The organism is Rhodococcus sp. YH3-3, assembly GCF_001653035.1.
Classification (GTDB): domain Bacteria; phylum Actinomycetota; class Actinomycetes; order Mycobacteriales; family Mycobacteriaceae; genus Rhodococcus_F; species Rhodococcus_F qingshengii.
Genome location: NZ_BCWH01000003.1, coordinates 75,996 through 191,338 on the forward strand (window position 1 = coordinate 75,996; position 115,343 = coordinate 191,338).

Sequence of the window (115,343 nt, forward strand, 5' to 3'; positions counted from 1 at the left end):
CGGACGTGTCGCGGGGCGCACCCTTGGCGCCGCCGCGCTGCGCGCCCGATTCGCTGCGCTGAGCGCTCTTGTCGGGGGCAACACTGTCTTGCTTGGTCATGATCACCAGCTGTTTCTCGGTGTTGGGGCGTTGGACGATCCTTATCTTACTCATCAGTAAGGTCTGTTGTCGAGAAACCGCGAAATGATGCGCGTCATAGGCTCGAGGGGGGAACCGGACAGAGGGGCCAGATCGGATACAGCGGTACGTGCGCTACACGCCGTTGGTGGTGGTCCCGTGCCTGTTGATCGCCAGCACGTATCCGGGGGAGTATCGAGTTCCCCTCACCTACTGGATTCTGTCGATGCTGTCGGCGCTCGCCTTCGCCGTCGGCCGTCGATGGCCGGTCTTCGCGTCCCTGGTCATCTCGGCGCTCGCCGTTCCGATGTTCGTCGCCGACGCCTGGGGGCTGTCCGAGCTTGTTCCGTATCTCGGGGCGGTCGCCGTCGTCGACGTCACGATGCGGGCCGAGCGTAGAGAAATGGTTGCCGTATCGGCAGCAGGATGGTGCGGTTCGGTGCTCGCGGGGATCTGGTTCGAATCTCACGAAGCGTTCTGGTCTGTCACGACGGCTGTGAAAGTGCTTGCGTACGTGGGGTTGCCACTGCTGCTCGGGCTGTATCTACGCTCGCAGCGTGAATTGGCCGCGAACAATCTTGCGCAGACCCGCGCTGCGGAGCGCAGTGCGCTCGCCCGCGAACTGCACGACCTGGTTGCGCACCACATGGCATCGATCGTCCTGAGAATCGGCGTGGCTCAACATGTCTTGGCGCCCCAGGACGAGGCCGTGCGTGAGGTCCTCGCGGATGTGCGTGGGACTGCGTCCGATGCGCTGGCCGATATCCGTCGCCTCCTGGTCGCACTTCGTGATCCTTCGCTCGGTGAGGTCGCTTTGGTCGAGCCGGATGCCGTCGAGGCGGAAATCGAGGCGGCGATAGATCGTGTGCGTGCGGCGGGTTTCGAGGTGCAGGCAGTCTTCGATGCCCAGGAGAATGTCGAGTCAGGCGCCGCCGATCTCGACGCGATCGGGAGGCTGACGTTGTTGCGGGTGATTCAGGAATCACTGACCAACGTCATGAAGCATGGCGACAAGAAGGGGCTGGTATCGGTCTCGGTCGGTCGCGAAGACAACCGGGTGCATGTCAGGGTTGTCAACGACGTCGAGGGATCGCCTCGGAGTGCAGGTCATGGCCTGGTGGGAATGCAGGAGCGTGCGGAGTTGGTCGGCGGCGAGATGACCGCGGGCACCAACAGTGACGGGAAATGGGAAGTGCACGTGAGTATTCCACTCGTTGTCTCGGGCGATGTCTCGTGATCAGCGTGCTGATCGTCGACGACCAGCGACTTGTGCGCGCCGGTTTGCGGATGCTGTGCGCGGCAGCCGAGGACATGACCGTGGCCGGTGAGGCGTCGAACGGCGTCGAGGCGGTAGCGCTCGCTGCAGAATTGGATCCCGACGTGATTCTGATGGACTTGAGAATGCCCGGGCTGGACGGGATCGGCGCCACGCAGCAGATCGTCAAGGCCGGTCGTCGAGCGCGCATCCTCGTGCTGACTACCTTCGACGACGACGATCATCTGTATCCCGCACTCGCCGCGGGGGCTTCGGGATTCTTCGTCAAGGACACCGAACCCGCCGAGTTGCTCGGTGCCATTCGGCGGATCGCCGAGGGCGAGATGGTGTTCACTCCGGAACTTCTCCGCCGCGTTGTGGATCGAGCGGTGATCGGTGGTATCGCAGACACTGCTGTGACGGAGAAGGTTCCGTTGACCGATCGCGAATCGCAGGTCCTCGCGCTGGTGGCAGAAGGGAAGAGCAATCAGGAGATCGCGGACACGCTGCATCTCGGTGTCACCACGGTGAAGACGCACGTGGCGAACCTGATGTCGAAGACCGGTTGCGACAATCGGGTTCGCCTCGCCGTGTACCACTTGCAGAACTTTCAGTGACCGGAGTGCGAACCAGACGAAGGCATCGGCATGTCCATCGGCATGTCCATCTGCATCGGAGCCGCCTTCTGTCCCGGTTCGAGCACGAGGAATTGGCCCATCATCCCTTGGTCCTCGTGCATCAGCAGGTGGCAGTGGAACATGTACGGGAAAGTGGGATCGGTGTACTCGGACCACTGCAGCGCGACGCGAACCCTGCTGCCCGGCGGTGTGTAGACGGTGTCCTTGAGTCCGCGCAAGTGCGGCGGGGGAGTGCGACCGTCGACGTCGAGGATCTGGAACTGTACGTCGTGGACATGGAAATTGTGTGGCCAGTTGTCCTTGTTGGTGATCGTCCACACCTCGGTCGCGCCGACTTCGGCCTCGAAGTCTATGCGGTTCATGTCCATTCGTTGCCCGTTGATCATGTACCACTGCAGATCGAAGGTTCGGGAAACGCTTGCCTTCGACGGATCCAGACTCGGCAGTACGGCCAACTGCGCCGGGAGAGTCGACCGTGACGCGCGGCTGGCAACGCCCCGCAGTTCGAGGATGTCGAAGCGGTCGTTCATGCCGAAGTTCTCGGCTTCGGAGGAACTCACGCCACCGCCGTCCTCGATCGGGAACGACACCAGTGTGGTCGTCGCACCGGGGTCGACGCGAACCACGATCTCGGCTCGTTCGCCGGGGCTGAGCTGAATCCGCTTGATCGCAATAGGTGATTCGAGCAGTCCGCCGTCGGTGGCAATCAGATCGAACGTGCGGTCGTCGGGGAACCCCAGGTTGTAGAGACGGCCGGAAGAGCCGTTCAGAATGCGTAACCGGACGACCCCGGTGGTGACGTCGAGGTAGGCGTCGGAGATGCCGTTGGTGACGATCGTGTCGCCGAGCAGGCCTATGTCGGTCGGATCCGATTCGTCGAAGCTGCCGTCGGCGAGGAATCGACGATCCTGGATGATCAGCGGAACATCGTCGACACCATAGGTTTTGGGGATGTCCAACGCCCGCGTGTCGGCGTCGTCGATCAGGAACAGTCCGGCGAGACCGCGCTGCACGTGCCGTTCGGTGGATCCGTGCGGGTGTGGGTGATACCAGAGCGTCGACGCCGGCTGACCGATCGTCCACGCCGGTTCCCAGCGTCCGCCGGCTTCGATGGTTTGGTGCGGGCCACCGTCGTATCTGGCGGGCAGATGCATGCCGTGCCAATGGACGGTCGTGGGCTCTGCCAGTGTGTTGTCGATCGTGAATGCGACAGATTCTCCGCGTTCGGCGCGGACGGTCGGCCCCAGAATGGATCCGTTGAAACCCCAAGTGTCGGTGAGTTTTCCCGCGACGATCTCGGTGGTCCCGGCACCGGCACGAAGTGTGAAGTGGCGAACACCGGCGTCGTCGACGGTGGATTCGGCAAGCGGCGGAATCGGTAGCGGACGCGAAGTTCCGGCCACCGCCAACGTGGCGCTCTTCGCTGCCGGGTCGGCGCCGCAGCCCACCGCGAGCCCGAGGGGCGCTGCGGCCAGACCGAACAGAATCGTGCGCCTGGAAATCCGGTCGTTGGTGGCGACCGCGCTGCCGCCGTGCGGACCTGCGCCGCCGTCCAGATCGGTGAACGCGCCGCCGGCCTCACGGACCAATACGTCGAGCGCTGCCAGATCCCACAGGGAAACCTCGGGTTCGGCAGCAATGTCGACGGCGCCTTCGGCCACGAGGCAGTAGGAGAAGAAGTCCCCGTAACCGCGCACGCGCCAGACGTGGTCGGTGAGTTCGACGAACTGATCGCGAATTCCGCGGTCCTTCCACCCCGAGAGGCTCGAGAAGCTCAGGCTCGCTGACTCGCTGCGATCGACGGCGGATACCTGGATCGCCCGCGCATCACTGTCCCCGAAGGACGTATGTGCACCCAAACCTGTTGCAGCCCACCATCGCCGATTCAGTGCAGGTGCGCTCACGACGCCGATGACCGGGACGCCGTCCTCGAGCAAGCTGATCAGCGTGGCCCACACCGGTACGTTGCGGACGAAGTTCTTGGTCCCGTCGATGGGGTCGACCACCCACTGTCTGCCCTCGAAGACTGCGTCGCCGCCGAATTCTTCGCCGAGTACGGAATCCGCAGGACGATGCTCACCGAGCGTCGCGCGCACTGCTCGCTCGACAGCTAGATCGGCGTCGGAGACGGGGGTGAGGTCCGGCTTGTCGTCCACTCGAAGGTCGAGGGCGCCGAAGCGGGCGCGAGTGATCGCGTCAGCCTCGTCGGCGATACGGAGGGCGAGTGCGAGGTCGGATGCGCGATCGGTCACGGGTACACAACCTACCGGCTCAATCGGGGAGGACCTCGTTCAGCTTTCCGGTTGCGACGTCGAAGACGAATCCGCGTAGGGAGGTCGTCGTGGTGACGAACGGACTGTTCTCGATGCGCTTCAACGACTGACGGACGTCCTCGTCGATGTCGGGAAACGATTCGGCAGCCCAATTTGGTTTGATGCCGATCTCGTCCTGGATGGATCGCTTGAAGTCGTCGTCGGTGAACGTCAGCATTCCGCAGTCGGTGTGGTGGATGAGGATGATCTCGGTAGTTCCCAGCAGACGCTGGCTGATGGCCAGGGATCGGATCTCGTCGTCGGTGACGACTCCACCCGCATTGCGGATGACGTGCGATTCACCTTCCTTGATTCCGAGCACCCGATAGACGTCGATGCGGGCGTCCATGCAGGCGAGTACGGCGACGTGTTTGCTGGGTGGGAGGGGGAGCGGTCCGGTGAACTGCTCGGCGTAGGCGGCGTTGTTCTGCAGGTATTCGTCGGTGACAGTCATCGTTCCAGTAGGTTCCCTCGGAGCGAGGTTGGCAAGGCTTCCAGTCCCGGTGATCCCAATACGTGACGGGCGGCAGGGCCGAGGTCGGCACCCGGTAGCCTTGAGAACCGTGCATCCCGACGTAATTGCAGACCTGAACGCCCTCGACACCACCCTTCGCACCTGCGAATCGGTTGTGGACGTCGAGGAGCTGCGCCGACGCATCGACGAGCTCGAGCACCAGGCAGCCGACCCGGGTCTGTGGAACGACCAGGAACACGCCCAGCAGGTCACCAGCCAGCTCTCCCACGCGCAGGCCGAGCTGCGCCGGATCGTGGCACTACGCGAGCGACTCGACGAGATGCCGATCCTCTACGAACTGGCAGAAGACGAAGGCCCCGACGCGGTGGCCGACGCCGACGCCGAGCGCGCGAGCCTGCGAGACGACATCGCGGCGATGGAAGTCAAGACCATGCTCTCGGGCGAGTACGACGAGCGCGACGCGCTCATCAACATCCGCTCCGGTGCCGGCGGTATCGACGCTGCAGACTGGGCCGAGATGCTCATGCGTATGTACATCCGCTGGGCGGAGAAGCACGACTACGGCGTCGAGGTCTACGACACGTCGTACGCCGAAGAAGCCGGACTCAAGAGCGCGACGTTCGCGATCAAAGGCCCGTACACGTACGGCACGTTGTCCGTCGAGATGGGCACCCACCGGCTCGTTCGCATCAGCCCCTTCGACAACCAGGGGCGCCGTCAGACGTCGTTCGCCGAGGTCGAGGTACTGCCGGTCGTCGAGACGACCGACCACATCGAGATCAACGAGAACGACATCCGCGTCGACGTCTACCGCTCGTCCGGTCCCGGCGGCCAGTCGGTCAACACGACGGACTCCGCCGTTCGACTCACGCACATCCCGACGGGAATCGTCGTCACCTGTCAGAACGAGAAGTCGCAGCTCCAGAACAAGGTGTCGGCGATGCGCGTCCTGCAGGCCAAGCTGCTCGCGGTCAAGCGTCAGGAAGAGCGCGCCGAGATGGATGCGCTCAAGGGCGACAGCGGCAGCTCGTGGGGCAACCAGATGCGCTCCTATGTTCTGCATCCGTACCAGATGGTCAAGGACCTGCGTACCGAGTACGAGGTCAACAACCCGTCGGCAGTGCTCGACGGCGACATCGACGGGTTCCTCGAGGCCGGCATCCGCTGGCGCATGAGCGAGAACCAGTCCGCATAGCGTTCGGATACCGAAAGGCACGATGACTTTACTTCGACCTGGGCAGAACCTGCTCGATTGGCTTCAAACCACCGGTTTGTCCGTCCTCATGACCGTGCTCGGGGCGATGATTCTCGCCCGGTTGGTCAGTTGGGGAGGCAACAAGGTCACCGACCAGATCGACTCCAACTATCAGTTGGGCGATGCGCTGGTTCGTTCCGAGGCGACCAAGCATCGTCACTCGGTCGCGCAGGTCATCACCTGGGTGGTCATCACGTTCATCTACGTGATCGCGACGCTGAAGGTTCTCGACCAACTGAACCTGCCGATCGGAAGTCTCGTCGCGCCGGCGACCGTTCTCGGTGCGGCGCTCGGTTTCGGTGCACAGCGCGTCGTGCAGGACATTCTTGCCGGTTTCTTCATCATCACCGAACGTCAGTACGGCTTCGGTGACACCGTGCGACTTGCGATCACCGGCTCCTCCGACGACGCCGAGGGTGTCATCGAGGACGTGACCCTGCGCGTGACGCGAATGCGGAACTCCGACGGCGAGGTCATCACCGTTCCCAACGGGCAGATCGTGAAAGCGACCAACCTGTCCAAGGATTGGGCACGCGCCGTCATCGACGTTCCGGTTCCGGCGACCGCCGATCTCACCCGGGTCAACGAGGTGCTTCGCCAGGTCGGAGTCGACGCGATGGCCGACCGCGGACTCAAGAAACTGCTGCTCGACGAGCCCACGGTCATGGGCGTCGAAAGCCTGGAGGTCGATCAGGTCAACGTGCGGATGGTCGCGCGCACACTCCCTGGCAAACAGTTCCAGGTCGGACGCGCTCTTCGCGTCCGCGTCGCCGCAGCACTGCGACGTCAGGGGATCACGGTGTCACCGGATCTGCACACCGTACGGACCGAGGAGGCGAGCGAATGACCGATCAGGAACCGCGCCGCGGACTCGACCGACTGTTTCACCTGGACTGGCTCCCGTCCCGGATTTTCGGCGGCCGGATGCGAACCTCTACCTTCATTCTCATCGTGGCGTGGATATTGACGTATCTGTTGCATACGTATCTCAATCCTGAGGACCCGACCGCAGTGACACCACCGCCCAGCGTGGACACGTCGCAGACCGAGCCTTACGTCGCGCCCTCGGTCAAACCGTCGACGACGACCCCCGTGCCGTCCTCGACCGAGCCGACGACTACGTCCGAGACCCAGTCTCCGGAATCGAGCACGGGCAGCTCAGGTTCTCCGACGCCGACTTCGGGTCCCGCGCCTGCGCCGGGCAACGCCGAACAGTCCGCGACCACGGTGCCGACCGCTCCGGCGACGACGACCGTTCCCCAACCTGGCGCGGCGATGCAGGCACCGACGTCTGTGCCGCAGTCACCCGCGACCACCGGTGCCGGATAAGGACGAGGGTGCTCGCGCGTGGCGCCAAGGTCACCGTTAGATAACGGCTAGACTGGCTAGTTGTGATCAGCATGAAGAATGTGTCGAAGTCCTACAAGGCCTCCACCAGGCCGGCGCTCGACAAGGTCAGTGTGGAGGTGGAGAAGGGGGAGTTCGTCTTCCTCATCGGCCCCTCCGGCTCCGGCAAGTCGACGTTCATGCGGTTGCTGCTCAAGATGGAGTCGCCTACGTCCGGCGACATCGAGGTCGCGGATTTCCACGTCAACAAGTTGGCGGCCCGCCGCGTGCCGAAGCTTCGCCAGAGCATGGGCTGTGTGTTCCAGGACTTCCGCTTGCTCCAGCAGAAGACGGTCTCCGAGAACGTGGCCTTTGCGTTGGAAGTCATCGGCAAGCCCCGCAACGTCATCGCGCGCACTGTGCCCGAGGTTCTCGACATGGTCGGTCTGGCCGGCAAAGCCGATCGACTGCCCACCGAACTCTCCGGCGGTGAGCAGCAGCGCGTCGCCATCGCCCGCGCATTCGTGAACCGCCCTCTCGTGCTGCTCGCCGACGAGCCCACCGGCAACCTGGACCCCGAAACGAGCCAGGACATCATGCTGCTGCTCGAGCGGATCAACCGCACCGGCACCACCGTCGTGATGGCGACCCACGATCACCACATCGTCGACTCCATGCGTCGACGCGTCATCGAACTCGATCTCGGCAAGGTGACCAGAGACGAAGCGCGGGGTGTGTACGGCGTCGGCAGGTAGCGCCGACTACGACCACACGTCCCGTACGCCCACCGGTTGTCGTGAAACAACCGGCCTCTCGAAAAGGAATCGGATTCCCCGATGCGCGCCAGCTTTATTTTCAGCGAAGTCCTGACCGGCCTACGCCGCAACATCACGATGACCATCGCCATGATCTTGACGACGGCGATCTCCCTCGGACTCTTCGGCGGCGGTCTGCTGGTCGTGCAGATGGCAGGAAAGACCCAGCAGATCTTCCTCGAACGCGTCGAGGTGCAGATCTTCCTGACCGACGACATCTCTTCGGCCGATCCCGGTTGCGAGCAGGAGATCTGCAGTTCGTTGCGCAAGGAACTCGAGCAGACTCCGTCCGTCGTCGCGGTTCAGTACCTCAACCGCGAAGACGCCGTGAAGGACGCCACCGAGCGCGTCTTCAAGGACCAGCCCGAACTGGCAGCCCTGGTGAGCCCGGACAGCTTCCCGGCGTCGTTCAAGGTCAAGCTCAGTGACCCGGAGCGGTTCGGCGTCATCAACGACACCTTCGGTTCGAGGCCCGGCGTCGAGAGTGTGCTCAATCAGCGCGAGTTGGTGGACCGACTGTTCAGCGTGCTCGGTGGAGTGCGCAACGCAGCGTTCGCGATCGCGATCGTCCAGGCGATCGCGGCCATCCTGCTCATCGCCAACATGGTCCAGATCGCCGCGTTCACGCGTCGTACCGAGGTCAACATCATGCGGTTGGTCGGCGCGACGCGGTGGTACACCCAGCTTCCGTTCCTCCTCGAAGCCGTCGTAGCGGCCTTGATCGGTGCGGTGCTCGCCATTGCCGGACTGTTCACGGCGAAGAACGTCTTCATCGACGGGGTCCTGTCCGACGTCTACGAAGCAAACATCGTGGCGCGGATATCCAACAGTGACGTGCTGTTCGTCTCGCCGATCCTCGTACTTGCCGGTGTCGGAATGGCCGCGGTGACGGCGTACGTGACGCTGCGTCTGTACGTCCGCGAATAATCGGTTTGCACGAGCTTCTATGCTGGAACAGCAAGAACCATTCGACAGCAAGACAGCGGACTGAGAGGCCCGGACAGTGAAGGAAAAGGGCCGCAAGGTCATTGCGACCAATCGCAAAGCACGCCACAACTACACGATCATCGACACCTACGAGGCCGGCATCGCTCTCGTCGGGACCGAGGTCAAGAGTCTGCGGGAAGGCAAGGCGTCGCTCGTCGACGCGTTCGCCACGGTGGACAACGGCGAAGTGTGGTTGCGCTCGTTGCACATTCCGGAGTACACGCAAGGCACGTGGAACAACCATTCGCCACGTCGTACCCGAAAGCTCCTGCTGCACAAGCGTGAAATCGAGCACCTCGTCGGCAAGACCCGCGAGGGAAACCAGACGCTGGTCCCGCTGTCGATGTACTTCAACGACGGCAAGGTCAAGGTCGAACTCGCACTGGCAAAGGGTAAGCAGGACTACGACAAGCGCCAGGACATGGCCAAGCGCACCGCCGAGCGCGAGGTGACCCGCGAGCTCGGTCGTCGTATCAAGGGCATGCGCTGACCTCCATCCTGCTTGCCCTCGTGGCGGCAGTTGCCTACGGAGTCAGCGACTTCGTCGGGGGAGTTGCGTCACGACGAGTTGCCGCACTGCGTGTGGTGATCGTCTCGTATCCACTCTCGCTCGTCATCGTTCTGATCGCAGCACCTTTCGTATCCGGGACGCTGACGCCGAACGGTCTGATCTGGGGTGCGATCGCGGGCGTCACGAGTGGTCTGGCGGTCTGGTGGTTCTATCTCGCGCTGGCAACCGGCCCCATGTCGGTGGTCTCGCCGCTGACAGCTGTTCTGGTGGCGGGCATTCCGGTGCTCGTCGGCTTCGCTTTCGGTGAGCGGCCGGGGTTGATCGCGTACCTGGGTATTGCCGTCGCGCTGGTCGCCGTCGTCCTGGTCAGCCGCGAGTCGCCTGACGACACCGCGGGTGAGGTTGCCGGCGGAATCACCCTCCGCTTCACCAGACAAGTGGCTCTTCTGACCGTCGGAAGCGGTGGCGCATTTGCACTCTCGTTCATCGCACTTCACCAGATCGGCGAGGGCAGCGGGCTGTGGGCGTTGGCCGTATCTCGAGGTGCCGCGACCGTCGTGGTGTGGTTGGTCGCGCTGGCGGCCGGTCACTTCGTTCTCCCACGAGGCGAGCCACTCAAGCTCGCGGTGTACGTCAGCGTCCTCGACGTCGTCGCGAACGGGACGATGATCTACGCCTTCCAAGGCGGAATGCTCTCACTGGTCAGCGTGATCGGTTCGCTGTATCCGGCTGCGACGGTTCTGCTCGCCATGGTGATGCTGGGCGAGCGGGTCAGCCGCGTGCAACAAGCGGGAATGCTGTTGGCGCTGGCGGCAGTCGGCATGATTGCCGTCGCTTGGGCGTAGTTCCTTTTCAGCGGCTGTGACCCGTACACCCATCGTAGGAACGCGCTGTTTCATTCCTCGACGAGTACCCGGGCTACTTGCACGCCGGATACCCCGATCCGCAACCATCTGTCAAAAGAGTCCCGCGTGGTTTGAACTGGTCTCCGATTGGCGGAGTGGCCAAATTGGAAAACGCGGCGGCGGTGCGAGTTTGGTACCGCACCAAACTCAGGGCCTCGGAATAGCTCATGACGGCTCGACAATGCCCGCGGGCGAACCAAATTCAGTACTCCGCAGGAACATCCGAGTGGCCGCGGAAAGGTGGGCCACGGTTTCATCCGGATCTCCGATATCAGCGGTGAACACCTCGACTCCCAACACGACGTCGGGAGCCACGACCCCCAACGTCCGCACAATCTCCGCGATCGGCGCCGTTCCCTCGCCAGGAGCCAGGCGGCCGGTCATCGGTACATAGGGATCGTGGCGGTCAGGCTGGACGCGATCGCTGATCTGCACTTCGAATACCTGACCATGGGTAACCTCTGCAAGCTGGGTCGGCGTACCACCCGAGCGCAGAAAGTGCCAAGTATCGAACAGGATTCCAACGCCGGGGTGGTCGGCTCGCCGGACGATGTCCAACGCCGCACCGAGATCCGGTATTCCTGTGCCGGGGATGAACTCCAGACTGACACGAACTCCGACCTCGGCTGCGCGGTCGGCGACTTGTCGCACCGCCGACGCCAGCGCGTTTCTCTTCACTGTCGGATCACCCAAGAAATGGGCGACGTTGAGAGTCCGAGCGTGAAGCGCCTCAGCGGCTTCGAGACACTCGTCGAGATCTACCATGAGCTTGCGCCAGTGTGGAGGTACCTCATCCAGTCGAGCAGAGCCGGGTAGATAAGTCATGAGCGCATCGATCACGCCAACAGTCACACCTAGATCGTCCAGGCGCTCCCGCACTCGGGAGTCGGCACTCTTCACAATCGAATATTGCGAGGGATGAACAGTGATCTCTGGAAAGCCGCCCCTACGGGCCAACTCGGCGAGCTGTATCAAATCAGCGTGTGGGATGCATCCCCAGCAGAGGGCAGTGCCCTCGATTGGCTGCACAGCCTGGTAGGTCATCGATGGCCACTTCTCTTCGTCACTCACACACACTCGGAGGTGATGTGCTGGTCCTGTCGTTGCGACTGCCGGCGGAACGAATACGGTCGACGCGGCTTACAGGTTGGAAGTCCAACATTGGACTGCGAAAGCGAGCTACCAGTGCGCGGGCCGTTTGTTTTCTATCTGGCTGCTCAGTAGTCAAATCAGCAAAAGGAGTTGAACCGCAGACTTTCAGGGGCGCGAAGGCAGCGCCGCAAGAACGTCGTCGTCGAGCTTCCACTCCGCGGCGGCAACATTTGATCGCACTTGTTCGGGGTTCATCGCACCGATGATCACAGAGGGAACGCTCTCCTGCGCGCACAGCCACGCTATGGCGAGTTCGAGTATCGAGTGTCCGTACGCTTGTGCGAACGCTGACAGTTTCTCCACGTACTCGAAGTTCTCTTCCGTCGCCAGTGTGGCGAAGTACGGCGCACTGGCTAGTCGGCTGCCGGTCGGAAACGGCCGTTGCATCGTGTACTTACCGGTGAGCATTCCGGAAGCAAGCGGAAAGAAAGGGATGATTGACATTCCGACCTCGTGTGCGGCGGGAACAATGTCTGCCTCGATCGCGCGGTTGAGCAAATTCCATTCGACCTGGTTCGCCAATAAATGCGATGCGCCAGTACCGGTGGCGATGCCCTCGGCCTGCCTCATCTGATCCGCGGAGTAGTTCGAGCAAGCTACGTGGCGGGCTTTCCCTTTGGCTACCAGCCCATTCAACGCCTCGATGGCCTCCTCCAGTGGAGCATCGGGGTCAGGGACATGCTGGTAGTACAAGTCGATTCGGTCGGTGCTGAGTCGCCGCAAGCTTGCCTCACAGCTATCCTCGATGCTTCGTGCGAGTACTCCGGGCTTGTAATCGACCTCACGCGGGCGTGGAATCGCTTTGGTGGCGATTACCACCTGGTCTCGTTGACCTGCGAGCGCCTTGCCGAGGATTTCCTCCGAGCGTCCGTTTCCGTACATCGTCGCTGTGTCAAAGTGGGTGACGCCCTCATCGAGGGCGGTACGGACGACCTCCGTACTCCCCTCAGGGTCCAGTCGGGTACCAAAGTTGTTACACCCTAAGCCAATACGCGAGACTTGAAGATCGCGCGCGAGTTGTCGTAATTCCATGTCATTCCCCTTGTTTTCGCCACTTACGTGAATTCGTCGCCCCGCGAACTCGACGAATGATTGGACGCAAGATCAATTACCCTGCAAGAGCTCTGAGCGGTCGGCAGGCCCTGTGGGACGAACGAACATCTACATTCCATACATCGACAAGGTGGGTCCGCCGAACCACTTCATCGGAGCGATTCAAATCGTGCACGAGCCCGGACCGCAGTAGGAAGTGGTTTTTCCACTCATCGGGATTCCTCTTCTCGGTCATGATGATTCATCGGGCTAGCTGTCTCGCGCGGAGACAGGCGGCGCGGTACAACAGGTGGAATTGGTTTGGCCGGATTCTCAGTCATCTCTCAACGATGTGCACCCGCTCCACCGAGTCACCCGCTTGTAGATGTCCTCGCTTCTCGGAGAATTTTCCTCAGCCGCGTCTGTCGGCCGGCGCTGCGCGTAGGTGAACCCGCTCGCCCTGTTTTCCGAAGAGGCTGATCGCCTCGGCCGGCCGTCCGTCGGCAGCACTGATGCGGTGCGGGATGTGCGTGTCGAACTCGGCGGCCTCGCCTGCCCCCATGATGAAATCCCGGTCGCCGAGTTGGAGTCGGATGCGCCCGGACAGAACGTAGACCCACTCGTAGCCCTCGTGGGATCCCGGTTCGCGATCGTCGTCGGTGGGCGAGATGATCATCTTGTAGGCCTGCAGATTGCCGGGTTGACTCGTCAACGGAATGACCGTCATACATCCGACCGTCCGAGGTTCTTCGCGCACGCGCGGATCTTTGATCTTGCTGTTCACGAGGTCGTCCAAGGGGACGCCGTGTGCCTTGGCAATCGGCAGCAGAAGCTCCAAGTTGGCTCGGCGAGTACCGGATTCGAGTCTAGACAGTGTGCTGACGCTGATGTCGGTGGTCTCCGACAGGTCGGCCAGGGTCATCTCGGACTGCTGGCGCAACGCACGTAGGCGAGGGCCGATGCCGGCGAGAACGGCTTCGAACGATGTTTCGGTCATGCACTCATTTTGCCAAAGTGGCAACAGTGTTTGTCAAGACTGCGTTCTCTTGTCATTCTGGATTCATGACGCAGAACTCATTCGACGTAGCAGTAATCGGAGCCGGTGCGGCAGGCCTCAACGCCGCACTCATTCTCGGTCAGGCACGCAGGTCCGTGATCGTCTTCGACAACGGATCGCCACGGAACGCGGCCGCCGACCACATGAACGGATTCCTCTCCCGTGACGGCATGAACCCGGCAGAATTGTTTGACCATCGGCCGAGGTGAGGTCCGCAAATTCGGCGGCGAGTTCCATGACGGCACCGTTGTCTCCGTGACACGGGACGGCGAGAAATTCTCGGTAGAACTGGCTGACGGCATCAAGATTCAGGTGCGCAAGGTGCTTGTTTCGACGGGTCTGACGGACCGCCTACCGGTAGAACTCGAAGTCTTCGGCGAGCGTTGGGGACGCGATGTGTTGCACTGCCCGTACTGCCACGGGTACGGCGTGCGTGATCAGCCGCTCGGCGTGATCGCCAAGAGCGCGGAATTTGCGATGCACCAGGCGCTCATGGTTCGCCAGTGGTCCGATGACGTGGTTCTCTTCCTTCATCGCATCACCGAACTGAGTTCCGAAGATCGGGAAAAGCTTGCGGCTCGCGGTATTTCGATCGTCGAGGGTGAGGTTGCCGGTCCCGTCGTCGAGGATGATCGGTTGGTGGGCGTGCGGTTGGCCGACGGCAGTGTGGTCGCGCGTTCGGCGGTCTTTGTCGGTGGCGCCCTCACGATGGACCCCAACGATGCGATCTTGCGCGCATTCGGTGCGCAGCGCGCCGAGACGATGATGGGCGATTTCGTCACAGTCGACATGATGGGGGCCACAAGCGTGCCCGGCGTGTTCGCCGCGGGCAATGTCGTGGACCCGGGTGCCCAGGTCATCATGGCCGCAGCCGCCGGGGCGAAGGCCGGAGCGGGGATCAACATGATGTTGACCAACGACGACCTCGGGGTTGCACTCGCGCTTCGCAGTTGAATTGTGCGTAGCGTGGGGTGATGGACGCAGTGAGAGTGTTGATCACGGGTGCGACCGGATACATCGGCGGACGTCTTGCCCCTCGCCTGGTCGAAGAGGGTCATCGAGTTCGAGTGGTGGTGCGCAGCCCGGAGAAACTACGCGATGTTCCCTGGCACGATTCCGTGGAGATCAAGCGCGGGGATCTGACCGACAGTGCCACCCTCTCAGGTGTTTTCGACGATATCGACGTGGTCTACTACCTCGTTCACGCCATGGGTGGGGGAGGGTCGTTCTCGGATATCGACAAGCGAAGCGCGGAGAACGTCGCCGCCGCTGCCCGCGATGCGGGGGTGCGACGGATCGTCTACCTGGGCGGGCTTCATCCCTCCGACCGAGAGTTGTCGACTCACTTGCAGTCCCGGCTCGAAGTCGGTCGGATCCTGCTCGACTCCGAGGTTCCGACGGTTGTGTTCCAAGCTGGAGTGGTGATCGGATCGGGTTCGGCGTCCTTCGAAATGGTGCGCCACTTGACCAATCGGCTTCCGGTGATGACCACACCCAAGTGGGTGCACAACAACATTCAGCCGATCGCGGTGCGTGACGTACTCCACTATTTGATTGCAGCCGCGGCGACGACGCCGGAGGTCAACCGCGCCTTCGACATCGGTGGGCCGGATGTCATGCAGTACGGCGAAATGATGAACACCTACGCCGACGTCGCTGGATTGGTACGCCGACGCATCCTCGTCCTGCCCGTCCTCACCCCGCGTCTGGCAGGTCACTGGGTGGGATTGGTCACGCCGATCCCACGAGGTTTGGCGATGCCCCTGATCGAATCCCTGCAGAACGACGCGGTGATGCACAATCACGACATCGACAGCTTCATCCCGCCTCCCGCCGAGGGCCTCACGCCGTATCGAGAAGCGGTGCGACTGGCACTTCGAAAGATCGACACCGGTGAGGTGGAGACGGCGTGGTCCGGTGCAACGATCGCGGGCGCTCCATCCGATCCTCTTCCATCCGACCCGGATTGGGCCGGCGAAGCGGTCTACGTCGATCATCGCGAACGTGACTGCGCGGCGGATCCGAAAACCCTCTGGTCGGTGGTCGAGTCGATCGGCGGCGAGAACGGTTGGTATTCATTCCCTTTGGCGTGGGCCATTCGGGGGTGGATGGACCGCGCGGTCGGTGGTGTCGGACTGCGCCGGGGCAGGCGGGATCCACGCCGGCTCAACACGGGCGAAGCCCTGGACTTTTGGAGGGTCGAAGAAATCGATCGAGGCAAGTTGCTCCGATTGCGCGCCGAGATGAAGGTCCCGGGCGGAGCATGGTTGGAGTTGCGAGTATCAGAAGGCCCAGCCGGTGCCGACGGACGGCCGGTGGGTTCCCACCTCGATCAACGCGCGGTCTTCTTCCCTCGCGGGCTCGCGGGTCGGGCGTACTGGTATTCGATCCTGCCTTTCCACGGAGTCGTCTTCCAGGGGATGATCACCAACATCACCGGTGCCGCCGAGCGTGAGATGGCTGCAGTGCAGGAAACGGGTGCAGTGCAGGAAGCGGGTGCAGTGCAGGAAACGGCTGGGGCGAAGGACACGGAAAGTGCCGCCGATTAATTGGTATGACTTCCGAACTTCGGCGCGTTATAGTGAATAGCCCCACGAAAGACGCGGGGCACACACGGGGCTGAACGGTTTCGACTGCGTGTGTTGAGTTAGGGGAAGCGTGTCGGTGCAGGCAAGAGACCACCGTAAGCGTCGCTGCAAACCTATAAGCGCCGATTCCAATCAGCGCGACTACGCTCTCGCTGCCTAAGTAGCGAAGCGTGTCTGTCAGCCCGGGGTTGCCCTCGACCCGGTTCCTGGCATCAGCTAGAGGGCTTTACTGTTCGGCTCGGTCACGGAGTCGAATGGGACATCAAACAGTGACTGGGATCGTCATCCTGGCTTGTTCGCGAGACTGGGAGATCCAAGTAGAGACTTAGCGAACTGCACACGGAGAAGCCCTAGCGATTCAACGTAGGACCCGGGTTCAATTCCCGGCAGCTCCACAACAGGTCGGGCCGGAGAGCACACGCTCTCCGGCCCGACCTTTTTGCTGCCTTTTTGCTGCTGTCTTGCTGCGGCACTCTGCTGTGTGGCCCGGGCCTTCTTGCGATCAGGAGCCGAAGAATCCCAGGTCGACCGAGCCGACGAAGCCGGGAGCTTCCTTGGCCAGCGGCTTGCCGTCCAGATCGGCAGGCAATGCAACGCCCAGGCTCTTGAGGATTGTCGGGGTGATGTCGGCGATCGTGTACGAGTCTGTGTTCTTACCGGCCGCGTATCCCGCGCCGCGTGCTATGACGAATGTCGTTGCTTCCGCGGGTGTCTGACCGCCGTGCCCACCGGCGGGCTTGTGCCCGTGATCCGCAGTGACCAGTACAGTCCACTTCTCGCCGGTCTTTGCTGCGCGCTGATCGACGGCATCGACAATCTTGCCCACCTGAGCATCGACCGAGGCGATGGACTCTTCGTACGCAGCGCCGTTGGTGCCGCCGCTATGTCCCGCGCCGTCCACCTGATCGAGTTGGGTGAAGATCAGGTCAGGTCCCTTGTCTGTGATGTCGCGGGCGACGGCGTCTGCCGTCGCAGCGTCGGTGGCCGCTCCGGAACCTGCATCGGCCGTGGTGACGACAACGTCGGCTTTCGGTGTCCCACTGGAGGCGATGTTGTCGATGCCGCCCCAGGTGGAGATCGATTCGGTGAGGAGGGAGGGCTTTGCTGTTTCCAGTCGGGTGAAGACGCTCGGGTAGAGGTCGAAGCGGGCGCCCGCGTACGTGTTGTCCTTGACTCCGTGCTTGGTATCCCAGACTCCGGTCAGGATGGTCGACCACGACGGTCCGGAGATGGTGGTGTGGCCGAGGATGGAAGATTCTCCGCTGGTTCCTTCGGCGATCAGCTTCTGGAGGCGGGGAGCGTCGGCGGTCTTGATGTGGCTGAGCATAGTGCCGTCGAGGCCGATGACAACTGTCTTCTCGGCGGCCGACGGATTGAGGTCGGACGATCCGGGAATTGCTGCAGCAGTTGCAGTTCCGGCAGCAACAGCGCCGGCGAGGAGGAGTGTGATAGCGGCTGAGGTGCGTGCGATTTTCTTGGTCACGCTAAGCATCTTGCGATAGGACTAGACCAATTGCACTACCTGGATGTGAGGGTTGTCCTGTTGTTCACGGCAGATTCAGATTGGACTAGACCAATGTTTCCTCAGGCAGCCCAACCGTCGAGGATGACGCTGACCGCGTGATCGAGGTGAAGGGGCTCGCCGTCCCATCTTGGGATGATCGCGTCGTCGGGTATGTCTCCGCGCAGTAGGCCATCAGCGAATCCCTCGGTCGGTGGTGCTGGGTCGATGACGTCACCATTGGCGTAAAGGAACTCGAACTTCTGCTCGCCGAGAGCAGTGATCGTGAACTGGCCGTCATGCAGCGCGCGGTGGCAGGTGCCGCACAGCATGATCAGATTGTCCAAGTCCGTATTTCCGCCGCGTCCCCAGAATTTCACGTGATGTGCGTGTAAGAAGCGAGTCCGCCCGCAACCCGGTGTGCGGCAACATCCGTCGCGGTAATTCAATGCCAGCATTTGTTTGGCGCTGACGACGCGGGTCCTTCGGCCCAGATTCAAAACGCATCCCTCCTTTGTCGTTCCCAGGCGAAGTTTCGCGTTGCAGAGCACTTCCTCGGCGGCACTTTGGGGGAGCGCGGGTCCACTCGGTACACGGACGGTGTTCGCTTCGTGGAAGAACACAACTTCGTTCGCGGCGGCCTTGGACGTGCGGTCTGTGACTGCGGCGGTGGCGAGCTCTGCCATCGCGACGAGTCCTGGTCCGATATTTCCGGCCGGGTTCTTTGTGGCCTTCTCGTCGACAGGGCGGATGGCAGCGGTTCGGGTGCGTTCACGTTCCGCCGCCGCCAATGCTGCGAGGATTCGGGCGCCGTCCTGCGCGGGCAGGCGTCCTTTGATGACAAACTCGCCCGTATCCGAGTCCCAATGCCAGCGGACCTGAAGATGTTCGGGCGCTTTGCTTTTGCCAGATTCATTGTCGGTTGCATTACGCAGACCTGCGGCGAGACGATCGATCTGGGCTGCGGGCGCCTCGCATCCGAACCGAACCATCTGCTGTTCGTTTGACGGCGTGGTGACCCGGGTGAGTGCGCGAACCTTCGAGTAGGACAGCCGGCCTTGCTCGAAGGCCTTCCGCATCTCGGGCAAAGGTCGGAGCGCTTTGGCGACGCGAACATATTCCCTGCCGGTGTGCAGGCTCATTCCACATTTCCACGACAGCCAGTGGGCGCACGAATGAAGTCCAGGGCCGGTCCAGCCGCGGTCTTCGTCGAATTTTGACAGGAGGGTAAGGAATCGAGCCGTGGCCGCGGCGATCTGGCCGGCGAGAGCGCAGATTTCGGAGCCGAGTTGCTCTACGTCGCTTCGGGTGGAACCCTGCGTTTCTTCATTGATCAGTGCTGCGGTATCGGTCAGTGCTGCGTTCATCGTTGCCCCCCGGCGCGTGTCCGACAATGTTTCGAATGTACGTTCGATAGTAGATGCCAGTACCGACACACATCCGTGGATGAGGACGGAAAGCGTCCCCGCGGGGACGTCTAACCGCTGCCGATCGAGTACTCGGCGTAGGTACCGACATCCTCGAAGCCGACGTTTCGATAGAGCTGTGCGCCGTCGCTGGACGCCTGAAGTACAGCGGTTCGGGCACCTCGCTCGCGGGCGATGTCGAGTGCGGCAAGGGTGACCGCCGAGCCGAATCCGCGTCGGCGCGCCGTTTCGAGTGTGACGACCCCATACAGTCCGGCGACGTCGGCGGCAAAATGGACCTCGGCTCCGGCGACAGGCTGGGAGTTCGCGTATCCCACGACAAACGAACTCCGCGAGCGCTCATCGAGGATGTCATCGGCGGTGTCTTCGAAGAAACCTATTACTGCGGTTGAGGGCGGCGACCAATTGGCGGCCATCACGGCGGCATAGTCGGCGAGCTGCGAACGAGTCGTCACTCGCTGAACGCACAGTTCTGCGACAGGCGTTGGGCGTGGGACGACGTCCAAGTCTGCCGTCATCGCTCTTTCTTCCTCGGAGCGCACGCAGCCGAGGGCTGACAAGCGAGCGCCGAGGTCAGAGGGCTTGTCGCGCGGACCCGTCCACCAGGAGAACGGACGACCGGTTGCTCGAAGCCACGCGAGTACGTCGAGTAGTCGTCGGTCTTCTTCCGGGCCTTCAGCAGCAGGTACAGCGAAGCGCGCACCAGCGATGATGTTGAAAGTGTCGTCGGTGAGGCCGCTGTCTGCGACGACAACATCTGCAGAGACCGTGACCGATCCCGTCGGCAAGTGTTCATGCAGGTGGCAGGCATGGGATACCAAATTGGCGTCCATGGCGTCGAGGACATCGCCGACGAGTGCTTCACGATTCACAAAAGAAATTCTACGAACCCCATCCAAATGGTTTTCGGCTCCGAATGCCGTGTATGACGCCCAACCGACGGCAACAGCAGGACGGTGACCAGCACCTGGTGGTGCTAGTGCTGCCTGGAGGAAAGGTATCGAGCCATCGCCCGGCTCGCGCCTGGCATCTGTCCAACCTTCGGATGTGCCCGTTCACCGCTCAGCTTCGCCTCTCCGGTGTCAAAGCGGTGCAGGCTCGCTATCGAGTTCGAGGTTGGAACGGTGCCGAGCGCAGTCCGGTCGCCGACGCCCGCGCCGCACTCGACGCGATAACGAAACGTAATTCACAAGCTCAGGTGATCCTGCTGGGGCACTCGATGGGCGGACGGGTCGCCGCCGAACTATGTGGCGATCCGGCGGTGGTCGGTGTGGTCGCGCTGGCGCCGTGGTGGCCCGATGGAACGTCGGTGAATCTGCGTTCGGACACACAACTGTCAGTCCTTCACGGCACGGCTGACTCCTGGACCGATCCGGAGGTGTCGCGGCGAAAGGTCGACGAACTGCAGAAGTCGGGTAAGAGCGCTGAATGGATCGGCATCGACGGCGCAGGCCACTTCATGCTCCGTCGGGCGGCGACTTGGCATCGCCTCGTCGCGGATGCAATCGCAGGAATGAGTCGCGGGGTAGCCGCAACAAGGATGGGAGAACGACGATGAGTTCCGACAAGCGCAAGGTGGCCGTCGTCGGTAGTGGGGTCGCAGGTCTGACAGCGGCGTGGGTGCTCAGTAAGGACAGTGACGTCACCCTCTACGAAGCGGATTCACGGCTCGGCGGGCACGCGGACACCCATTCGGTCACCGACCCGGAAGGGCGAAGCCTCGCCATCGACACGGGGTTCATCGTCCACAACGATCGCACCTATCCGACATTGTTGCGATTGTTCGCAGAACTCGATGTGCCTACGCAGGAATCCGATATGAGCATGTCGGTCAGGTGTGGGGGTTGCGGACTCGAGTACTCGGGAGGCCAAGGGTTGCGCGGCGTTCTCCCGACGCCGGGGCTCCTTGTCAACGGCAGCTTTCTGTCGATGTTGATGGAGGTCAAGCGCTTCCATCGCCGTGCCCGAGCCCTGCTCGACAACACGGATCCGTCGGCACCCGACCAGACACTGGGGGTGTTTCTGCGCAGCGGCCGGTTCTCCGACTACTTCACCGCTCATTTCATGACTCCGCTCGTGTCGGCAGTCTGGTCGTGTGATCCCGGCTCGGCCCTGAAATATCCCGCGCGGTACCTGTTCTCGTTCCTCGATCACCACGGAATGCTGAGCGTCACTGGGTCGCCCACCTGGCGAACAGTCACCGGTGGATCGGGCGAATACGTTCGTCTCGTCGCCAAAAGCATCGGGGATATCCGCCTCAACACGCCGGTTCGCGCCGTCCACCGGTTCGACGATCGCGTCGACATTCGTGACGGCGACGACCAGATCCAGACCTTCGACGCAGCCGTGGTCGCAACGCATCCGCAGCAAGCACTGAAGATTTTGGCGGATCCGACGCCTGCCGAATCCCAGGTCCTCGGCGCAATGCCGTACTCCGTCAACCACACCCAGCTTCACACCGACGAGAATGTGCTGCCCGGCAACACCAATGCGCGCGCGTCGTGGAACTACTACATCCCTGAATGCAACGCGAAGCCGGATCACGTTCTGGTCAGCTACGACATGACGAGGTTGCAGCGGCTCCCGGAGACCGGCCGGCGCTACCTGGTGACCTTGGGGGGAGGCGAAATGGTGTCCCCGGACTCGGTGATCGATCAGATGACCTACGAGCATCCGCAGTACACACCCACCTCCGTCGCCGCTCAAGCGCGGCTTCCCGAGTTGGACTCGGACGTGCTCGCGTTTGCCGGTGCGTACCACGGATGGGGCTTCCACGAGGACGGTGCACTGTCTGGCCTGCGTGCCGCCGAACGCGTCGGAGGTCGGTGGCCGTGACTACTCCCATCACGCCGTCCATCGTTCATACGAGCATTCGGCACGTACGAACGGAGCCGTTGCACAACGAGTTCGAGTACCGAAGCTACAGCTGGCTCGTCGACGTCGACGATTTGCCCGAGCTTCCGAAGGCTTTGCGGCCCTTGGCGAAGTTCGACGCCGGGGATCACCTCGGCGACTCCACTCGATCGATTCGTGCCAACGTCGAGACTTTTCTGGCAACCAACGGATTGGAGTTCGCCGGCGGTCGCATCCTCATGCTTGCGAACGCGCGTGTGTTCGGCCATGTGTTCAACCCGCTGAGTGTGTTCTGGTGTCTGAACGACGACGGCAGTCAGCGGTGCGTCGTTGCCGAGGTTCACAACACCTACGGCGAGCGGCACTGCTACCTGCTCGAAACCGACGAACGTGGCGCGGTTCGCACGTCCAAAGAGTTCTACGTATCTCCGTTCAACGATCTGGACGGCGAGTACCGGATGCGACTTCCGCTACCCGACACCGCGCTCGCGCTCTCGATAGTTCTGGCCCGTGACGGCAAGGCGCCCTTCGTGGCCACGGTGTCCGGTCGTTGTGTGCCGGCGACGACGCGCGAGATCGTGCGCAGTGCGCTCGCCATCCCGCTGGCTCCGCTCCGAGTCGCCGCGCAGATCAGATTTCAAGGAATCCGGCTGTGGGCCAGGCGCTTACCCATCGTTCCCCGACCGCAACATCACCCGCAGGAGGCAGTGCAATGACCACAACCACTCTCGGCACCGAACCTTCCGCTCACACGATCGAAACCGAGCGGTGGCCGGGCGTCGCCACCGTGCCGAGCGGGCTCAAAGTGCGGGTTGCATCACCGGTTGCCCGCGCCCTGTTCCACAAGGCGGTCGCACGTTTGCCGCTGCGTGTCCAGATGCCCAACGGTGAGTTCTCCGGTGGCGGTAGCCCCGATTCGCCGTTGATGGTCATTCACCGCCCAGACGACTTCGCTGCTCGTGTGGGGGACAGTGGTTTGATCGGATTCGGCGAGTCTTACATGGCGGGCGATTGGGAAGCATCCGACCTCACTGCGGTCCTGGAAGTCTTCGCCTCCCGCGTGGCGACGCTCATTCCCGACTTCCTGCAGCGGCTACGAGGCCTCTACATTCCGAAGCAGCCTCGCAGTGAACGGAATTCGACGCAGAACACGCGCTCGAACATCTCCCGGCACTACGACCTCTCGAACGAGATGTTCGAACTGTTCCTCGACGACACCATGACGTATTCCAGTGCACTCTTCGAGGATCTGTCGGTAGGGGCGACCCCATCGTGGGACGTGCTCGCAGCGGCGCAGCATCGGAAGATCGATCGACTGCTGGATGGCGCAGGTGTCGGACCCGGTTCGCGAGTGCTCGAAATCGGCACAGGCTGGGGAGAATTGGCGATCCGAGCTGCCCAACGGGGAGCGACGGTGCGCTCGGTGACACTTTCGGTCGAACAGCAGGAATTGGCAGCGAAGCGGATAAGCGCTGCGGGACTGGCAGATCGCGTTCAGGTCGACCTTCTCGACTATCGGCAGGTACAGGGGGAGTACGACGCCGTTGTGTCGGTCGAGATGATCGAGGCCGTCGGCCACCAGTACTGGGGAAGCTACTTCCAGACGATCGACGCCCTGCTGGCGCCGGGTGGGCGCGCGGCGATCCAAGCCATCACGATGCCGCACGATCGAATGCTCGCGACCCGCAACACCTACACCTGGGTGCACAAGTACATCTTCCCCGGCGGATTTCTCCCGTCGGTGCGGGCGATCGAGGACGTCACCGAGCGCATGACAACCCTGCGGGTGCGTGAGCGGATGTCGATGGGCGATCACTACGCGCAGACGTTGCGACTGTGGGACGAGCGATTCAGCGCTCGCACCGACGAGGCGTCCGCGCTCGGGTTCGACGCAGTGTTCGCGCGCATGTGGCATTTCTATCTCTGCTACTCCGAGGCGGGGTTTCGGTCGGGGTATCTCGACGTCCAGCAAATTGTTCTCGATCGGAGGAACCAGCGATGACTGCCACAATGGATCGAACGACACAAGGTACCGGCGTTGCGGGTCGTCTCTCGGACATCCTCAGTCCACTTGTCGGCGGCGAACTTCCGGTGCGGTTGACTGCATGGGACGGCAGCACGGCAGGTCCGGAAGATGCTCCGAAAGTGACGCTCTACAGCCCGAACGTTTTGCGACGCTTGCTCTGGAATCCCGGCGAGTTGGGGGCTGCGCAGGCATATGTTCTCGGTGAACTCGACGTCGAGGGCGATCTAGGCGATGCACTCACACACGTGTGGAAGGTGTCTGCCGAGCGGGGGCTCGGGTCGATTACCCCGACACCCTCGCTTGTCCTGGCCGTGGTCAAGGCTGCGCGATCCTTCGGTGCTTTCGGGAGACCTTTGGCTCCGCCGGCGTCGCAGGCTCAGGTGAAGGGGCGCCTGCACAGCCTCGCCCGCGACCGCGAGGCGATCGGGCACCACTACGATTTGTCGAACGATTTCTACCAATTGATCCTCGATGAGAACATGGCGTACTCCTCGGGCTATTGGACTTCCGATGCACCGGACTACACGCTCGAAGACTCACAGACAGACAAGCTGGACCTGGTGTGCCGCAAGGTCGGTCTCGATCGAGCGCGAGGCTTGCGGTTTCTCGATGTCGGCTGTGGTTGGGGCTCGTTGAGCCTGCATGCAGCGCGGGAGTACGGTGCCAGGGTTGTCGGAATCACGATCTCGGCGGAGCAGAAGGCTTTTGTCGACGCGAAGGTCCGCGCGCTCGGTTTGGAAGACTGGGTCGAGATTCGCCTCCAAGATTATCGAGAGATTCCAGACGGTCCCTTCGATGCGGTCGCTTCCATCGAGATGGGTGAGCATGTCGGTGAGGACAACTATCCGACCTACGTGAAAGCGCTCCACGACAATGTTATTGCCGGTGGCCGTGTGCTGATTCAGCAGATGTCCCGCACTGGCCCGCACCCCGGGGGAGGTCCGTTCATCGAGTCGTTCATCGCGCCGGACATGTACATGCGGCCCGTCGGTCGCACTGTTGCGATGATCGAGGAATGTGGACTCGAAGTGCGGGACGTCCACGCCCTGCGTGAGCACTACGTGCGGACCGTCGACGCGTGGATCGAGACCTTCGAATCGAACTGGGATCGCGTCGTGGAACTCGTAGGTGTCGAAGTCGCTCGGGTGTGGCGTCTCTACCTCGTCGGCGGAGGAATGGCATTTCGGGACGGCAGGATGGGCGTCGATCAGATTCTGTCGGTCCGGCCGCACGGTGATGGTCGATCGGGTATGGAACCGGTACGGCCGCAGTGGGTGTCGCGGCGATGAACGGATTCGACTGGGGCGCGTTCGGAGTGGTCACACTCACGAGTCTGCTGGCGATCGCCGTCGGAATGGCGGTGACAGCCACGATCGGTGTACGGATCGGGCGCCACAACGTTGTCGACGTGTCGTGGGGCGCCGGCTTCGTTCTGATCGCGCTCGTGTCCGCGATAGTGGGAACCGGCGACCTCTGGCGCCGGTTGCTGATGCTTGCGCTCGTGGCGATCTGGGGTCTGCGGTTGGCGACGCACATGGCGATTCGATCGCGTGGCAAAGGTGAAGACCCGCGGTACGAAGAAATGCTCGGACGAGCGACGGGTAATCGAACGCTGTATGCGATCCGCAAGATCTATCTCACGCAGGGGATTTCGTTGTGGTTCGTCTCCCTGCCGATCCAGGTCGCAGCAGTGTCGAACGGCAGCTTCGGACTTCTTGTCGTACTCGGAATCGCGCTGTGGATTGTCGGCGTCACGTTCGAGACGGTCGGCGACCGACAGATGGAGGAGTTCAAATCCGATCCGGGCAGCCGTGGCCACATCATGGATCAAGGTTTGTGGGCATGGACGCGGCATCCCAACTATTTCGGCGACGCGTGTGTCTGGTGGGGGATCTTCCTCGTCTCGGCGTCCGTGTGGCCGGGGGTGTTGACCGTCCTCTCACCGATCGCCATGACGTACTTCCTGGTCTTCGCCACCGGAGCGCGGTTACTCGAGCGACACATGGAACAGCGTCCGGGCTATCGCGAGTATCAGCAGCGGACAAGTTACTTCATTCCTCGCCCGCCGAAAGCCCGCTCCGGGACGTAGGCTCTTTCGGGTGAGGCCAGAGCATGGGTGATCTGAAACTGCCGGCTGCGGTATGCGCGGTTGCCGTCGGCGGAGGGTTGGGCGCGCTCAGCCGCTACGGTCTGGGGGAGCTCTTTCCCCACATCTGGACGACTCTGGTCATCAACGTCGTCGGCTCGTTCGTTCTCGGTGTTCTCGCGGCCCTGCTCGTGCACAACAAGGTTGGGTACCTCTTTCTCGGCACAGGCTTCTGCGGCGGCTTCACCACCTTCTCGTCCTTCGCGGTTCACGCCGTGACGGAGAGTCCGTGGCGATCGATTCTCTATGTTCTCGGGACGTTGATTCCCGCGATCCTCGCTGCAGCACTGGGCAAAGGGCTCGGTGAACGCTGGATCCGCGCGCGGGACGGAGCGTCGGCATGACAGTTCTCCTGGTGGCGCTCGGCGGCGGCGCTGGTGCGAGTGGCCGGTACCTGTTGGCGCGGTATGTGCCCGCGTACAAGGGATTTCCGGCTGCGACGTTCGCCGCGAACGTGATCGGCTGCTTCCTCCTTGGATTGTTCACCGGGGCAGCTCTTTCCACCGAGATGGCCGCACTTCTGGCGACCGGCTTCTGCGGCGGCTTGTCCACCTATTCGACCTTCGCGACCGAGAACGTCGGGATGATCGAGAGGCGCCAGACGGCGCTTTCTCTGATCTACATCGTCCTCAGTCTGATCGTGGGACTGTCCGCTGCGTGGTTGGGAATCCAGATCACGGATTGACGGATCCGGCGCCGAGCGTGCACGCCACGCGGCCAGGGTAGACAATTGTCCACAGTCGCGTCGACACAGTGGTCGACCACCGGGCCGAGGGGGATTCGTGGCGCACGAACGAGCAGGACAAGTGGCTCTGCCAGAGGATCTGATCAATGTTCCTCATCTGGTCACCGCGTATTACACGCGCACTCCGGATCCCGAGAACCCGATGCAGCAGGTACTTTTCGGCACTTCAGGACATCGCGGTTCCAGTCTCGACTCGGCGTTCAACGAAGCTCATATCCTGGCGACAACCCAGGCGATCGTCGAGTACCGCGCTTCGCAGGGAATCGACGGCCCGCTGTTCATCGGCCGGGACACACATGCGCTCTCGGAGCCTGCCTGGCTGTCGGCCTTGGAGGTCCTGGTCGCCAACGACGTCGTCGTCCTCGTCGATTCACGCGACGCCTACACTCCTACCCCAGCTGTCAGTCACGCGATCTTGCGATACAACTCGACGGGTCCGGAGGCCAAGGCCGACGGCATCGTCGTGACACCGTCACACAATCCGCCGCGTGACGGTGGCTTCAAATACAACCCGCCGCACGGCGGGCCCGCGGACACGGATGCGACGTCGGTTATCGCCGATCGAGCGAACGAGCTTCTGCGCAAGGGGCTTTCCGGGGTACGGCGTGTGACGGCGGCACAAGCGCTGGACCGCGTCGAACGCTACGACTTCCTCCGCTACTACGTCGAAGACCTCCCCAGTGTCCTCGACCTCGACGCGATCCGCGATGCCGGAATCAGGATCGGTGCAGACCCCCTCGGCGGGGCAAGCGTCGACTACTGGGGCGCGATCGCCGAAACTCATCGACTGGACCTCGAAGTGGTGAATCCACTCGTCGATCCGACCTGGCGGTTCATGACGCTCGACACTGACGGCAAGATCCGCATGGACTGCTCGTCGCCCGACGCGATGGCGTCGCTGATCGGGATTCGGGATCGCTACGACATCGCGACCGGAAACGATGCGGACTCCGACCGCCACGGCATCGTCACTCCCGACGGCGGTTTGATGAACCCGAATCACTATCTGGCCGTTGCCATCGAGTACCTGTTCGCGAACCGGCCAGGTTGGGGCGCAGATACCAAGGTCGGCAAGACCCTCGTGAGTTCCTCGATGATCGACCGTGTCGTGAGCAGCCTGGGCCGCGATTTGCTCGAGGTTCCGGTCGGGTTCAAGTGGTTCGTTCCCGGATTGCTCGACGGGTCTGTGGGATTCGGCGGCGAGGAAAGCGCCGGCGCGTCCTTCCTCCGACACGACGGTTCCGTCTGGACGACGGACAAGGACGGCATCATCCTTGCGTTGCTCGCGTCGGAAATCACCGCGGTGACGGGAAAGTCTCCGTCAGCGCACTACGCCGCGTTGGCCGAGAAGTTCGGGAGCCCGGCGTACGCACGTATCGATGCGCCCGCGACACGCGCACAGAAGGCAGTCTTGGCAAAACTGTCTCCCGACCAGGTGAGTGCAACCGAGCTGGCGGGTGAACCGATCACCGCGACACTGACTGCCGCGCCCGGAAACGGCGCGGCGATCGGTGGTCTCAAGGTGACGACGGAGAACGCGTGGTTTGCAGCGAGGCCGTCCGGCACGGAGGACGTGTACAAGATCTATGCCGAGTCGATGAAGGGCGCCGATCATCTGGCTCAGGTTCAGGCAGCGGCCAAGGACTTGGTGTCCGGCGTCTTGAAGGCGAACTAGCCCGCGGACCGCTCATGTCGCCCGGCTAGAATTCCGGGCGACATGAAAACTCGTGCAGCCAAGCTGCCACAGGAAATTTGGGTACTGGTAGCCGCCAGCTTCGTCATCGCCCTCGGATTCGGGTTGGTCGCCCCGGCACTACCTCAGTTCGCGCGCAGCTTCGACGTATCGGTCACCGCCGCCACGATCGTGATCTCGTCTTTCGCTTTCATGCGATTGGTGTTCGCGCCGATGAGCGGCACTTTGGTACAGAAACTCGGTGAGCGGCCGGTCTACATCGTCGGCCTTCTCATCGTCGCGGTCTCGACCGGTGCGTGCGCTTTCGCGGGGGAGTACTGGCAACTTCTGCTGTTCCGGTCGTTGGGTGGCATCGGGTCGACCATGTTCACCGTGTCGGCTCTCGGGCTGATCATTCGCATGTCACCGTCGGACAGTCGCGGCCGCGTGTCGGGTCTGTACGCGACAAGCTTTCTCATGGGATCGATCGGCGGCCCGCTGGTCGGCGGAGCGCTGTTGCAGTTCGGTCTGCGGATGCCGTTCATCATCTACGCAATTGCGTTGGTGATCGCCGCGCTCGTTGTCTTCGTGAGCCTGCGTGGATCTCATTTGGCGTCACCGGACAAGGCTGTCGATGTGAAGTCGATGACTCTCACAGAAGGCCTCCAGTCTCCGGTGTACCGGGCAGCGCTCGGATCGAATCTCGCCTTCGGCGGCGTGATCTTCGGAGTTCGCGTTGCCATGGTTCCCCTGTTCGTCGTCGAGTTCCTCGGCCGAGACCCCTCGATTGCGGCCTACGCCCTGACGATCTTCGCCGTCGGCAATGCGTTGGTGTTGATCGTCTCCGGACGACTCTCCGACCGCTTCGGACGCAAGCCCTTTGTCGTGAGCGGTCTGCTCATCTGTGGTCTGGGAACCATCGCAATGGGATTCACCGACAACCTCGTGGTGTTCTTCGCCATCGCCGCAGTGACTGGTGTCGGCTCCGGGCTCATGAGTCCGGCCCAGCAGGCCGCGGTTGCCGATGTTGTCGGATCGACGGCCCGAGGCGGACCCGTTCTGGCGGTATTCCAGATGATGTCCGACATCGGTGGGGTAGTGGCGCCGATTTGTGCCGGGCTGATCGCCCAACATGTTTCGTACTCGGCGGCCTTCGCAGTGATGGGAGCCGTCGTTGTCGTGTCGGCGACGGGGTGGCTGTTCGTCCCGTCGCGAACGAAGCCTGTCGAATCCGTTGTAGAAGATCTGACTGATGTGACGGTGCTAACGGATACTCCTGCGCGGACAAACCTGGACTGACCGGGCATTCTGTACTCTCGATCGGGTGGCAATTCGCATCGTGAGTCTTGTGGCCCGATTGGGTTTGGCGGCCGTCTGGCTGATTTCCGGGGGACTCAAGTTCTTTGATCCCGTTCAGACGAAGATCGCGGTGCGCGCCTATCAACTATTGCCCGAGTCACTGGTGGGTCCGGTGGCGACGGCTCTTCCCCTGGTCGAAATAGTCCTGGGCCTGCTGATCCTCGTCGGGTTGGCGGTGCGAGCATCCGCTGCAGTCTCGGTGGTCATCCTCACGGTTCTCATTGCGGTGATCATTTCGGTGTGGGCCAGGGGATTGTCCATCGACTGCGGATGTTTCGGCGGCGGAGGTGCAGCCGACGTCGGCGCTTGGGACTATTCGAAGGAGATTCTCCGCGACCTGGGCTTCTTGGCACTTGCCGTCTGGCTGCTCGTGTTCCCGCGTTCGCCACTCGCATTGGGGCCCGGATCACGCGCGGCGTTCTCAGTGGATACTCAGTCTTCAGTGGCAAGGTAAGCAATCGGTAAATCGTTTCGACGCACGAAGGACTGCATCAGCGTGAGCACCAAGAGCAGCAAGAACAAATACTCGCCGGAACCGGTCTCGAGCCGCTCCACCTACATCATCGGTGGCCTCGCGGTGCTCGTGATCGCGGCCCTCGTCATCGGCGGTGTCTTGTGGACGAACAGCAAGAACAAGCCCCAGAACGACGGCTACGGCTCCGTGCAGAGTTCCGAAGTTGCCGTCACGGTGCAGGACAACGGAGTGGTGCTGCTCGGCAAGCCCTCCGCCGCGACAACCATTGATCTCTTCGAGGATCCGCTGTGCCCGGCCTGTGCTGCTCTCGAACACCTCAGTGGCCAGGCTCTCGCGGCCGCCGTCGACAACGGTGACGTCGCCGTGCGATACCACATGCTGAACTTCCTCAACCGGGCCTCGGGCAGCGGTGACTACTCCACACGGGCCGGCGCCGCTCTGCTCTGCGTCGCTCAGGGCGGCGACGCGATCGCGTACTCCGCATTCCACAACAAGCTTTTCGCGACCGACACGCAGCCGGCCGAGGGCGGCAGCAGCGACCACACCAACGACGACCTCGCCCAGATCGCTCGTGATGCGGGCGCATCCGAGGACGTGGCAACCTGCATCTCTTCCGGTACCAACGTCGAAGCCGCCGCGGCCAATGCCGCAGCCGCCAGCCAGGCGCTCAAGGATGTCGGGTCGAACGGGACGCCCACGGTTGTGGCGAACGGCAAGATCGTTGACACAGGCAGCAGCGACTGGGTTTCCAAGCTCTCCTCTTGAGCTGGAGCGGCCGCTTCGCTCTGACCAGGCGATTTGTTGCCCACGAGTCAAGTGGTGTAACTTTCTTCCAGCAAGCGGAAAGCAGAACAGCCGCTGCGAGTTCGACTGTTAGAGCGAACTGAATACGGGGCTATGGCGCAGCTGGTAGCGCACCACACTGGCAGTGTGGGGGTCAGGGGTTCGAGTCCCCTTAGCTCCACCAAAAGGTGTTCGTTAGCACCACGAACACGAGAAAAACGGCGAGGACTACGGTCCTCGCCGTTTTCGTTGTCCGAAAAGAACGTGCTGAGGGAGATGTCGCGCGGCGGGGGACTGTCGATCGTTGGCGCGTGGATGACACCCGGTCCCGCCTGATGCAGGGTAGCCATAAGCCTCGTCCGATCGGTGGCGGAAACGCTCACGTCACCATCGGTCTCGTCGACGCGCAATTGGTTGAACCAGGATTGGTTCAGGTCCCTTCGCAGCCGGTCGCTTGCGCGCTCGTAGATGTCACCACAGTTACGGATGAGATTCGCAACGCGGGCTAACGTGCCAGAGTAGTCGGCGTTCGTTTTATCAAGCAGAGCCTGCTGTTCCTGTAGAGATCCGAGCTGACGTCCCAATTGCGATTGCTTGTTGCGCGCTATGTCATCTGGCACTAAGCCGTCCATGGCCTTCTCAGCCCACTGCAGGCGTTCTCGCTGGATCTTCTCGATGCGTCGTGTGAAAGCGCCGTGTTGCTGAGCCGCTTCATCTCGATGCGCCCTGAGGTCGTCCGCGAGTGTTGACTCGATGGCGCGGACAGCGAGTTCGTTCCATTTTGATTTTTCTCGATGCCAGGCTGTCACAACTTGTTTCTCCACCGTCTCGACCGACAGATACGGCAAGGCGCAGTCGGACGTTTTGGAGTGATGACCGAGACATACGAAATACTGGTAAGCGCCGCCGTTGCCTTTGGACACGGAGTAGATCATCTTCGAATCGCAGCGAGCGCAGTGAAGCGAGCCAATGAGGTAGTGGTGGTGTTTCTGCGGACGTTCACCAGACTGGCGGTGAGCATCGAGAACCTTTTGAACTTGCTCGAAAACCTCTGGTGACACTAGGGGTTCGTGCTGCCCGACGTGTTCGACGCCTTTCCACGAGACGAACCCGAGGTAGTACCTGTTTCGCAGAATTGTCTGCAGTCGATTGGGTCGAAGGGGGCGTTCAGCTCGTTTCGCGGTCGCCTTCTGGACTAATCCACGTGATTCGAGCGCTGCTGCAAGGTTTCTCAGGCTCCATTCCCCCGAGGAATACGCTGAGAATGCCCAGACGATGTGCTCCGCCCGCTCTCGATCTATCTGAACGGTACGCACCTCTCGACCTCCAACGACCTTGCGCACGTTCTCGTATCCGATGGGAGCCAGGGCCGTGGTTCCGCCGCTTTGGACCTTCTGTTGCATTCCCTTCACAACCTCGTTGGCAAGGTTCCGGCTGTAGAATTCGGCGATCGAGCTCATGATTCCGTGCATGAGCATGCCACTGGGCGTTTCGTCGATGTTTTCGGTAACGGAAACAAGTCGAGCACCAGTCTTTTGGATCGCCACATTGATTTCGACGTCGTCGACTCGGTTGCGCGCGAGACGGTCGACTTTGTGAACGATGACGAAATCGACTGCCTCGGAGCTCAGCATTAGGAGCATCCGCTGTAGCTCGGGCCGGTCGGTGGACCGTGCAGACTCTCCCGCATCGACGAATTCGGAGATGACGGTTGCGCCCATCGATTCGGCCTTCCTGCGACATGCCTCTCGCTGGGCGGGTATCGAGAACCCTTCAAGCTCTCCGCCTCGTTGCGCTTGGTCCTTCGTCGAGACGCGGAGATAGAGGACGGCTCGGCTGTCGGGCGACAGATTTCTCATATGAGATTCCTTTCAGTTGAATTATCTTGGTGGTGATGCCGGTCCATGCACCGCGGGGTTGGATCGCTGAGGCCGGTTTGTTTCAGGCGAGTCGCAATGGCGCGTTCGGTCACGTCGAAATGACGGGCAAGGTCGTGGAGGCTCTGGATTCCGTGTGCGAACGCTCTTTTGAGCTGTGTTCGGGGAACGAGGAGGCAGCCGGCGAAGTAGTCGGCCGCGTACTCGGCGTGATCGAGTCCGTGGCTACAGATTTGGGGTGGGTACAGGAATCCCGCGAGGCCATGATCGATGATGTGTTTGTACTCGTGGGCAAGTATGAAGCGTCGCCTCGTGTGTGTCTGCCGGGGGTTGAGCTCGATGACCCAGTCGTGGCCGTCCCAGAAGCACGCTCCAGACACCGGGGTGTTGGCGTACTCGACTCGCAGCTTCGGCAATTCTGTAATGACCTCAGACGGCACAGGTGCTTCGTCGATATGTTGCAGGGCCAGCAAGTGAGTTGCTTGGAGTTCGGCGATTCGTAGTGCTTCTTCGATTGACAGGTGCCGGTGGGGGACGAGTGCGCGAAGTTTGGTCAGAATGCTGTGGTGAACTGTGGAGTCAGGGCTGTGGGGCATGCGGTGGTCCTCCTTCCCGCGGATAGGTTTCTTTGAATGTGTTTGTGGTGGTGCTTTATTCGTCTTCGCCGCCAGTTGGTCCGGTGGCTGCATGCTCGTGCCGGGATGTAATGCTCTCGACGTAGCGATTGATTTCTGCGACGGTTTCGGGTGACATGTCGCGGTACTTCAATTTGAGATAGACCGGCATTGTTGGCAATTCGTCGTCGCGAAGGAGTGCTGCTGTCGCAAGGAGGTCGGTGATCGGCAAGTCGAGCGCATCCGCGATTAAGCGAAGGCTTTCGACCTTCGGTGCAGGGATCTGCGCGAGCTCAATGCGGGTGACGGTGCCTACAGCGACGTTGGCCCGCCTGGCTAATTGGCTGGCGGATAGGCCGAGTTCTTCTCGACGTGAGCGCAGCATTCGAGCTAGTTTTCGGGATTGCTCTTGATTCATGAATAGGGTTCCTTTTCATTCCTATTCTAATTCTTTCGTTCAATTCGTTCAATGGGTTGGTTATTTCTACAACACTTATTGCTGCCGTCCATTGCGCGATTCCGGTAAGGCTTCGCTACATCCGTCCGTCGAATATCCAAATTCCGCCGTGCGGTGCGTCTGAGATCGAAATATCACCGCCGTCGTGGATATCGCGACCGAATTGCTCCGTGTCGAACCTTGTGTAGGGCTTCAGATACTCAGGGATTGTGTCGCTGAGTAACTTCGTGTAGCCGAGGTCGTCGGCAAGCTGTTCGGCGTAGTCATCGAGTGAGTCGTAGTAGCCGAAGTAGGCTTCTTCGAAGCGGTCCCACTGGGAATCATCGTCGATGTGTAAGTCGGCCCATGCGACAAAGGCGTGACCGTACTCCGCGATGCCTTGTGCCAGGCGGCTCACCCGTTCAAGCGATTCGTACTCAGATAGTTGCAGGCCGCCGAATCCGTCGAAATCGTGGATTGCGAACTCCTCTGCATCTGGTTGCCTGGATTTGGCCAGCATGGCGCAGATCGCTGCCTGAAGATCCTCAGGGCTACTGGTGGCATTGAGCCAGGTGCCGTGGAGATGGCCGTTGTTGTAGTCGCTGAGTGACGCGACGTAGATCCTGGGCAGATCTTCGGGCGCAATTTCGTGGGTGGTGGAGTGCTCAGTCGAACGGGGCAGTTCTGGTTCTTTCGGGTCTAAAGGTGTTGTATCCAAGTGCTTGTCGTTGTTCATCTTTGTGTCCTCCCTTCGTTTCGTGAGTTGATTGGGGTGAGGGTGTTGCTGGTGGGCCAGCAGCGGCAGCGAACCTTGCTCAGCTGAGAAGTGGTTCGAACTGCCGTCTGCTGGCACACCATTGCCTGGTCAGGTGCCAGGGCTTGAGCCCGTGTCCTTTCGGGCGGTGCGGGGGCGCGGTTTGGTGCTCTCCGGGGTGGCGAACAGTGTTGAGAGCGCGTCCCTGCGTGCTGCGGCGTCACGTTCGATGTCGGCAAGCGCTTCATCAGCGCGGGCCATGAGATCGTCGGCGTGCTTGGCTGCCTCCATATGGGCAGCCAGCGCGTTCTTTATCTCATCGGTGATTGTGGAGCCGCGAAGCTGAGCGATGAGGCTCAGCTGTGCGTGGACATCGGGTTCCAATCGGATAGCGAGGGTTTTGACCGCGCCGTTTCCGTTGGTGGTGGGTGGGCGGCTGATGCCGTCCTCAGGTGCCGTCATGGCAACCTCCTCGGTGTGGTGTGACCGGCGAACGTCGATTGACGTTCGGGAACCGGCCACAGATGGCCGACGAGGTTGTCGGGCGCAGGGGGTTATGCGGCGGAGTCCTTTTGGCGTGCCTTGGTGATTCGACTTCGAGCGTCAGCTGCGAAGGTCGGATTGAGTTCACATCCCATCCATCTGCGACCCAGGGTCTCAGCCGCAACCGCGGTGGTGCCGGACCCGAGAAATGGATCGAGCACGGTGCCGGGCTCACCGGGGAGTTGGCAGTCGCAAGTGGGCTGCAGGCTTTGTCGAACTGCATTGTGTCCCAGTGAGCGGATTACTGGGCGCATCCAGGGAAGTTGGCAGCCAGTGCAGCGCTTTTCGGGGCAACCGGCCTGGATCGCACGGCGGGCAAGTTCGAGTGGATAGGCCGCGTGGTGTGCACCGTGTCCTCGGCTCGTCGCGATCGGCCAGACATCGCCTGGGTTCTTACCCAGAGGATGTCCGACTCGGCCATCTCGTTTGACGGCGTGAAGACCGCTGACACTGCCGGAGTTCGAGCCGCGCCATGACTCGCGGTGACCTGGTGGTCTGCGACTGGGAGGCCCGGAGGATTTCGGCGGATGAGTGAGGTGGGGTTCGCGGATCGAATCGAGGTCAAAGTAGTAACGGGGGTGACGGGCGAACACGTAGACCAGTTCATAGGTGCAGGCGAGTCGATCCCGCACGCTTGTTGGCATGGGGTTCTTTTTGGCCCAGACGATCTTGTTTCGCAGAATCCAACCTTCCTCGACGAGGGCTAGCGCCAGTCGTTCGGGAGCGAGGACAAGGCTTTTAGTTGGTGCTCCGTGGGTTGGGTTCGTGGCGTAGGTATCTCCGAGATTGAGCCAGAGGGTGCCGGTCGGGACGAGAACGCGGGCGATCTGACGCATTGCGGGCAGAAGTGCGCGAACCCAGTCGTCGACGTGCGACTCGAGTCCGAGCTGGCCTTCGCTCTCATAGTCACGAAGACGGAAGTAGGGCGGGGAAGTGAGTGTCATATCAATGCTGGCATCTGCGACCGAGACGAGTTTGGTGGCCGCGTCTCCGATGAGTATCGAGCCTGGTTGTGGAGCCTCCTGCCGAGGTGGCGGAGAGCTCGGATGGGGGAGCAGTGCTGTTGTTGTGGGTTGGGTCATGGGGCACCTCCTTTCATGATGAGGGTCGGCAGTTCGGCCGGGGTGGTGATGATGAAGAGTTCCGAGGGGAGCTGTGAGTTGCGCGAGATCGCCTTGGCAAGTGCTTCTTGGCGGCGCGTTGCGATTTCTGGCGTTCGCGCGCTCATCGTCCAGATGACATAGGGGAATGCTCCGTACTGATCCTGCTCGATTCCGCTTCGCCGGTACTGCTCGTAGGCAAGGCATTTGCGAAGCAGGGTGGTCAGACTCTCGCCACCGAGATCGATCTCGAGGAAGAACGCTGCTACGTCGTCGTGCTCCGGGCTCACCGCGGACTCAAGGTAGATATCTGGCTTCAGGACGACGGATCCGCCGTTGAAGTTTCGGTAACGCCGCCAGGAGGCTGGTTCAAGTTCGTAGCGAACCAATGACGGCCCCTGTGAACTGGTCGCGCGGATGAGGGTCGTGACGGTGTCTGCGATAGCGAGGGTGTGTGAGAGGAATCGAGTAGACGGTTCTTGGTAGCGCCGGCGTGGACGGTCGGGGTCCTGTTGCCGCCGGAGGCGGTCACCCACCTCATCGATGTGGTAGACGTTTCCGGTGCTCCCTGAGCGCATTCCACCGATGTCACGGGGCAACGTGCCGATCACTCTCCACTGAGCAAGTCGGGTGAGGGCTCGGCGTGCGGCACGTGCTGCGGCAGGTTTGGTGGAGTGGTCAGGGAAGTGAAGGGCTTGGATATGGGGCGCAGCGAGGAATCGGAATTGTTCGATGCTCGTGATGATCTGCCAGTCACGGTCGCTGAGGCGACCAAGTAGCCGAAGAAGCAGCTTTTGGGAGATCCGCTGGGGTGCAGTGTGTGTCGGGTGTATTGGCGTTTGAATTGGCGTTTGATCGAGACGTGGGTGGTCATTCGCCGTGACTGTGGTGCCCAGATGGGCACCATCATTCGCCGCCCGTAAATCGGAATCTGGGGTGCGGACCAGGGCGTGCGCGGATTCGGTGCCGGGGGCGGTTGGTCGGGCGGTGGGACGGACTACCGGGGCAACATCGACTGGTACAGGATGAAAAGGAATTGAGTTGTCGGGGTGGTTCGATGGCGCCACCTGGTGGGCGACGGATGGAGGGGGCAGGGCGGCTCGTTTGGGTGCTGACTCGTTCATGGCGTTGTCCTCCTTCTGCGAGTACCGCCGATGGTTCCGTCGGTGGCACTTGACGATTGGTCGAGTGCCGAGAGGAAGTCGGCCTCGACTTCGGCGATGGGGCGGCCGAATTGCTCGCGGCTGCGTCGCCGGATTGAATCGGGATTGCTGGTCGATCGCGGCGGTGGCAGCGTGACACCAGATGCCCAAGGCTGGACGGCTCCGTCTTTCACGAGCGAGGCGTAGATGTGGAATACGGGCAGTGCGGTGAAGTCACTGGGAGTCAGATCGGATTGTCCGGCCGTCATCGTTTTGGCGTCCGCTGCGGTGAGTTGGAAGGCTATGCGGCTTCTCGCGTTTGCGGTGAAAGCGGTGCGCATCCCTGGTGGCAGCTGGTCGATGAATTGATGGGCGAGGTGGAATGATCCGCCCAGCGACCGGGACATGGCGAGTGCATCCGAGAGGTCCGTGGGGAGCCTCAGGAATTCCTGTGCCTCATCGAGGACGACGGTCACAGTGGTGCGGTCCTTCGGAGGAATCGCGCCGCGCTCCCGGAGCGCTTGCCAGAGTTCGGCGACAACGAGCGCACCGAGGAGTTCGGCTGATTCTGGGCCGATGGCACCCTTCTGAAGAGGAACGAGCAACACCTTGTTCTCCTGCAGAACCTGCCGGATGTTGAAGCGTGGTTGCTGTTGCCCGAGGACACCGCGAAGGTGCGGCGACAGGAGTGGTCTGATCTTGTTGAGCAGCGGTGCACAGATTTGCGCGGCGCTCTCGGGGGAGAGCTGATCGAACCACTGCCAGAACGGCCCGGCCGCAATGGGATCAGCTTTCGAGATGTCGCGGGTGACGCTGCGGCGGAAGGCCGGGTTTGTCAGCAGTAGCGGAAGCATGACCAGGCTGGCGTCGTCACGGGCGGCGAGAGAGTGCAGGCTGTTCCGCAGGATGTCAGAAGACCTCGGGCCGAGACTGTCGCCGTGGATGGCCAGGAAGACGCTGAAGACATGGTCGGCGACGGCTTCCGGGGAGCGGCCGTATGACTGCAATGGATTGATGCCAATCGGGGCATCGTCGAGCGGGTCGAGTACGACGATATCGTCGCGTCGGTGTTTCGGAATTGTCGAGAGCAATTCGTGGATGAGGTCTTTCGGCTCGATGACGACCACGGGGCGTCCAGCCTGCAGGTCTTGCACGATGAGGGACTGAAGCAGGCTGCTCTTGCCGGTTCCTGTTGGCCCGATGATCCAAAGATGTTGCCGACTGTCCTTTTCACTGATGCCAAGTTGCCCGTCGGTGCCCGGCGCGGTGGTGTTCCCAATGATCCGATCATCTTCGCCGGCAACGGCTGTAGGGCGGAGCTGTTTTGGATGGGCTGGTGGTTGCCCGGGGTATGGAGTGGAAGCGGCGTCGGCGACAGGCCAGCCGGTGAGGATCGGTAGTTCCTCGATGGAAAGGCGTTGTCCACGAGTCCACATCGACCACTGGGGTGATGGCGAATTGAGACGCACGGTCTTTTCGGGTGAGAAGGTCGCACGGACGCCAGGCCCCGTGACTGTCGATATTGCCGATGTCGCGGCGAGCAGTAGGCTTCGCCTGCGTTCGGGACTATCGGCGTGGACACCGAGACGGAGGGTCGCGACGAAGCCGTGTTGCCCTAGCTTCCGCTTAACCTCTGTCGTTGCAGCAGTGCGTTTTTCAGGTAGGACACCTGTCAGCGCTCGAGAGGTGACGGATTGGTCAATTTTCGCGATTTCGCCAGTGGGAAAGCGTGGCGTGAGCCTAGGCCCGAGAACAATCTGAAGCGTGAGCTTCTCGGATCGTCGAACGCTGGTGAGAGCAGACAGAATGGCGCGGGTCGACGCCTCGGGGTGCCCGGTGGCGAGGGCGACCTGATTGTGGAGCTGCAGTCGTCTTGCCGTCGTGATGGGGGCGCGGACATCCGGGTAGCTGGTGACGATGGTGCCGGGGACGAGCTGCTCGATGTCGCGGCGAAGCGCTTGATGATGACGGAGCTGGGAGCCGACAAGGTACTGAATGCCGTGGCGGTCGGCACGAGCTTCGACGATGATCTGAGGGGCATGGACTTGAGATGCCCAGCTGCGGAGCAGACCGAGAACGGGATCTCGACTCAGCGGCGCGGGCCAGAAGATCTCCTGCCACAACAACGAGCCGAGGGGCAATGCTGTTGAGGGGCTAGTCATCTCGCAGCTCCTTCGCTCGGGAATCGTCATTGGCGGCGTCGCGTTCGGCCTCGGCCAGCGCCAAAGCTATGACGGCGCGGCTGAGACGCTGCAGATCCGGGGTGTCGCGGCGAATGCCGCGCACTGAGATGTTGCGATCCTTTCGCGGCCGTCCGCCTTTTCGGTAGTCGGTCTTTCTCTTTTCTTTGTCATTGCGTCGATAGGTTCGTGACATAGCTGTGCCCTCCTTTGAATTAGATTTTTGATATTTCGAATGAATTCTTCGGGTCGTTGAATTGATTGAACGCCCGGTGTCTTCTATTTAACGTTGAACGTATTCAACGAACAATAGAGTTTGTCGAAATCACAACACCGATTGGATGGGGCTGATTCGAGACGTAGGGGTGACCAATTACCAGCGATTTTCGCGGCGTGCACGGATGATCTGAATTGCTGCCACCACAACTGACGTGACTGCGACAGCCGCCACGAGATACGGCCAGATCGCCTCGATGAGCGCGACGGCGCAGTACAGAGCGATAGCTGCGACGAGGATGCTCAGGCACCCGCTGATGGCTCGGTCGAACCAGGACTTCGGGTTGGAGTCAGTCACGACGGGTTTCGCAGTTCGTGCAGAACCCCGCGTTCGAGACCCATGACGGCGCAGTTGATGCCGAACGATCGCTGATCCGCGGGAAATCGATTGGCGAGGGCGTTGATCTGTATTTGCCCGATGAGATCAGCGTGGAACAGCTTCCACGGCAGAGAATTTGGAGCGTAACCGCTGCGCTCCAACTGGTCCAAGTGCCAGATCGCCAGTTCTAGCTCGTCAACGAGGTCGAAGCTCAACCCGAGAAGACAGTGGTGAATATCGTGGACGAAGCGGTGGGCGATGTTCACCTCTGGCGAGGTGAACAGCACCGAGCCGCTGTTCTGGTTGGAAATGGGCAGCGGCTCCTTGGTCTGGATGCTGCGCTCGAATGCCGTGCACAGCGCGGAGTACGTGGTGGGAGCATCCCGCGTCGGGACGAAGCGGAACCCGATTGCCTCAGCCGTCTGCTCTGCGTGGAAATCGATGAACGAACTCAGAATTTCGCGAGCCTCATCAATCTGGATGCGGAGAACCGGAGGAATCGTCTTTGGAATGGGCATACTGAATAGACCTTCCTAAGAGGTGGCGAGGTTGAATAGTGAAGAATTGGGAGTTGCTACGGCGTCAGAGCGGTGGGACGGCGCTCCAACAGTGCGCTGGATGACTGGCGGCTTGGTGGCCCGCTACTGCTCCTGGTCTTGATGAGCGGTGGCCAAAGCACGATTCGCCGTCATGGATTCAAATATGGCGCGCGCAGTCGCGCCAGGCTCGGAATTCTGCGTGATCATCGAGATGCTCACATGGGGAGCAGTTTTCAAAGTCTGCGGGGGTTCTGCATTCAACGCGACAGCATGAACGTGGCCCTCGAAGGAGACGAGTCGACCCAGGATTTCTGATGGATCGCGGTCCGTCAGAAGAAAGTCCGTCATGACGACGATCCCAATGTCGAAGGCTCGAAACTGTGTTGCCAGACGCTCAGCTTTGTCGAGTGCCGGTGAGAGATCACTCGATCCTCGTGCTCCCGTCGAACGGAGCCCGGAGCGAAGTCGCAGCCGGCCGCGCCGTTGGAGCCGTTGGGGCGGCACATCGAGCGGGGAGGGCTGATCGAAGTGGATGATCGCCACGAACTCCTGGCGGCAGTTACATGACCTGCCGATCTGGTCTATTGCTCGCTTGGCCTCTGAATATCGCTGTGCGAGCGGGTCATGCCCGGACTGCGCGGTGATACTTGCCGAGTCGTCGGCGATGATCACGGTCAGAGATGGACGGTCGGGGCATGAACCTGCCTCACCGAGTGCGAATTTAGCGGCGCGCTGGTTTCGATCGGTTGTCGTGCTGATGGGCTGTCCGTGGCCGATGACGCGTGGGTCCAGAAGGCGGACACGCTGGAGTATGTGGTCGCTCACTGGTCTGCCTTCCGAATTCGGCGACCGATTGCAGGCGCTGCGGGACCGTGGCCGACGACATCGGGACTGCCGGTCAGCGATTCGTACGACAGCGCGGTGAGATGGGAGCTGGCTGCATCCCCGCGATGGTGCTGTTCCGCAGTAATTGACCGTGACCGTTCTTTAGCGCGCCCAGCGAACAGGAGCAACGGGCGGGCAGTCAGTCGGCGGTGTGCGCGAAGTTCCTTGCGATACTGACCGTGCGCTTCGTCGATGAGGTCACTGACCGGGTCTGCGTGGCAATACGAGTTGATGAATGATGCGACCGTGACAGCGAGGGCGAGTGATCCAAACGCGACGCCGGCGGCACTCCCATCGAGAGCGGCCCGGAGGCTGAAAATCGCGCTGGCAACGAGCAACCCGACCGTCAAGCCGCTGGCCAGCGCAATTGTGGCGTACCGACGAGCCCTGAGGCCGCTACCGTCGAACAAGTGTTGGTACGGCATCAAATCGCCCGAAACGTCCTCGGGTTTCTCCCGCTTCCGTTCGGCTGACAAGTGGAGGTGTTTGAACTCGGCGCCGGTGAGCCCAGCCGTTATCGTTGCCGTACCCGCCGATACTGCCTGGAGAATCGCGAGCGCTGGAATGTCGCCGAAGATGATCGCGGCGTTGGCCGGTCCCATTACTTCACCGACGCATAGTGCACATGCCCGCAATCTGTAGCCCCAGCTGGACCCTTTCCGTCGACGCCATGGTGACAGCGCCGCAGCAGTCAGTACGAAGCGCTTGCGCGCCTCGGACACGACACTTCGGTTCTCAGCAATGAGATGGCCCGATTCGTTGGCATACGGTGAGAGAGCGCTGTGACGTGCCGAATCGACACGGGATATCCGTTCGGCTTCAGATTTGAACAGATGCTCCTGTGCGACGCTTTGTGCGTCCCACGCCAGTTCGCCGTACGTGTCGCCGATTGTCGGCGGACGAGGGATAGCGGTCGCCTTGTCGACCGGGATGAGCCGATTCGAGCGTGCGTTTGAAAGATGATCGGTTGCCGAAGCTTTTCGCAGATGCAGGTTTGCCATGCTGATCACTGCCCGTTCGCAGGATCAGTGACAACGATGCACTGGTTTGCGCCGGTGTGCTCGCAGACTCGAGTCCATCCGGCCTTGAGAGCATCGACATACGTGGTCTCTGCAATAGCGCCATTGCCGGTCTTGCCGACGCCTATGAAGGTCACGGTCGCACCCGATAGATCGGGAACGGCCACTTCGTCGGCCATAGCTACGGCATGCTCGCGAGATAGGGCCGGGTCGCTGAAGTGCAACGTAGCGTTGTCTTCGCCGTCAGTGACGAGAAGGACGCTTAAGTTGCTCGTGTCGTCGCCGGGATTGAGTTGTCTCTGGAATTCAGCAGATTGACTGAGCTGGCCGAGGATGTCGGTGCCGCCTGTCGAGCCGTCGCTTGGCTCAAGCTGCAACTGGGTCAGGTTCGTTTCGACCGTCTCAATGACAGCGTCGGTGAGTACGGCCTCCCGACGTAGACGCGCGTTGTCGGTGGCACCGTCGAGCTGCAGCTTGCCGGAATAGAGGGGCACCGTTGAGGCAACTGAGCCGAAGAATGCGGAGATCTCGACTACCCCACCGCAGATGACAGTGCGACGGACTGTGGCGCGCAGCGCCTCGCTCTCAGGGGCCGAAAGCGGCTGTTTGATTCGGCTCGCTGACATGTCGAGCGAAGCCCGAGAATCGACAGTTCGTCCCGGAGGGCAATTCGCCAAGATTGCTTTGGCGTCGGTCTCAGGCGAGTCGAGCAAGGGGCCAGTTGTGGGACCGCAAGCGCACATCAAGACAGCAAGTGCGCTGACAGCGGTGGCGACCTCAAACGTGCGCTTGCACAAATTGTTCGAAGGTGTGGAGGTTTGGCTCTGGCTGTTCACTGTTGTATTGATCCGTTCCCGGTCACGCTCGGTAGTCACTCGGTGCGACTATTGGGATCCGTTGTGGCCGTGGAACATACATTTCGCTGTCATTGAAGATCGGTCAAAGAAGTACTGCAATGAACTTGCGATGACAAGTGAGCGGAGGGACGCCACCTGGAGAATGACAAGTCGCCAACCAGGAAACTGTTATCGGCCGAGTGCCGCGCCGATCCGGCTTTCTGCATGACAAACCGATGAAAGCGCGTCGGTGCCGATGACAAAGCTGGCTACGGAACCACGGCTGAACGATCTGGTTCCTCGAAGGTGATTGAATGCGGAACCTCGACGATGCGATATCCGGGTTCACCGACATTCCGCAAGCCAACCAACAACTGTCGGATGGTTCCGTCCGTGGCATTCCTGATAGGTCCGTTGATCAGCGCAATAGCGCGGGCGATGTTGTCGTTGTTGAGCTCCGGGAACTGCTCGTACAGTGCGGCGTTCGAAATCGAGCCACTGTCATCCAGATTCCGAAGGATCCACGCAAGTCGGGTGAATGGCTTCCCCGACAAAATGACTGAGTGTTCATCGCTCGTCGACAACCCAACCGTGACGCGCTGAGGCTGGGGCTCGATGTGTATGGCGTTCAGGATCCGGTCATCCGCCGTACGATATCGTCCGGCAACGAGCTGGCGTGCACGAAGGTTGTCGAGACGCTTCGTATAGGCCATGGCGACGTACAGGTTTCCGTGCATTGATGGCATCTGCGAGGTGAATGTGGGATCGCGCCACAGACGCTCTTCGTGAAGCCGCAACTCCGCGAGGTGGCTCCACGCATCGTCGAGCCTGCCCCCGTGGTTCGGATGGACGGGTAATCCGGTCGCAGGATCTGTGGCTAGCAGGCACGCGTACAGGCACGTCGCGTAGCTCAAGTGATACCAGCGAGCGCGGTATCCGACATCTCGGTTCGGCTCAGAAAGCTTCATCCATTTCTCGGCGCGGTGCAGTAGCAAGAGGGTGCAACTTTGGATGAAGTCGTTGAGTTTGATGGTCGTGGGGTTAAGTAATGGCCCGGCTTGCCACGTATCGGGTAGCTCGAGACCGGAAACAGTCTGAGCGTCGTGGAGGGCGATGACACAACGCGCGGTCATACTGCTGTTTTTGTCGCGAGCGTCAGATCGCTCGGGCCACCAGCCCCATTTACCGTCTAGTCGGGCATGACGAAGGATTCCCGTGATCCCGACGATCAGCAATGAACGTGTGACGACGAGCTGGTCTTCTACTTCGGAGGCTGGCAAACTTGGGTGTGGGAACGACAGGGTCCGAAACCATGCGCTCAGAGCGGTAATTGTCATTGCAGTGAGATAGACGGATACGCGTCCTCGCTTCGTTGATTCCACGATGCCGTCAGTTTGCATAAGGACTGTTAGCTCGTTCAGGCAGAAACGTCCGGTGGCCAAGGTTTCAACTGAAAGCCCTTCGTTCGCCGTCGACAGGCCCCACAATCCGAAGGCCAATGTGTGCGGGTGTTTCCCTCGGCCTCGCGCGGTGATAGGGCCGTAATGGTCGAGTATGCAGCGGTTCAGGTAAGCGATCCCATCAGCCAAGACGCTTGGTGAGGCAACACCAGTCAATCGCAGGATCCGAAGTGCACTTGAAGTTCCGAGGACTGACGTCTTCTCTTGGGGCCAATGTTGCCATCCACCGTTCTCGCGAACTTGACGGGACGCCACCTCTGCACCTGTCGACAGTAGCTGGTCCTCGATGTATTGCTGTTCCAACACTTGCCCCTATAACTGACGGTGCCAATCAAGACTCTGTGGCAATCACCTTTAAAGCCGCGCCGTAATCGGGGCAATTATCTCACGACGCGGATCGTGGCGAGTATGCGCGGGCCGTTGAATACCGGCTAACTGCTTCGATGGGCCGGCGCGATCTTTGTATCTCCGTGTGATATCGGATAGGCCTCCGTATTCCTCCAGTCTTTGATTCGCGGTCGGATATAAGTGGGTGAGCACCCTGGCAGTCGCCTTGTCTGCGGACGATTCGGTGCCGCGATAAGGCATGCCGAAGCCGAAGTAACATCTGCGCGCACAGTCTGCGTCTCAGCACCGGTTCCTTGATCGTCAAAGCGTGAGGAGATTCCATGGTGTGGCTGACGTTCAAGAGTGATATCGGGAAAGGCGTTCGCTCGTCTCGCCTGGCGATGGGGCGAGATCAAGGCAATTGGGTGTGGGTATGGACACCGTTCGGACTGGATTCGAACCTGTCGGTGCGATAGTTCTGTGCCTATCTTCACGCCCGCTGATGGTCATCAGCGCATCCAGCTGGCGCAACCGATCAACTACGATCATCTGCCTCACCAGGCATGTAGCAACCCCACACGTCGACCTCGACCACGCTAGTCAAGCCGGTACATACGGAAATCTGTATGCGACAGGCTTGACTGCTCGTTCGCAGCTCGGTGGGGCGGGGAGGGCAAGCTGCGAACTGCGGCGGAGCGAGCGGAAGTAGACCGCATGGCGGCTGCGTATTTCCGCGGGATGACATGGGCACCGTCCAGCCGCCCCAGTTCGCCATCCGTCATGATGGACCTGCGAAGCCCCGGCCAGAACGAATCCTCAGGCGCTGGATGGACCTGAAGTGCATGTACGCCTGATTGTCGACATGGTGGCCGACTCTTCGAGGTAGCAAGTGGCTCGGCAAACTGCGACCGTGAATGTGTTGGTGTGCTCAGTGGGAAGGCGGTGGTTCGAAAACACATGCCTTACATCCCAAATTTGTCGGTGTGGTATGCCACCATTGGGCGATGCTGACGCGAGGAGACGAGTTCCCGAGCACGCGCGAGCTGAATGCGGGCCTGGTGAATGTCGAAGCAGTGAACCAACGCAAGCGCGGCACTGTGAGCCGACGCGCAAGCTCAAGCCGCCGGATGTTCGTCGAAGACGGAAGGTTGCATCCCAGTGACTACCTCCCCGAGTGACCCTCGTGCCTTCCGCAAGGTCATACGAGACCCGATTCACGATTACATCAGTGTGCCTTCAGAGTTGTTGCCCCTCGTCAATCACCCGCTGACGCAACGGCTTCGTCGCATATCCCAAACATCGATGTCGACAGCGGTCTATCCATCCATGAATGGGCGACGATTTGAGCATTCCCTTGGTGCTATGCACTTGGCACTGCGCGGATGGGAAACTGCGTGGATGAATTCTGATGCGGAAACCAAGGAGAGCTTCCGAAAGGCGGTAGCTTCGCGGTTTGAAACGGTAGAGCAGGATAATTTCGACCAAAGCGAACCGTCAAGCATCGATGTCACGTCACTAAGCGATGACGAATTTCGTCGATTGATCGGGTTGGGAGTGGGCGCAGCAGCGTTACTTCACGATCTCGGTCATCCGCCATTTTCTCATACACTGGAAGAGTTTTACAAGACTTATCTGGCGTGGATTATCGGATCCGTGGATAAGTCTACGCGAGAAGAAGTCATGAGTGTGATGGCGTTTCATGCCGGCCGAGACTTCCATGAGCAAGTAGGAATAATTCTCACGAAGAAAATCGAAAGCGAGTCTGGTTGGGATAGCGTCCCGTGGGATTTGGTTCGAGCAATACTTGAGAGCGAGACAAACGAAGGGACCTGGGAGAGCTGCCTTCACGACTTGATCTCGGGTGAAGTTGATGTCGATCGGATGGACTATCTTCTTCGTGATGCTCGCAATTCTGGCACAGAATTTGGGTCGTTCGATAGCGAGCGCCTCCTGCAATCACTCGAACTGCATCTCGTGCCTGAGCCATCAGTCGGAAATGATCTGCCCGTCCCCAGGTGGATTATCGGATTTGGGGCGAGGGCATGTTCAGCGCTTGAGAGTTTTATTGTAAACCGATATCAGTATTATCGATGGGTTGCATTTCATTACCACGCCGTAGCTTCGAACCGGATGCTTAACCTTTGCTTGTACTACTATCTTCAAGCCGAGCGAATTACTGATGAAGGTGGTGCGTTAGTCAAGACTGTGACCGATCACAAATTGAATTACTTCGGCATGTCCGCGCCGTCGACGAATAGCCGAAACCGTGATCTTGCGAGCTTTGGTGACGACGGAACGGTCATGGAATTAATCAAGTCGGGACTACTGTCGCATCGGGGGCCCTCGATAGACGACGCATCAGCGGATATTTCAAGAATTAGATTCATTTCCTTAGGTGATGCCGTTGTGCATCAAACTTCCAATTGGGTTCCTATATGGAAAACAGATGGTGCATACAGAGAGATATCTCAGCAATTGCACGACAAATTGTCGAATCGCATGGGTAATGTAAAGTTCAAATTGAACGAATGGACGAAATCGCACGAGAACGGTTCGAGGATTGCGCTGATTCGTCACAAACGATTCACGCAAATAATGGAGACCGTGAACCCGGGCTACAACGAGCTGACTCCGCCGGTTGGGTCCGTTCCGTTCATAACCGGCGGTCCGGTTCCGTTCATGAACAAGATTGCGTGGACACTTTTTGGGACTGGTTCGGAGTTTGGTGGAATCCGATTTCTACGCGAGCTGAATGCTGCTGATCGATTCACCTTCATGGCGAAGCCCATCCTAGGGCACGAAGATGGGTTTTGGGTATTTGCATTCAATTCTATCGAACCGTGGAAGATCGGAAATCAAGGTGCGCAAGTTTTTCGCGGGAACGTCCGTCGCCCGCTATCCGAGGAAAGTGGCCACTCGTTGCATCGCCTCGAGAACATGGAAGCGGAACGATCTCAATTTCAGTGCTACTTCGTCTCCCCTCATTCCGATAAAATGAGAGTCGAAGATCAAAATAAGATACGTCAACGCTTTATCGAGGCGTATCCTAGCTATGTCGAAAATGCGCTCATCGATCTTTTGGCCCGTTGACAGAAAGGAGTAGAAAATGTCAAAATTAGCGAGGGAAATAAAATCCAAATTTGATTTAAAGGGAGGTGATATGAGTGAGGTAAATGATTCTTCTGTGACTAGTTTCAGTCCAGATAAGAGATATCGTGATCCGTATATGGAAACACAAGAAGCCATCTACGAGTATATGGGAGAAGATCCAAATCGTTCTTTTCCTATTCAGGAACTGGCCTCGCTGGCGTTAAGATTTGGTGCGGTCGACCCGCTGGATCTCACATTGAGCGCCACTATTGGTCTCCAGCAAATGGGGCTGGTCAACCTTGATAGGTCCCACAGGAATGCGTCCATCTCAGACGTCACTTGAAGGAGTCGATAGATACAAGGTTTCATGGAGGGGCTTGCGTTCAGCTAGATTGCAAGTCCCTCCATTTCTGTGAAATCTCGGTAAACTTATCGTCTATTTACTTCCCGTGTGGTTAACTGAATATTTCTTTCGAAGTCGGTACCGTTAAATTCTCAAACTATTTGAATGCAATTTTCTCATCGATGAAGAGGGCGCGCCACTATTCTGTTGTGGCGATTTTACTTCGGTTGAAATTCGCCGGACACTTCCAATTTTGACGAAGTTTACACATATCTCACCATCCCGACTGGCGCCAGATCCTCGACCAATACATAGGGCGGGCTAGATGTACGAGGCACGGACGTTAGTTACGCGATGCCGGCGGTAAGCGGCAGGCGGTCGTCCTCCGCGTGTTGAATGCGGTCGGTGGTAATTATAGTGAACATTCCAGATTTCGACGGCAGTGCGCCGCTCGGCTTCGCTGGTGTACTCGCGGGAGTACAGCAGTTCTTCGGCGAGGATACGGTTGTAGCGTTCGACCTTCCCGTTATGTTTCGGGGTGTACGGCTTGATGCGGTAGTGCCGCGTTTCTCGCAGTGAAGATGTGAAATCTGCTGCCCTGTAGCATGATCCGTTGTCCGTGATCACGCGCTCGATACGGGTGATGCCGTGGGCGGCGAAGAAGAATCGGGCGTTGTTCATGAAATCGATGGCTGTTGCTGCGGTTTCGTTGTCGCGGGCCTCGGTGTACGCCAGGCGGGTGTTGCCGTCGATCGCGGAATGCAGGTAGGTGTAACCGACACGGGCCTGCTTGTTCTTCGTTTTCCGGCGTTGGGATCGTTTGGCCTTGTCGGAGCCGCGGCCGTGGGCACGCCACCCGCCGCCGTCCGGGATCTTCCCGACTTTCTTGACGTCGACGTGGACCATCTGACCAGGTCGCTTGGCGGCGATGACCTGGGGTTTTCGGTTGGTTTCGCCGTTCGGGTCGATGAACCGGCGACGGTGCAATCCCAGGTTCCGCAGGATTTTCGTGACTGTTCGACGAGCAATGACGATGCCGTCGGTACGCAGTTCGAACGTGATGCGCGAGGCCGACCATTTCCGGGTCCGGCGCATCGCTTCGATCTCGGCCACGACCTCCGTTGCTGTGGCAGTCGGGTGATGTTTCGGTGCGCTGGACCGGTCCTGAATTCCCAGGTCACCGTATTTGCGATACCGGTTGACCCACTTGGAGGCGCATTGGCGGGAGATACCCATTTCGGCGGCTACGTGGGCGATCGGACGACTCTGGCACCGCTCGATCAGGCGGCGTCTTCCTTCAACAGTAAGTGGGGCATTACGGTGTGTCACAGGGCTGGTCCTTTTTGGTCGAGAACGGTTGTGTCGCAACTCCCATTCTTACGCCGAGGACCAGCCCGTCCCCTTCAGTCCCGCGTCAGCAACGTCCATACCCACAACAGCTAGATTCGCGCAAGGGCTCCGTCCTACCCACCTTGTGTGTGGTTTCGCGCAGTCACTGTGAGTGACCCATACTGCTATTACTCCAGACTTGGGCATGACCCAGCGCGTTCCGCCCACCTCTCCGATGGGGAGAAAACTGATGAACCCTCACATGCTCGATGAGTTCACACGGGAGTAGCGTCGATAGCTCGAATCAGATTGACGCGACCGGGACTCGAATTTCGTGGAGTCCTGGAACCGTGTTCGTCATCGAGTGAGTCGAGGCTGACGAGATCGACGCGAGCCCCGGCCTTGCGCTGCGAGAAGTTCAGTTTCGGTCATCCAATCTTGAGCTACGACTCACTGCGGCTACACACCCGCATCAAACATACTGGAGGCTTACTTGGCCTTCGTGGGCTGCGGTGAATTGCATTGGCAGAGCTACAGATTGATGCCGAATTCGCGAATCTTCCGATAGATGGTCGCTCGGGACATTCCAAGGGCGTCCGCCGTCGCCTGTTTATCGCCTCCGGTTTCCTCAAGGCTTCGAATGATGGCGTCGCGTTTGAGTGCTTCGATGGGCGACAGCGTCCGGCGGCTAAGTGCCCGGCACGCGGGTGGCAGTTTGTCGACTTCAACTGTGCCTGATCGTTGCTTGTGAACTACTTCCTGAAGGATCTCCCGCAGTTGTGCGACGTTGCCGGGCCAGCTGTACTTGGTAAGTTGCCGGACTGCGGCCGGGGAGAGGACAAGGTCCTGCCCCCGATTGACTTGCCGGAGAATAAAGGGAATCAGCTTGTGTAGGTCCTCGATACGATGGCGAAGTGCTGGTACATGCACCGTGTGGCCGAAGAAGGGGAGGATCAGTGCGTCGCTGGTGCGATTTCCGGAGTCCGTTCCGACAGTCACTCCGATCCAACCCGCATGCTCACGCCCTTGAATCATCCCTGCGATAACTCGTTGGTGCGAATCAGGTAGCAAATCGATATTGCGAATGATCAGACTGAAGCCGTCCTGTTCGAGTTCTAACTCCAGAGATTGGAGCCTATCCTCGCTGTTGATCAATTCGACAGCTGAGAAGAATTTCGTGTGTGTTGAGATATGTTGAATTGCAGATGCTTTGAGGATCGAAAACCGCCCGCTACCGGCCTCGCCCGCGGCGGCCACCCATTCTCGTTGCCTAACGCAGTGCGCGATCTGTTGGGTGCTACGCCGCCATGAGGCGCTGTCTCCGACGATGCCTGGAAACGCTATTGCGCTCCCGGATGTAATCGCGGGCGCGGCCAGGTCACTCAGGTATGCGTGGTAGACAGCCAATCCGCGCCGAGTCGGTAGGTTTCCGTCCGTGATTGAGGCGAGACGTGCCGTCTGCCCGCTCGGCAGAGTCAGTAGGTGGCGACCCTTGTCCGGTGTGCTGCTCAGTTCCGTAGCGTGCTCGATCAATGCGGCTTGGTCTTGGGGGTCTAGGGCAAGGCGCAGTTTTTTGTTGAGAAGAATGACGTCGTCCCCTATCGCCAATACACCCACGTTCGGCGATCTTCTGCACACTTTCAGGTACGCGTTGAGCAATGCGGTCTGTTCTCTGCTCGAATCCGAGAGCAGCCGTCCTTCGATCTGAGCAGTAGCGGATCGCGCCAAGGTGACCAGCAGCGGTGCTCCATCTTCGACCCAGCCGGTCACATCGAGAACGCCCACGACGAGGCTGGAGACAGGATGGATGATTGGCACTCCGGCACACATGAGACCGCCCAAGCTTTCGACGTAATGCTCTGCGCCGGAAACTAGGGTGGGCTGACGAGTTTCCAGTGCCGTCCCGATACCGTTTGTGCCGGCGAATTCCTCCAGATAGCTGAAGCCCGGTGCCAGGTTGAGGCTGTCGAGTGTTCTGAGGAGTTGGCTACTTCCGGCGACCCTGCTCAAGACGACTCCGTCGGAGGAGGTGAGGATTACAGATACAGGCTCGTCGACGAGGCCTTCGGCGAGTTGGTGAAGAACAGGCGCGGCCGCGACAACGAGTGGGCTCTCCAAATCTGGTTCGCGAACAAACGGTAGATTCAATACATCTGGTTGAATGTTCAATGATTTCGATCGCTCCCAGGAGAAGCAGATTGGATCTCGGACCGAATCGTCCAATTCCTGATCGGTGAAGAACTTCTCGCGCGCTTTGCGTATATCCTTGACGGATAATTGTTTCTTCATTCCTCCGCCTATCAGCCTTGTGCCAGTTCTCGATGTGTCGGTCACCCACGCATACATTGATGCCTGTGCAGGTGGAAGCTCACGGACCAATCTTAGTTGACCTGAGTCGGGGAGCCCGTTCGGCTGGCGTCATCGTGCAGTTCTGCGCCTACGGCAGGAACGGTCGGTGATCCCGTTAGGGCTCGCAGGACTACGCTTAGATCGTGATCGGTTAGCTTTCCTGGATTGGAATCTACAGATGATGTGGGTGAACTTGCCGCACGCTTCCTTGCAGTTCTCGTGTTCACTTGTTGTGGACTCCTACTGGTTCTGAGATTTGAAGTCTCGTTTGTGCAGCTCAGGTATTTCAACAATCTTCTCTGTGATGAGTGGGTTATCCGGCTTACCGTGTTCTGGAGAAGTCTGTCCGATATCGTTCCAGTGCAAGTCGGTCTTTGTAAACAATTCCAAGCGGCGCGAGACGGGTCTGTCTTCACTATCAAGCCTGGACTTGCAATTCTCCCATGTCTGACCACCCCCTCTGATCGATTTCGCTATGCATGATCTTGGGAGTCTCGCTCAAAAGTGGACGCATGGAATCTAGTCCTTCGCGAAAATGCTCAGAATTGACATGGTTTGATCCTGCCTGCCTGTCAGTGAAAGCTTCGATGAGTATGAACTCATCCGGATTTTCGGTATTTATGCTCCAGTCGAACCACAGATTTCCCGGCTCCCTTCTAGTGCTTTCAGTAAACTTCTTTGTGGCGTCTAACCAGTTATGGATTTGTTGTTCATGAACCTTAAATTTGACTACGATGAAAATCATCAGTTCTCCTTATGGTGAGTTCTCGGGGTTGATGTCAGAGATGAATTGACATCAACCCCGAGATAGAAATTGGCGCGCGGCAAACCTGTCTGAATTTAGTAGATATTCGACGGGCGAACCATTCCTTCGGCGAGATCCCCGAATCCTGGCGCTATGATTGCCCCAGGATGCCCGTAGACTTCCTCCACTACGGCGGTTTCGGTTGTGATGAGTAGCGCTGCTATCGACGCTGCGCTTTCAAGGGCTGCTCGTGTCACCTTGAACGGATCGATGACACCGTCGTCAAACATGTCTCCGTATTCGCCTGTGAGGGCGTTGAACCCATGGCCGAGCGGTAGTCCGGTCACGACATCGACGACGTCATCGCCTTCGAAGCCAGCGTTGATGGCAATCCATCGAAGTGGTTCGGTCAGAGCCTTGCGAACGACGTCGCGTCCTATTGCTTGATCACCTGTCAATTCAAGTTCCCCGAGCACGCGGTGGGACTGGGCCAAGGCGGTACCGCCGCCAGAAACGATGCCAGATTCCAAGGCTGCTCTGGCCGCAGCTAGAGCGTCTTCGACACGAAGCATTCGCTCCTTGAGCTCGACACTTGTGGCTCCACCAACTCGGACCACAGCGACGCGTCCAGTTAGACGTGCGATTCGTTGTTCGAGGCTGTCTCGATCTCCGTCGATCTTCGATCGTTCGAATTGGGCTTCGAGTTGAGCCACGCGTGCGTCTAGCAAACTCTGGTCCCCGCGACCCCCGACAATGGTGGTGGAGTTTTCGGTGACGGTGATTCGGTCACACGAACCCAACTGTTCGATCGAAACGTCGGATAGCTCAAGGCCAGTGTCCTTGGCGATTACTTGACCACCCAGTGCAATTGCAAGGTCCTGTAGTTCAGCGACCCTGCGGTGGCCGAATCCTGGCGCCCGGACGACGACGGACTGCATTGTCTTGTGCATGTTGCCACCGACGAGTAACTGCAGTGCAGGTCCGTCGACATCCTCGGCCACCACGACGAGCGGGCGATCTGCGCGCTTGGCTGCCTCGACGCTGGGCATGATGTCTTGGACCTGGTTGATCTTTTTGTTGGTTAACAGAATGACCGGATTGTCATGTACCGCCTCGGCACGTTCGGGGTCGGTGATCATGTACCCGGAAATGAATCCGTGATCGAACTCGATGCCGTCGACTACGGCGACCGACATCCCCAGGGTCTCGCTCTCCTCGGTTGTGACGACACCTGATTTCCCGACGTATTCGACGGCCTTGGCTACGCACTGGCCGATGGCTTCATCGTCACTCGCGGCAAGCGTTGCGATCCGTTGGAGGTCGTTGCTGCCGACCACCTCGACTGCCTGCGTGCGTAGCGACTCGACGACGGACGTGACCGCCGTTTCGATGCCACGTCTCAACCGCATGGGGTTGGCACCGGCGTCCACCGCCCGGAGTCCCTCGCGCACCATGGCCTGTGCAAGAACCGTCGCCGTCGTCGTGCCGTCTCCGACGACGCCATTGGTTTTCATCGCGACTTCTTTGACCAGCTGAGCACCCATGTTGGCGAAGGGATTGCTGAGCTGTATTTCCCGAGCGATGGTGACCCCGTCGTTTGTGATGGTGGGGGGACCAGTGAGCTTTTCGAGCACCGCGTTGCGCCCCTTGGGTCCCAGAGTCACCTTCACTGCATCAGCGAGGGCGTTGACGCCCTGCTCCAGTAGGGCGCGTGCTTCGGTGTTGAACCGCAGTTCCTTGGCCATGACGTGATCCTTTCGATTCGATGTGGTGAACTTCTGGTGCGGTCCTAGGGGACGAGGATTGCTCGGCCTCGCACACGCCCCGCGTCGAGATCGTCGAGCGCTTGTTGAAATTTCTCCAGGGGGTACTTCGTGGTGTGAAGCGACACCTGTCCGTTCGCTGCCAGTGTCATCAACTCCTGGAGATCGTTGTAGGAGCCGACAAGGTTGCCGATGAAGTTGATTTCGGTCGAGATGATGTCGATGGTGGGGATGTCGATGTTCTCCCCGTAGCCGACGACGTAGTAGTAGCCCGCCCGGCGCAGCATGGCGATTCCTTCGCGTGTGGCACCACCTTCACCGACGAAGTCCAGTACCGCTTCCGCCCCATGTCCGCCCGTGAGTTCCAGAACTTTCTGGACGTGGTTGCCGTCCGCCACGATTCCGTGGTCGGCCCCGATCTTCACAGCGAGTTCGACCGCGTCTGGGTTGCGGTCGAGCACAATGACTTTGACCCCGGAGATCGCTTTGAGTACCTGGATTCCGATATGTCCCAACCCGCCGGCTCCTACCACCACACACGCATCGCCCGGTCGGGTATCGCGGGCGACCTTCGCGGCAGCGTGATACGCCGTCAGGCCGGCGTCGGCGAGCGCTGCGATATCGGCAGGTTCGAGAGAATTATCTATCTTCACAACGCTTCTGGCGGTTGTGTGGAGGTACTCCGCATATCCGCCGTTGCGGTCGATACCAGGAAATTCGCTGTTCTCGCAGTGGACGTCGTCGCCGAATCGGCAGGCACGGCATAGTCCGCAGGTGACCAGGGGATGCAGGATGACTTTGTCGCCGATTTCGAGGTTGTTCACTGCGCGGCCGATGGCGTGAACCCAGCCGGCGTTCTCGTGTCCGATTGTGTAGGGCAAAGTGACGCCACTCTTCTCCTCCCACTGGCCTTCGAGGATGTGGATGTCGGTTCGGCACACGCCCGCTCCGCCGATCCGGACGATCACGTCGAATGGACCATCGATTGTGGGCTCGGGGATCTCCGTTAGTTCGAGTTTCGAGTGGTACCCCACCACCTGCACTGCCTTCATTACGGCCTCCTGGTTCTTGTATCGGTGATGTGCGGCACCGGGCCGGCAGGCTCGGTGGTGCTGTAGCGGGTGGCGAGCAAGCCACGGCAGAAGTGTGCGTTCCCCTCGATCGAGATTCGGACAGACTTCGCGAAGCGGAGTTTGAGTGGGATCTCCTCGTGCGGAATCGATTTACCGCCTTCGTCAACGAATACGCGACTGTTAGGGCAGATGCTGAGCCCGATAGCAATTCGCCGCCGAAGCAGCGCCATCGTGTGTTTTTCGTTTCGAAGATCGCGAAGGGTGAGCGTGGGAATGCGGTCGATCCCCTCGCCTGTTCGCGCGAGGTGCGCAGCAATCGAACGCTCGACGGCCGCGATATGTGCCTTGCGTTGGAATGTTTCCCGCAACTCGTCGAGACTCTCGTCTGCTTCGGAACCGAATGTGCCGCGGTAACCTGCATCCGCAGCGAGGCCGGCATTGATCTTCTCGCTGTCGTGATGGTCGTCGAGCAGGACTCGAATTCGTCCTATCCCTTCTATGGTGCGAAGAGCGTCCACGGCGTCCGATGCCATCAGGTAGGCGAAGTTCGGGGAACAGAAGGCTGTTGGTAGACGCAGGTGTACTTCTACTCCATCGTCGTTGAGCTCCACGGATCTGACGAATTCGAGGTCTGTAATCGGCTCGTCGAGTTCTGGGTCGGCGACCGTGGCGAGTGCAGCGATGACGTCGACGGTGGAGCACAGCGTCAAAGTGCTCATGAGTTCACAACTTCCTTGGCTCCCGCAGCCACCTCGACACCTTCCTGGCCGGGTTGACCTGCGGGGCGCAATTCGGCGGGGACGTCAATGCCGTACAACGCTGCTGCGTTCGCGCCCAGGATCTTGCGCTTCTGGTCGACGGTGATCGGCGCATATTCGGACTGCATGTCTTCGGGGATCTGGAAATCAACGAACTGCTCGATTAGCCACTTCGGCGTCCACAAGGCGTAGTCGCTGCCGAAGAGAATCTTGTCCTCGCCCAGCCAGTAGAGCAACTCTCCGATGATCTGAGCGAAGTAGCGCGGTCGGCTGTGGATGAACGGAAGCGCGACGGCGAGGCCCCCGTAGACGTTCGACTCCTGAGTGGCGATCCAGCAGAAGTCTTCGAGTCGGGGCAATCCGACGTGTTCGACGACAAACTTCAGATCGAGGTAGTCGGTGGCGACCTTGTCGACGTCGGAGACGTCGAATGCGTCCCGGTCGAGGGGACGGATCGTCGGGCCCTTGTGAACGTGAATGTTCTTGATACCGAGCGTGATGCACTCTTCTAGATAGCGCCTGGACCAGGGGTCGTCGAGCTTGTATCCGCGGGAGTCACCGTGCCACTCTGCTGTGTAGAGCTTGACCCCCTGCAGGTTCATGCGGTCCGCATCCTTGCGGAGTTGTTCGAGGCCCGCTTCTTCGAAGCGCGGGTCGTAGGCGTGGTTGTATGTGAGCTTGTCTGGATGCTTCTGTGTAAGGGCGAACGCATCCTCGGTCTGCCCGAAACCCGTGTGGTAAAAGTCGCTGAGCAAGGTTGCCTGGAAGATTGCGTGGTCGACGTAGCCGTCGACGAACAGGTCCTTGTAGAGCCGATCCTCACCGTAGTACTGGTAGGTCTCGTAGTCCCACAGCTCCGACTCAGGGCTCAGATTCTTGTGGTAATCGTAGAAGCAGTCGATGAATTGTTTGCCGTGAATGTTCTTCTGGTTCTTCTCACGGGCGTCCCACAAGTGAACGTGACCGTCCACGATGAAGTATTTTTCGCCGTTCTTCTCGTACATGGTGTCGATCTCCAATTCTGATGAATTCGGGGCTGCGAACTACTGGGGGTGCCCGGGGTTGGAGCCTCCGAAGAGACTGGCGTCCTTTGATCCCGGGCACCACCGATCTATCTCGCTGTCAGGGGAGCTCGGCGAGGTCGAATCCGATGTACTCGGCCGCATCCTCGGGGCTGGCGAAGAGCATCGTCTTGTCGTCGAGGTGGACCATGCGTCCGTAGTGTGTGGAGCTGATCTCTTCGAACACTGATCCGTCGAATTCCTGGCCGAGCGCGTCAGTCAGTTCGTCGTAGTCGAAGGAAAGGAGTTTCGTGCCATCGACTCGAATCATCGACGGATACTCGGTCAGTTCGACGCCGTCCTTGGCGCCCATCACCTCTGCGACAACCCGTCCGACGGGCGTGTTCATCAAGGTCACGCCGCACATATTGGAAAACTCTGTGGACGATCCGAATTGCATGGTCATCGTGCCAACTCCTTGGGAATCTCGAGGCCGAGGGATTCGAGCAGTGCGGTGAACTTGGCGGTGGCAGCTTCGAGACTCGATGCGAAGGTGACGGCCTTGTCCGCCGGCTGCGACCAGATCGGTTGCAGGGCGCGAGCGGCATCGAGGCACTTGGGCACCCACACGGCCATCCATTCGCCGAAAAGCCCGCAGTTGGATTCACCGTGTTCGGGATCGCGTGTCAAGATGTGGAAGAGGGCGCGAGTGTAGTTCAGGTCCCGGTCGTAGTCGTGCTCACCGGTACCGACGATGGTCGGAGTGATGTAGTCGCCGTTGCGGGCGGAAATCTGCATCATCAGCTCGGTACGGAAAAGCGAACCGATGAGCTGTTCGAAGACGATGTTGGTCGCAAACAGCAACTCGCACCAATCAGGGGTAGCTGTCAGCTGTTCGACGACCTGACGGGTCGGCTGCCATTCTGGGGCATTCTGCCAGACGTCCATATGCGCGGAGCCGTCGAACGGAACGTCGGCCTCGGACAGGTCGAGATTGAACAGCGCAAGGTCTTGCGCGAACCGCATCTTGTGTGCGGCATTGACAGCAACCGCTGTGTTGATCATGTTCGTAGGTCCCGATCGTTGGATCGATGTGAACACGTGCAACGCCAATCCGTTCTCCGCGTGCATCCACGCACCGAGATTTCGCTCGATGAACTTGAGCCACGGGGTATTCCAGCCGTCGTAGGCCCGAGCCCTTTTGGCGTTGCTCAGACAGAGCTCGACCTGGTGTACGACTGCTGAGTTGTTGCGGTAGATCGTTTGATCCCATTCTTCATTGGGGTCGAGGAACTCGTGCCAGTTGGCGGACTTTGCGACAGTCCACTCCAGCGGATAGCCTCCGGGGCCATTGCCGAATCCGTAGATCCAGCCCTGTGTCAGGTGACGGTCAGGGTCAGGCTGTACGTCGACGGTGACGTCTTCGTACATCGTCGCCCGACGCTTGGCTGGTGTGTAGTAGCTGTATGTGCGACTCTTCGAACTGGGGAACTCGAGCGCTCCGGCTTCGGAATCGGTGAATTCGATCTTGGGGAAGCTGCGTTGCTTCGCTTCAGTGGGTGTGGTCATGTCTACCCTCTCGCTCGCTGTGCGTAATGTGAGTGTGAAATGGGAATCTCAATGCCTGCTAGTTGAATACCGGGCTAGTCGAATGCCGGGCTCGTGAATTTGTCGTAGAAGATCTGGTCGGTGGGGGTCCCGCACAGGTCCAGAAGTGTTAGTGCTGCATCGACCATCGGGGGTGGCCCGCACAGATAGACCTCTGCTTTGGCGATGTTCGGTTCCAGTTGTTTCACGACGTCGGTGACGTTGCCTTCCCGCACCGATATCGACCCCGAAGTTGGTGCGCTGGTTGAATCAGACACGCACGCAACGAAGGTGAAGTCGACCAGTCCGTTGCCGATGGCGTTGATTTCGTCGATGTAGAACAGATCGTTCGGTGTCCGCGCACCGTAGTAGAAGTGGACGGGGCGAGTGTTTCCTGACTCGCTCATGTGGCGGACAAGCGAGAGAATGGGGGCCATTCCGGCGCCTCCACCGATGCACACCACAGGCAGAACATGGCCGTCCTTGAGAGTGGATGATCCGTAGGGGCCGGTCAGTGCGATCTCGTCGCCCATCGAGATTCCGTCGTCGAGTAACGTCGCGAACTTACCCCCGGGATATTTCTTGATGAGGAATTCGACCTGGTTTGGTGTGGATTGCGTCGACGCCATGGAAAAGGACCGGTGCTCGTCGGTTCCTGGGATGCGCAGATCGGCGTACTGGCCGGGTTTGAACTCGAATACCGAGGGGTCGATGGGTTCGAGCCGAAGGGCGACGATGTCGTCGGTGACAGGTTCGAGTGCAATGACCCGAGTGGTCACATTCTGAATCGGTATTCCGCCGAGGAGTTCGTCCTCGTCGAAATTGAGAAGTTCGATGGTGCAGTCGCTGTATGCCTTTGTGCGGCAGAGAAGTACGAATCCTTCGTCTACTTCTGCTTCGTTGCACGCGAAGGTCGAGTGATTTTCCATCTGGATGTCACCGTCGAGCACGAACGATTTGCATGCCGAACAACGTCCTTCTCGGCAGCCGTGCATGAGATGGATTCCTTGCCGAAACGCCGCATCGAGGATGTGTTCGTCCTCGCGGACGTCCATCTCTATGTCGACCGGTTCGAAGGTGATTCGGTGGGTGTCGGCCACGAGGGTCTCCTGAATTGAATGTGTCGATCACGCTGAATACGGTGGGCAGCGCCGGTGTTCAGGCACTGCCCACCGAGCCTGAATCAAGCAGGCGTTTTGGCACCGGCCCGGTAAGCCGCGATGTGCGCATTCCGCTCTGACTCGGTCATCTGGTTCAGCAGCACATTTGGGCTCTGGAAGGTATTCCCGCGAACGTCGTCGAGGGTCCACATCTTCTTCGGATCGAGGTTGAGGTGCGGCTGGCCGACGAGAGTCTTGCCGTCGTCTCGCACGTAGCCAAGATCCGAGACGATGTCAGCGAGATCTTTGCCGTGATGAAGGGTCTCCCACTCGCGGAAACCGGTGAGCCGACCCATGTTCGGGGTGTCCTTGCCTTCGTACTCACTTCGGAAGGCAACCGCGTCGGTCCAGTAGCAGGTCTCCGAGCAGTACGTCCGCCACTGGTTGTCGACCTTTTCTACGACCATGTCCTCACGGATGAGGGCGGGCACCATGCAGGTCCAGCAGCGGTGCGGGTACTGATAGCCCACTTCCTCGAACGCAATCGGCTTGTTGCGCCCGGGGTAAGCAAGGCGGTTGTACTCCTCCCACCACTTTCCGTACTTCGAGTACCAGCCTGGGTACTTGTGCTCGAACCACTCGAAGTCCTTGTCGGTCATGGTGTCGATGCGCCAGTAGTTGACCGGCCATCCCGTTGCGAAGAACCTTGCGACTTCGTGCACGTAGCCCTTGTTCGTGATCCTGTTCCATGCTTCCTCGACCAAGTCGTGGGGGATAGTCAGGCCGTACTTTTCGAGTGGGATCAGGTAGCTACGGTAGTAATCGTCGTAAATCCACCGGCGCCACATTTCTGCGTAACTCTCGCGGTCCTTGCGGCGGTCCTTGGTGCCGTATTCGATGAAGGTTCCGATCGCCGCATCGACCACACAGTGGTTGTTCCACCAGGCGTACCGCAGATCGCGTTCGAGTAGCGGGCGGTTTCGTTCGTCGGCCAGAGCCATGAGCAGGATCGAGTAGCCGTTGGAGATATGGCGTGACTCGTCCGACTGAACGGAGTGAAAGACGGTTGGTAGGAGATAGTCGCCGTTTGCGGCCGCCTCGTCCGGCATCGCGACGAACAGAGTGTTCGTGAAGGCAGTTTCGGCAACGACGGTCAGATAGATGTTGGCGGCGGTGATGGCGTCGCCGGTGATGAATCCTTCGCCGAACTGGCGGCCGATTGTGCCGGCGTAGTTGTTGGCGAATGCCTTCTCCGTCATGTCGAACCCGGCGGGGTCGATGTAGTTGTTCATATAGAGCTTCTTGAGATTCATCTGAATCGTCGAATGACGAACCTCGTCGATCATCTGCACAGCGAGACCGTTGTGGATCTCTGGATTGGGCACGGCGTCGATCGCCATAGGCATGGCGCGTGCCGCCGAGATTTCGGGGAACGGAATGATCGAAAGAAACAGCTTCTGCCACTCGAGCCAGCGCTGCTGAACCTGACGAAACATGTTGCCGCGGATAGCGCCGTCCATGGCGCCGTAGACGCGGTTGTCCTTCTCCTCCTCCATCGGAAAGTAGGACCGCATTATTTGCTTAAGCGGATCCTTCTTCGGCGCCTTCTCAAATGTATAGTCGGTTCCGAAGCGAGTCGCAGGTGTCGCGAACGTGGGTTCCCACGTAAGCTCCGAGATCTTCGCGTGTGCCTTGGTAAGGCTTTGCCTACTCAATGTGCGCCTCCTGGATGCGAGATCGGCGGGGTTGCCGACCTTCTCGGGAAGATGTGCACCTGATTGAACACCGTGATCTAGATCTCATTCGTCTCACTTTGAGATTTGCAACACATTTTGTCCTCAATTGAAGCTGTCCGTATCGGGGTGGCCGGACACGGTCGACTCCGGATTCGTTTCCGACTTGGCTTGGCCGTCCCATTTTGAGAATCATCGTGATCTGGATCAGAACAGTGCTATTACTGACACGGCAGCTAGGTTGGTCATTCGTCTTCAGGATGACTTCAATAGCGAACGGGTAGAACGGTTTTCGTCCCTGTCCGCCCAGCCTGCACTGCGTGGTGAGCGCAGGACTCACCAGAACCACGTCGAAGGAATTGCCAGTGTCAGTAAGTCAAGTAACCCACGAAGACGAGTTGAATCAGGACCCGTCTCTGGAAGCGGGTAAGTGCCCGGTATTTCACGATCGACGACGTCATCCTGTCGAAGGTGGAAGCAATCGGGACTGGTGGCCGAAGGGCCTAAACCTTCGCATCCTCAAGAAGAACCCCATCGTCGGCAATCCCATGGGACCAGGCTTCGACTACACGGCTGCATTCAACGGTCTTGACCTAGTTTCCGTCAAAGCGGATATCGAAGCCGTGATGACAGACTCGCAGCCCTGGTGGCCTGCCGACTTCGGTCACTACGGTCCGTTCTTCGTTCGAATGGCGTGGCACGCAGCCGGCACTTATCGCGTCCTGGATGGTCGAGGGGGTGCGGGGGCAGGCATGCAACGGTTCGCGCCGCTAAACAGCTGGCCCGACAATGCAAATCTCGACAAGGCTCGTCGCCTGCTGTGGCCGGTGAAAAAGAAGTATGGTGCGAATCTGTCCTGGGCAGACCTCATCGTCCTGACCGGCAACGTCGCTCTCGAATCGATGGGATTCAAGACCTGTGGCTTCGCGGGCGGTCGTGTCGACGCGTGGGAGCCGGACGAGGATGTGTATTGGGGTCCAGAACAGACATGGCTCGGCGACGAGCGATACGTTGGCGACCGAGAACTCGAGAACCCGCTTGCCGCCGTTCAGATGGGACTCATCTATGTCAATCCGGAAGGGCCGAACGGCGAGCCAGATCCAGTGCGCTCAGCAATCGACATCCGCGACACTTTTGCCAGGATGGGGATGAACGACACAGAGACCGCTGCTCTCATCGTGGGTGGTCACACGTTCGGTAAGACACACGGTGCCGCTGATCCGAACCAGTTCGTGGGTGCAGAACCAGAGAGTGCGTCGATCGAACAGATGGGCTTCGGATGGAGCAGCATTTATAGGAGCGGCTCCGGGGCGGATGCGATCACCAGCGGTCTCGAAGTAATCTGGACACCGACCCCCACACAGTGGGACAACAGCTTTCTTGAAGTTCTCTACAGATACGAGTGGGAACTTGTTAAGAGCCCCGCAGGAGCGCACCAGTGGCGACCCCAGGATGGAGCAGCAGCCGACCTCGTCCCAGACCCCGCCGATCCGACGGCGCGTCGTAACCCTTCGATGCTGACCAGCGATCTCGCGCTGCGCGTTGATCCGACGTACGAGAAGATCACGCGACGTTGGCTCGCGCACCCGGAAGAACTCGCAGACGAGTTCGCCAAGGCCTGGTTCAAGCTCACCCACCGCGACATGGGCCCGGTATCGCGCTACCTCGGATCTGAAGTGCCAGCCGAGGTAGAACTATGGCAAGACCCGATACCTGATATCGACTTCGACCTCGTAGGCGCCGACGATATTGCTCGACTCAAGGCGGTGATTCTAGAATCGGCCGTAACTGAAGCTCAGTTGATATCTACAGCATGGGCCGCAGCCTCCACCTTCCGTGCGAGTGACAAGCGCGGTGGAGCAAACGGCGGTCGTATCCGTTTCGAACCGCAAGCTAGCTGGGAGGTCAACGAACCGGACGAGCTTGCCGAAGTTATCCATGCCCTCTACGAGATTCAGCACTCATTCAATTCAGCTGGAGGGGCGAAGATTTCGTTTGCCGACCTCATTGTTCTCGGAGGTGTCGCGGCGGTCGAAGCTGCGGTGAAGAGGTCAGGATGCGACGTCGTGGTGCCGTTTACCCCGGGCCGTGCAGACGCAACTGAAGAGCTCACAGATGTTGATTCGTTTAGCGTGCTCGAGCCGCGTGCAGATGGCTTCCGCAATTACGTGGGGGACGGGCAAAGGCTACCGGCTGAATACTCTCTGATCGACAAGGCGAACCTTCTAGATCTGAGCGCTCCCGAGATGACTGTTCTCGTCGGCGGACTGCGTGTCCTAGGAGTGACGTACAAGAAGTCGTCGCACGGCGTTCTCACCGACACTCCGGGCACTTTGACCAATGACTTCTTCGTCAACCTCCTCGATATGGGCATCGAATGGACGCCGACCGCACAGGAAGGTATCTACGAGGGCAAGAACACCAAGACGGGGGAGGTGAGATGGACGGGAACGCGAAATGACCTCGTGTTCGGTTCGAACTCGGAACTGCGTGCGCTTGCTGAGGTGTACGCCAGTGACGGTGCACATGCGAAGTTGGCGCACGACTTCGTCGCGGCCTGGGACAAGGTCATGATGGCTGACCGATTCGACCTGGGCTGACCCCAATTCGGGGGCGGTAGGTTGGCTCTGTCGACTTACCGCCCCGCAATTGACAATCAGCCGGGACGGCCGTTCGCTCTCACGAAGCGGAAACGGTGTAGGTGCGGTGCAATAGTTTGAGGTGGTGGTCGTTCCGGATGTATGCAATGCCGACTATCCCGTTCTCCATTGGACACTGATACTGTCAATTCGGTTGGCATACACAGCGGAAGTTCAGGAAGTTGCGGGAAACGGATCACATATCGCCTGAGGTTCTTGTTGCACGGTCGTCCTTGAAGAAGGCCGATTGTGCTCCTGATGTCGCGAAATACGTCCGGCCCGAAATACTCGCGTCCTGGTACCGATGCAGGGGTCTGAGCGAGAGACGCTTGAATGGAATGGCGTTCGATTTTCAGGAGGATTCGGGTGGCGCCCGACTCGTCGAGGCTGCCAGAGTAATCCTTGCGGATTTTTTCGAATCGGATCCGGGCGGGTTGAGTTCGGTCGTCGTGATCGATGTCGGTCATCGAGTATGTCTTCGGTATGACGGTGACCCGTCGCTGGAGTACATGCTGAACTCTGCGGGGATGCTTGTCGGTTCCGATGCGCACGAATCACGGCTCGGAACCAGTGCCGGGCATCTTTGTCTGCTGACGGGGGTGTCGGAATGTGTTGTTGGGCCCGAGCATTGGAATGACGAATTGGTCGCCATTGCAGAGGCGGCATCACCGATCAGGGATCTCGATGGTTCGGTGTTTGGGGTGGTGGTGGTAATCAACCACCTTTCGGAGCATTCGTCGATGGCTGTATCGGTGTCGAGATTCTTGGCGAAACAAATTCAGGAGTTGGTCGTTGAAGCAGACCAACGTCGAACGGGTTCACTGGCAGCGTGTTTCGCCTCCAAAACTCAGAGCGGGAATCGTCTCGTTCTTGCAACCGACGGTACGCACTTGTTCACGCATACAGCTTCGCTGTGTCCGCAGGTTGCAAGGGGCGACTTTGATGGGTTGGTCAGGCATGCGCGTTCGGCGTTGTTGAACGGGGATTTCGGGTCTTGTCGGATCGCGCTGTCGGGTGGCGGAAATGTGGATGTCGACCTCGAACCGGTGGTTTATCTCGGTGAGGTGACGGGGTGCGTTTTGACCGCAAGCTCGGTGACTGTGAGCGATATGCACGATGGCGGAGGATCGAGAAGCCGTCAAGGTGCACACGTCGGCTCGGTAGGTCCACGTGACTACACGACCAACCTCACCGGTGACAATCGCAGAGTGCAACGGGCAAAGAACCAGTCGCTGCTCAATCCGTATTTGAGGGCGCGGCAGGCAGTTGCCGTCAGTATCTCCGAGCACCGCAATCAGCTTCTCGTCGGCGAAGCAGGAACTGGCAAAAGCACAATGGCGGCAGCGATGTTCACCTCGCAATATCCCGGCGCTGGAATCGAGACAGTCAACTGTGCGCGGCTCGATGTCTCCGCTGCCGTGGAGAGGTTGTCGACATCGTTGTCAGATCGAGCGTCACATCGACTACTGGTCCTGCGATCGCTGACCAGTCTCAATGTCAACGATGCACGCGCACTAAACAACGCCCTGCTCGCTCTTTCCAAGGCAGTTGATCCGCCGATGATCATCGGTTGTGTCGACGCAACCGCTGTTGACCCGAGTCACCCGTATGCGCTTGTGGGCACACATTTTCGCGAGGTGACTCGAATTCCCGCGTTACGGCATCGCGTCGACGACATCGCTGACATCGCTCGCTCCATCCTTCGTGAGATCTCGACGCGGCACTCGTTACGCCTGGGAATGCAGGTCGTTCGCGTCTTCGAAGGATATTCCTGGCCGGGGAACATCAGTGAGCTCAAGGACGTCCTCAGACATGTGGTGGCGAACAAACCTTTTGGCGAAATCCAATCATCGGACTTGCCGCGACTGCACTTTCGTGATGCGACCCGTAAGCTCTCGCCCCTCGACACCGCGCAATGCGACACGATCATCCAGGCACTGTATGAAGTAGGCGGAAATCGGTACGACGCTGCTGCTCTGCTCGGAATCAGCAGGTCCTCGTTGTACAGGAAGATTGATGCCTTCGGGATCAGCTATATCGGCTGAGATTCCGTCATATTCGGGCGGAATCCCAGCCGAATGCGGGTGGCTAGGAGGACGGCGAGATGATTACCTTGAGTGCCTTGTTGTCGGCTGCATGAGCGAATGTGTCATACGCGCGGTCGAATTCGTCGAAGGTGTATGAATGCGTGCCCATCAATTCTGATCGGATGCGACCTGTTCCAACCATTTTCAACAGCGTCGGGATGGAGACGGTGTCAACCAGCCCCATGGTGAAGGTTAGGTTTTGGATCCACAAGTCCTGCATTGGCAACTCGACAGGGGTTCCGTGGACTCCGACATTGGCGATGGTGCCTCCGGGTCGCACCAATGATGCTGCGGTCAGAAGTGTTTCCGGATAGCCGACGGCTTCGATGGCGACATCGACGCCAAGGCCATCTGTGAGTGCTATGACGTCGGCGACGGTTCCCGGTCCGACTTCGACGACGTCTGTTGCTCCGAATTCGAGTGCTTTCTCAAGCCGGAACTTGTTGGAATCGATCGCGATAGTGCGGGCTGCACCCCACAATCCGGTCGTGAGAATCGCCGCCAGCCCCACCGCTCCGGCTCCGACGACCGCAACCGTGCTGCCGGGGCGAACCTTGCCCGCTAACACTCCAACTTCGTACCCGGTGGGCAGTGAATCGGCAAGAAAGATCGCCTGTTCATTGGAGATGTCGTCCGGAACGGCATACAAGGACGTATCGGCGTACGGAACGCGAACAAACTCCGCTTGCGTGCCGTCGATCAGATGTCCGAGGATCCACCCGACCCCACCAACGGTTTGGCAGTGAGATGGCATACCGGATTGGCAATACGCGCATCGGCCGCACTTGGTGACAGCTGGGACGAGGACACGATCTCCGACGGAGAACGAGGTTACCGAATCGCCTATCTGGGTAACGGTCCCCACTGCTTCATGACCGAGGATTCGCCCTTCGGTGACTGCGGCGACATCACCGGAGAGGATGTGCAAGTCCGTCCCACAGATCGTGGTCGTGTCCACTTTGACCACGACATCGGTCGAATCCTCGATGACGGCATCAGGCACTTCCTCCCACGATTTCTTGCCGGGACCGTGGTAGACCAGTGCTTTCATGTCCAACTCCTTCGACGTTGACACCCATGCCTTGTCGCGCGGGTGCTTCGACGGTATTGCTCCGCGCGCTTCGAATGCGCACGTTCGCATATCTGGGACACGCCCTGGCCGTCACCAGCGAACTACCTCAACGCTATTCCCGAGTCCGGGATCCTGAGTAGCGTGGTTCTTTGTTCGGCGCGGCCTCTTTGCCGACGAATCGTTGTGGCGACAGATTCGGCCAAGGTCGCAAGCGATGACGTGATGGCCTGCGATCGGATAAAGCAAAATGATACGAGGCGGTAGCTGGATATTGCTGGGATGCTCCCGGCGTCGGCGACCGCGACGAAACGTGTCTGGAGGAGGTACAACGGGCCGCTGCTGGGCGCGAGTCCGCTGCGGTCACTCTTCATCCTTCAGCGAAGCCAGGGCATCGCACTCGAAAGAGTGTGAGCTGCGACCAGTGCGGATAGAAGGGGAGCTGAGTGTAATTGTGGCGGAGCGGTGGCGCTCCGAGAAATGATCGAGTTAGCGGATCGGGTCGCAAAATCGCGACAGCAAGTTTAATGAATTGCCTTTTCGGTGGCTGATGTGCATGAATTATTCGAATACTTTTAATGGCTCCTGGTTTCTTATCATCTTCAATAACGCGTGCCAAATTTTGTTTGATCAGATCTTAGTTCTTTGAAGCTGAAGCCCCGGTATCGAATTCTCAGTCGAGAGTACCCAGACGGCGATCACTCCTGATTTTGGCATGACCCAGCCGTCGAATCCGATCCCAACGGTCTTCTCTGGAACCGTGGACGGCATCTCGAAATTCCTTACCTTCTTACTGCTGGCGATGAATGGAATGAGGCGCATTTCCCCTATGCCGCAGTCGCCGTACTCCAGTTCGACATCGAGGCCCTTCGACGGTTGCTCAACATCGACGTGGAGCATGTGTCCGTGTTGCCGAAGTATGGTGCGGTAGGTGTATGCGATAGTGACGAGTTCCCGGCTGTCGACGATGTCTTTGCCGATGCTGGCGGTGTAGGTCTGTCCGCTCGCACGAGAGTTGCGTCGGATGGGGCGATCTTCGCCGTCGACGCTGAACTGGACCAGTTCGAATCCTTCGCGTGTGCTTCCGTCGAATCCGCTGGCGGGGTTGATGTACCAGGCTGAGGTGTCGCCGGGCTCTTCCATGATTGCGCGGTACTCGCGCGTGTTCGACACGGCTGTGAAGCGTCGATTGATGGTTGCTGGTCGGACCTGGTACTCGTAGCGGGATGTCAGCACGAAGGCCGGGGGAGTCTCGTTTGGGACTGCCCCCACTTCGGTTGACTTGTGGGGTTGATAGTTTCAGGCCGCGGATATGGCCTGGTTGATTGTCTCAAACTCGATCGGCGTGAGCTTTCCTAGGCGCCGTTGCCGGCGCTTGCGATGGTAAGTCCTCTCGATCCACGTCACGATCGCAATCCGCAACTGTTCCTGTGTCGACCAGCGTTGCCGATCGAGGACGTTCTTTTGCAGCAGTGAGAAGAAAGATTCCATGGCAGCATTGTCGCCGCATGCTCCGACCCTGCCCATGGAACCTTGTAAACCGTTGTTGGACAATGTTTGTACGAATTTTCTTGATCGAAATTGACTGCCCCTGTCGCTATGTACGATGGTTCCGGTCGGATTCCGGAGAGCGACGGCATTGGTCAGTGCGCGGACGGCCAGCGACGCTTTCATCCGCGAATCGATCGAGTAGCCGACGATCTTGTTCGAATGCACGTCTTTGATCGCGCACAGGTACAACTTGCCGGTGTCGGTCTGGTGTTCTGTGATGTCGGTGAGCCACAATTGGTTCGGCTTCTCTGCCGTGAACCTGCGTGCCACGAGATCGTCGTGAACCGGTGGGCCCGACTTCCTGTTCAGTCCTTTCTTCTTCGCGAACACCGACCAGATACGTTCCTGCGAGCACAACCGAGCGACGCGGTTCTCGCCGGAGATGATGCCTCGCCCAGGTAATTCGTCGGCGATGAATCGGTATCCGAAAGCCGGGTCGTCGGCGTGAATGGCGTAAGCGGCGTTGATCAGATGCGCGTTGTCCCAATCCCTTTGTGTCACAGGGCTAGCACGCCATTTGTAGAACGCTTGAGTGGAGAAACCGAGCACCCGGCAGGTCACCGTGACGGGAATTCCGTCGCCAGCGAGGTCGCGGACCAGCGGGAATATCATTTTGGGTTGACGTCCCGAGACAGGTAGGCGACAGCTCGTCGCATCACTTCCGCTTCCTGCTCGAGCAAACGAATTCGTTTCTTCGCTTCGCGGAGTTCGGCGGATTCGTCCTTGGTTATTCCTGGCCGGTTGCCGTCTTCGATGTCAGCTTTCTTGAGCCAGTTGTGCAGGGTCGGCTCGGAGATCCCGAAGTCTTTCGCGATCTGGATCAGCGGGGCTTCACGTTTGCGGGCAACCGCGACCACGTCGCGGCGGAACTCCTCGGGGAACGGCTTCGGCATAGCAGCATCCTTTCACCGTGAAGACTCATCTTCACAGGTCAGATGTCAACCAAACCGGGTGCAGTCCCTTTTGAGGTTCTTGTGGCAGGGGTGAAAGGTTCATACTGATTTTGGTGTCGTACCACCGCTCGGTGGCGGCGATAGCCATATCTCGAACATCTTCGTAGATGTCTTCGGCGAACGTGCGGTCGCCGAGTCTGAGTGTCAACGCATTTCGTGCCAATCGATCGAGGAACTCATCGGTGGCGACGACGGACAGGTGATCGATGTTGTCGGCAAAGGCTTGGATTACGGAATCGCGCAACGTGGGAGCGAGTTTGCCGAGTGCGCGGACCATGACTTTTTCGACTAACTTCTCGATAACGACACCCCGGTCACCTTCGATCCAGAGATCCAGCCCGATGCCGACGAGGCCGGCGACGAGCAGTGTTCCTCCCACCTCGCTGATTGGGAGGAAGCTGATGAACCCGGACATGCTTTGCGTGGTCAGGTATTTGCCGAGAACCATCAAAGCTAGGCCGACGGTTGCGACTATGAAGGCAAAGAATGCCAGTTTGAGGTGTACGATTCGTTGGTTGGGGTCACGCATATTCTGCTTGCAGTATAGCAAGCAGAAGTCACTTTGAGAAGACGAAAAACGCAGGGTATCAAGCGAATTCGCACTCATATGCAATTCGCCAGAGACCCTGCGTCCATGGTATCCGGTCAGCTTCAGTTGCCGCCACCGCTGGTGATGTTTCCTCCGCCGCTCATGTACCGCACCCCCTTCCCATGCTCGGTTGCCCATGTTCGTATGGGTTCGACGTGAACGGATCCGCCAGAATTGTGTCCGTTCCGCATGTTCAAAGTAAGGCATATGCGCATGGGAGTAAAGCGCATGGGTACGTTTCGCTCTGGCCGTTTGTGCGTGCGCCGTATGAGGTTGGATGCGTGTCGGAACCAGCAAAGCCTCCCCTGAACGAAACAACCCGCGAATTTGGTGCTCGTATCCGCGCCCGGCGCGAGGAGTTGGGGCTGAGCCAGGAAGCTGCCGCCGTTCAGTGTCGCATTCACTGGACTCAGCTGGGGAAGGTGGAACGTGGCCAGCGCAGTTTGCGATTGGAGAACATCATCAAGATTGCCTTCGGTTTGAATACGACACCAGGCGCCCTGCTGGACGGGTTACCTCAGCCTGCGGGGGAGTAGGTCTGACTCGCCACGGCTCGCTTAGGACGGGTTTGTATGACCCACAACAGAATTAGAACTTCGCGATCTCAGTCGTCGTCGAACGTGACGGGCTCAACGGTCTGACTCCGTGGGCTGTGAAATCGGAGTGGTGCCGGCAGAGGTCACTCTTTGTTGCGGTGTGACATCGCGTCGAGAATCTGGACGGAAATGACGGGTATCACAACTGGGGAGTCGAGTTTCTAACGAAAATATTAGATCTGATAATAGAGTCGGATATGAATGTCGAAGCCAATGAAACCGCCAGCGCCGATGAGAAGTACGTTCTTGCTGTGGCGCTGGTCTACGGTTGCCCAACTGATCTGCGGGAGTTCGCTGCCTCTCAAGGTCGTGATTGCTCTGCTGGTCATGGGCATATTTCCAGATGAACGAGGAATTCGTGTGTGATGGCGCATGGTGTGTCGGCCGCAGGTCGTACTCGCGCTGTTCGATTCGAACACTGGTTTAGACCGGTGGCGCCGGAAGTCGAAAGCTCATTTTCGGCTCTCTCATCGGCACCACCGGTGCATTACGCATCCACGACACGCACTCCAGTAACGAGCGTCCATCGATCCCAAAGGGAAAGGCCCCAGTTCGCAGCCTCGAAGTAGTCATCGAAGATCATTTGATTGCCGGACCACCTTTCCGTTCCACTGAGAGTCTGCACTTCGACGCGATACCTGGCCCGATCGAGCAGCAGGGAACGCAGATCTTGCGGGATGCTCTGAGTGTCGCCCTCGGAGTCGGGTTGCCCAACTAAGACCGCGTTTCCGCAAATAACATCACGATGTCGGAATGCTGGAGTGCTGAGCCACCACAGTAACGTCGCTCGGCGGTTTAAGGGCAGTCCCAAGATCTTCGACTCATCGTTTGCGAAGACCGTCGCTGCAGGCATGTCGAGATCTAAGGCCTCTATGTGGCCATCGACAGCCAGCTGGTAGTCACGGAGGCTGGTGAAACGACCTTCGTAAATTGGGGTTGAATGTTCACACGGTATGACGATTCCCGTTGCCATGGTTCGGTACCTTCGTTCGTGGGCGCTATCTCCAGCCGGTCGACTGGAGAACAACGGCAGCGAACAATGATGTGTACTTGTGACAGTTATCGAGATCGAAAAACATGTTACTCAACTATTTACTCACATCAGCATAATTGTGTAAATATCTGCTACGCTACGCGTCCTTTAGATTTAGGTGAATCTAATTTCGATATTCGAGCGTCCAACTAGTTGATGATTGGCGCGAGCGTTTTCCGTGTCACCAGCGAGGGGCGAGGTGAATCCTGTCGTAAGCAGGGGAGTCGCCGAGCTGCCGGGCAGATTGAGCGAGGTTTGAAACCTTCGCTTCTATAATCAATGAGCGCCGAGTTGAACGATACAGGCGCAAACTTGGCGTTTCAGATGAGAAGGATGCTCGAAATCTGGGCTGAGCTGCAGGATCGAGATGATACGGGCTGCCGTTCACAACGACCCTGATAGCAGCGCCACGGTTGGAGAAGATCGAAGCGTACCTTTCGGCCCCGACCTTCAGGCATTGATCCTGGTCTGTGGCGCTAACCAATTCCTACAGCGAGCAGGAATCGACAGTCCGTGCTCGCTGCCTGGCGCGTTGCGACAAGGATGGGTTTCACGAGCCCCCGGAGGCTCCGTGCGCTGAATGTCAGTTTTCATGTTCTTTCCGGGCAATCGTTGTGTTGCGGCCTCCAATTCGGCGGTATACCTCGGCTCGAATTCGGGCACCAAACCGGCACGCTTCCAGTAGTTCGGCACGACGTGGGCCGACCCGAAAACCGCGCCGGCAATACACGCAATGGAGTCCGAGTCATCGTTACTGGTTGCCGCCCACCCGAGCGCAGCGGGCCCGGTGAGCGGTGCACCATCACCACCGTCGGCGGAAGTCGCCAGATCCGCAACGAGCAGCCCCAGAGCAACCGCGCTGGCGGATTCCCACTCGTCACCGATACCAGCACACGGATCACCGAACGCGGCCACATCAATCCCGGCGAGTCGATCCCGTGCCCGAGTTGCGGCACCGAGGATATCCACCACGTCGTCGTTGAGCCCATCCACCAGTGCAGAATGGCATGTTTCTTCGATACGGGGCGAGGACGTCCGCCAAGTACGTATCGCTCAACCACTCGCTGACACCTTCGTAGATTCGCCCTGCCTCGGCCCGAGTGAACTCCGCGGCGCTCCGGCGCGTGACCGCACTCAGCTCACTGTAAGTGGATGGCATTCAAACTTAACTGTCCAGACGAGGCGGATGCTCGACCGCTGGACTGAGGTACCACGGAACTGAGGCGTAGGGCAATCGAAGTCCCGATCACACTGCAAGTTCGTTGACACATCACGCGCACTGAGGTCGCTGGCCGTACGAGACCTACGCTGGCAGTCGAGCAGAGACTCAAAGACTTCGACGTTTTCTCGCCTTAGACGCACCGAACCCCATGAAGTGTGAGGAGAATCGCCAAACAGATAGGCCATTACCACCCACGGAAAGAGCATCCGCACTATGATAGGTCAACCTTGACGGGAGGACAGAGCAGTGCATATAATTACATATGAACGAGTATTTATCCAGACATTCGATAGAGGCAGATCCACCAAGAATCCGTGCACCCGCCAGGCTGGCGCGAGCCGCCAAGCGACTGTTTACGTTCAATGAGGGGTATGGAGCAGGTATGAAGTACGTTGCCGCTGTCCCGGACGATCTGACAAGAGCCGAAGGCGCGCCATCCCTCGCGGAGAAGCGAGGTCGAGACGTGATTGTCGTGCGCGTTGGCGCGCCGCCAATTGACGAGGCGAGGACGCATCGAGCGGGCGTGGCAATTCGCGCACTGGCAAGTAAGCGAGAGTAAATTGCCTCTTAGACAGGATGCAATAACGCGAAGTAGCTACTTCAACAATCTCCTGACAGCCCCAGAATGGACTATCCGGCAAGTAATGTCCTTCGAGTACCTAGAGCTGCCGTCAGTTTCGCTCAGAACTTCAATCACTATTGACGGCCCCCAGGTTCTTCGGCGTGCGTTTGAGTACAACGCTGACGGTGAAAATATAGAATTTCCACTAGGTATGTTTCCAAAGTCACTCCTAGGCTCTTTTGATCTCACAGACTCGAATGGCTGCTCAATCCCATTGCTCCGAAGCGACTACGATTCCTCGGTGGCTGTCGGAATACTCAAGCAAGAGTTGCTTAGGCAAGACGTGAGCGAAAGTGCGATCACAGACTCCGTTTTGGATAAACTCTTCCGTGTCACTTCCAAACAAGATGGCGATAATATTATCGCTGACATTAAATGGATCGATGAAAACTCTCCGCGATTAGATCTGGAGAAAGTGACGGAAATTTTCGGTAAAGATCTCTATAAAATTATTTCAAAGTTAAAAGATTCCGACGAATTTTTGAATCTATTAGTTCTTTACGGAGGACAGTATATACCTATAGTGCAGCTGAACAGATCGAATTTCAAATCTGCTTTCGTTATTAAATATCGACAAGTTACACACTCGCCGGAACTCAGCTTCCTCAACGCCCGCAACGCTCTAGGTTACATCTGGAAACCAACGGGTGGAGACATTGAGGTGCATGGCGTTAACCTCGGCAAAGCTGGAAGTCAGCATTTCCGCGCGTCCGCGCCTGACGGAACTGTCCTAACCGATCTGATCATGTTCGACGCCATTAGCGGGATTGAGTCTACCCAAAATAATATGGCCCAAATAACACCGCGTTGGGCGTCTCTCTACACGAAATTCTCCAATAATCTGGGCCCTCTCTCAGTTAGGCTCTCGCTAATACCCGATGCTCGGCCGATCATGATTCCTGCTATCGCCGCGCTACTAACTAGCGTCGCAGTACTTGGAACTGGAATCGCACTTCAACTTGCCGATACCCTAGGGCAGGCGGGACCATCGGAGCCACGGCTCGAAAATATCGCTTTGCATTCATCAGGGGCAGTAATTGCCATGCTCCTCCTATTACCGTCTTTATTCCTGCTAGCGCTGGTGCGGCGAGACGAACATGGTGTTGCATCCAGCTTGCTTCGGTATCCTCGCTACGCAATAGCTGGCGCTGCAGTCGCCGCAATTTCGTCTGCCATTCCCGCCGCATTTTCCACCGACTCATCATTGACAATAAAAATCTGGTCCGCCGCCTTAATAGTTTCTCTAGCTGTCCTGATTCTAGTATCTCGACATTGGTACCGCATTGAACAGCTACAGAAAGATTCCCGAAACAACAGGTGGAATCAAGATATCATTCGCGGTGGACCTGGAGCTAGCTGGTGAAAGAGCGAACAAAGTCAGGTCCGATATTCGGACCTTCGAACAACACAGAAAAAATCGGCCCTGAACCTGTTCTTCGGTTGCCTCCACCCAATGGCCTTGAGTTACCGTGATCATGTACATAGTGATGCCATCCAGCCGAGCTATACGCGAACAGAATCTCGATCAGCCATCTTCTTCCAGGGCTTGCGCTCTATTGCAAAGTAGGCAACAGTCGCCCCAATTGGGTAGAGGAGGATGAGGTCCATCGCCCACATTGTAAACGCGAAGCTCCACAAGCCCATGAGCACGGCGATAAAGAGATGAAGCCCGATCGCCATCGGAGGCAAATACCGCCGCAACGCACTCTTCATGAAGAGGCTGAAGCCCAGGAGTATTTCAAGTGCGACTGGCAACCAAGCGAAGGATACCAACACAGGCGGAAATTGAAGGAGCCACTCGATAATTTCGCGTGCCCATCCAGCAACTCCAAAAGTTGGATCTGATGACCAGTAGTAGAAAGCGGTTCCGTCAGCCCACTCCCCGTGACTCAGTTTTGCAACGCCGGCCTGAAAGTAGATCACTGATGCTTGAATCTTGATGCAGGCTAGAAACACAACCGCGACGGCAATGAGAGCCTTCCTGTTGGTCGTGACGAACTGCGTGCCGCTCGGCGGATTCAGCCAGTGCCACTTACGTGGATCAGTCAACGCGATCGGAATAATCAAGAAAGTCAAGATAGCCGCAATCTGATCCCCACCGTCCGGCGAAGAGAGAGCCATCAGGAAACTAAAGTGCACGTACCAGTGCGGAATGCACATCCATCGTGGGCGCCATCCAATTGCGACAATAATGAGGACACCGACGCATAGCGCTTGCACCAGCCAAAGATTCTCGCGACCAGTTAAGCAAAATGCGAGTGTGGATCGCATTCCGCCGCAGTACGGGGCGAGCCCTGTATCGAGTCGGTACGAAAACAGCACATCGGGACTGGAAAAGATGAGCGTCAGTGCCAACCCTGTGGCGACGAGCGAGCGCGCGAGGCCGTAGACATTAGTCCACGGCACCCCGACTGCGAGGGTGCGCATCGAATCTTTCTCTCCTGTACGTTTTTCAGCATTTGACATCAATCCGGACTGAATCGGTCGGATTTCGACGTTCCGATTCGAATTCACGCCACGCCCACGGTGTCGACTCCAAACGAACCACGTAGATGTCACCACAGAAGGTCGGGCCTGGCGCAAGGTTTTCTCTAGGTAGGGCAGGGATGTTCGCACTGATACATTCCGCCAGGCTGATACATGCGCGCCAATCGTCGGCAGCAACACCCTGCAATAACGCCGCGTACTCGGTGCCCTGTGCACGAGGCGTCCGGTCTAATCCGAACCAGTTTCGTGGTTCTGAAATAGGGGTAGCTGTCAGCTTGACATTTCCCGACTCAGGACCAGCGTAGACCGAAAAGGTTTCACCCCTGGGCGATTTCGTGAAGAACGCCCACCCCTGCGGTAGAAGGCTCTTCACTGCCTGCGCCGGCTGACTTTGCTGATAGGGAAGGTCAACTGCGCTCTTGGGAATCTGAAGAAGCGCAACGTAGAGACCAACCACTCCCACAATGGCTGCGACCACGCCGACTATTCGAATCGGGACCTTAACAACATCTCCTGACGAACATCCAGGAGCGCCATTACCGATGGAATCCACGTTGCGCTCCATGATCAGGCGGCAGCCAAGCTTCGAGTCAGATCTGCCACTGACTGATCCAGACTCAGTTCATTGTTCGAGTTGCTGCTTTTACCCTTCACCCAGTTGGTCGCATAGAACACGTTCGCACCGGCCACAGCAACAACGGTGACGGCGAATCCTGCCGCTGTCACGACTGCAGCGGCGTGTACAATCGCGGCACCGACGAAAACCGTCACCCAGCAGTCGGGCGATACTTCTTGCTCTTCAAGCGTTATGCCCGCGCCTTCCAGTGCTGCAACTCCGTCAGCGAGGGCAGCCTTCACCTGGCGTGGATTTCCACTACGGGCTTGTTCCGAGAACTCTTCGAAGAAGCTTCCGTCGTGTTCGTCGATCAGAGTGAGCAGCACTTCGGAAGCAGCGATCGCATCAGGGGAATTGTTCGCACTCATCCCCTCCTTGATGCCCAGAAAATTCGGATCCTCCGAGAGCTTCGACGCGACGTCGCCCTGCCCGAAGAAGAGCCCCCGGAAGATCTCCTGCCCGTCGACCTTCGACGTGGTCGGCGCTGTGTCAACCACTTGAGTCACTACCGGGACATCCTTAGCCGATGCCTGGGATGCTGTAGCGGGCACCAGGGCGACCGCAGCCGCGACCACCAAACCGATAGCTTTACTTGAGAGTTTCATTGACTTCCTTTTGGTTGTGTTGGACTAACCAAAGGGAACGTAAAACATACCGTTAGCTTTGCATACAGCAAACCGCACAGTTGGTACGTTTTTGCGGTTCAGACATGAGCGCGCCTCGCTAAATTCTGCCCATTGGAGCCCTACAGCCGACCGTCCGGCCGGCGACTGCGGCCCTTCAGTCTATGAACTGGCGCTTTCGCCGCGCCCACTCGCGGCGCTCCCACGGTGGTGACGAACCAGGTCGTTGATGAGTCGGGCTGCAAGTTCTGGATGATCAACGGTGGCGGTAATGTTCCGATCGGCGCTCAGCTTGACCAGAAGCGCCGGGCCCTTGCGTGCGATCAGGGCAGAGGACCCGTTCCCGCGTGTTCGCAGACCGATTCCGCCGTACTTACCAAACGCGTCGACAGCAGTTGCCTCTGCGTATTCGATTTCTCGTATCGGCACCCTGACTGCGGGATGCTTTGCGACTGAACACATCTGCAAACCGTGGTCATTCACGGACACAGTCCAAGCCGCAAATGGCAGGGTCGCCAGGATAGCAACGGCGAGAATGATGAGGATTGGACTTCCCAAGCCTGCGCCCGACCCGAGCAGACCGCAACCAAGAACGTGGAGCACCAGCGCAATCCACCGATTTGTGACAGTGGAGACAAAGGCAGCGGATTCGCCCGGATTGAGGCCCAGCCCAGATTCAGCGTCGGGCAGCTCTCTTGCATCGGGTGCATCCGGCAGCGGCCCCACTAGCCACGCGCCGAATGTACCCAAGGCGATAGCGACTCCAGCACTGACCATAAAAGGCACCGCAGAGGGGGAACGCGTTGCGAACGCATCGGTTGCATCCAGCTGATTGACGACTATAGACATGCACGCAAAAGACATGAAGATGCTGGAGCAGAGACTGATGCCCGTACATAGACGGCGGGTGAGAGTGTCTTTCGCATGGATCGCGAGCAGAGCGACCAAGATAGGCAGGAACACGAATGAACCGTGCCGGGTTTCTTGCCGCTCCTATGCTGGCGACATCTCCGGCTGGAGAATCGATAGTTGAGAGTAATAGGTGGCCTCGAACTCGTCGGGAGTGACGTAGTCCAAGGTGCTGTGCAGGCGGCGGGCATTGAACCAATCCACCCATTCCATCGTCGCGAATTCGATGTCGTCGATCGTCTTGATCGCCCCTTGCAGAAACGGACTGCTCTTGGAAACTGCTTCTGTCTTGAACAGTCCGATTGTCGACTCCGCAAGGGCGTTGTCGTAGGCGTCGCCGACGCTTCCAATTGAAGCTGCAATTCCTTCCAGCGCAAGCGTTTCTGCGAACGAAATTGATGTGTATTGACTGCCGGCATCGCTGTGATGGATCAGTCCGTCACCGACCCGATTTCCACCGTGATCGCGTCGCCACAACGCCATCTTCAACGCCGTGGTGACCATCGCCGTGTCCTTCACTGTCGAGGCATGCCAGCCGACAATTGCCCGGGAGAAGCAGTCGATCACGAATGCGACGTAGACGAATCCAGCCCAGGTTCGGCAATAGGTGAAGTCGGTAACCCATGTGCGGTTCGGAGCGTCAGCGGTGAAGTCGCGATCGAGCAGATCGGGTGCCCGCCGACTGTCCTTGCCGCCCGGAATTGTAGTTCGGTGCTGCCGGCCTCTGACCACCCCGTTCAGTCCTTCGTCGCGCATCAAGCGGTCGATGGTGCAGGCCGCGACATGGTGGCCTTTGCGGCGCAGGTGAGCAGTCATCTTTCGTCGGCCGTAGAGCCCTTCGGCAGTGCCGATCGTGGCCCGCAGTTCCTCGAGGAGGTGGGCGTCGGTGATCGTCCGTGCAGATGGTGCTGCGGTTTTCCAGTTGCGATACGTGCGTGGGGCGACCTGGAATCCTTGTGCGGTGAGCACTCGGCAAATCGACTCGACCCTGAAATTTTGTGCACGCATATCGTCGATGAACTGGACTATCAGCGGCGGCGAGGGTCGAGTTCCCTCGCGAAGAAAATCGATGCCGACTTCAGAATTTCGTTGGCTTCCTTGAGTTCTCGGTTCTCACGCTCGAGATCTTTGATGCGTTGCTGTTCCGCAGACGTAGCACCGGGAACTTGGTTGGCATCAATCTGGGCTTGCTTGGTCCAGTTCCGCAGCGATTCGGCGCCGATACCGAGTTTCGGGCCTATCACCTGACATGCGGAGTAGACGGACCGATATTCGTCGAGGTGATCGAGGACCATCCTGACGGCTCGCTCACGTTGCTCGGGCGGGTAACGCTTGGGCATGATCTGCATCCTTCACAAAAACGGATGCGGCATCAAACCCGGCACGGTTCAAATGCCGCAAAAACCAAGTAGTACAACCAAAGTGAGTTCGAATTGGTCACTCCCATTGAGTCCCACTGCGTTGCAATAGGATCAGGAAGGCGGGGTGACCACGCGAGCGCCAGGGCCCAGGCAAAGACATGCACCGACACCGGAAGTATCAGAGATAGCAGGACAACTCTAGATCGAGCAGACATTCCAATCATCCTCTTTCGTAGCGTCTTTCAATGAGTTTCTTGAGCTCATCCACGGAGATTCCCGCCACTCGCGCCTCGGTGACAACTTGATCCACCAGCCCATCAACCAACGTCGCCTCGGACTTTGCACGCACAGTGGCCCCACGTCCGCGGCGCAATTCGATTGAACCCTCGTTCTGGAGCTCCTACGTGAATCCGTTTCGAACAAAAACACCCCGGTTGCGGCGCTTGTTCGGGAGTTGGGTGACCGAATCGAACCACAGTCGGTGGAAAAGTCGCAGGTAGAGGTGCCGGAGTCGGAGTATCAGCCACAGCGTCGGCTGAGTAAGCCTGAGTTGGCCGAGATGATCGATGTCTACCGTTCAGGCAAGACGGCGTTCGAGGTAGCGAAGCTGTTCGGTATTCACCGTCAGACCGTGACCAGGCTGCTGGTCAAACACGGCATACCGTTGCACCCGCGAGCCACGATCGATGCGAAGCTGCTGGCGGAGCTGGCCTGGCACTACGAACGAGGGAAATCGACAGTTGAGCTCGGGCGGAAGTACAACCTGGCAGCGAGCAGTGTCGGTAAGGCGCTCAAGAAATCGGGTGTCCAGCTTCGTCCGCCGAAGTTCAATAGGTGGGCGGCGAGAGATGAGTAGCTCTTGAGGACGCTGCTAAGCAGCTTTGTCATCGGTGCTGCGCTGGTTGATCTCGGCTTTTGCTTCCTCCATTGCCAGTTGAATCAGGGCTTTCGCTAGTAGTTGCGCATCCGGTTGTGGGCGTAGAACAGGTCGGATGGTGACAATTCGTCCACTCGATGTAGTCGTTGATGGTGCGTCGTATGTTTCTCCTCGTATGAAGCGGGCGTAGGCTTTGCCGGCCCTGTTGGCGAGCGACTTGTTCGTCACGGTGATGTGGCGGCGATGCTGTTTTAGCTCATCGTCGCTCAGGTTTTCTGATGGCCGATAGAAGTCGTGGATGAGTTGCTGGTCGGCAGGACTCATCCACCTATAGCTATCTTGATGGCTATTCCAGAGTTCTTTCAGCTGGTGATGTTGGGTGATGAACGTCGAGGAGGAAAGGCGTGACACCTCTTTATTATGTCGAACAAAGCTGAGCCGGAGCTTTGTTTTTATTCAAATAACCTGCAAGCCAAGTTGACGACGAACATTCAATGCTTCCGCCTCATCTTGCTTACTGTGTTTTCGAGCCTGGGCAGTTCCCAGCTCTTCCACGGGCGTGAGTTTCATGAGGCTATTAAGTAGGTTGAAGACTCTAGGTATGATCTGTTCAAGAACAATCCCGGGGTCGGCAAGAATGAGCTGCAGATCACTGTCGTCAATACTCCAGTTTTCCTTCCCTCCCAAGCTATCGACAGCTGTGATGAATTGCGCGTATTTATTAATGCTGAGGCTGGCAGATAGGCTCATATGTGTCTCGTGCTGATCCCTAACGCCATTGACCATCGATACTGGCTGTAGTCCGGCGCCGTGAACCGTGTTTCGGAGATGGCGAAGAATGGTGAGTATGTTGTTTGCTTCGGAATTTGGAGCAAGGAACATGCTCAGATCACCTGATCCGATCTTTGCAATCCATTTATCATTTTGCCAACTAGCGTATCTTGGGTCGGAATTAACGCCGAACGCCTTGTTGGCGATGAGTGCGGATGCGTCCATCGCCCCCATGAGGAAGACCATGGCTGAATCAAAATCGATCATTGCTTCTTCGGCTATGTCGTCATTTTGCGGTTGATTTAGTGCCATCAACAGCTTGTCGCGATTTTGAAGAACGCGAACCATTCGGTTTAGAACTGAACCAGCAATCTGGGCTAGCTCGCTTGAAGAGTGAGATTTGGTGGTGAGTACACACGCTGAGTGCCATCGCCAACTTTCTGGAAGTAGCTCGCGAGCACCAGTTAGAAAGAAGCTTCCTTTATTGAAGCTTAATTGGATATCCTTGGATTTGTACGCTAGGAATACGTTACGTGACCGAAGGTAGAGGCTGATAAGAGGTAGTGCGTCGCTCGGGGTGCAGACAGTTACTTCCTCAAAACTAGTCCACGATGATGAGAGTGCATATTCACGATTGGTGATGAATAAGTCGGCATTGATTTCGATGGCAGCCTGTATGACCGAAGCATCAGCCAGCCGGCGGCGGTAAGATTCAGCGGGGCCCAGGCTTCGATATGCATCGGTATCAACATCGTTTTCGACAATTTCGTGCATGTTTCCCTGTATTGCTCCGGAAACTGCATTGTCTCCGTTCGACCATCTAATGGGCTGAATGTGATTGGCTCGGTCTTGTTCGCCAATCACGATCCACCCAGGGAAGAAATTCTGATCCCACACGGATCTGCTGGGGGTGCCATCTGGTGGACCGTCATCTGAAACTTGGTAAAGTTCAATGTACTCATGTAAGAGTAGCCCGTTCAGTAGTTCAGATTCAGATCCTTCTTCCGACTTCTGGCTGTAGAGATCCGCATCAATAACTATACGCATTTTCCGCAACGACTGATTTTGACTGAATAATGGCAGAGCGGTGTCGCTGTTCGGATTTCTAAATGCATGAAGGTATTTTAGATTGAATCGTCGAATCATTACTGATCCTTCGCGAACGGTTTCGGTGTGCCGAAATTATCTGATTTGAGTGCGGCTGGAGCGTCGCCATATTTTTTCTTACTCCATTCAGTGAACCAAATATCTCCAGTCGTTTTTCGACTTGTGAAGTAACCTCCGGACAGTGAGTTGCTGTCGCCGGAGATATTAAGGTCGCAGAGGCCGGTGTGTATGTCGCTTCGATCTCGAACTCCTGGTCGGGGTGTGTTGGTGTATGTAAACAGCGCACAGTATCGACCATCGCTCAATTTTTTTGAGTTCGCCAAGTTCAGACAGGGACGTTGACTCCCCGGTGAATTGAGTAACGACGATCTGGGAGTTTGTCTGGTGAATTCGAACGGCTGTAGGGATTGGATCGATACGCTTACCGTCGCGTTCAAAGTCGCTATGCAGTTCTCCCCGCCATGTTCCATTAAGGTCCGGTTTTCCGGTGAAATAGCGGACGCACTTCCAACGCCAGATCCACTTTTCGTATGCCAGAAAGAGCAGTGTAATTGCTGTTCCTGCGATTGAGACGGTGCGTAGAGCAGTCCATTCACCTCCACTGTCGGACAGTAGAGCAACAATGAACCAGATTGCCGCGGCGATTCCGACAATTATTCGTATCTGTGCTGAGTTGATCATGGCTAACTGGCGTCTCTTAAGTTGAACAATCGGAAAGTCTCAAAGGCGAGTTTATTCGCGTCGTCCATCGTCCACTTCTGTTTCCCCTTAAAGAGAGGCTTAATCCCATTAGGTTCATACCAATTGATTGCTTCTCCGTCTGGATTTGTCGCGCTCCATATATGAGCAATTGCATTGGTGAGAATATCGGTCAATGGATTTGAGTTCATCGACTGAAAGTGTGAATTGGGCACATTGTACATAAGGCATTCCATCAAATAGCTTGGCAGTGGCTCGATAGTTCCTGCTGCTACGAGATCATTTTCTGCACGTTTCAGAATGCGAACCATCTCTTTATAGAGTGACCCAGTAGCAACATTCTTTGTTCTGCCATTGAGCAGCTGTTGGTCAGGGTAGTTTACGACGCTGGTGCCGTCGGTCTTAAAAACCTTCTGGCCCCCGTGATAGGAGATGTTTCCGAGGGCATCGTAGTAATACTTACGAAAAGAGAATGAGGGTACTATGTCCGCACTGACACGCCCCGAGTTCTCGTGCAACTCTATCGCTGTTGATCCTGTTGTGTCGGAGTCACTTCCGAATCGACTCTTGATGGATTGAGCTAGGCTGTTTCGCATGGCGATACCCATCATCGGGTAGGTGACTCCATCACTCGTCTTCGCATCCGCAGCGCTCAAAGCAGACGTGTCGAAATAGTGGAAATCAGTTCTGAGAACAGAAATATCGACATCACTGTCTTGGCGAACATTTGTGTTGTTGGCATATGAACCCTTTGAGACGTATCTAAAAGAGATTTTGTCGTAGTCCTCAGCCCATTTGTCGACCGCTTGTTTGACCATCCGCTCGGCGCGCTCTTGTTTATCTTTTTCGCTGTTGCTTGAGGGTTGACGGTATCGGTTGAGCTTATCTTCTAACGCAGTCATTGCGTATTTCCTCCGGTTATCAATATAGGTCTCATTATGGATCATTTCTTTGGCAGTCGCAATAGGGGAGTGCCAAGAAGCTGCGCTGCTGTCAATCTGACCGGTACATCTGATCAGGGGTCAGCTCGTTGTTAGGAAATCAGCGAAAACAAGTACTGGTGTCATCAACCCTTCTATGACTTCAAACACTGTTTACAGAGGTGGGAGAGCTAAACGGACCGTACAGTATGGCTCCGACATGTACCGGTGAAACCGAAAAGGTCAGCACGTTGCTGTGCTGACCTCTATAAATTTCCGCTCTCTCGAACGTATGTGCTAGTCGTGGTGCTCCTACGTGAATCCGTTTCGAACAAAAACACCCCGTTTGCGGCGCTAGTCCGGGAGTTGGGCGAACGAATCGAACCGCCGTCGATGGAAAAGTTGCAGGTAGCGGTGTCGGCGTCGGAGTATCAACCGCAGCGTCAACTGAGTGAGGCTGAGTTGGCCGCAATGATCGATGTCTATCGTTCGGGCAAGACGGCGTTCGAGGTTGCAAAGCTGTTTGGTATTCACCGTCAAACGGTGACCAGGTTGCTGGTCAAACATGGCATACCGCTGCATCCGCGAGCGACGATCGATGCGAAGCTGCTGGCGGAGCTGACGTGGCACTACGAACGTGGAAAATCGACAGTTGAGCTCGGGCGGAAGTACAACCTGGCAGCGAGCAGTGTCGGTAAGGCGCTCAAGAGGTCGGGTGTTCAGCTGCGCCCGCCGAAGTTCAATCGGTGGGTGGCGAGAGACGAGTAGCTCTTGAGGGGTGTCGCTGCGGAGATTTTTTATCGATGCTGCACACTCCAATGTCGGCTCTTGCCTCCTAAAAACCTCACCCGAGGCGTAGTATCCGCTGAAATTGACGCCCCAGAAGTTCGGACTGCTACATCAGACCTTGGCGTTATACCTTGAGAGGGAGGAGGTAAATGGCGGGCCTCAGTTTGGACGAGATCGATTCCATTATTTCTTTATAACCCATTCAATGGGGTTTCATAGGGAATTCCCGTTAGGGGCGTGGAATTTTCAGAACCGCGCAGATCTCTTTGTCGAGTTGAATAAGCGCGCTCTTACCAGAAGGGCTGGGAATTGCTCTTTCCGCTTCAACTAGAGCGCTTGCGACGGCGACCTTTGAGGGTGCCTTAAGTCCCAGCGGCAATGCCCACTTATCAATAGCGGTCGGCCACGGAAGACTGTCGTCCGAAAGATCAGGGAGATCAGGCACGGTGGATCCTATATTGCATTCGCCAATTAGGATTTTCATTTGATCCCTATATAAATCTCGTTCGATAAGATTTTCAAGAGTTATCGCTCCGAGAGAAGTAATTCGGCTGCCATCAATGCCACCTTTGATAAGGCGCTTACGCAAATCTTGTCCTCCTTTGTCGCCGTCGACAATGAACGCCACGCGGGATCCTTCGAGGTCAAGATCTGGATAAATCTCAAACGCGACTTCTGATAGGCCTGGCGCTACCTGATATTCGAGATATTCACGACCGGTCGCTGCACGAATCAACGAAGGTAGAACTACCATCTCTGAGGCCCCTTCTGCTAGGACTACGTAACGTGCAGGTGTGAAGGCCGCAGCGCTTGCGCCCATCGCTAGCATTAGGGGAGAGAATCCGGCCGACCCTGCGCCGGCCCAGAAGTTGTTTTTGATGTCACTTACCGAAGGCTGATTGCGTCGGGGAAGTACTGCTCGTACGCCAACGCCCAAGTCTGGCGGGAGGCATGCCGGCGAATGCGTTGTATAGATTATTTTCGCAGCATCCTTTTGTCTCATAAATGAGTCAACCAGATCTGCTTGCGCGTTGTAGTGGAGATGCGTTTCGGCTTCATCGACTAACAGTATGGGTGGGCGCTCAATTTTTCGGGCCGCCAGGAACGCACGCAGCGCAGCGAACGTACGAAGTCCTGCGCTGCGCTCATCAAATGTGGTTATTTCTCTCCCGCTCTCCCGAACCATAACCTCCAAGGATGTTCCGTCTAGGTTGAAGTACATGGTTACGTCTGACTGATTCCATGACGTCTCGTACACCTCTTCCAGTTTCTGATTGGCTTGCATAATCAGCGTCTGACTTTGCCCTCGCTGGCCACTTTCGATCATGTACCATAGTTTACTTAGATCTAAAGAGCCAAGTGAAGCAACGCTTTGCAGGGCTATAGGTGGGTTCGCCGCTATATTCTCATCCAAACCATAGCTCGACCTAAGATCGCGGTCTTCGTCGGAAAAGAAAACAATATCTGGCATTCGCTCCTTTAGGCAGTCATGAACGGCTCTCCAAGGATCTGCTCTCTGGTGCCAGTTCAGAACGCTTTCAAGCGAGGTGAGCGTAGGACTGTTGGCTAAATTCTCGTCTTCGCGAAGATCTTCGATAAGGCTCGCAATCTCGGCCTTCTCTTCGTCTGTTATTGATGTCTTCAGCGCCCTCTCAGAATGTAGTGATGCCATAGTTGATTGCAGCCGTTTTCCTAGCGGCTGTGCATCACTCTGACTTTCGTAGTTCCTGGATATGTACTCTTTTCCTTCTGGTGTTTCAAGATACTTGAAAATCGTCCTTATTGATTCTACAAGCGGCTGATAATTCTTGGTTGGACGTGGCTGTATGTCATTAACAATTCCACCTGACGCTTTTCGTTGATACGTCATACGCTCGGGTAGTTTCCCAATCTCCAAATTCAGGGATGATACCGCTTCCCTATCCTCATTATCTAGTATGAAATATCCGGCGACGACAACGTCGCTATCCTCTATCTCGGTAGCGCGAGAGCGGTCCGGAATCGCGAGACTTGAGTCTGACCTCAGGAACTGGAGTGCTCTGAGGAGGGTCGTCTTCCCGGCCTCGTTCGGGCCAACTATCGCAACTACTTTGCTGTCAAGATTTATTTTTCCTGAAACCAGACGGCCAAATCCATTGATTGATGCGCTAACTAGTCGCATTTCTGTTGTTCAACCAATCTGCTTGGGCATTGCGATGCCGTTATTTAGATGATATATCGCCAACATTGTATCGATGGGTGACGTCTTAACAGTTACTTTTGCCCAAATTGGATTGCCGACCAGATCCCGCCAAGCGCTGCAGTGATGCTCCCGAGTATCAAAATCGCTTCCGGCGACAGCCCGGATGATCGGTCAGATGAAAGATCGACACGATCCTCCACGCGAGCTCGCAGCCGCAGCAGGGCGTTCTTCATGCCGTCACCTCCAGTGGCGACGCGGGTTCGTGGTGTGCCAGACGATCTTCCAACGCGCCGACGATCGCTAGCAATCCGAGCAAGGCGGGCTCGGCAACGTCCACGCCGCTCTCTGCGTGCTGCACCAAGGTATCTCGCAGCATTTTGGTCATAAGAGCACCGTCGGCAATGGGAACGGCACCGAGCCTGGTCACCAGGCCGCTACTGACATCTACTTGACTCATCGAGGATCCTCATCGGCCAGTCGTACTGCGCGACGGCATATCCGAGGGCAGGAGCCCGCAGCGGACCCGCTCTAGAGAATATCGAGTTACATCGCAGCACGGTGTGTCAGGGTGTGTGGTTCACGGTGGTGGATCACTAGGTCATCTGACCTCGCAGTGGTTTCGAAAACACAATGCTCGGCGCTGTCGATCGTCCGAAGATGTCATTCGTCCGAAGGATACTCAAGCTTGAAAGCCGTCGACTGCTGGTCGTGGCCGATATCTGGGAGGCGCGCGTCGTGAGCCGAAACTGCCGCTCCTTGTCGATGTTGCCAGCGTGGAAATAAAATAGTCTCGACGGCCACACAACAAGGGGACCGACGAGACCGGTAAACGCCGAGAAGCAGGTGTTTACATCTCCACTGTAGATGTCACGCAGGTCTCGTGTCGATGCGCTTTGTCCTGCATATGGCGAGCGTTTGGTCCCGCACCAGCAGCGAAACCGCACAACAGGACAGGTCCGAGATTCGACCGCTGTGGGGCGGTGAGCCAGGCGAAAACGATGGAAAGGATCGACGAACTCCAGTAGATCGCTCTCGCATGACTGCGGTACATCACGTAAGGCGTGGATACGATCATCGCCACAGCCCCTGCAGTGATTGCACAAATTCCACAAACGGTGGTCATGATGTCGCTTGTAGGGAGATGTGTTGTCGGCCAGCAGGACGATTCTGTTGGAACCAAAGACCGACGAGCGCGACAGCGGGAAACTGTTGGCTCTTGCCGTGTCCAGGTTCTGAATCCCGAGCGGCCGTCGAACAGGATATGTTGCTCACGCTGACCGACGTTGTTGTCGACGCCGTCGTTGGAAGAGGATCTGCACGCCGCGAGCGGCAATGAAGACAATGGCGGCGATTGACGCTCCGAAAACGAACGCGGACTCGGAGAAGACCATGAACAGCACTGCGGGAACTGCTATTGCGCCGAGTACGGCGAGCGCAATCATGTCCGGATTCTTCATGAGGCCGCTTTCTGCTCGGTGGTGTCTTCTGTCATCACGTGGTGCACGATTTCCTCCGCGAGTGCGCTCGTCTCACCCGTCCATCCGCCGCATTCGAGGCGTAAGTAGCCGTCTTGAAAGGGCGAGGCTTCGGTGATGATTCCCGGTCCTACCCGGTAGAGCGACGATCCGTGCGAGGTGTTCTCGACACGGACACCTGGCTTGAGCACGAGGTCGAGTGCGTAGCGCCCCCGGGCGGAGGTTTCGATCTTGTCAATATCGGACCAACGCAGATATCCGCTGTAAGCGCGGCCGAGTTCCATCCGCATGCCATCGCCGTCAATATCGATACGAAACCGTCCGACGTACCGCAGAGGAGAGAGAATGCTGGCACCGAACGATAGAGCGCCGAGCACCAACCACCAATTCGAATTGAACGAACTACCTCCGGATCTGCTCGCATAGTTGAGCCCGACACCGACGAAAGACAGAGCACAGGAGACCAACGCCGACCACAACCACAACGCCGATGCCCACCGAGTTGAGGCATTCATGGTGAAAGTGCGCCCTTGACCTATTTCTTCAGAGTTCGTCGCGGGTTTAGGAGGAAGGGCCACAAACGTCACTAGCGAAATGCAGCACACAGCGCCGCAGGCCGCAGCCAGTACCCCCAATCCGAAAACCGCATTCGAGGACGCCTCGTACATCACGATCGAACTGATTGCGAAGACAACGACACTGACAATGAACGCGAGGAAGCCCAGCTCGCCGCGTTTCTGGGTCCATTGAGCGTGGAGGGTGCGTGTAAGTTCCGTCCTCGAAGTCATCGAACTACCTTTGCTTCTATCCGAGCTCGTCATCTAGTCCCAGAACTTCGATATCGCCCACGCCGCAGCATAGCCAGCGGCCACACCAAGGGCGACCGCGACGACCACGGGGGCGGCACTGACAGCAAGCACTGCGCCACCGACAGCTGCCGCTGCGACAGTTCCTCCCACGTTGGTGGCGACCGATTCGGCGACACTAGGTCCGTTTTCTGATGTGAGATCGGAGGCTATCGCTGCTCCTGTGACGATCCACCCCAGCGCAGGGATCGGTTTCGCGAGGCCCTTCACACCATTCACTGCCCCTTGCCACACGGCGCGTGTCGTCGACACGTTCGGCGCCCTCGTCGCAGTAGCTCGTTCCGCCATTTGCGCCGGGGTATCAACAATTCCACCGATCACGTTTAGTCCGCCGAATTGAGTGGTCCAATTGTCGTCGCCAGATGGCGTGCCCTGCTGCGATGTTCGTCGGGTCATCGAATTCGGTGCCCCATTCCCGGTGGCGCGCGGTTTGATCGGGACATTACCGGTAAAACCGTCCGGGACGTCGCCGTGCGCTGCGGCCAGTTGATTGGCCGCTTGCTGCTGCGCACTGACAGACGGCTTTTGTGGTGTCGTGCGCGGCGTCATCGAATTCGGTGCCGACGTATTCCCACCAGAGGTGTTGCCCGAATTCGTGTTCCCACTGCTCTGTGGCTTCTGCGGGCTCGTGCGCGAAGCCATCGAGTTCGGCGCACCCGAAGTGTCTGTACCCGAAGGGACCTCGCCGTGCGCTGCAGCGAGTTGGTTGGTCGCTTGCTGCTCCGCGCTGACGGGCGGCTTCTTTGCGCTGGTGCGTTGGGTCATCGAGTTCGGTGCCGACGTGTTCCCACCGGAAGTGTTGCCCGAATTCGTGTTTCCACTGTTTTGCGGTTTCTGCGCGCTCGTGCGGGAGGTCATCGAATTCGGCTTGGGTGCGGCGGTGTTCGTATTTTTCTGGACTTGTTTCGAAGCGACAGAGGTGGGTGCTTTCGCCTTCTTTTCCGGCGGATCAGCCAAAATCGGATAGGCGGTCGCTTCGTCGGCATACACCGTCTGAATGAGACGGCCGTCGCGAACTTCGTAGTCGGTGGGAACAGGATTGCCGTTGGCGTCGTACGCCCACGGAGCTGCGACGACCGAGATCGGGTTTCCGTCCGCGTCGAAGACGGTGACTGAGCCGTCCGGATTAACGCTCATATGCCCGCCGGGCGGGACGTCGACGGGGATTTCCGCTTCGTGTGAGGACGTCGCGTCGTGGATGAGGAAGAACGTACGACGTCCTCCGCCGGGTTCGGTGACTGTGATCTTCGACTGGCCACCCTTGGCGTACTGCATCAGCGGTGACGCGAGGGTACCGACTGTCTGGGAGAGGATCGATTCCGGCGTACGCCCACCCAACGGTATGCGTGGGCCGAACGGTGAACGACGCCCACGTACTCCGATCCCGCCGGCTGTGAATGCGGCGGCACCGACCAACACGAGTTCGAGGTAACGATCGCGCCCGTCGTCGTCGCTGAGTCCCGAGGGCGTGACTGTGGGATTCGATTCCGACTGTCCGGGAACAGTCTTCGGTGTTCCAGAGGGAACAGGTCCGGGACCACGATCGGGGACCGCTGTGGGTGCGGTCGATCCAGCGGGTTGGGGTGTGGTCGGGGCGGGTCCGCTGGTGGTCGTCGGAACCGGGACTCCTGCAGGGTTCTCGATACCAGATGGTGTCGGCGTATTCGGCTGTCCAGGCAGCGCGGCGCCGGGGACGGGGACGATGGGGGTGCCGTTGTAGGTGGGGAAGTTCGTCGGCGCGTTCGCGCCGACGTTCGGGCCGCCGCCCGGAGCCTGCGCACCCGGTAGTCCGACGGTGGTTGTCGGGGCGACGGTCGCTGTCGTGGATGGTGCCGTCAGGCATGGGTTGATGTACTCGGGCGGGATGGGGGCACCGGGTGGCAGTGACGCGATCAGGTTCAGGTAGATCTGATGATCACGTGCCCGCACAGCCGCGCAGTCCTCCGCTGGTCCCGCAGTTGCGGGTGAGGCGGTCAGTGCGATTCCCGCACCGACGGCTCCGGCCACGCCGATCATGAGCGCTCCGGCAGCAAGTACTCCCGCGATGGACCTGCGCAGCTTCAGCACGGACTTCACCGGCGATCACCCGTGTTCGACTTCTTCCGCGCCTCGGCGATGAGCTTGTCCGCGCCCCACCAGAACACCCGGCCCGCGATCGACATCCACAGAAAGAACGCCAGATATACGAGAATCGTCCCGTAGTCAGCGGCCCAGCCCCCGAGGCGTCCGATCACCGCGAACGCTGCAATCAACAATGCGAGACCGAAGACGGTGGCGATCATGGCCTTCGAGGTTTCGCTCAGCTCGCTGTCGGGGTCCCAGTCGTCGACGTCCGCACTTTGACCACTGTGCACTGTGGCCGGCGGCTCCGTCATCGGGCGGGACCGAGCGTGTTCAGCGTTGCGGATGGTCATGACAGAAACTCCAAACGGCGGATAGGTGAAGTGAAACAACGAGTTCGGCGGCAGCAGTCAGGGTCTGGGTTTACCGGCCCTAGTTCAGTTCCAGTGCTGGTAGGTCTGCACGATGTAGCCCCCGGTGACGGGGTTGTTCGGGTCGGACACGTAGATGTTGACGTAGCCACCCGGATGCGCCGCAGCTTCGGCGATCACGACGCGATCGGGGGCGCTTGCCCTGCCGTCGACGTTGGTGATGACCGAACCCGGAGCCCGGCCAACCCAACGTTGCGAGCCGGGAACAATGTTCGCGATTGCATCGGGGATCGGGCTCGCCGCCAGTGCTGCGGTTTCGGTATTCGAGAGCGAAAGCCCAATCCGACCATGATCCGGCTGCACGATCGGGGTGGCAGCCGATGCCACGCCCCCGCCGATAACGCCGACTAGGGCGATACCTCCGGTGAGCGCTCCGGCTGTAGCCAAGGTACGAATCTTCATGATCTTCTCCAATGTGATGGTGATGGGCAAACCCGTGACTCGGGCCTCGTGTGACGGGGTGTGCGAGGGCATGGTGGCCTGCGCAGAGTGGGGTGAGAATGCAGCGCTGACGACGGCTGCTCGGGGTTAGAGCCAGGTCGGATCGGAATACACGAACAGGCTGTTGTCCGAGGTTGCAGTTGAGACGGCGAGTTGTGCGTAGGAGCGGATCGTGACCGGCCCCATGCAAGCGTCAACCTTGATGTGCACGTTCTCTGCCGTGATCGACGCTTTCGCCGCTTCGAGGTCCTTTTTGCCGAGCGGGATCGTGGTGATCGTTCCCGGTGCGATGGTGGTCTGAATACTCGGATTCACCGACGCGTTCACACCCACGTTCGCCGACGGGACACCCGAAATACTCACACCGACCGATGGGCCGAGCGAAAAGCCAAGCCCCAAGCCAAGTCCGGAGGAGACATCGATCTGGCAGCCGATCTGCAATCCCTGCTCGACATAACCGGTCTTCACTGCCGAATCGCCCGCACCACCGATCGTGCCGGTCACCTTCGCCGACACGAACCCCTCACGAGTGAACGCCGTCGTAGCCAGATTCGGCACCGGGTTCGCCGACAATTTGGTAGCCGCCAGATCGAGGGTCCAGCCGTCATCGGTGACCGTGCTCGCAAACTTGTCCGGCAACGCCGTCGGCGTTGCCGATGCGCTCCCTGCGAAGACCACACCAGACGACAGCGCGGCAACCGCACACGCCGCGAGCCCCACTGCTGCCTTCGATCGACGGCGGGATGTACGGGGTTTCGGGCTGGTTGCCATGGGGAGCTCCTACGTCGCGGGCCAGCTACCGTTTCGGTAGCTGAACACTAACTAAATGCAAGTTACCGGACAGTACCAAGCGTTCCGTTTGATCGCCAGACTCCAGATCGGCCGTGATCGCATTTACCGTGAACTTCCGGTCACGGATACATCTCGGCAAGCTCGTGACCAGCACGTGGGACTTTTATCCCGATATGGCGAGCGTCACGAAAGTTATCAAGTAGACAGACGTAGTGATGAGCGGGCAAACAGAAGGACGGGCCCAGTTGAGATCTCTAAGCACAGCGTGAGGATGCCGAACTTGCCGTTCCTTCTCGCTAGGCGATAGTTGAATGGTCAACAGTTAATTGCTGGCGCGCGATTCCGCGAGGTATGCCAAGCACAGGAGATTGCGGGCGGAGCCACGCGGGAGCGAAACACACTCGGCCACTATGCGAGGTATTTCGTTCAGAAAGTCATGTCAGGCGCTCGGCAAAGTCCCGAAGGACTCATAGAAGTTCGGCAACCGCCAGCACGTTGCTCGGCACCGGGACTCGCCGCCGGACTGTGAAAGCAGGCTATTCGCCATGGAGGCGAAACGGTGAGTGCCACCACCGCTCGGGTAGGTGAATCGACGAAACGCAGCCAGTAAGGCCTCTACATCGAGACGACTGGGTATGCATCACCAGGAAGGGGTTATCCCCACTCATTCCACAGTGCGTGTGCATAACCTTCGGCTATGCAGCCCACCAGATTGACACCCAGCGCCGCAATGATGCTCCCGCGCACCAATATCGCTTCCGGCGTCAGCCCGGACGAACCGTCAGACGAAAGATCGACCGGTGCAGGCCTGCCTAGCTGACAGTGCAGAAAGCTCGGCAGGCCCCTGTGCACCGACAGTCATCGCGTCCGTCATGCGCACAGCCGGGGTGGTCCGCCGGCGCACACGTGAGTGTTGTTCCGGTGGACCGTGCATGCCGTCGACCGCCACGGAAAGCGGCATGCAGTTCATCGGTAGCCCGCCAGGTCGAGGTTAGGTGTTCAACCCGGCGGGCCGTGCATGCCACCGACTGTCACGAACAGTGGCACGCAGTTCGAGTGGCCTTGGCCTGTTTGCTCGGCGGAACAATCCAAGGCAGGCGGTGTGCGATGAGCTGACGAACCGCTGACGCACGGTATGGATAGTACTTCGCGTGCTCGGAGCTGCGGCCGGTGCCTGGACGATGCCGGGCAGGCGACCCTGTCAAGGTTGTCACAGCAGGGTAGCTCGCCGGCCACGGTGTTCGGAGACCGCGACCGGCGAGCGATGCACGCCGAAGGGACATGGAGGAATCTTCGGCGCGCAGTCTGTTACGGATCACCGATCGGTCCGGTGATCAGTCCGTGTGTACTCCGGTCGGTGAGCGTGGCGTACCGAGAACCGAGGTGGAAGCGGTACGCCGGTACATGGTGCCCCACCGACGGTTTGGGGACACCGTCGGCGGGGTGCAGGCGACATCTCCCTCGTTAGCGGAAACAAGGAAACTACGACGCCAATCGGAACAATAGGCGAGATAAAGAAGCTGATACCAGTCTTCGCGAAGTTACAGCTACTTGAAGACTGCACTACCTCTACGACTTTCGATAAGATCTGCGAGAAATGCGTATTCGGGAGGAGTCGCCGTGCCGTTGTTCGTTTTCAGTCTTGCGTCGATGGCGCTGTGGACTTTCTGCCTGGTCGACGTGGTCACCCGAGACGTGAGATACGTCCAGTATCTGCCGAAGACGCTGTGGCTGGTGGTGATCTTGTTCGTCCCGGTGTTGGGGTCGGTTTTGTGGCTGGTCGCCGGTCGTGGGCAGGGTGAGCTACCGGACTTAGCTGGGGTAGCCGCGCACGTCGATGCCGAAGGGTCGCGAACGGTCGCAGCCCATGACCCCGTAGCCGAGGAGGCGTTTCGGCAGGCGTGCCGTGAACGCGCCGAGCAACAACGACGTCTCGCTCGGCGACAACGCACCGACGGTGATCCGGGCCAGATCTGAGATTTCGAGCGCAGGAATTCCGAACACACAAAACTGTCGGATCGCTGCGTAAATGTTCGAGCTGCATCGAGGGCATTCTGGAGTAGCGCTTTCTGCCTCGCGCGCCGGTGACGTCCGGCGACCGCAAGGCGCGTTACCTGCATACTTGCCAGCGTTTACGGGAGATACACGTTCATGGATTTCATCGTTCGCCCAGTCTCGACCCTGCCGAAAGTAACAGGAGCGGTGACGGAGTCGAACAATTGGCGACTACGCGCCGGGTATCCCGCCGTCGATTGGTTGGCCATCGCACACTTGAGTGCTGCAGTCATTCAGGAGAAGGCGACCGGATGGGACTTCGAGACGTGGGTGTTGTACGGCGACGAGTGCGGGCTATTCGGGCCCGACCTCTTTGCGTGGAGCGAACTCCACTCCCGCCCACTCGACATCGGAAGCGGAGGCACGTGGGTGGACGGTCGTCACCGTGCCGCATTGATCGCCGCATCGGGAGCGCAGCATATCGCCGTGGTTGATCCTCGATGGCGACCAACCTGGGCAGTACGCGTCTGACGACAACCCTTGGCGGTCAATTCCCGCGACTCCAGGTACGACCACCTCCCAAAGACGCACCGAATTGACTGTATGGTGCTGGCTGCCATCTTTTCCGAAACAACCAGAGGTCCCTCACTATGGCCGAAATCTTCATCCGCACCTTCACCGACGACCTCGACGGAAAGCCGATCGATTCCGGCTTCGAGCAGCGTGTGACGTTCTCGTACCAAGGCGCCGACTACCAGATCGATCTACGGCCAACCAACGTCGATAAACTCGAGGCAGCATTGGCACCGTTCATTCAGTCCGCCCAAAAAGTTGGCACAGCCAAGAAGAACAACGGGACACAAGCTGCTACGAAGACCGTTACCCCGCATCGATCACCAGAACAGCTACAGGCAATCCGGGACTGGGCCAACAGCAACGGGTACGAGGTGTCGAGTCGCGGAAGGATTAAGAAAGAAATTATCGAGGCGTTCGACGCCAGTCACTAGAGATACTTAGCTATCTCGGCCGGGCTGTAATTCAGGAGTACGCGTCAGGACAACGAGGCAAACTGACGGTCGCGCGCAGCAACGGAAGACAGGCTATGGAGCCTCTCTGGGCCTACGCGGTCGTTTCGGTACCTTGCGAACCTCGTCTGCGACTCGTCGGAGTCTTCCTTGAGGAGCCAGCGCAGGCTTGCTGCCCGCGATACTCCCGGCCTGCTGAAGGAAGGCCGCAACCGCTTCGCGCTCCGTATCATTCAGCTCATTCGCCCTGCCTTCGATCACCCGCGTGAGGGATTGCTCCAGTTCCGGCGAGAGATCTTCATCTACAACCTCAGCGTGCGAAATGAGCCATTGTTGTTTGGCGGCGTAGTCCTGCGCGAGTTTCAACTGCAACTGGGCGAGCATGAGGGCGCTTCGGGTGACCGGGATCGAAGGCTCCGCAACTTCCAGATCGGCGACGGGAGCGAAAATTTCCTCGCCCACAACGTCGACCTGCACAGCGTCAGCGTCGGATGATTTCGTTTTAGCTTCAGCTCGTTCCAGCGCCCGAATACGCTGACGCGCCGCGAACTCACCCAGTTTCGCCTTGGCCGCGGGAGCTGCGACGTCTCTGATCAGCGGGACCAGGAACTCGCGTATCACTATGCTCCCGGCGTCGGCTATGACGTCGGCGAGTGCTTGTTGGCTCGGTGTCAGTTCACGTGGAGAGGAGACTGAAGACGTCACGAAGATAGGAGCGCTCTGGTACCTCTCACGAAGTTCCTGTTCGTTGACCCGTCGGGACTCGGTCGGACCGGCAACATTCTTGGAGGTCTTGCTGCGAAGGAGATCGCTCTCGAAATCCTTGGACTTCGATGATTTCGACCTTTAGGTGTCCTTCTTCCGTCGAACGACGCGGATCTCTTCTATGTACTCGTCATCGTTACTCACAAGCACACCGAGCTCGACCAGGGTCGCCTACTCGTATCTACGAAAACGGCAACAGAAGTCATGCTCGGATCCCACTGGCGCTTCGACAGTATCGAGGGTTGTTTCCGAACACAGCACTCCTGTTCAAAGACAGCCATTTCTATGTAGGCACTCATCCGCTCCGGGCGCGTGGCGATCGCAAAGAGATTGCAACGCGGAACCTCCGAGGTTTCTTTCAGCGAGGATTCGGCGTCCGCCACAACTCGGGCGCATCGTCGCTGTCGTTGTTCGCAATGGCACGGATGCCGTCAGCGTCAATGCTGAGGATCTCAGCGAACTGCGCGCGCCCTGATTCCGCAAGTCCTTCCGGCAAGTTCGCACCGTACTTAATGGAGGTACCTGCCATGTCCAGAAACCGGGCGATTCGAAGTAGAAGCGGACGCGGGACGGGCACGAGAAACGCACTGGCCTCTGCGGTGATCATCCCCAACGTCGAGAGATGACTCAACCCTTCGCTGATGGCGATGTCCTTGAGGTTGGCGTGCGCTACCTTCAGCGCTTCCGCCAAAGCTGCGGTTGTCAGCCCCACCGCCGGGATGGACATCGAGATCGTTCGCTCGAACTCGACGAGGTTTGCGCCCGGCGCTTCGTCCGAAATGGAGAGTGCTAGCTGTTGTGGGTATGGACGTTGCTGACGCGGGACTGAAGGGGACGGGCTGGTCCTCGGCGTAAGAATGGGAGTTGCGACACAACCGTTCTCGACCAAAAAGGACCAGCCCTGTGACACACCGTAATGCCCCACTTACTGTTGAAGGAAGACGCCGCCTGATCGAGCGGTGCCAGAGTCGTCCGATCGCCCACGTAGCCGCCGAAATGGGTATCTCCCGCCAATGCGCCTCCAAGTGGGTCAACCGGTATCGCAAATACGGTGACCTGGGAATTCAGGACCGGTCCAGCGCACCGAAACATCACCCGACTGCCACAGCAACGGAGGTCGTGGCCGAGATCGAAGCGATGCGCCGGACCCGGAAATGGTCGGCCTCGCGCATCACGTTCGAACTGCGTACCGACGGCATCGTCATTGCTCGTCGAACAGTCACGAAAATTCTGCGGAACCTAGGATTGCACCGTCGCCGGTTCATCGACCCGAACGGCGAAACCAACCGAAAACCACAGGTCATCGTCGCAAAACGGCCCGGTCAAATGGTGCACGTCGATGTCAAGAAGGTCGGGAAAATCCCGGACGGTGGAGGCTGGCGTGCCCACGGCCGTGGGTCCGACAAGGCCAAACGATCCCAGCGTAGGAAAACGAAGAACAAGCAGGCCCGTGTCGGTTACACCTACCTGCATTCCGCGATCGACGGCAACACCCGCCTGGCGTACACCGAGGCCCGCGACAACGAAACCGCAGCAACAGCCATCGATTTCATGAACAACGCCCGATTCTTCTTCGCCGCCCACGGCATCACCCGTATCGAGCGCGTGATCACGGACAACGGATCATGCTACAGGGCAGCAGATTTCACATCTTCACTGCGAGAAACGCGGCACTACCGCATCAAGCCGTACACCCCGAAACATAACGGGAAGGTCGAACGCTACAACCGTATCCTCGCCGAAGAACTGCTGTACTCCCGCGAGTACACCAGCGAAGCCGAGCGGCGCACTGCCGTCGAAATCTGGAATGTTCACTATAATTACCACCGACCGCATTCAACACGCGGAGGACGACCGCCTGCCGCTTACCGCCGGCATCGCGTAACTAACGTCCGTGCCTCGTACAGCTAGCGACTGGGCAAACCGGGCCAGGTGTTCATGACCAAAACTGCGCTGAGCTGTTTGACAGCTGACGCGCATGAGCGTCGCGTATTCATTGACTTTGTCATCGAGAATTGTTTGCGCTTCGGTATTGGCGATTGTCAGGCCGAGGTCGAGGAGAATAGCGCGGAGTTCTGTGGACCGGGTCGAAAACCAGGTATTTCGCGGACTCATTGTCTACTCTTTCTGCGCGCACATTCTCTGCAGCCATGCCTTCAGGCCGATGTGTCGGACGTCATTATCGCATCAGTATTGGAATGGCGAGAGGTGGCGCTGGAGAAGAGGCTGGCGCCCGTCTCAGTGAGTCCTATCAAGTTTTCTACCAAATCGAATCGATATCGGCCTTAACGCGCATACGTAGGCACGGACAGAACGGTAAACGACTTGGTTCGACCCTTCAGGCTGACCACCGCGGCTCCGCCTGTGTCCGCTATCGAGCCGTCTTCTGCGTAGCGGCTGATGCGTCGACAGATCCAACCGCGCCCCTGGGCGATGTGACGTCACTTCGTTTCGGGGGCTTTGTTACGGATGACGTTGTTGATCAATTCGACCCACCCGTCGTCGATGTCGGGGCCCACTGCTTGAGCGGCGCGAGCTCGGATCGCCTCGCGCATTTCCTCTTCTGTCATGGTGCTGTCGGTTCCTCTTGCTGGCATAGCACCTGAATCGGCGTGGGGTACCCATTGACGAGTGCGGCAGCGATGAGGAGCCTCTGGTGTGGGTTTGCTGTGGCAATGGCGTGAGTGTTCACGGGCCATTATTACCAGATCTAAGCATTTCGCTAGATTTCAGGTTCGGTCGCAGCCTCATCGGATTGAGCGGTGGCGAAGAGTCGGTCGACGAGAAGGTCTCGGAGTTCGTCGCGTTCATTGAGGGCGGCTTGGAGGGCGTCGAGGACATCGACCATCGCTTCGTCGCCGTAGGTCTGCGCGTTCTTGCGGAGGTGGGCGCGTCCTTGTGGGCTGAGGTCTGTCACGTGGCGTTCTCCTGGTATCGATTTCTTTACCAGCCTATTACTTAACCTGCCCGTGTGGGCACACATCGAGAGCTATGCGCCGAAACGCGCATGCGGGCGGTCGATTTCGACACCGCCCGTACAACGCGCCCAGCGCACCAAATCATTGCTATCTCCTATTAGTTCCAGTCGATTGGTTGCCCCTTTGAGTTGTTTCGACTTCGGTTTCCACGCCGCTCGAAGGTGAATCTCCCCAGGATCGTTGTGCCGAAGCCGAAGAGCTCGATCATCTCGACGGTCGGCTTGACGGTCAGATTCTGCACCGACATTGCCGGGCCGGCCCCGCACGCAAGTCTGGTCGCAGGCGGTGGCGCAGCTGCGAATGCTGCGGTGAGAACTCTCGGTGTCGCGACTCGTGAAATAGGGCATACCTGCGACGCTTCTCATTTGGGACATGACGGCATCCGTGCTTGCCATCGGTGGCCACGGCTCAGCATTCATCGCGATCGCAACGACCTGGACCTTCGCCACCATGTCCCCGCCTCGCGTCCAGCGGTGGGGTCGGGGGGCATTTTTTGTTCGTGGAATGACTGACAAGTAAGAGTGCGAGCGCGCGATCGGTGAGCCCGTGCGCACTGAACCGTCGCCTTGACAGGGCGAGATTGTCGGAGGCTCCCCCCCCCCCCCCCTATCTCCGGGAGGTTCGGCAAGACGGTTGTCCGTCGACATGTTCCACCGTGTCGACAGACGGTGCGCGCCCCAAGATCCGACCAAGGATGAGGCACGCAGTTCGGGTGACCCGCCACGTCGGAATAGGGGTCCAACGCGGCGGGTCGATGCGCGCCGAAGCCGCCACCTCGCGGTACTCAGCACGCATTCGGGGTGGCCCACCGAAGTGAATGTGAGTGTCAGCATCCGGTGGGCCGTGCGCGCAAACGAGCCCTTGATTTCCCGTCGACGCGCAGTATTCGGTGCCTCACCGGAAGCAACGCGTGACTTGCGTGTCCGGAGAGGCACTGCTCCGCCGCAGCTCGGCTAAGTCCGGCGTCGCCTCCGCAGATTATGTGCACTCGGTGCCGAATACCAGTCTCCATGGAGTCACAGATACTTGAGTATTGAACTATCCCCAATTCATGCACAGCACATGGGGATAACTGATCCGGCCGCGCAACTGTCGAACTGTTTCGCTGTGCGAGCATTCAGAAATTGCATGGGAAAATGGCGCCTATGCCTTCAGGATTTGCGCGTTGGGTTCGAGATCAGATTGCCGCTCGTGGTCACCAGAGTGCCGAGGAGGCAGCCCGCGCGATGGGAGTGTACCCATCGCTGATGCGTCAGTGGACGACGATCGCACGGTCCCCGACTCCGCCGGTATTGCGGCGGGTCGCAGCGTTGTTCGATACGCCGGTGCCAGAGGTGCTGGTCGCTGCCGGGTACATGACCGAAGAAGAGAACGTGCCTTTGCCTGCAACGAGGACGGCGCTACAGCAGATGTCGAATAAGCAGATTCTCGACGAGATTCGACGCCGGACTGCCGGAGATTCGGGCGGGCCGCCGATCCCGGTCCGTGTCAATGGCGTGCTGCACACCCCGCACGGTCTGCCCACAGTGCTCGTCAGTAGCACCGTGGGCAGGCCGTGCGCGTCGAACGGCCATCAGGTCCACCCGCCGCGCAGCCCGGGAGGCCCACCCGGGAGCTCGTCGGTAACTGCCAGGTGAGCCGTGCGTGCTACCCAAGCCCAACCCGGTTGCACGCAGATCAGATGACCTACTAGGTGGGGGATGTATGTCCAACCTAGAAGGTCGATACGTGCCACCGACTGTCAAGGAAGAGCGGAACGCAGTGAAGGTGGCCCACCCGCAGTCACCCGGTCGGGTGGGCCGTGCGTGTCGAATATTCGTCGCGGCACCAGGTACGCAGTCCAGGTGGCCTACCGAACCTTGCGGACTAGTGCAGTAGGCCACACGTGCCGGAACCGACAAGGAAACGGCACGAACTGAGGGGCCCGCCGAAAAGTGTGTGACGACAGTGCCGGCGAGCTGAGAACCAAGCGTATCGCTACCGCTCGGCATTTGACGTCTTGGCTGGTGACTCTGGGTCAAATCAGGGCCAGTGCTACGGCGAGAGCTACGCACGCAAAGGTCAGGACTGCCCATGCCCACTGCTTCTGCTGGGGCTTGGTCGGCAGGTTGCGATCGTAGTTCATTAGGCTTCGCTTTCGTGAGCAACGAGGGGGTGGCCCGCCCCGCCCCCCAGATAGGGCGGGCCAATGTGTGTACGCCGACAAGGGCGCCGCACAGATCGAGGGCTCGTCGGAATGGCATGTGACCGCGTCACCGACGAGCCGCGCGCCCGGACCTGGCAAGGAAAGGGCGCCCACACATATTACTATCTCATTACTCAGTCGGAGTAGGTGGAGTCGGAAGGCTCGCTCGTCCGGCGTTCATGCGACAGATGGCTGTGTCAGCTCGGCAATCGCATCGGTCTTCTGATGGTCTGCGACCGGCGTGAAGATCTGAGTTGCTTGCAGGGAGGCGTGGCAAATCAAATGCTGCACGGTCCGTAAATCCGCTCCGCTTCAGACCAGGTTCGTGCTGAACCAATACCGAAGGCTATGCGCAGACCCCGGAACCCCGGCGCGTTCCATCGATGTACCCAAGGCATAGCCACCGATTTTGGTCGAATGTGGGGGGGTTGTTACCCCCTCTGGAGGGAACCACCACGCGGTGCCGAGGCATCGAGCCTGTGCAAGCTCCAGCAGCACCTCATGCATTGGGACTGCGGCCTTCACTCCTCCCTTTCCTATCACGTTGATCGTGGCGCCCGATGAGATCGACGTCCTTTCCCTGATGCGGGCAATCTCGTGAACAGGGAGACTGGCCAGCGCCACGAGATGCACCATGACGCGCGTCTTGTGATGCATATTGGTTGCCAAAAGGAGGGGCATATGTTCGTTGGAAACCGGACGAGGCTCCCCACACGGCCTACGGTGCGCCGACTTTGTCGAATGGGGTTGTGATCTTGGTATCCCCATTAGCTTCAGTCAAGTGAAGGATTTGCGGAGGCTCCAGCGATGTTGCCTCCGCAAATGTTTCACGGTAGATGCGCACGACAGTCGAGTAGCGCTCAGTGACGGTTCGAAGCGAGAACGAGCTCGCGAGTTGCCAGACCTTCATTCTTCGAGGAGTTTATTCCAATGGGCTGTGTCGTTTGATCCATATGAAGATCCCACTGGAGGAGTCTTCCAAGCTGCATGACCGGATAAGCATCCGGTCACGACAAGTAACGCGGAATGTCCGAGGAAAAGGAAGCCGCATATCCCCGGCACCAATCCCACCTCACGAAGGTTCCTGCAGTTTGATTGTGGTTCGACTTCGAGGTGCCGTCACGAAGGAGGGCAATGAGGTTGTCAGTCACTGCCGACCAGGTGAATTGATGATCGGATTTGCATTACTCGCACGTGATGACAAGTCCGTCGATCCCTTTCTACTGGAGCAGGGCTTCGAAAAGGACGAAATCGGTGAGGTCTGCGCGAACTAGACGCTCTTCGTCGGCAGTCAACGGCTGGGGAGCGGGTGTCGTCGTCGATTTCTTCACGAAGTTCTCCGCTTGAAGATCGCCATGTAATTGCGCCCCTTGACGTTTCCCGTGAAGTTCCCTGTCATCAGGACTTCTTGGTAGCTGATGAGTTCCCATCCTTGTGAGCCGAGGTGATTGAGATACTCGTTGAACTTCGCCATCGCCTCGACTTGTTTCTTCGCGTTCCATCGCTCGGTGATGTTGATTGATTCGGTCCAGTACTGCCATGTCTCCATGGCCAGGCAGCCTAACGAGTGCAGATCTTGAACACTTCAGAATCGCTGGAACCTGTGAGGTCACGGAGAACAAGGAAATCTGCACTTCTAGAATTACCTCATGACGACACGCGAAGAATCACCGACACCGGACGTCGACCAGATCACGAGTTGGTTCGCTGCACTCGACAGCCAGGCTCGCCGTGTCCTCTTCGCCGGCCCGCGCGCTGAGATTCCGAACGAGTCCGTCGACGAGATACTTACCAAGGGCACCAAACTCGCAGGGCCGTGGTTCACCGGCCTTGCGGATGTCGAGCACTTCCATCTTCCCGACGACGTGGCCGACTATGTCGACGGTGTACTGATCGAACTCCAGAGTTGGTGGGTTGGATTGTCGAACGAACAAAGGTTGCGATGGGCAGACGTCGAATCGAATCTCGTGCCAGAGGATCTCCAGACGTCTTATCCGGGGCTCTTTGCGTTCGTGATCGGCGACGAGGGGGCCTACGCCGACCCGCAGGTGGTCGACTTCATCGCCATCGCCTTCGCCGTCGCCGGCGGTGGATGGCTTGGCGTTCGATGATGCCGAACCAGACTTCGACGAGGCTCATCCACGATGCCCACGTCGGAGTGAAATGGACGTGGATTCGCGGGTTCCCCGCCCACCACTGGCGGACCTCGGACCTCTTGTGGGCGGCGTAGTTGTTAATCACCAGATACAGTTCCTAGTCTGGATATGCCCGAGCCGCGTGCTTGACGAACACCAGAATTCGATGGTGACGGTATCGGGGCCGGCAAATCCCGGTCAGCTTTCCGGCTGCGATCTCCAATGCCGCGAACAAGGTGGTCGTGCCGTTGCGGACGTAGTCGTGGGTTTGGCGTTCGGGGAGCCCAATCTGCATAGGCAACGTCGGCGCCGTCCGATCCGGTGCCTGAATCTCCGATTTTTCGTCTACGCACACAACGATCTCGTTTTCCGGCGGATCGAGATACACCCCGACGATGTCGGTGACCTTCGCGACGAGTTTTGGATCGGTGCAAAACTTGAATATTTCACTGTGCCAGGGCTGCACACTGTACCCATGTCACGCCTCCGCGACAGTCCTGTTGCTGATTCCCAGTCGATCGGATAGCAATCGGGCGCTTCAATGGGGGACGCCGCGTTTCTTCGGGGGGCGACACCAGGGTTTCCGAAATGATCTGGCGGTGATCGATCGTGCGTGGACGTCCCGAACGGGGCTGGTTGACCAACCCGCACTGTGTCACGTCGAGGAAGCCGGTGGCGGTGTCGCCGCCAGAGCCGCTACTACGGCGTCAGCCGGCGCTGCTGCTACGTGCGGCGACTACGTGCGGCGACTACGTGCGGCGACTACGTGCGGCGACGACGTTTCGAAGAAGGGTGAATCGAGGGTCTCAGTGATCAGTCGAGCTTTGCCGCACCATCAGCCGATGAAGACCGATCCGGAGGGGACAGAGAAGATCTCCTGCGTCCGCCAGCAATACCAACTCCGGCCACAAAGGATCTCGATGTACCTCGCCCGGTACCAGACGTCGCCATCAGTCCGTCCAGTGTCTGGCGAATCCTTCACAAGCTCGGCTTCAATCGGCTACCCACCTCACAGCGCTACAAACGTACGCCGACCCGGGAAGTGCTACGAAAACAACGCTCCGGCCATCAATTGCAAGTGGATGTGAAATTCGTTAAGTCACTTGGCCACATCGGAAAGAAGAATCGTTATTACCAGCACGCCGCAATCGGTGACTGCACGCAACAACTAGTGCATACGAAGTTTATGCCCGTCGAATTCGTTGTGGAATTTCATGTCTATGTGACCTCCCGTTGAGCAAGTACTCTGCATGGCTCCCAATCACAGAGTTGGATTCAGATCGCCCGCTCCTAATTTCGTCTGCAGTGACCATTTCAAGAGAGAGTTCTGGGCCGGAATTACTACGTATCGACGTGATTAATTCTGAATCAAAATCGGGATCCAAGGTGTATTCGAAAACGCGCATCATTCTCCATTGCCAAATTTCCGTTCCTTTGATGTATTTGGGTCCTTCGGAGACGGTTCGAACATATCGAAAGTGTCTAAAGCGTGGTATTTCATCGGCAGGGGTTCCCGCTGCGGTTAGTTCCTCCGTGAGTTCGCGCTCGATGCACTCTCGGAAGCTTTCCCGCCCCATGTCACCCAAGAGCCACAATCCAAATCTCGTGACTTGCCTCGCCGGAAGAAAACCGCGTAGTGCGGTCCGTGCGATTCCCCATTTTGATTCCAGTGGGCTTTCGACTTTAAATCCGAGATCGTCGAGGCTCCTAAGCCCGGCTGGGAAGATATCGACCGCACCGCCGATTGGTCCGATCTGGTCGGGTCGGCGTGATTGTCGAACCAGAACGTACTTCGAATCGATACAAAAGATGCAGATTGATGCAACCGAGACCCGGACAGAGGAACGCCAGTGTGTGACACTCCAGAACACAAGTTTGCTTGCTCGTCGATGTCGCCACAAGTATTGGGCGATGGTGAAAAGAATCGCTGCGACAAGGCTCGTCACAATTGATATCGCGATAGTCAACTCCGGCTCCCTTCTTTCGGGCGTGTTTCGATTCGTTCGATTGTGTCCAAACACACGCCCGCATCACCCATTCTGGATAGTCTTATGGAAATAACCGTTGCGCGGATTGGGAAATAATTATCGGCAAGTCCGGTAGGGGTGTTTATTTTTTTCTTTCCTTTTTTTGCGATTGTCAGGTGGAGTTCATTTTCGATTCTCGTGCCTACGTTCCCTATGGTGTTCGTAAGTTCATGTAACGAGCTTATGGCTGAGCCTGTCGCGATAACGTTCGATACGGTATAGTCGTTTGAGTTATCCGGGTTACGAGGTGAAAGTATATCAACATGGAACTCGCCCTCTTTAGTGACTTTATTCATTAAATTTCTAAGTTGGGGCAAGTTGTTCGAGCGAATCACTGTAATGTGAGGTTTGGGCTTATCTTCTGATTCGGACAAAGAAATAATTTCCCAACCGTTTCGTTGGTAGATTGAGTTTACCGCTATGATTCTTCTTGTGGATTCGTTATCAATTTCCAAATTTATTGTATAGTTGTAGGCCATTGACATGATTATATCATTTCTTCAATTGTTGAACTGAGAATCCTGCGGTATACTTCTTCCGATGATTCCAGCAGTTCTTGATGATTTGATGGAACTTCGACGATTGTGTACCGAACTGACCGGATATTCAGAATCTTCTCAATTTCGTTGTAACGATTATTCAAGGCTAATTTGAGTTCCAGATTTCCTGGGTGTTTTCCACGATTAGGGCCGACTGAATATTTCCATCGATTTTGTATAACGTCGCTATGGGCAGACAAGACTACTATGTGGTCCATCTTGCGCCATACTGGCGGTTGATCTATGAAGTTCACGATGGCGTCACGTTCTGTGCGTGAAATTATGTCACAGTCGAGCTGCGCTTCCGTGAAAATTAGCGCGTCAACTACCCCACGATCCATTATGGTTACTGTATTGTCCGGTTTGGGTGCAGTCAGTAGATAGTATAGATTTCGGGCGACGGCTGCCAGGTTGAACTCAGGAGAGTTCTTTCCGTCCATCGGGATGAATCGACCTCCGCCGTGATAGTGCCGGATGCGGAATCCATCGTGTTTGGCGTGTTCTTCGATATAAGTGGCCATCTGTGTCTTGCCCGATTTTGGAGCTCCGCAGATCTCGATAATCATAGGTGGTATCCAATCCTCTCGCTGTGCGTTGGGATACAATTCCAACGGGCAGATAAGCAAGTGTCGCAGGCTGCCGTCGCACGGTCAATATCGGATTTTCCCCACCGAATAACGAGGTCTGCGCGTTTCAGGGGGATGGTTGCCCATGCGCGATCGGTCGGCGATGCCTGAAACATTGTCGCTGAGTTGTGTTGGTCTTGGCCCAGAAGCCTTCACGGAACGCGTACGGCGAGGAACACAGGAGTTGGGGGAATCTGCACGCGCGGCGGCGATGCTCCATTGGGGCCTTCGAGGGCATCGACCGCTTGGTCATTGATTTGCTGCCTCGGCGTAGAGAGACACTCGGTGCAAACGCAAATCACATTTGATATATAGACCGATGTATCACGGAAAGAGTGCTGCCGAGGGTTCTTGAACATGTTCTGGCCCACTTCCGTGACTGGTTCAAAACTGACGATCGAGAAGGCCTAAGGAGTAGGGGCCAACGCCAACGCTGACCTGTGGGCGTAAAGCACCGCCCTCAAAGGGCGATATCCAGTTCAGGTGCGCTCGATGCCGGAGAATCCCTATCCAGGATTTCTTCCGCGCGCGTGATGGGGTCGTGGGGGTGCTGCCGATGCCTTCGGTGGTGGGTTCAACTGTCACTACGGAGGGTGTCGCGGGCGAAGGTGTTTCCGACGATCTGCTCATTGGTGGCCCATGGCTCTGCCCGGCCGACGATGTCCCGTACATCTCGGTGCCGTGCACAGCGCGCGTGCCGGGGACGAGGCCGACTGCCAGCAAGGGTGCGTTCCCGCCGGCTGCGGCGTGAGCGAGTGCGCCTCGTTCGTCGGGGAGGGTGAAGAAGAAGTCGGTAAACAAAAGCTCCACGGGTCTCGACCACTCCGATAGTGAGGCTGGTTGTGCTGGTGCTTTCAGATTTCTCGGCGGTCAGTAGCGGAGACGAGAGAATGCTCGTGCCGGGTGCTCCCAGTGTTCCTGATCTTAACTCCGATCGACGATAGCTGTTGCCGCTCTGCTCTCATCGCCCTTTAAAGTACGCCGCGCGGTCGCCAATTCGAGATGGTCATTCGACTGGAGCCGACGATTAACCGAGTCGCGAACGGATTCGAGATGTCCTCGGGGCAATTCGAATCTAGAGGGATTTCATCGGCGACGGACTTGTTCGATCAGCTCGCGGACGAGGTTCCGTGCGACTTCACTAGATCCTGAGTCCAGCGCAGCGAGGGTGGTCGACTCGTCTGGATTGACTCGGACGGGTGTACTTGAGTGAAATCCGAAGTTGGCGCTCCTCCTCGGCATTTCATTGACAGAACCGATTGATACAGAGCTCATCGGATCGACGCTAACGGCGATCGCCAACTCAGGCCCAACGACAACTCTAAGCTCGCCGATCAGTCGAAGCGCCGAGGCTATCTGGCTGGTCAGCGCTTCGTCGTCCAGAACTGCGCCAAGGCCGTCGGACGGCAGCTCTGACCAGACGGATACCTGGCCTGAACTCAATACTCGAACCCCTGTGACACGTGACTGTCGCACAGTGTTCCAAGTTGAAGGCACTGATCCGGCGATTGCGACGGCGACTGAACCATCGTTTCGTTCCACCGAAAGTCCCTGCTCGTGACCGACGACACCGCTATTTCGGAGTCGAGTCAGCAGTGTGTCAGCAAGTTCCTTAAGCTCACGGGCAGAAAATCGTCTCGTGTCGACGTTCTGAACGTGAACTTCCAATGTGGGTTGTTCACTGGAAAGTGTGTGAGAAGGGTCTGTGCGTCGCCATACGATTGGTACGTGGGTGTCGAGGGGTGTGTAGCGGAGGCCGACCGGTGCTGACGCTGCGTTCCTGACTGCTTCAGCGGCTTTCGTCAGAAGGTCGGCGGTGGATGAGAACGTGTCATAGAAGACGCCCGAGGTGTAGTTGCCAATTGCTTGGATGAACTCTTCCTGATCCTTCTCGAACTGCACACCGTCTTTCCGATAAACGAGTCGGGGGATTCCGGCGGCTGTCGCAGAAGCCCACTCGTCGTGAGTAGGCGATTGATGAGTGTCTAGGAACCGGTGCCCGTAGTTAGGGCCGAGTATTAGCAGATACAGTTCGGCATTCCCGACGCCGGCCAGGCATGCTTCGCGGCTCGGAAGGTCGGTTGCCCCGAAGTCTTCAAATCGGATGGGTGTATGTCCGATCGCGGTGATCAGCCCCGGCAATGCGTCGCGTTCTTCCTCCAAGCCGCGACGAACACTGCTGATAAAGACTCGCATGTGACCTCCTCTGGTGATGGCTTTGCCCAGGCTATGCGAGAGGTCTGACATTTCGAGGCGGATCCGGCTCTAACAGGGACGACTGAGCACCGTCGAGTGCCAGGTTCTGCTACTTCTTCTCAATCACCGCATATTTGGATCGATCGTGTTACGAGTCGACTACTTTTTCTGGCCAGCCCGGTTCGTCGGCGGTGTCCCATTTGGTAAGGATGTGAGCATGTCGGTGAGCAAGGATATATTGCAGCTAGATACCTTTTCGATCAATGGAGGAACACATGGCAACGGGTGACATAGAGACATACTTCGAGGATGGGGTTTGGAAGAACCGCCCTCAAGGTAATTCGCGTGCCTCGAATACGGCGCCCACCAAGGCTGAAGCGCAGGCCAAAGGTCGCGAGATGGCAGTAGACCGGGAAGTCGAGCATGTCATCAAGAAGAAAAATGGAACGATCGGGGAGAAGAATACTTACCCCCGCAGCAGGGACAACAACCCACCCAAAGGATAGTTTCTGCAGTTCAGAGGCCATCGAACGGGTCCGCTCGCGGTCGCTTGCAGGCAGGTTTCGTCTTACGCTGAGACTTGACGGTCGGCTGAACGAATTGGATCGTTGGAGAGCATCGACGAGGGTTCTTTCCTGCACCGTGTTGAAATTTCCATCATGAGCTCATTGACGAAGAACCTCACGGATCGGCAGAAGGAGATTCTGCATTGGATCGGCGATGGTTGTCCGGAGATGGACTGGAGTGGGTCAAGCCACAAAACGACTGCACGAGCACTTGCAGGTCGTCAGCTCGTAAGGATTTCCCACTCGAATGGAATCTGGTCGCCGTCGCTCACCGATGCAGGGCGATACTACCTAGACCACGGCACTTTCCCTGCCGGACACGGCTTGTCGAAACGACAGCGAGATCGGTTGGGGAAAGGGCAGCCAATCGACGGATCGACACTAGTTGCGGAGCGAAAGCGAGAGGCCGTTTCGGCACCGAAGACTGAAGCAGTTGACACAGAGAATGCTCTGTCCGATGAGGATCACGGAGCAACGCGAACACCTCCGGCGGTTGTTCCGCCTGGAGGGAAGCGCTCTGCCAAGCTGTCACTGGCGAAGCGGGCAGAAGCGTTGATAGATGCTCTCCACCTTGACCCGGCATCGGGGTTAGGTCGAACATCGCGCAGCTACAACGACGGCCACGATCCTTCGGAAGACGAACGGATCATGCGGAAGATTCGCGACCTTGACCTCCTGCCCTCCGGACGTCGAATCCGGTCTGACTACTGGCATGCGCGGCGCTCTTGGGCGATCGAAGTTGTTGGTCCACCGCCGTGGCATTCATCAGCTCTATCGACGTCCTCACGGAAGCGTCGTCACCTTCCATTTCATCCGGTGGTCATGGAAGTACTTGAAAAGCAGACCCTTTCAGATGTGGACGCCACGGACCGGGCCTGCTACCTGCTCAGTGCTCTGGCGGCCGAGTCCGAGATCCGCGGGCACCATGTGAGCGCAATCGAGCCGAGGACTTGGCAGGGTAGGCCGGAGGGAACCGATCGCGGTCAGTTATCAATCAAGATCAGGCACAGTTCGTTCTCCATCGAGTTGATTCAGGCGATCGACCGTCGTGAATACACACCGACCGAGGCTGATATTCGCCACGAGATCCGCACGGGATACAAGAGATGGCAGAAGTGGGTTGAGATGCCATTGAATGAGTTCACGTTGCGCCTGCATTTTGGGCGTGACCGTCGAGATCACCAGGACTGGACTGACGACGGGCAGACGGTGCTCGAAGGTTTGCTCCCGTTCGTCATGGAGCAGATAGAAGAGCGAACTGTCGCAGCAGATTTGGCGCGGGAGGCGGAGCTTCGACGATTGGAAGAGCAGCAACGCCGAGATGAGATTGCCGAGGTTAAGGCACTTGAGCAATGGGCCGAAGATGTGCGCGCCGAGGTATTGAGCGAGCAAGCTCGGAATTGGCAGGCGGTTCGTGAATTGGACCAATACCTGGAAGCGCTTACCGATCATGTCGACGGCATCGAGGATTTGACGGCGAGGGCATCTGCACGCGGATGGTTGGACTGGGCCCGGAATCGACGCGTCGACTTGGACCCCTTCAACCGGACCATTTCGATGCCTCAAATTCCCGCACCCGGGTACAGCGAGTTGTCCGAACTGAAGCGAAGATTTGGAGGTTCCTGATCGCCGGTCGTCTCCGTGAGGACTTCCACGTGTCGTGCGTGCGTGCGCGTTCGTTAGTGCGTCAGTTCCACCAGTGACCTCGACGCCGCTCGACATACCGAACGGGTATCTCGGAAAGATCGAGCGGGCGGTCGATGTCGGGTCGGACATTGAACGGTGTTATCCGGTTCTTCTCGTACTCTTCCTCCATCGCGGCTGCGAAATGGACTATCTCGTTCTGCTTCAAGGAGTCGAGCAGTCGGCCGACCAACTCGTCGAGGCGATGAACTTCGGCTTCCGCAGCAGCGAGTCTGTCGTAGAAGCCGATCGCTCGGTGGCCGGCCCACTGGCGGAGTAGTTCATGGACCGGACGCGTGTGTTCCAGGTAGTACTGGTATTCCCATTCCGGTGATGAACGGTGATTAGGGTCGTCACGGCGTGGATAGGGCTTTCCGTGCTTGCAGGCTTCCCGAGCTGACTTCTCTTCGTCGCGCAGCCAGTCGAGAATCGGTGTTGGGTTTTTCCTGCAGACGTGTTCCGCGATCGTGACAGCGGCGGCGGGGGAGAGGATCAGTTCGTCGTCGAGTTCGAAGTGCGTGACGGCGTTGGCGATGCTCTGCGTGGAGTGGCCCGTCATCCGATCGAGCGCCTCGATGTCGCTGATCGACACTGCGCATGAAACGGGTCGCCACGTTAGAGTGGCGATCTCGGTGGGGACAAGCACGTCGAACACGTGGGAAGCGGCGTAGTCCTCCGCTTCCGTGAGCTCGTAGCGGCTTATCGCAGCCCATCCGTCCTGAACTCGGCGGAATTCCTGGGCGTCGGACCATGAGCCGTGTAGCCGGTTGCGAGGAACATTCTCGACCTTCGATGGATTCGCGTGGTCGAGGAAGCTCACCTCGTAGCGTGGAGTCTTCTTTCGTTCATCGACGCCCACGATTCGAACGCGTTCGATTGGAGTTCCGTCGCGTAACTGGTAGATGCACTCGTCACCGATGTTCATTTGCCGATCCTTTCAATGATGCCGGACCTCACCCAATGTGGACCGAAGGTACACACGTTGGATCAGTCGAAGATCTCGCGACCCCAAAAACTCGGCGTATTTTTGCGTCCGGATAGCTTCCCTATTTACGAAGGGGCTGTCTCGCGATGTTCAGGAAGCGGTGGACCACATCATTCACATCTGTGCGGGGCCGGTTCTTGCAATCCGAGTATGGTCACCGAGGGGCGCGATTTAACGTCCCATGAAAGTCGTAGTCAACGGCGCCTCCGGACGTTGTCAGTACCTTTTGGTAGAACAACAGTGGGTCGGGAATTCAACGGAAATGAGGAAGAAGCATGGCAGTTCGGGTCACTCACCGTCGTATGTCGCCCGGTGGCACACGGAACGAGCACATCACCAACGTCAAATGGCTCAACGAATCAACCGGCAAAATCGGGGAGAGCACCAAGGCGCAGATGGTGGACTACATCGACAACCAGAAGGGCAGCGCTTATGTGACTGGTCCACAATCACGATCGGAGGTGGGAACCGTGCATAGCGCCGGAGCCGTTCCGTACTTGCGCACGTTTGCGAATGGCGTACCTAACGACAATTTGCTTTCGTTGCCGACTTACTAGACTCCCGAGGGCAGCGCGCCGACGTTCAGTTTGTCGTCGCGCAATGCCCGCGGCGAGTTGAGAGAAAAGGCGACTACTCGGCGATGCAGTGATCAGGTCCGAGCATTTCCCAAGCCACCTGATTTAAGGGTGGTGGGTTCAGTCAGCTGTGGCTCTAGTGCATGACGTATGCAACCTGCTCGGGTAGATGCCGGGCAACGATCGAGAATTCGGGCTACTCATGAGCTACAGAAACAAGACCTATGTCGCCTTCGCCAGCGAAGATATCCATTACTACAGGTTGATGGAGGCCTGGCGAGAAAACGACAAGATCGACTTTGACTTCTACAACGCGCACACACTCTTCGTCTCTCGCGATGAGAGCAAGCCGGAGACGATCAAGCGAAATCTGCGGGAGCGTATGAAGAACGCCAAGCAGGTCGTTCTGCTTGGCAGTCCAACGGGGCGGCGGAAGGGAAGCGACGGTCAGTCGTTCCTCGCCCATGAGATCAAAGTGGCGATGGAGTTCAATCTACCGATCGTTATCGCGAACCTCGACGGTGGTCGAATCGTCAACAAGGCAGTGATTCCTCAGCCGTTGCTCGATACCAGCCGCTACACGCTGTCAGTGTCGTTTCAACCGAAAATCATCGACCTCGCGCTCAAGAACTACGCCGTCCATTACGCAACTACAGACAATGTGGGCCCCCACGAGAGACAATGTGGGCCCCCACGAGTACAAC

General features: G+C 58.5%; 113 protein-coding genes, 1 tRNA gene, 1 other RNA gene and 3 pseudogenes (1 of these 118 only partly in view). 48 read left to right on the plus strand and 70 right to left on the minus strand.

All coding sequences use genetic code 11. The features are described 5' to 3' along the window. Positions 1–248: 248 nt before the first annotated feature. The gene (locus YH3_RS25455; protein ID WP_007731281.1) at positions 249–1,355 is read left to right on the plus strand and encodes a sensor histidine kinase; all 1,107 of its coding nucleotides are present in this window, start codon (positions 249–251) and stop codon (positions 1,353–1,355) included. Beyond that, positions 1,352–1,990 (plus strand): response regulator transcription factor, encoded by a 639-nt coding sequence (locus tag YH3_RS25460; RefSeq protein WP_042450085.1) that lies wholly within the window; start codon positions 1,352–1,354, stop codon positions 1,988–1,990. The genes YH3_RS25455 and YH3_RS25460 overlap by 4 nt, the downstream gene beginning before the upstream one ends. Here YH3_RS25460 and YH3_RS25465 read toward each other — a convergent pair. Together YH3_RS25465 and YH3_RS25470 are read right to left on the minus strand one after the other, a co-directional pair. Beyond that, positions 1,984–4,263 (minus strand): inositol monophosphatase family protein, encoded by a 2,280-nt coding sequence (locus tag YH3_RS25465; RefSeq protein ID WP_238592703.1) that lies wholly within the window; start codon positions 4,261–4,263, stop codon positions 1,984–1,986. The genes YH3_RS25460 and YH3_RS25465 overlap by 7 nt on opposite strands. A 19-nt stretch (positions 4,264–4,282) precedes the next feature. Next, positions 4,283–4,777, minus strand: a complete 495-nt coding sequence (locus YH3_RS25470; RefSeq protein ID WP_058226491.1) for a carbonic anhydrase — start codon at positions 4,775–4,777, stop codon at positions 4,283–4,285. Positions 4,778–4,886: 109 nt separating this feature from the next. Here YH3_RS25470 and prfB point away from each other — a divergent pair, with 109 nt between their 5' ends. The 7 genes from prfB to YH3_RS25505 all read left to right on the plus strand — a co-directional run bounded on the left by prfB (position 4,887) and on the right by YH3_RS25505 (position 10,537). Then, positions 4,887–5,993 carry a peptide chain release factor 2 gene (gene prfB / locus YH3_RS25475; RefSeq protein WP_003942364.1) on the plus strand — a complete coding sequence of 369 codons (1,107 nt, stop codon included), beginning with the start codon at positions 4,887–4,889 and terminating at the stop codon, positions 5,991–5,993. A 22-nt stretch (positions 5,994–6,015) separates the two neighbouring features. Next, positions 6,016–6,900, plus strand: coding sequence for a mechanosensitive ion channel family protein (locus tag YH3_RS25480; protein ID WP_003942304.1), 885 nt, complete (start codon positions 6,016–6,018; stop codon positions 6,898–6,900). Further along, on the plus strand, positions 6,897–7,382 hold the full coding sequence (locus YH3_RS35075; RefSeq protein WP_082920654.1) for a hypothetical protein: 486 nt from the start codon (positions 6,897–6,899) through the stop codon (positions 7,380–7,382). Before YH3_RS25480 ends, YH3_RS35075 begins: the two co-directional genes overlap by 4 nt. A 71-nt stretch (positions 7,383–7,453) precedes the next feature. Continuing rightward, complete coding sequence (gene ftsE, locus YH3_RS25490) at positions 7,454–8,134, plus strand: cell division ATP-binding protein FtsE (RefSeq protein WP_020969258.1); 681 nt, start codon at positions 7,454–7,456, stop codon at positions 8,132–8,134. An 81-nt stretch (positions 8,135–8,215) separates the two neighbouring features. Next, the gene (gene ftsX, locus YH3_RS25495; protein ID WP_003942367.1) at positions 8,216–9,121 is read left to right on the plus strand and encodes a permease-like cell division protein FtsX; all 906 of its coding nucleotides are present in this window, start codon (positions 8,216–8,218) and stop codon (positions 9,119–9,121) included. Positions 9,122–9,197: 76 nt separating this feature from the next. Continuing rightward, positions 9,198–9,671: an SsrA-binding protein SmpB gene (smpB, locus tag YH3_RS25500; protein ID WP_003942330.1), complete on the plus strand. Its 474-nt coding sequence runs from the start codon at positions 9,198–9,200 to the stop codon at positions 9,669–9,671. An 8-nt stretch (positions 9,672–9,679) separates the two neighbouring features. Continuing rightward, entirely contained in the window at positions 9,680–10,537 is an 858-nt protein-coding gene (locus YH3_RS25505; protein ID WP_082920655.1) for a DMT family transporter, read from the plus strand. A 225-nt stretch (positions 10,538–10,762) separates the two neighbouring features. Here the strand turns inward: YH3_RS25505 and YH3_RS25510 are convergent, their stop codons facing one another. From YH3_RS25510 to YH3_RS25520, 3 genes are all read right to left on the minus strand, one after another. Beyond that, on the minus strand, positions 10,763–11,641 hold the full coding sequence (locus YH3_RS25510; RefSeq protein WP_154100330.1) for a sugar phosphate isomerase/epimerase: 879 nt from the start codon (positions 11,639–11,641) through the stop codon (positions 10,763–10,765). Between the two features lie 213 nt (positions 11,642–11,854). Beyond that, positions 11,855–12,781 carry an aldo/keto reductase gene (locus YH3_RS25515; protein ID WP_064444291.1) on the minus strand — a complete coding sequence of 309 codons (927 nt, stop codon included), beginning with the start codon at positions 12,779–12,781 and terminating at the stop codon, positions 11,855–11,857. A gap of 412 nt (positions 12,782–13,193) precedes the next feature. Then, the gene (locus YH3_RS25520; RefSeq protein WP_030534979.1) at positions 13,194–13,778 is read right to left on the minus strand and encodes a helix-turn-helix domain-containing protein; all 585 of its coding nucleotides are present in this window, start codon (positions 13,776–13,778) and stop codon (positions 13,194–13,196) included. Between the two features lie 65 nt (positions 13,779–13,843). Between YH3_RS25520 and YH3_RS25525 the strand changes: the two are divergent. From YH3_RS25525 to ssrA, 3 genes and pseudogenes are all read left to right on the plus strand, one after another. Further along, positions 13,844–14,792, plus strand: a pseudogene (locus YH3_RS25525) (NAD(P)/FAD-dependent oxidoreductase). A gap of 20 nt (positions 14,793–14,812) precedes the next feature. Continuing rightward, the gene (locus tag YH3_RS25530) at positions 14,813–16,387 is read left to right on the plus strand and encodes an SDR family oxidoreductase (RefSeq protein ID WP_064444292.1); all 1,575 of its coding nucleotides are present in this window, start codon (positions 14,813–14,815) and stop codon (positions 16,385–16,387) included. A gap of 66 nt (positions 16,388–16,453) precedes the next feature. Then, positions 16,454–16,824, plus strand: a transfer-messenger RNA (tmRNA) gene (gene ssrA, locus YH3_RS25535). Positions 16,825–16,928: 104 nt separating this feature from the next. On the opposite strand, the gene YH3_RS25540 is transcribed toward ssrA, so the two are convergent. From YH3_RS25540 to YH3_RS25550, 3 genes are all read right to left on the minus strand, one after another. Beyond that, a complete protein-coding gene (locus YH3_RS25540) occupies positions 16,929–17,909 on the minus strand; it encodes an alkaline phosphatase family protein (protein WP_003942284.1) in 981 nt (326 codons plus the stop codon). A gap of 101 nt (positions 17,910–18,010) precedes the next feature. Then, positions 18,011–19,294 (minus strand): HNH endonuclease signature motif containing protein, encoded by a 1,284-nt coding sequence (locus tag YH3_RS25545; protein WP_064444293.1) that lies wholly within the window; start codon positions 19,292–19,294, stop codon positions 18,011–18,013. A gap of 110 nt (positions 19,295–19,404) precedes the next feature. After that, the gene (locus YH3_RS25550; protein ID WP_198174633.1) at positions 19,405–20,226 is read right to left on the minus strand and encodes a GNAT family N-acetyltransferase; all 822 of its coding nucleotides are present in this window, start codon (positions 20,224–20,226) and stop codon (positions 19,405–19,407) included. A 53-nt stretch (positions 20,227–20,279) separates the two neighbouring features. Between YH3_RS25550 and YH3_RS25555 the strand changes: the two genes are divergently transcribed. The 14 genes from YH3_RS25555 to YH3_RS35645 all read left to right on the plus strand — a co-directional run bounded on the left by YH3_RS25555 (position 20,280) and on the right by YH3_RS35645 (position 31,922). Further along, on the plus strand, positions 20,280–20,912 hold the full coding sequence (locus tag YH3_RS25555; protein ID WP_064444294.1) for a dienelactone hydrolase family protein: 633 nt from the start codon (positions 20,280–20,282) through the stop codon (positions 20,910–20,912). Continuing rightward, entirely contained in the window at positions 20,909–22,189 is a 1,281-nt protein-coding gene (locus YH3_RS25560; RefSeq protein WP_007731296.1) for an NAD(P)/FAD-dependent oxidoreductase, read from the plus strand. The genes YH3_RS25555 and YH3_RS25560 overlap by 4 nt, the downstream gene beginning before the upstream one ends. Then, complete coding sequence (locus tag YH3_RS25565) at positions 22,180–22,923, plus strand: DUF1365 domain-containing protein (protein WP_064444295.1); 744 nt, start codon at positions 22,180–22,182, stop codon at positions 22,921–22,923. The genes YH3_RS25560 and YH3_RS25565 overlap by 10 nt, the downstream gene beginning before the upstream one ends. After that, positions 22,920–24,209 (plus strand): cyclopropane-fatty-acyl-phospholipid synthase family protein, encoded by a 1,290-nt coding sequence (locus tag YH3_RS25570; RefSeq protein WP_003942339.1) that lies wholly within the window; start codon positions 22,920–22,922, stop codon positions 24,207–24,209. The genes YH3_RS25565 and YH3_RS25570 overlap by 4 nt, the downstream gene beginning before the upstream one ends. Further along, entirely contained in the window at positions 24,206–25,522 is a 1,317-nt protein-coding gene (locus tag YH3_RS25575; protein ID WP_064444296.1) for a cyclopropane-fatty-acyl-phospholipid synthase family protein, read from the plus strand. The genes YH3_RS25570 and YH3_RS25575 overlap by 4 nt, the downstream gene beginning before the upstream one ends. Then, positions 25,519–26,322 carry a DUF1295 domain-containing protein gene (locus YH3_RS25580; RefSeq protein ID WP_037130102.1) on the plus strand — a complete coding sequence of 268 codons (804 nt, stop codon included), beginning with the start codon at positions 25,519–25,521 and terminating at the stop codon, positions 26,320–26,322. Before YH3_RS25575 ends, YH3_RS25580 begins: the two co-directional genes overlap by 4 nt. Before the next feature lie 23 nt (positions 26,323–26,345). Further along, entirely contained in the window at positions 26,346–26,723 is a 378-nt protein-coding gene (locus YH3_RS25585) for a CrcB family protein (protein ID WP_007731302.1), read from the plus strand. Continuing rightward, positions 26,720–27,064: a fluoride efflux transporter CrcB gene (gene crcB / locus YH3_RS25590; protein WP_003942344.1), complete on the plus strand. Its 345-nt coding sequence runs from the start codon at positions 26,720–26,722 to the stop codon at positions 27,062–27,064. The genes YH3_RS25585 and crcB overlap by 4 nt, the downstream gene beginning before the upstream one ends. A gap of 97 nt (positions 27,065–27,161) precedes the next feature. Further along, positions 27,162–28,799 (plus strand): phosphoglucomutase (alpha-D-glucose-1,6-bisphosphate-dependent), encoded by a 1,638-nt coding sequence (pgm, locus tag YH3_RS25595; protein WP_064112629.1) that lies wholly within the window; start codon positions 27,162–27,164, stop codon positions 28,797–28,799. 42 nt (positions 28,800–28,841) lie between these two features. Further along, positions 28,842–30,095, plus strand: coding sequence for an MFS transporter (locus YH3_RS25600; protein ID WP_003942326.1), 1,254 nt, complete (start codon positions 28,842–28,844; stop codon positions 30,093–30,095). Positions 30,096–30,120: 25 nt separating this feature from the next. Further along, entirely contained in the window at positions 30,121–30,609 is a 489-nt protein-coding gene (locus YH3_RS25605; RefSeq protein WP_003942318.1) for a MauE/DoxX family redox-associated membrane protein, read from the plus strand. Between the two features lie 42 nt (positions 30,610–30,651). Further along, positions 30,652–31,395: a DsbA family protein gene (locus YH3_RS25610; protein ID WP_007731305.1), complete on the plus strand. Its 744-nt coding sequence runs from the start codon at positions 30,652–30,654 to the stop codon at positions 31,393–31,395. Positions 31,396–31,521: 126 nt separating this feature from the next. Further along, positions 31,522–31,597: transfer RNA gene (locus YH3_RS25615), tRNA-Ala, on the plus strand. Positions 31,598–31,724: 127 nt separating this feature from the next. Further along, positions 31,725–31,922 carry a hypothetical protein gene (locus YH3_RS35645; protein WP_154100331.1) on the plus strand — a complete coding sequence of 66 codons (198 nt, stop codon included), beginning with the start codon at positions 31,725–31,727 and terminating at the stop codon, positions 31,920–31,922. A 300-nt stretch (positions 31,923–32,222) separates the two neighbouring features. On the opposite strand, the pseudogene YH3_RS37380 reads toward YH3_RS35645, so the two are convergent. From YH3_RS37380 to YH3_RS25695, 15 genes and pseudogenes are all read right to left on the minus strand, one after another. Further along, positions 32,223–33,272 (minus strand): annotated as a pseudogene (locus tag YH3_RS37380) (recombinase family protein); the annotation flags it as partial. Then, positions 33,269–33,886, minus strand: coding sequence for an ImmA/IrrE family metallo-endopeptidase (locus tag YH3_RS35090; RefSeq protein ID WP_082920657.1), 618 nt, complete (start codon positions 33,884–33,886; stop codon positions 33,269–33,271). The gene YH3_RS35090 and the pseudogene YH3_RS37380, both read right to left, overlap by 4 nt. Positions 33,887–33,941: 55 nt before the next feature. Next, on the minus strand, positions 33,942–34,289 hold the full coding sequence (locus YH3_RS25635) for a helix-turn-helix domain-containing protein (protein WP_238592705.1): 348 nt from the start codon (positions 34,287–34,289) through the stop codon (positions 33,942–33,944). Positions 34,290–34,437: 148 nt separating this feature from the next. Continuing rightward, positions 34,438–35,076: an antirestriction protein ArdA gene (locus YH3_RS25640; protein WP_154100332.1), complete on the minus strand. Its 639-nt coding sequence runs from the start codon at positions 35,074–35,076 to the stop codon at positions 34,438–34,440. A 129-nt stretch (positions 35,077–35,205) separates the two neighbouring features. Then, positions 35,206–35,556 carry a hypothetical protein gene (locus YH3_RS25645; protein ID WP_064444645.1) on the minus strand — a complete coding sequence of 117 codons (351 nt, stop codon included), beginning with the start codon at positions 35,554–35,556 and terminating at the stop codon, positions 35,206–35,208. Positions 35,557–35,648: 92 nt separating this feature from the next. After that, a complete protein-coding gene (locus tag YH3_RS25650) occupies positions 35,649–36,719 on the minus strand; it encodes a site-specific DNA-methyltransferase (protein WP_082920658.1) in 1,071 nt (356 codons plus the stop codon). Further along, positions 36,716–37,861: a replication-relaxation family protein gene (locus YH3_RS25655; protein ID WP_082920659.1), complete on the minus strand. Its 1,146-nt coding sequence runs from the start codon at positions 37,859–37,861 to the stop codon at positions 36,716–36,718. The genes YH3_RS25650 and YH3_RS25655 overlap by 4 nt, the downstream gene beginning before the upstream one ends. Then, positions 37,858–40,041 (minus strand): type IV secretory system conjugative DNA transfer family protein, encoded by a 2,184-nt coding sequence (locus YH3_RS25660; RefSeq protein WP_064444301.1) that lies wholly within the window; start codon positions 40,039–40,041, stop codon positions 37,858–37,860. The genes YH3_RS25655 and YH3_RS25660 overlap by 4 nt, the downstream gene beginning before the upstream one ends. Continuing rightward, entirely contained in the window at positions 40,034–40,255 is a 222-nt protein-coding gene (locus YH3_RS25665) for a hypothetical protein (RefSeq protein ID WP_064444302.1), read from the minus strand. Before YH3_RS25665 ends, YH3_RS25660 begins: the two co-directional genes overlap by 8 nt. Positions 40,256–40,432: 177 nt before the next feature. Further along, the gene (locus YH3_RS25670) at positions 40,433–40,633 is read right to left on the minus strand and encodes a hypothetical protein (protein ID WP_064444303.1); all 201 of its coding nucleotides are present in this window, start codon (positions 40,631–40,633) and stop codon (positions 40,433–40,435) included. After that, entirely contained in the window at positions 40,630–41,172 is a 543-nt protein-coding gene (locus tag YH3_RS25675; RefSeq protein WP_064444304.1) for a hypothetical protein, read from the minus strand. The genes YH3_RS25670 and YH3_RS25675 overlap by 4 nt, the downstream gene beginning before the upstream one ends. A 123-nt stretch (positions 41,173–41,295) precedes the next feature. Further along, positions 41,296–42,018, minus strand: coding sequence for a VWA domain-containing protein (locus YH3_RS25680; RefSeq protein WP_064444305.1), 723 nt, complete (start codon positions 42,016–42,018; stop codon positions 41,296–41,298). After that, entirely contained in the window at positions 42,015–43,079 is a 1,065-nt protein-coding gene (locus tag YH3_RS25685) for a hypothetical protein (RefSeq protein ID WP_154100333.1), read from the minus strand. The genes YH3_RS25680 and YH3_RS25685 overlap by 4 nt, the downstream gene beginning before the upstream one ends. Before the next feature lie 5 nt (positions 43,080–43,084). Then, entirely contained in the window at positions 43,085–43,723 is a 639-nt protein-coding gene (locus tag YH3_RS25690) for a hypothetical protein (RefSeq protein ID WP_154100334.1), read from the minus strand. A gap of 479 nt (positions 43,724–44,202) precedes the next feature. Continuing rightward, entirely contained in the window at positions 44,203–45,696 is a 1,494-nt protein-coding gene (locus tag YH3_RS25695) for a hypothetical protein (RefSeq protein WP_154100335.1), read from the minus strand. Positions 45,697–46,724: 1,028 nt separating this feature from the next. Between YH3_RS25695 and YH3_RS36200 the strand changes: the two genes are divergently transcribed. The 3 genes from YH3_RS36200 to YH3_RS25705 all read left to right on the plus strand — a co-directional run bounded on the left by YH3_RS36200 (position 46,725) and on the right by YH3_RS25705 (position 49,153). Further along, entirely contained in the window at positions 46,725–46,898 is a 174-nt protein-coding gene (locus YH3_RS36200; RefSeq protein WP_193777192.1) for a hypothetical protein, read from the plus strand. Positions 46,899–47,118: 220 nt separating this feature from the next. Continuing rightward, positions 47,119–48,810: an HD domain-containing protein gene (locus tag YH3_RS25700; protein WP_193777193.1), complete on the plus strand. Its 1,692-nt coding sequence runs from the start codon at positions 47,119–47,121 to the stop codon at positions 48,808–48,810. Between the two features lie 16 nt (positions 48,811–48,826). Beyond that, on the plus strand, positions 48,827–49,153 hold the full coding sequence (locus YH3_RS25705; RefSeq protein WP_064444310.1) for a hypothetical protein: 327 nt from the start codon (positions 48,827–48,829) through the stop codon (positions 49,151–49,153). A gap of 321 nt (positions 49,154–49,474) precedes the next feature. Here YH3_RS25705 and YH3_RS25710 read toward each other — a convergent pair whose 3' ends face one another. From YH3_RS25710 to YH3_RS25760, 11 genes are all read right to left on the minus strand, one after another. After that, positions 49,475–50,482 (minus strand): IS481 family transposase, encoded by a 1,008-nt coding sequence (locus YH3_RS25710; protein ID WP_154100337.1) that lies wholly within the window; start codon positions 50,480–50,482, stop codon positions 49,475–49,477. Between the two features lie 531 nt (positions 50,483–51,013). Then, positions 51,014–52,771, minus strand: coding sequence for a sigma-54-dependent Fis family transcriptional regulator (locus YH3_RS25715; protein WP_064444312.1), 1,758 nt, complete (start codon positions 52,769–52,771; stop codon positions 51,014–51,016). Positions 52,772–53,249: 478 nt separating this feature from the next. Continuing rightward, positions 53,250–53,576: a putative quinol monooxygenase gene (locus YH3_RS25720; RefSeq protein WP_064444313.1), complete on the minus strand. Its 327-nt coding sequence runs from the start codon at positions 53,574–53,576 to the stop codon at positions 53,250–53,252. Positions 53,577–53,671: 95 nt separating this feature from the next. Further along, a complete protein-coding gene (gene groL / locus YH3_RS25725; protein WP_064444314.1) occupies positions 53,672–55,321 on the minus strand; it encodes a chaperonin GroEL in 1,650 nt (549 codons plus the stop codon). 44 nt (positions 55,322–55,365) lie between these two features. Beyond that, positions 55,366–56,391, minus strand: coding sequence for an NAD(P)-dependent alcohol dehydrogenase (locus YH3_RS25730; RefSeq protein WP_064444315.1), 1,026 nt, complete (start codon positions 56,389–56,391; stop codon positions 55,366–55,368). Next, on the minus strand, positions 56,391–57,131 hold the full coding sequence (locus YH3_RS25735) for an iron-sulfur cluster assembly protein (protein ID WP_064444316.1): 741 nt from the start codon (positions 57,129–57,131) through the stop codon (positions 56,391–56,393). Before YH3_RS25735 ends, YH3_RS25730 begins: the two co-directional genes overlap by 1 nt. Continuing rightward, positions 57,128–58,174, minus strand: coding sequence for an amidohydrolase family protein (locus YH3_RS25740; protein WP_064444317.1), 1,047 nt, complete (start codon positions 58,172–58,174; stop codon positions 57,128–57,130). The genes YH3_RS25735 and YH3_RS25740 overlap by 4 nt, the downstream gene beginning before the upstream one ends. A 118-nt stretch (positions 58,175–58,292) precedes the next feature. Then, positions 58,293–58,637, minus strand: a complete 345-nt coding sequence (gene mimD, locus YH3_RS25745; protein ID WP_064444318.1) for a propane 2-monooxygenase effector subunit MimD — start codon at positions 58,635–58,637, stop codon at positions 58,293–58,295. Continuing rightward, entirely contained in the window at positions 58,634–59,740 is a 1,107-nt protein-coding gene (locus YH3_RS25750) for an aromatic/alkene monooxygenase hydroxylase subunit beta (RefSeq protein WP_064444319.1), read from the minus strand. Before YH3_RS25750 ends, mimD begins: the two co-directional genes overlap by 4 nt. Before the next feature lie 74 nt (positions 59,741–59,814). After that, positions 59,815–60,858 (minus strand): 2Fe-2S iron-sulfur cluster-binding protein, encoded by a 1,044-nt coding sequence (locus YH3_RS25755; protein ID WP_064444320.1) that lies wholly within the window; start codon positions 60,856–60,858, stop codon positions 59,815–59,817. An 83-nt stretch (positions 60,859–60,941) separates the two neighbouring features. Continuing rightward, entirely contained in the window at positions 60,942–62,573 is a 1,632-nt protein-coding gene (locus YH3_RS25760) for a methane monooxygenase (RefSeq protein WP_064444321.1), read from the minus strand. Positions 62,574–62,989: 416 nt separating this feature from the next. On the opposite strand from YH3_RS25760, the gene katG reads away from it, so the two are divergent. Both katG and YH3_RS36205 read left to right on the plus strand, forming a co-directional pair. Continuing rightward, positions 62,990–65,191 (plus strand): catalase/peroxidase HPI, encoded by a 2,202-nt coding sequence (gene katG / locus YH3_RS25765; RefSeq protein WP_064444648.1) that lies wholly within the window; start codon positions 62,990–62,992, stop codon positions 65,189–65,191. A 1,148-nt stretch (positions 65,192–66,339) separates the two neighbouring features. Beyond that, on the plus strand, positions 66,340–67,275 hold the full coding sequence (locus YH3_RS36205; RefSeq protein ID WP_238592734.1) for a helix-turn-helix domain-containing protein: 936 nt from the start codon (positions 66,340–66,342) through the stop codon (positions 67,273–67,275). 43 nt (positions 67,276–67,318) lie between these two features. On the opposite strand, the gene YH3_RS25775 is transcribed toward YH3_RS36205, so the two are convergent. From YH3_RS25775 to YH3_RS25800, 4 genes are all read right to left on the minus strand, one after another. Beyond that, positions 67,319–68,368 carry an alcohol dehydrogenase catalytic domain-containing protein gene (locus tag YH3_RS25775; protein ID WP_064444649.1) on the minus strand — a complete coding sequence of 350 codons (1,050 nt, stop codon included), beginning with the start codon at positions 68,366–68,368 and terminating at the stop codon, positions 67,319–67,321. A 648-nt stretch (positions 68,369–69,016) separates the two neighbouring features. After that, positions 69,017–69,559: a hypothetical protein gene (locus tag YH3_RS25785; RefSeq protein ID WP_154100338.1), complete on the minus strand. Its 543-nt coding sequence runs from the start codon at positions 69,557–69,559 to the stop codon at positions 69,017–69,019. Positions 69,560–69,685: 126 nt separating this feature from the next. Then, positions 69,686–70,830 (minus strand): IS3 family transposase gene (locus YH3_RS25790; RefSeq protein WP_154100339.1). Its coding sequence is split into 2 segments (ribosomal slippage): positions 69,686–70,551 and positions 70,551–70,830, totalling 1,146 coding nucleotides; the frame shifts between segments, so codons are not numbered across the junction. 31 nt (positions 70,831–70,861) lie between these two features. Further along, the gene (locus YH3_RS25800) at positions 70,862–71,617 is read right to left on the minus strand and encodes a hypothetical protein (RefSeq protein ID WP_154100340.1); all 756 of its coding nucleotides are present in this window, start codon (positions 71,615–71,617) and stop codon (positions 70,862–70,864) included. Between the two features lie 143 nt (positions 71,618–71,760). On the opposite strand from YH3_RS25800, the gene YH3_RS35650 reads away from it, so the two are divergent. Further along, positions 71,761–72,015, plus strand: a complete 255-nt coding sequence (locus tag YH3_RS35650; RefSeq protein WP_064444650.1) for a helix-turn-helix domain-containing protein — start codon at positions 71,761–71,763, stop codon at positions 72,013–72,015. A gap of 257 nt (positions 72,016–72,272) precedes the next feature. Beyond that, on the plus strand, positions 72,273–72,422 hold the full coding sequence (locus YH3_RS36210) for a hypothetical protein (protein WP_193777195.1): 150 nt from the start codon (positions 72,273–72,275) through the stop codon (positions 72,420–72,422). A gap of 140 nt (positions 72,423–72,562) precedes the next feature. Here the strand turns inward: YH3_RS36210 and YH3_RS25815 are convergent, their stop codons facing one another. Together YH3_RS25815 and YH3_RS25820 are read right to left on the minus strand one after the other, a co-directional pair. After that, positions 72,563–73,048, minus strand: coding sequence for a DUF3846 domain-containing protein (locus YH3_RS25815; protein ID WP_064444329.1), 486 nt, complete (start codon positions 73,046–73,048; stop codon positions 72,563–72,565). A 510-nt stretch (positions 73,049–73,558) separates the two neighbouring features. After that, complete coding sequence (locus YH3_RS25820) at positions 73,559–74,101, minus strand: hypothetical protein (protein ID WP_064444330.1); 543 nt, start codon at positions 74,099–74,101, stop codon at positions 73,559–73,561. Between the two features lie 1,092 nt (positions 74,102–75,193). Here YH3_RS25820 and YH3_RS25825 point away from each other — a divergent pair. Then, complete coding sequence (locus tag YH3_RS25825; RefSeq protein ID WP_064444331.1) at positions 75,194–76,315, plus strand: hypothetical protein; 1,122 nt, start codon at positions 75,194–75,196, stop codon at positions 76,313–76,315. Between the two features lie 140 nt (positions 76,316–76,455). On the opposite strand, the gene YH3_RS25830 is transcribed toward YH3_RS25825, so the two are convergent. From YH3_RS25830 to YH3_RS25845, 5 genes are all read right to left on the minus strand, one after another. Beyond that, a complete protein-coding gene (locus YH3_RS25830) occupies positions 76,456–77,418 on the minus strand; it encodes a sporulation-delaying protein SdpB family protein (RefSeq protein ID WP_082920662.1) in 963 nt (320 codons plus the stop codon). Next, positions 77,405–77,992 carry an SdpA family antimicrobial peptide system protein gene (locus YH3_RS35100; protein ID WP_193777196.1) on the minus strand — a complete coding sequence of 196 codons (588 nt, stop codon included), beginning with the start codon at positions 77,990–77,992 and terminating at the stop codon, positions 77,405–77,407. Before YH3_RS35100 ends, YH3_RS25830 begins: the two co-directional genes overlap by 14 nt. 14 nt (positions 77,993–78,006) lie before the next feature. Beyond that, positions 78,007–78,660 carry a sporulation delaying protein family toxin gene (locus YH3_RS25835; protein ID WP_064444333.1) on the minus strand — a complete coding sequence of 218 codons (654 nt, stop codon included), beginning with the start codon at positions 78,658–78,660 and terminating at the stop codon, positions 78,007–78,009. A gap of 180 nt (positions 78,661–78,840) precedes the next feature. After that, a complete protein-coding gene (locus tag YH3_RS36215; RefSeq protein ID WP_064444334.1) occupies positions 78,841–79,455 on the minus strand; it encodes a hypothetical protein in 615 nt (204 codons plus the stop codon). A 216-nt stretch (positions 79,456–79,671) separates the two neighbouring features. Then, positions 79,672–80,927 (minus strand): IS3 family transposase gene (locus YH3_RS25845; RefSeq protein WP_154100342.1). Its coding sequence is split into 2 segments (ribosomal slippage): positions 79,672–80,654 and positions 80,654–80,927, totalling 1,257 coding nucleotides; the frame shifts between segments, so codons are not numbered across the junction. A 502-nt stretch (positions 80,928–81,429) separates the two neighbouring features. Between YH3_RS25845 and YH3_RS25855 the strand changes: the two genes are divergently transcribed. Beyond that, positions 81,430–81,804 carry a Hin recombinase gene (locus YH3_RS25855; RefSeq protein ID WP_154100343.1) on the plus strand — a complete coding sequence of 125 codons (375 nt, stop codon included), beginning with the start codon at positions 81,430–81,432 and terminating at the stop codon, positions 81,802–81,804. A gap of 15 nt (positions 81,805–81,819) precedes the next feature. Here the strand turns inward: YH3_RS25855 and YH3_RS25860 are convergent, their stop codons facing one another. The 4 genes and pseudogenes from YH3_RS25860 to YH3_RS25870 all read right to left on the minus strand — a co-directional run bounded on the left by YH3_RS25860 (position 81,820) and on the right by YH3_RS25870 (position 85,304). After that, a complete protein-coding gene (locus YH3_RS25860; RefSeq protein WP_064444336.1) occupies positions 81,820–82,236 on the minus strand; it encodes a hypothetical protein in 417 nt (138 codons plus the stop codon). A gap of 45 nt (positions 82,237–82,281) precedes the next feature. Then, positions 82,282–83,742 carry a hypothetical protein gene (locus YH3_RS35660; RefSeq protein WP_154100344.1) on the minus strand — a complete coding sequence of 487 codons (1,461 nt, stop codon included), beginning with the start codon at positions 83,740–83,742 and terminating at the stop codon, positions 82,282–82,284. Beyond that, positions 83,742–84,384: pseudogene (locus YH3_RS37385) on the minus strand (hypothetical protein). The gene YH3_RS35660 and the pseudogene YH3_RS37385 overlap by 1 nt, the downstream one beginning before the upstream one ends. Positions 84,385–84,386: 2 nt before the next feature. Next, positions 84,387–85,304: a nucleotidyltransferase gene (locus YH3_RS25870; RefSeq protein ID WP_154100345.1), complete on the minus strand. Its 918-nt coding sequence runs from the start codon at positions 85,302–85,304 to the stop codon at positions 84,387–84,389. A gap of 411 nt (positions 85,305–85,715) precedes the next feature. Between YH3_RS25870 and YH3_RS25875 the strand changes: the two genes are divergently transcribed. Beyond that, positions 85,716–86,090 (plus strand): Hin recombinase, encoded by a 375-nt coding sequence (locus YH3_RS25875; protein ID WP_154100346.1) that lies wholly within the window; start codon positions 85,716–85,718, stop codon positions 86,088–86,090. Between the two features lie 250 nt (positions 86,091–86,340). Here YH3_RS25875 and YH3_RS25880 read toward each other — a convergent pair whose 3' ends face one another. The 8 genes from YH3_RS25880 to YH3_RS25910 all read right to left on the minus strand — a co-directional run bounded on the left by YH3_RS25880 (position 86,341) and on the right by YH3_RS25910 (position 93,528). After that, positions 86,341–88,272 carry an AAA family ATPase gene (locus YH3_RS25880; protein WP_064444340.1) on the minus strand — a complete coding sequence of 644 codons (1,932 nt, stop codon included), beginning with the start codon at positions 88,270–88,272 and terminating at the stop codon, positions 86,341–86,343. 92 nt (positions 88,273–88,364) lie between these two features. Further along, a complete protein-coding gene (locus tag YH3_RS36225; protein WP_193777198.1) occupies positions 88,365–88,526 on the minus strand; it encodes a hypothetical protein in 162 nt (53 codons plus the stop codon). Beyond that, positions 88,523–88,750, minus strand: a complete 228-nt coding sequence (locus YH3_RS25885) for a hypothetical protein (RefSeq protein ID WP_064444341.1) — start codon at positions 88,748–88,750, stop codon at positions 88,523–88,525. The genes YH3_RS36225 and YH3_RS25885 overlap by 4 nt, the downstream gene beginning before the upstream one ends. A gap of 811 nt (positions 88,751–89,561) precedes the next feature. Further along, positions 89,562–89,750: a hypothetical protein gene (locus YH3_RS25890; protein WP_064444342.1), complete on the minus strand. Its 189-nt coding sequence runs from the start codon at positions 89,748–89,750 to the stop codon at positions 89,562–89,564. Beyond that, positions 89,747–90,556: a hypothetical protein gene (locus tag YH3_RS25895; protein ID WP_154100347.1), complete on the minus strand. Its 810-nt coding sequence runs from the start codon at positions 90,554–90,556 to the stop codon at positions 89,747–89,749. Before YH3_RS25895 ends, YH3_RS25890 begins: the two co-directional genes overlap by 4 nt. Positions 90,557–90,589: 33 nt before the next feature. Continuing rightward, a complete protein-coding gene (locus tag YH3_RS36850; RefSeq protein WP_238592706.1) occupies positions 90,590–92,710 on the minus strand; it encodes a hypothetical protein in 2,121 nt (706 codons plus the stop codon). After that, positions 92,707–93,048, minus strand: coding sequence for a hypothetical protein (locus YH3_RS25905; protein ID WP_064444344.1), 342 nt, complete (start codon positions 93,046–93,048; stop codon positions 92,707–92,709). Before YH3_RS25905 ends, YH3_RS36850 begins: the two co-directional genes overlap by 4 nt. A gap of 84 nt (positions 93,049–93,132) precedes the next feature. Then, positions 93,133–93,528, minus strand: coding sequence for a hypothetical protein (locus tag YH3_RS25910; RefSeq protein WP_064444652.1), 396 nt, complete (start codon positions 93,526–93,528; stop codon positions 93,133–93,135). Between YH3_RS25910 and YH3_RS37195 the strand changes: the two genes are divergently transcribed. After that, positions 93,527–93,658 (plus strand): hypothetical protein, encoded by a 132-nt coding sequence (locus tag YH3_RS37195; RefSeq protein WP_274522692.1) that lies wholly within the window; start codon positions 93,527–93,529, stop codon positions 93,656–93,658. The two genes, YH3_RS25910 and YH3_RS37195, sit on opposite strands and share 2 nt — an antisense overlap. Here YH3_RS37195 and YH3_RS25915 read toward each other — a convergent pair. Beyond that, complete coding sequence (locus tag YH3_RS25915) at positions 93,655–94,338, minus strand: MspA family porin (protein WP_064444345.1); 684 nt, start codon at positions 94,336–94,338, stop codon at positions 93,655–93,657. The genes YH3_RS37195 and YH3_RS25915 overlap by 4 nt on opposite strands. A gap of 1,641 nt (positions 94,339–95,979) precedes the next feature. Here YH3_RS25915 and YH3_RS35105 point away from each other — a divergent pair. From YH3_RS35105 to YH3_RS25930, 3 genes are all read left to right on the plus strand, one after another. Further along, on the plus strand, positions 95,980–96,336 hold the full coding sequence (locus YH3_RS35105) for a PLD nuclease N-terminal domain-containing protein (RefSeq protein ID WP_082920664.1): 357 nt from the start codon (positions 95,980–95,982) through the stop codon (positions 96,334–96,336). 225 nt (positions 96,337–96,561) lie between these two features. After that, positions 96,562–96,885: a hypothetical protein gene (locus YH3_RS25925; protein WP_064444347.1), complete on the plus strand. Its 324-nt coding sequence runs from the start codon at positions 96,562–96,564 to the stop codon at positions 96,883–96,885. 119 nt (positions 96,886–97,004) lie between these two features. Then, on the plus strand, positions 97,005–97,361 hold the full coding sequence (locus YH3_RS25930; RefSeq protein ID WP_064444348.1) for an Lsr2 family protein: 357 nt from the start codon (positions 97,005–97,007) through the stop codon (positions 97,359–97,361). A 93-nt stretch (positions 97,362–97,454) separates the two neighbouring features. Here the strand turns inward: YH3_RS25930 and YH3_RS25935 are convergent, their stop codons facing one another. Together YH3_RS25935 and YH3_RS25945 are read right to left on the minus strand one after the other, a co-directional pair. After that, a complete protein-coding gene (locus tag YH3_RS25935) occupies positions 97,455–98,084 on the minus strand; it encodes a hypothetical protein (protein WP_154100348.1) in 630 nt (209 codons plus the stop codon). A 418-nt stretch (positions 98,085–98,502) separates the two neighbouring features. Next, positions 98,503–98,871: a hypothetical protein gene (locus tag YH3_RS25945; protein ID WP_064444351.1), complete on the minus strand. Its 369-nt coding sequence runs from the start codon at positions 98,869–98,871 to the stop codon at positions 98,503–98,505. A 176-nt stretch (positions 98,872–99,047) separates the two neighbouring features. Between YH3_RS25945 and YH3_RS25950 the strand changes: the two genes are divergently transcribed. Continuing rightward, positions 99,048–100,055 (plus strand): IS481 family transposase, encoded by a 1,008-nt coding sequence (locus YH3_RS25950; protein WP_154100349.1) that lies wholly within the window; start codon positions 99,048–99,050, stop codon positions 100,053–100,055. A 530-nt stretch (positions 100,056–100,585) separates the two neighbouring features. Here YH3_RS25950 and YH3_RS37200 read toward each other — a convergent pair. Both YH3_RS37200 and YH3_RS25955 read right to left on the minus strand, forming a co-directional pair. Next, positions 100,586–100,714: a hypothetical protein gene (locus YH3_RS37200; RefSeq protein WP_274522694.1), complete on the minus strand. Its 129-nt coding sequence runs from the start codon at positions 100,712–100,714 to the stop codon at positions 100,586–100,588. Positions 100,715–100,866: 152 nt separating this feature from the next. Further along, positions 100,867–101,061 carry a hypothetical protein gene (locus tag YH3_RS25955; RefSeq protein WP_064444353.1) on the minus strand — a complete coding sequence of 65 codons (195 nt, stop codon included), beginning with the start codon at positions 101,059–101,061 and terminating at the stop codon, positions 100,867–100,869. A 1,206-nt stretch (positions 101,062–102,267) separates the two neighbouring features. On the opposite strand from YH3_RS25955, the gene YH3_RS25960 reads away from it, so the two are divergent. Next, positions 102,268–102,759 (plus strand): XRE family transcriptional regulator, encoded by a 492-nt coding sequence (locus tag YH3_RS25960; RefSeq protein ID WP_238592707.1) that lies wholly within the window; start codon positions 102,268–102,270, stop codon positions 102,757–102,759. Positions 102,760–104,634: 1,875 nt separating this feature from the next. On the opposite strand, the gene YH3_RS25975 is transcribed toward YH3_RS25960, so the two are convergent. After that, the gene (locus YH3_RS25975; protein WP_064444356.1) at positions 104,635–104,856 is read right to left on the minus strand and encodes a DUF4177 domain-containing protein; all 222 of its coding nucleotides are present in this window, start codon (positions 104,854–104,856) and stop codon (positions 104,635–104,637) included. A gap of 100 nt (positions 104,857–104,956) precedes the next feature. Between YH3_RS25975 and YH3_RS25980 the strand changes: the two genes are divergently transcribed. Beyond that, entirely contained in the window at positions 104,957–105,418 is a 462-nt protein-coding gene (locus YH3_RS25980) for a hypothetical protein (protein WP_064444357.1), read from the plus strand. Here the strand turns inward: YH3_RS25980 and YH3_RS36855 are convergent. The 5 genes from YH3_RS36855 to YH3_RS25990 all read right to left on the minus strand — a co-directional run bounded on the left by YH3_RS36855 (position 105,366) and on the right by YH3_RS25990 (position 108,574). Continuing rightward, positions 105,366–105,548: a transposase gene (locus tag YH3_RS36855; protein WP_238592708.1), complete on the minus strand. Its 183-nt coding sequence runs from the start codon at positions 105,546–105,548 to the stop codon at positions 105,366–105,368. The two genes, YH3_RS25980 and YH3_RS36855, sit on opposite strands and share 53 nt — an antisense overlap. 12 nt (positions 105,549–105,560) lie before the next feature. Next, positions 105,561–105,908 (minus strand): hypothetical protein, encoded by a 348-nt coding sequence (locus tag YH3_RS36860; protein WP_064444358.1) that lies wholly within the window; start codon positions 105,906–105,908, stop codon positions 105,561–105,563. A 718-nt stretch (positions 105,909–106,626) separates the two neighbouring features. After that, positions 106,627–107,463, minus strand: coding sequence for a hypothetical protein (locus tag YH3_RS37390; RefSeq protein ID WP_371595416.1), 837 nt, complete (start codon positions 107,461–107,463; stop codon positions 106,627–106,629). Next, positions 107,406–107,948: a hypothetical protein gene (locus tag YH3_RS35670; RefSeq protein WP_154100350.1), complete on the minus strand. Its 543-nt coding sequence runs from the start codon at positions 107,946–107,948 to the stop codon at positions 107,406–107,408. The genes YH3_RS37390 and YH3_RS35670 overlap by 58 nt, the downstream gene beginning before the upstream one ends. An 8-nt stretch (positions 107,949–107,956) precedes the next feature. After that, positions 107,957–108,574, minus strand: a complete 618-nt coding sequence (locus YH3_RS25990) for a hypothetical protein (protein ID WP_154100351.1) — start codon at positions 108,572–108,574, stop codon at positions 107,957–107,959. A gap of 616 nt (positions 108,575–109,190) precedes the next feature. Between YH3_RS25990 and YH3_RS36235 the strand changes: the two genes are divergently transcribed. Next, the gene (locus YH3_RS36235) at positions 109,191–109,385 is read left to right on the plus strand and encodes a hypothetical protein (RefSeq protein WP_193777200.1); all 195 of its coding nucleotides are present in this window, start codon (positions 109,191–109,193) and stop codon (positions 109,383–109,385) included. Between the two features lie 335 nt (positions 109,386–109,720). On the opposite strand, the gene YH3_RS25995 is transcribed toward YH3_RS36235, so the two are convergent. Continuing rightward, entirely contained in the window at positions 109,721–110,830 is a 1,110-nt protein-coding gene (locus YH3_RS25995; protein WP_064444653.1) for a DUF4062 domain-containing protein, read from the minus strand. 275 nt (positions 110,831–111,105) lie between these two features. Here YH3_RS25995 and YH3_RS26000 point away from each other — a divergent pair, with 275 nt between their 5' ends. Together YH3_RS26000 and YH3_RS35680 are read left to right on the plus strand one after the other, a co-directional pair. After that, on the plus strand, positions 111,106–111,336 hold the full coding sequence (locus tag YH3_RS26000; RefSeq protein ID WP_064444654.1) for a DUF2188 domain-containing protein: 231 nt from the start codon (positions 111,106–111,108) through the stop codon (positions 111,334–111,336). A gap of 102 nt (positions 111,337–111,438) precedes the next feature. Next, positions 111,439–113,022, plus strand: coding sequence for a hypothetical protein (locus YH3_RS35680; RefSeq protein ID WP_154100352.1), 1,584 nt, complete (start codon positions 111,439–111,441; stop codon positions 113,020–113,022). A 61-nt stretch (positions 113,023–113,083) separates the two neighbouring features. Here YH3_RS35680 and YH3_RS26010 read toward each other — a convergent pair whose 3' ends face one another. Then, complete coding sequence (locus YH3_RS26010; RefSeq protein WP_082920668.1) at positions 113,084–114,004, minus strand: hypothetical protein; 921 nt, start codon at positions 114,002–114,004, stop codon at positions 113,084–113,086. Between the two features lie 335 nt (positions 114,005–114,339). Between YH3_RS26010 and YH3_RS26015 the strand changes: the two genes are divergently transcribed. Both YH3_RS26015 and YH3_RS26020 read left to right on the plus strand, forming a co-directional pair. Next, positions 114,340–114,621, plus strand: coding sequence for a DUF3892 domain-containing protein (locus tag YH3_RS26015; RefSeq protein ID WP_064444361.1), 282 nt, complete (start codon positions 114,340–114,342; stop codon positions 114,619–114,621). Positions 114,622–114,808: 187 nt separating this feature from the next. After that, positions 114,809–115,343, plus strand: partial view of a TIR domain-containing protein gene (locus YH3_RS26020; RefSeq protein ID WP_238592709.1) — the 5' portion only. Its footprint extends 62 nt past the window's final position; 535 of the gene's 597 nt are visible here — the first part of the coding sequence; it begins with the start codon at positions 114,809–114,811; its stop codon lies off the right edge, out of view.

Excerpts from the sequence above, each read along its gene's own strand:
- YH3_RS25700 (WP_193777193.1), top strand. The coding sequence starts at position 47,119 with ATGAATTCTGATGCGGAAACCAAGGAGAGCTTCCGAAAGGCGGTAGCT.
- YH3_RS25545 (WP_064444293.1), bottom strand. The coding sequence starts at position 19,294 with ATGAACGCAGCACTGACCGATACCGCAGCACTGATCAATGAAGAAACG.
- YH3_RS25945 (WP_064444351.1), bottom strand. The coding sequence starts at position 98,871 with ATGTCCATCCCGGCGGTGGGGCTGACAACCGCAGCTTTGGCGGAAGCG.
- YH3_RS25585 (WP_007731302.1), top strand. The coding sequence starts at position 26,346 with ATGGGTGATCTGAAACTGCCGGCTGCGGTATGCGCGGTTGCCGTCGGC.
- YH3_RS36225 (WP_193777198.1), bottom strand. The coding sequence starts at position 88,526 with ATGAAGAACGCCCTGCTGCGGCTGCGAGCTCGCGTGGAGGATCGTGTC.
- YH3_RS25730 (WP_064444315.1), bottom strand. The coding sequence starts at position 56,391 with ATGAAGGCAGTGCAGGTGGTGGGGTACCACTCGAAACTCGAACTAACG.
- YH3_RS26000 (WP_064444654.1), top strand. The coding sequence starts at position 111,106 with ATGGCAACGGGTGACATAGAGACATACTTCGAGGATGGGGTTTGGAAG.
- crcB (WP_003942344.1), top strand. The coding sequence starts at position 26,720 with ATGACAGTTCTCCTGGTGGCGCTCGGCGGCGGCGCTGGTGCGAGTGGC.
- YH3_RS25690 (WP_154100334.1), bottom strand. The coding sequence starts at position 43,723 with ATGTCAGCGAGCCGAATCAAACAGCCGCTTTCGGCCCCTGAGAGCGAG.
- YH3_RS25665 (WP_064444302.1), bottom strand. The coding sequence starts at position 40,255 with ATGTCACGAACCTATCGACGCAATGACAAAGAAAAGAGAAAGACCGAC.
- YH3_RS25720 (WP_064444313.1), bottom strand. The coding sequence starts at position 53,576 with ATGATTTTCATCGTAGTCAAATTTAAGGTTCATGAACAACAAATCCAT.
- groL (WP_064444314.1), bottom strand. The coding sequence starts at position 55,321 with ATGGCCAAGGAACTGCGGTTCAACACCGAAGCACGCGCCCTACTGGAG.
- YH3_RS25905 (WP_064444344.1), bottom strand. The coding sequence starts at position 93,048 with ATGACCATCCGCAACGCTGAACACGCTCGGTCCCGCCCGATGACGGAG.
- YH3_RS25875 (WP_154100346.1), top strand. The coding sequence starts at position 85,716 with ATGGAAAAGTTGCAGGTAGCGGTGTCGGCGTCGGAGTATCAACCGCAG.
- YH3_RS25750 (WP_064444319.1), bottom strand. The coding sequence starts at position 59,740 with ATGACCACACCCACTGAAGCGAAGCAACGCAGCTTCCCCAAGATCGAA.
- YH3_RS25910 (WP_064444652.1), bottom strand. The coding sequence starts at position 93,528 with ATGAAGATTCGTACCTTGGCTACAGCCGGAGCGCTCACCGGAGGTATC.
- ftsE (WP_020969258.1), top strand. The coding sequence starts at position 7,454 with ATGAAGAATGTGTCGAAGTCCTACAAGGCCTCCACCAGGCCGGCGCTC.
- YH3_RS25775 (WP_064444649.1), bottom strand. The coding sequence starts at position 68,368 with ATGAAAGCACTGGTCTACCACGGTCCCGGCAAGAAATCGTGGGAGGAA.
- YH3_RS25830 (WP_082920662.1), bottom strand. The coding sequence starts at position 77,418 with ATGTCAAATGCTGAAAAACGTACAGGAGAGAAAGATTCGATGCGCACC.
- YH3_RS25655 (WP_082920659.1), bottom strand. The coding sequence starts at position 37,861 with ATGAACGAGTCAGCACCCAAACGAGCCGCCCTGCCCCCTCCATCCGTC.
- ftsX (WP_003942367.1), top strand. The coding sequence starts at position 8,216 with ATGCGCGCCAGCTTTATTTTCAGCGAAGTCCTGACCGGCCTACGCCGC.
- YH3_RS36210 (WP_193777195.1), top strand. The coding sequence starts at position 72,273 with ATGAATGTCGAAGCCAATGAAACCGCCAGCGCCGATGAGAAGTACGTT.
- YH3_RS35075 (WP_082920654.1), top strand. The coding sequence starts at position 6,897 with ATGACCGATCAGGAACCGCGCCGCGGACTCGACCGACTGTTTCACCTG.
- YH3_RS25990 (WP_154100351.1), bottom strand. The coding sequence starts at position 108,574 with ATGATTATCGAGATCTGCGGAGCTCCAAAATCGGGCAAGACACAGATG.
- YH3_RS25735 (WP_064444316.1), bottom strand. The coding sequence starts at position 57,131 with ATGAGCACTTTGACGCTGTGCTCCACCGTCGACGTCATCGCTGCACTC.
- YH3_RS25470 (WP_058226491.1), bottom strand. The coding sequence starts at position 4,777 with ATGACTGTCACCGACGAATACCTGCAGAACAACGCCGCCTACGCCGAG.
- YH3_RS25640 (WP_154100332.1), bottom strand. The coding sequence starts at position 35,076 with ATGAACAACGACAAGCACTTGGATACAACACCTTTAGACCCGAAAGAA.
- YH3_RS25570 (WP_003942339.1), top strand. The coding sequence starts at position 22,920 with ATGACCACAACCACTCTCGGCACCGAACCTTCCGCTCACACGATCGAA.
- YH3_RS25880 (WP_064444340.1), bottom strand. The coding sequence starts at position 88,272 with ATGCGACTAGTTAGCGCATCAATCAATGGATTTGGCCGTCTGGTTTCA.
- YH3_RS25995 (WP_064444653.1), bottom strand. The coding sequence starts at position 110,830 with ATGCGAGTCTTTATCAGCAGTGTTCGTCGCGGCTTGGAGGAAGAACGC.
- YH3_RS35090 (WP_082920657.1), bottom strand. The coding sequence starts at position 33,886 with ATGCCCCACAGCCCTGACTCCACAGTTCACCACAGCATTCTGACCAAA.
- YH3_RS25975 (WP_064444356.1), bottom strand. The coding sequence starts at position 104,856 with ATGGAGACATGGCAGTACTGGACCGAATCAATCAACATCACCGAGCGA.
- YH3_RS25575 (WP_064444296.1), top strand. The coding sequence starts at position 24,206 with ATGACTGCCACAATGGATCGAACGACACAAGGTACCGGCGTTGCGGGT.
- YH3_RS25895 (WP_154100347.1), bottom strand. The coding sequence starts at position 90,556 with ATGACTTCGAGGACGGAACTTACACGCACCCTCCACGCTCAATGGACC.
- YH3_RS36235 (WP_193777200.1), top strand. The coding sequence starts at position 109,191 with ATGCCTTCGGTGGTGGGTTCAACTGTCACTACGGAGGGTGTCGCGGGC.
- YH3_RS25660 (WP_064444301.1), bottom strand. The coding sequence starts at position 40,041 with ATGACTAGCCCCTCAACAGCATTGCCCCTCGGCTCGTTGTTGTGGCAG.
- YH3_RS25480 (WP_003942304.1), top strand. The coding sequence starts at position 6,016 with ATGACTTTACTTCGACCTGGGCAGAACCTGCTCGATTGGCTTCAAACC.
- YH3_RS25675 (WP_064444304.1), bottom strand. The coding sequence starts at position 41,172 with ATGCCCATTCCAAAGACGATTCCTCCGGTTCTCCGCATCCAGATTGAT.
- YH3_RS26015 (WP_064444361.1), top strand. The coding sequence starts at position 114,340 with ATGGCAGTTCGGGTCACTCACCGTCGTATGTCGCCCGGTGGCACACGG.
- YH3_RS25960 (WP_238592707.1), top strand. The coding sequence starts at position 102,268 with ATGCCTTCAGGATTTGCGCGTTGGGTTCGAGATCAGATTGCCGCTCGT.
- mimD (WP_064444318.1), bottom strand. The coding sequence starts at position 58,637 with ATGACCATGCAATTCGGATCGTCCACAGAGTTTTCCAATATGTGCGGC.
- YH3_RS25885 (WP_064444341.1), bottom strand. The coding sequence starts at position 88,750 with ATGAGTCAAGTAGATGTCAGTAGCGGCCTGGTGACCAGGCTCGGTGCC.
- YH3_RS25740 (WP_064444317.1), bottom strand. The coding sequence starts at position 58,174 with ATGTACGAGAAGAACGGCGAAAAATACTTCATCGTGGACGGTCACGTT.
- YH3_RS25980 (WP_064444357.1), top strand. The coding sequence starts at position 104,957 with ATGACGACACGCGAAGAATCACCGACACCGGACGTCGACCAGATCACG.
- YH3_RS25555 (WP_064444294.1), top strand. The coding sequence starts at position 20,280 with ATGACGCCCAACCGACGGCAACAGCAGGACGGTGACCAGCACCTGGTG.
- YH3_RS25650 (WP_082920658.1), bottom strand. The coding sequence starts at position 36,719 with ATGACCCAACCCACAACAACAGCACTGCTCCCCCATCCGAGCTCTCCG.
- YH3_RS25815 (WP_064444329.1), bottom strand. The coding sequence starts at position 73,048 with ATGGCAACGGGAATCGTCATACCGTGTGAACATTCAACCCCAATTTAC.
- YH3_RS25530 (WP_064444292.1), top strand. The coding sequence starts at position 14,813 with ATGGACGCAGTGAGAGTGTTGATCACGGGTGCGACCGGATACATCGGC.
- YH3_RS36200 (WP_193777192.1), top strand. The coding sequence starts at position 46,725 with ATGCTGACGCGAGGAGACGAGTTCCCGAGCACGCGCGAGCTGAATGCG.
- YH3_RS35670 (WP_154100350.1), bottom strand. The coding sequence starts at position 107,948 with ATGGCCTACAACTATACAATAAATTTGGAAATTGATAACGAATCCACA.
- YH3_RS25835 (WP_064444333.1), bottom strand. The coding sequence starts at position 78,660 with ATGAAACTCTCAAGTAAAGCTATCGGTTTGGTGGTCGCGGCTGCGGTC.
- YH3_RS25915 (WP_064444345.1), bottom strand. The coding sequence starts at position 94,338 with ATGGCAACCAGCCCGAAACCCCGTACATCCCGCCGTCGATCGAAGGCA.
- YH3_RS26010 (WP_082920668.1), bottom strand. The coding sequence starts at position 114,004 with ATGAACATCGGTGACGAGTGCATCTACCAGTTACGCGACGGAACTCCA.
- YH3_RS35660 (WP_154100344.1), bottom strand. The coding sequence starts at position 83,742 with ATGATTCGACGATTCAATCTAAAATACCTTCATGCATTTAGAAATCCG.
- YH3_RS36205 (WP_238592734.1), top strand. The coding sequence starts at position 66,340 with ATGCACGATGGCGGAGGATCGAGAAGCCGTCAAGGTGCACACGTCGGC.
- YH3_RS25520 (WP_030534979.1), bottom strand. The coding sequence starts at position 13,778 with ATGACCGAAACATCGTTCGAAGCCGTTCTCGCCGGCATCGGCCCTCGC.
- YH3_RS37195 (WP_274522692.1), top strand. The coding sequence starts at position 93,527 with ATGATCTTCTCCAATGTGATGGTGATGGGCAAACCCGTGACTCGGGCC.
- YH3_RS25870 (WP_154100345.1), bottom strand. The coding sequence starts at position 85,304 with ATGACTGCGTTAGAAGATAAGCTCAACCGATACCGTCAACCCTCAAGC.
- YH3_RS36215 (WP_064444334.1), bottom strand. The coding sequence starts at position 79,455 with ATGGTCAGTGCTGGAGTCGCTATCGCCTTGGGTACATTCGGCGCGTGG.
- YH3_RS25930 (WP_064444348.1), top strand. The coding sequence starts at position 97,005 with ATGGCCGAAATCTTCATCCGCACCTTCACCGACGACCTCGACGGAAAG.
- YH3_RS25510 (WP_154100330.1), bottom strand. The coding sequence starts at position 11,641 with ATGACCTACCAGGCTGTGCAGCCAATCGAGGGCACTGCCCTCTGCTGG.
- YH3_RS25800 (WP_154100340.1), bottom strand. The coding sequence starts at position 71,617 with ATGGGCAACCGAGCATGGGAAGGGGGTGCGGTACATGAGCGGCGGAGG.
- YH3_RS37200 (WP_274522694.1), bottom strand. The coding sequence starts at position 100,714 with ATGACAGAAGAGGAAATGCGCGAGGCGATCCGAGCTCGCGCCGCTCAA.
- YH3_RS25560 (WP_007731296.1), top strand. The coding sequence starts at position 20,909 with ATGAGTTCCGACAAGCGCAAGGTGGCCGTCGTCGGTAGTGGGGTCGCA.
- YH3_RS25580 (WP_037130102.1), top strand. The coding sequence starts at position 25,519 with ATGAACGGATTCGACTGGGGCGCGTTCGGAGTGGTCACACTCACGAGT.
- YH3_RS25600 (WP_003942326.1), top strand. The coding sequence starts at position 28,842 with ATGAAAACTCGTGCAGCCAAGCTGCCACAGGAAATTTGGGTACTGGTA.
- YH3_RS25515 (WP_064444291.1), bottom strand. The coding sequence starts at position 12,781 with ATGGAATTACGACAACTCGCGCGCGATCTTCAAGTCTCGCGTATTGGC.
- YH3_RS25685 (WP_154100333.1), bottom strand. The coding sequence starts at position 43,079 with ATGGCAAACCTGCATCTGCGAAAAGCTTCGGCAACCGATCATCTTTCA.
- YH3_RS25890 (WP_064444342.1), bottom strand. The coding sequence starts at position 89,750 with ATGAAGAATCCGGACATGATTGCGCTCGCCGTACTCGGCGCAATAGCA.
- YH3_RS25635 (WP_238592705.1), bottom strand. The coding sequence starts at position 34,289 with ATGCTGCGCTCACGTCGAGAAGAACTCGGCCTATCCGCCAGCCAATTA.
- YH3_RS25645 (WP_064444645.1), bottom strand. The coding sequence starts at position 35,556 with ATGACGGCACCTGAGGACGGCATCAGCCGCCCACCCACCACCAACGGA.
- YH3_RS25715 (WP_064444312.1), bottom strand. The coding sequence starts at position 52,771 with ATGAAGAAACAATTATCCGTCAAGGATATACGCAAAGCGCGCGAGAAG.
- YH3_RS25705 (WP_064444310.1), top strand. The coding sequence starts at position 48,827 with ATGTCAAAATTAGCGAGGGAAATAAAATCCAAATTTGATTTAAAGGGA.